Source organism: Caldisphaera lagunensis DSM 15908, from assembly GCF_000317795.1.
Taxonomy (GTDB): domain Archaea; phylum Thermoproteota; class Thermoprotei_A; order Sulfolobales; family Acidilobaceae; genus Caldisphaera; species Caldisphaera lagunensis.
Genome location: NC_019791.1, coordinates 1,384,115 through 1,499,457, shown reverse-complemented (window position 1 = coordinate 1,499,457; position 115,343 = coordinate 1,384,115). Strand labels below are relative to the sequence as shown.

Annotated in this window: 116 protein-coding genes and 7 tRNA genes (2 of these 123 running past the window's edge); 40 read left to right on the top strand and 83 right to left on the bottom strand. The window is 30.7% G+C overall.

Annotation, left to right across the window (positions count from 1 at the left end; genetic code table 11):
• From CALAG_RS07480 to CALAG_RS07470, 3 genes are all read right to left on the bottom strand, one after another.
• Positions 1-516, bottom strand: the 5' portion of a protein-coding gene (locus tag CALAG_RS07480; protein ID WP_015233126.1) for an MBL fold metallo-hydrolase. The gene continues 102 nt to the left of window position 1, outside the view; the window shows 516 of its 618 coding nt (coding positions 1-516); it begins with the start codon at positions 514-516; its stop codon lies beyond the left edge, outside the window.
• A gap of 219 nt (positions 517-735) precedes the next feature.
• A complete protein-coding gene (locus tag CALAG_RS07475) occupies positions 736-1,365 on the bottom strand; it encodes a class I SAM-dependent methyltransferase (RefSeq protein ID WP_015233125.1) in 630 nt (209 codons plus the stop codon).
• Between the two features lie 34 nt (positions 1,366-1,399).
• Positions 1,400-2,185 carry an SDR family NAD(P)-dependent oxidoreductase gene (locus CALAG_RS07470; RefSeq protein WP_015233124.1) on the bottom strand — a complete coding sequence of 262 codons (786 nt, stop codon included), beginning with the start codon at positions 2,183-2,185 and terminating at the stop codon, positions 1,400-1,402.
• 285 nt (positions 2,186-2,470) lie between these two features.
• Between CALAG_RS07470 and CALAG_RS07465 the strand changes: the two genes are divergently transcribed.
• The 3 genes from CALAG_RS07465 to CALAG_RS07455 all read left to right on the top strand — a co-directional run bounded on the left by CALAG_RS07465 (position 2,471) and on the right by CALAG_RS07455 (position 6,393).
• Positions 2,471-4,489, top strand: coding sequence for a 3-hydroxyacyl-CoA dehydrogenase/enoyl-CoA hydratase family protein (locus tag CALAG_RS07465; protein ID WP_015233123.1), 2,019 nt, complete (start codon positions 2,471-2,473; stop codon positions 4,487-4,489).
• 5 nt (positions 4,490-4,494) lie between these two features.
• Positions 4,495-5,682, top strand: a complete 1,188-nt coding sequence (locus tag CALAG_RS07460; protein WP_015233122.1) for an acetyl-CoA C-acetyltransferase — start codon at positions 4,495-4,497, stop codon at positions 5,680-5,682.
• 189 nt (positions 5,683-5,871) lie between these two features.
• The gene (locus tag CALAG_RS07455; protein ID WP_015233121.1) at positions 5,872-6,393 is read left to right on the top strand and encodes a hypothetical protein; all 522 of its coding nucleotides are present in this window, start codon (positions 5,872-5,874) and stop codon (positions 6,391-6,393) included.
• Between the two features lie 779 nt (positions 6,394-7,172).
• On the opposite strand, the gene CALAG_RS07450 is transcribed toward CALAG_RS07455, so the two are convergent.
• Positions 7,173-7,826 carry a DUF3834 domain-containing protein gene (locus tag CALAG_RS07450; protein WP_157463232.1) on the bottom strand — a complete coding sequence of 218 codons (654 nt, stop codon included), beginning with the start codon at positions 7,824-7,826 and terminating at the stop codon, positions 7,173-7,175.
• Between the two features lie 152 nt (positions 7,827-7,978).
• Between CALAG_RS07450 and CALAG_RS07445 the strand changes: the two genes are divergently transcribed.
• Both CALAG_RS07445 and CALAG_RS07440 read left to right on the top strand, forming a co-directional pair.
• Positions 7,979-8,641: a LysE family transporter gene (locus CALAG_RS07445; protein WP_048816841.1), complete on the top strand. Its 663-nt coding sequence runs from the start codon at positions 7,979-7,981 to the stop codon at positions 8,639-8,641.
• A 492-nt stretch (positions 8,642-9,133) separates the two neighbouring features.
• A complete protein-coding gene (locus tag CALAG_RS07440; protein ID WP_015233118.1) occupies positions 9,134-9,847 on the top strand; it encodes a carotenoid biosynthesis protein in 714 nt (237 codons plus the stop codon).
• A gap of 85 nt (positions 9,848-9,932) precedes the next feature.
• Here CALAG_RS07440 and CALAG_RS07435 read toward each other — a convergent pair whose 3' ends face one another.
• From CALAG_RS07435 to CALAG_RS07370, 13 genes are all read right to left on the bottom strand, one after another.
• Positions 9,933-12,812, bottom strand: a complete 2,880-nt coding sequence (locus CALAG_RS07435; RefSeq protein WP_015233117.1) for a thermopsin family protease — start codon at positions 12,810-12,812, stop codon at positions 9,933-9,935.
• A gap of 353 nt (positions 12,813-13,165) precedes the next feature.
• Complete coding sequence (locus CALAG_RS07430; protein WP_048816840.1) at positions 13,166-13,384, bottom strand: hypothetical protein; 219 nt, start codon at positions 13,382-13,384, stop codon at positions 13,166-13,168.
• Between the two features lie 73 nt (positions 13,385-13,457).
• Positions 13,458-14,270, bottom strand: coding sequence for a carbon-nitrogen hydrolase family protein (locus CALAG_RS07425; RefSeq protein WP_015233115.1), 813 nt, complete (start codon positions 14,268-14,270; stop codon positions 13,458-13,460).
• A gap of 120 nt (positions 14,271-14,390) precedes the next feature.
• Entirely contained in the window at positions 14,391-14,783 is a 393-nt protein-coding gene (locus CALAG_RS07420) for a hypothetical protein (RefSeq protein ID WP_015233114.1), read from the bottom strand.
• An 85-nt stretch (positions 14,784-14,868) separates the two neighbouring features.
• A complete protein-coding gene (locus CALAG_RS07415) occupies positions 14,869-15,219 on the bottom strand; it encodes a hypothetical protein (protein WP_015233113.1) in 351 nt (116 codons plus the stop codon).
• 1 nt (position 15,220) lies between these two features.
• Positions 15,221-17,764: a penicillin acylase family protein gene (locus tag CALAG_RS07410; protein ID WP_015233112.1), complete on the bottom strand. Its 2,544-nt coding sequence runs from the start codon at positions 17,762-17,764 to the stop codon at positions 15,221-15,223.
• Between the two features lie 365 nt (positions 17,765-18,129).
• On the bottom strand, positions 18,130-18,993 hold the full coding sequence (locus CALAG_RS07405; protein WP_015233111.1) for an NAD(P)-dependent oxidoreductase: 864 nt from the start codon (positions 18,991-18,993) through the stop codon (positions 18,130-18,132).
• 333 nt (positions 18,994-19,326) lie between these two features.
• Positions 19,327-22,467, bottom strand: coding sequence for a carbamoyl-phosphate synthase (glutamine-hydrolyzing) large subunit (carB, locus tag CALAG_RS07395; RefSeq protein ID WP_015233109.1), 3,141 nt, complete (start codon positions 22,465-22,467; stop codon positions 19,327-19,329).
• Position 22,468: 1 nt separating this feature from the next.
• Entirely contained in the window at positions 22,469-23,569 is a 1,101-nt protein-coding gene (gene carA, locus CALAG_RS07390) for a glutamine-hydrolyzing carbamoyl-phosphate synthase small subunit (RefSeq protein ID WP_015233108.1), read from the bottom strand.
• Between the two features lie 404 nt (positions 23,570-23,973).
• Positions 23,974-24,059 (bottom strand) — tRNA-Ser (locus CALAG_RS07385).
• A gap of 62 nt (positions 24,060-24,121) precedes the next feature.
• Positions 24,122-24,433 carry a 30S ribosomal protein S10 gene (rpsJ, locus tag CALAG_RS07380; protein WP_015233107.1) on the bottom strand — a complete coding sequence of 104 codons (312 nt, stop codon included), beginning with the start codon at positions 24,431-24,433 and terminating at the stop codon, positions 24,122-24,124.
• A 20-nt stretch (positions 24,434-24,453) separates the two neighbouring features.
• Positions 24,454-25,764, bottom strand: a complete 1,311-nt coding sequence (tuf, locus tag CALAG_RS07375) for a translation elongation factor EF-1 subunit alpha (RefSeq protein WP_015233106.1) — start codon at positions 25,762-25,764, stop codon at positions 24,454-24,456.
• A 125-nt stretch (positions 25,765-25,889) separates the two neighbouring features.
• Complete coding sequence (locus CALAG_RS07370) at positions 25,890-26,504, bottom strand: 30S ribosomal protein S7 (protein ID WP_015233105.1); 615 nt, start codon at positions 26,502-26,504, stop codon at positions 25,890-25,892.
• 138 nt (positions 26,505-26,642) lie between these two features.
• Here CALAG_RS07370 and CALAG_RS07365 point away from each other — a divergent pair, with 138 nt between their 5' ends.
• Positions 26,643-27,146 carry a bifunctional nuclease family protein gene (locus CALAG_RS07365; RefSeq protein WP_015233104.1) on the top strand — a complete coding sequence of 168 codons (504 nt, stop codon included), beginning with the start codon at positions 26,643-26,645 and terminating at the stop codon, positions 27,144-27,146.
• Between the two features lie 19 nt (positions 27,147-27,165).
• Here the strand turns inward: CALAG_RS07365 and CALAG_RS07360 are convergent, their stop codons facing one another.
• The 14 genes from CALAG_RS07360 to CALAG_RS07295 form a co-directional block, all read right to left on the bottom strand.
• Positions 27,166-27,609: a 30S ribosomal protein S12 gene (locus CALAG_RS07360; RefSeq protein ID WP_015233103.1), complete on the bottom strand. Its 444-nt coding sequence runs from the start codon at positions 27,607-27,609 to the stop codon at positions 27,166-27,168.
• A gap of 87 nt (positions 27,610-27,696) precedes the next feature.
• Complete coding sequence (locus tag CALAG_RS07355; protein WP_048816838.1) at positions 27,697-28,137, bottom strand: NusA-like transcription termination signal-binding factor; 441 nt, start codon at positions 28,135-28,137, stop codon at positions 27,697-27,699.
• 10 nt (positions 28,138-28,147) lie between these two features.
• Entirely contained in the window at positions 28,148-28,456 is a 309-nt protein-coding gene (locus tag CALAG_RS07350; RefSeq protein WP_015233100.1) for a 50S ribosomal protein L30e, read from the bottom strand.
• Positions 28,457-28,490: 34 nt separating this feature from the next.
• Positions 28,491-29,765, bottom strand: coding sequence for a DNA-directed RNA polymerase subunit A'' (gene rpoA2, locus CALAG_RS07345; protein WP_048816837.1), 1,275 nt, complete (start codon positions 29,763-29,765; stop codon positions 28,491-28,493).
• Position 29,766: 1 nt separating this feature from the next.
• On the bottom strand, positions 29,767-32,433 hold the full coding sequence (rpoA1, locus tag CALAG_RS07340) for a DNA-directed RNA polymerase subunit A' (protein WP_015233098.1): 2,667 nt from the start codon (positions 32,431-32,433) through the stop codon (positions 29,767-29,769).
• A gap of 2 nt (positions 32,434-32,435) precedes the next feature.
• Positions 32,436-35,954, bottom strand: coding sequence for a DNA-directed RNA polymerase subunit B (locus CALAG_RS07335; RefSeq protein ID WP_015233097.1), 3,519 nt, complete (start codon positions 35,952-35,954; stop codon positions 32,436-32,438).
• A gap of 13 nt (positions 35,955-35,967) precedes the next feature.
• Positions 35,968-36,222 (bottom strand): DNA-directed RNA polymerase subunit H, encoded by a 255-nt coding sequence (locus CALAG_RS07330; protein WP_015233096.1) that lies wholly within the window; start codon positions 36,220-36,222, stop codon positions 35,968-35,970.
• Positions 36,223-36,316: 94 nt separating this feature from the next.
• A tRNA-Lys gene (locus CALAG_RS07325) sits at positions 36,317-36,428 on the bottom strand.
• A gap of 89 nt (positions 36,429-36,517) precedes the next feature.
• Entirely contained in the window at positions 36,518-36,958 is a 441-nt protein-coding gene (locus CALAG_RS07320; RefSeq protein WP_015233095.1) for a helical membrane plugin domain-containing protein, read from the bottom strand.
• Between the two features lie 10 nt (positions 36,959-36,968).
• The gene (locus CALAG_RS07315) at positions 36,969-38,150 is read right to left on the bottom strand and encodes an NAD(P)/FAD-dependent oxidoreductase (RefSeq protein WP_015233094.1); all 1,182 of its coding nucleotides are present in this window, start codon (positions 38,148-38,150) and stop codon (positions 36,969-36,971) included.
• A 121-nt stretch (positions 38,151-38,271) separates the two neighbouring features.
• On the bottom strand, positions 38,272-38,679 hold the full coding sequence (locus CALAG_RS07310) for a DUF1641 domain-containing protein (RefSeq protein ID WP_015233093.1): 408 nt from the start codon (positions 38,677-38,679) through the stop codon (positions 38,272-38,274).
• Between the two features lie 10 nt (positions 38,680-38,689).
• Positions 38,690-39,877 (bottom strand): NAD(P)/FAD-dependent oxidoreductase, encoded by a 1,188-nt coding sequence (locus CALAG_RS07305; protein WP_015233092.1) that lies wholly within the window; start codon positions 39,875-39,877, stop codon positions 38,690-38,692.
• A gap of 25 nt (positions 39,878-39,902) precedes the next feature.
• Positions 39,903-40,145 (bottom strand): sulfurtransferase TusA family protein, encoded by a 243-nt coding sequence (locus CALAG_RS07300; RefSeq protein ID WP_015233091.1) that lies wholly within the window; start codon positions 40,143-40,145, stop codon positions 39,903-39,905.
• 10 nt (positions 40,146-40,155) lie between these two features.
• Complete coding sequence (locus tag CALAG_RS07295) at positions 40,156-40,557, bottom strand: DsrE/DsrF/DrsH-like family protein (RefSeq protein WP_015233090.1); 402 nt, start codon at positions 40,555-40,557, stop codon at positions 40,156-40,158.
• 179 nt (positions 40,558-40,736) lie between these two features.
• Between CALAG_RS07295 and CALAG_RS07290 the strand changes: the two genes are divergently transcribed.
• The gene (locus CALAG_RS07290; RefSeq protein ID WP_048816836.1) at positions 40,737-41,168 is read left to right on the top strand and encodes an AAA-associated domain-containing protein; all 432 of its coding nucleotides are present in this window, start codon (positions 40,737-40,739) and stop codon (positions 41,166-41,168) included.
• A gap of 43 nt (positions 41,169-41,211) precedes the next feature.
• Here CALAG_RS07290 and CALAG_RS07285 read toward each other — a convergent pair whose 3' ends face one another.
• Positions 41,212-41,571: an ArsR/SmtB family transcription factor gene (locus CALAG_RS07285; protein ID WP_015233088.1), complete on the bottom strand. Its 360-nt coding sequence runs from the start codon at positions 41,569-41,571 to the stop codon at positions 41,212-41,214.
• Positions 41,572-41,825: 254 nt separating this feature from the next.
• Between CALAG_RS07285 and CALAG_RS07280 the strand changes: the two genes are divergently transcribed.
• Positions 41,826-42,728: an RIO1 family regulatory kinase/ATPase domain-containing protein gene (locus CALAG_RS07280; RefSeq protein ID WP_015233087.1), complete on the top strand. Its 903-nt coding sequence runs from the start codon at positions 41,826-41,828 to the stop codon at positions 42,726-42,728.
• Positions 42,718-44,694 (top strand): DUF460 domain-containing protein, encoded by a 1,977-nt coding sequence (locus tag CALAG_RS07275; RefSeq protein WP_015233086.1) that lies wholly within the window; start codon positions 42,718-42,720, stop codon positions 44,692-44,694. Before CALAG_RS07280 ends, CALAG_RS07275 begins: the two co-directional genes overlap by 11 nt.
• Before the next feature lies 1 nt (position 44,695).
• Here the strand turns inward: CALAG_RS07275 and CALAG_RS07270 are convergent, their stop codons facing one another.
• Entirely contained in the window at positions 44,696-45,916 is a 1,221-nt protein-coding gene (locus tag CALAG_RS07270; RefSeq protein WP_015233085.1) for a methionine adenosyltransferase, read from the bottom strand.
• Positions 45,917-46,136: 220 nt separating this feature from the next.
• On the opposite strand from CALAG_RS07270, the gene CALAG_RS07265 reads away from it, so the two are divergent.
• The 3 genes from CALAG_RS07265 to CALAG_RS07255 are packed head-to-tail and all read left to right on the top strand — an operon-like array spanning position 46,137 to position 48,803.
• Positions 46,137-46,955: a CBS domain-containing protein gene (locus CALAG_RS07265; protein ID WP_048816835.1), complete on the top strand. Its 819-nt coding sequence runs from the start codon at positions 46,137-46,139 to the stop codon at positions 46,953-46,955.
• A complete protein-coding gene (locus tag CALAG_RS07260) occupies positions 46,952-47,941 on the top strand; it encodes a CBS domain-containing protein (protein WP_015233083.1) in 990 nt (329 codons plus the stop codon). The genes CALAG_RS07265 and CALAG_RS07260 overlap by 4 nt, the downstream gene beginning before the upstream one ends.
• A 4-nt stretch (positions 47,942-47,945) precedes the next feature.
• Positions 47,946-48,803, top strand: a complete 858-nt coding sequence (locus CALAG_RS07255; RefSeq protein ID WP_015233082.1) for a CBS domain-containing protein — start codon at positions 47,946-47,948, stop codon at positions 48,801-48,803.
• Positions 48,804-48,805: 2 nt separating this feature from the next.
• Here CALAG_RS07255 and ftsY read toward each other — a convergent pair whose 3' ends face one another.
• The 3 genes from ftsY to rpl18a are packed head-to-tail and all read right to left on the bottom strand — an operon-like array spanning position 48,806 to position 50,473.
• Positions 48,806-49,720, bottom strand: coding sequence for a signal recognition particle-docking protein FtsY (gene ftsY, locus CALAG_RS07250; protein WP_015233081.1), 915 nt, complete (start codon positions 49,718-49,720; stop codon positions 48,806-48,808).
• Between the two features lie 4 nt (positions 49,721-49,724).
• Positions 49,725-50,162, bottom strand: coding sequence for a prefoldin, molecular chaperone implicated in de novo protein folding (locus CALAG_RS07245; RefSeq protein WP_015233080.1), 438 nt, complete (start codon positions 50,160-50,162; stop codon positions 49,725-49,727).
• Positions 50,162-50,473, bottom strand: a complete 312-nt coding sequence (rpl18a, locus tag CALAG_RS07240) for a 50S ribosomal protein L18Ae (protein ID WP_245529240.1) — start codon at positions 50,471-50,473, stop codon at positions 50,162-50,164. Before rpl18a ends, CALAG_RS07245 begins: the two co-directional genes overlap by 1 nt.
• A gap of 223 nt (positions 50,474-50,696) precedes the next feature.
• Here rpl18a and CALAG_RS07235 point away from each other — a divergent pair, with 223 nt between their 5' ends.
• The 5 genes from CALAG_RS07235 to CALAG_RS07210 all read left to right on the top strand — a co-directional run bounded on the left by CALAG_RS07235 (position 50,697) and on the right by CALAG_RS07210 (position 54,630).
• Positions 50,697-50,984 (top strand): 30S ribosomal protein S26e, encoded by a 288-nt coding sequence (locus CALAG_RS07235; RefSeq protein WP_015233078.1) that lies wholly within the window; start codon positions 50,697-50,699, stop codon positions 50,982-50,984.
• Between the two features lie 275 nt (positions 50,985-51,259).
• The gene (locus tag CALAG_RS07225) at positions 51,260-52,207 is read left to right on the top strand and encodes a beta-ribofuranosylaminobenzene 5'-phosphate synthase family protein (protein WP_015233077.1); all 948 of its coding nucleotides are present in this window, start codon (positions 51,260-51,262) and stop codon (positions 52,205-52,207) included.
• 87 nt (positions 52,208-52,294) lie between these two features.
• On the top strand, positions 52,295-52,942 hold the full coding sequence (locus CALAG_RS07220; RefSeq protein ID WP_015233076.1) for a translin family protein: 648 nt from the start codon (positions 52,295-52,297) through the stop codon (positions 52,940-52,942).
• Positions 52,935-53,483, top strand: a complete 549-nt coding sequence (locus CALAG_RS07215) for a hypothetical protein (protein WP_015233075.1) — start codon at positions 52,935-52,937, stop codon at positions 53,481-53,483. The genes CALAG_RS07220 and CALAG_RS07215 overlap by 8 nt, the downstream gene beginning before the upstream one ends.
• Before the next feature lie 22 nt (positions 53,484-53,505).
• Entirely contained in the window at positions 53,506-54,630 is a 1,125-nt protein-coding gene (locus CALAG_RS07210) for a DUF1464 family protein (protein WP_015233074.1), read from the top strand.
• Positions 54,631-54,640: 10 nt separating this feature from the next.
• On the opposite strand, the gene CALAG_RS07205 is transcribed toward CALAG_RS07210, so the two are convergent.
• Positions 54,641-54,814, bottom strand: coding sequence for a 50S ribosomal protein L40e (locus tag CALAG_RS07205; protein ID WP_015233073.1), 174 nt, complete (start codon positions 54,812-54,814; stop codon positions 54,641-54,643).
• A gap of 127 nt (positions 54,815-54,941) precedes the next feature.
• Between CALAG_RS07205 and CALAG_RS07200 the strand changes: the two genes are divergently transcribed.
• The 3 genes from CALAG_RS07200 (at position 54,942) to CALAG_RS07190 (ending at position 57,407) form a co-directional block, all read left to right on the top strand.
• On the top strand, positions 54,942-55,562 hold the full coding sequence (locus CALAG_RS07200; protein ID WP_015233072.1) for a hypothetical protein: 621 nt from the start codon (positions 54,942-54,944) through the stop codon (positions 55,560-55,562).
• 94 nt (positions 55,563-55,656) lie between these two features.
• A complete protein-coding gene (locus CALAG_RS07195; RefSeq protein WP_015233071.1) occupies positions 55,657-56,601 on the top strand; it encodes an ABC transporter ATP-binding protein in 945 nt (314 codons plus the stop codon).
• Positions 56,589-57,407: an ABC transporter permease gene (locus CALAG_RS07190; protein WP_015233070.1), complete on the top strand. Its 819-nt coding sequence runs from the start codon at positions 56,589-56,591 to the stop codon at positions 57,405-57,407. Before CALAG_RS07195 ends, CALAG_RS07190 begins: the two co-directional genes overlap by 13 nt.
• Positions 57,408-57,410: 3 nt before the next feature.
• On the opposite strand, the gene CALAG_RS07185 is transcribed toward CALAG_RS07190, so the two are convergent.
• Entirely contained in the window at positions 57,411-58,649 is a 1,239-nt protein-coding gene (locus CALAG_RS07185; RefSeq protein ID WP_015233069.1) for a DUF4010 domain-containing protein, read from the bottom strand.
• Between the two features lie 122 nt (positions 58,650-58,771).
• Here CALAG_RS07185 and CALAG_RS07180 point away from each other — a divergent pair.
• The 3 genes from CALAG_RS07180 to CALAG_RS07170 all read left to right on the top strand — a co-directional run bounded on the left by CALAG_RS07180 (position 58,772) and on the right by CALAG_RS07170 (position 60,679).
• Positions 58,772-58,845, top strand: a tRNA-Ile gene (locus CALAG_RS07180).
• Positions 58,846-58,898: 53 nt separating this feature from the next.
• Positions 58,899-60,032 (top strand): DUF763 domain-containing protein, encoded by a 1,134-nt coding sequence (locus tag CALAG_RS07175; RefSeq protein ID WP_015233068.1) that lies wholly within the window; start codon positions 58,899-58,901, stop codon positions 60,030-60,032.
• A gap of 53 nt (positions 60,033-60,085) precedes the next feature.
• Positions 60,086-60,679, top strand: a complete 594-nt coding sequence (locus CALAG_RS07170; protein WP_015233067.1) for a metallophosphoesterase family protein — start codon at positions 60,086-60,088, stop codon at positions 60,677-60,679.
• On the opposite strand, the gene CALAG_RS07165 is transcribed toward CALAG_RS07170, so the two are convergent.
• The 7 genes from CALAG_RS07165 to CALAG_RS07135 form a co-directional block, all read right to left on the bottom strand.
• Positions 60,663-62,513, bottom strand: a complete 1,851-nt coding sequence (locus tag CALAG_RS07165) for a helicase C-terminal domain-containing protein (RefSeq protein ID WP_015233066.1) — start codon at positions 62,511-62,513, stop codon at positions 60,663-60,665. The two genes, CALAG_RS07170 and CALAG_RS07165, sit on opposite strands and share 17 nt — an antisense overlap.
• The gene (locus CALAG_RS07160; protein WP_015233065.1) at positions 62,494-62,904 is read right to left on the bottom strand and encodes a secondary thiamine-phosphate synthase enzyme YjbQ; all 411 of its coding nucleotides are present in this window, start codon (positions 62,902-62,904) and stop codon (positions 62,494-62,496) included. Before CALAG_RS07160 ends, CALAG_RS07165 begins: the two co-directional genes overlap by 20 nt.
• A gap of 163 nt (positions 62,905-63,067) precedes the next feature.
• A tRNA-Glu gene (locus tag CALAG_RS07155) sits at positions 63,068-63,142 on the bottom strand.
• A 120-nt stretch (positions 63,143-63,262) separates the two neighbouring features.
• Positions 63,263-63,964 carry a metallophosphoesterase family protein gene (locus CALAG_RS07150; protein WP_281086588.1) on the bottom strand — a complete coding sequence of 234 codons (702 nt, stop codon included), beginning with the start codon at positions 63,962-63,964 and terminating at the stop codon, positions 63,263-63,265.
• A 114-nt stretch (positions 63,965-64,078) separates the two neighbouring features.
• Entirely contained in the window at positions 64,079-64,861 is a 783-nt protein-coding gene (locus CALAG_RS07145) for an FKBP-type peptidyl-prolyl cis-trans isomerase (protein WP_015233063.1), read from the bottom strand.
• 2 nt (positions 64,862-64,863) lie between these two features.
• Positions 64,864-65,385: a PUA domain-containing protein gene (locus tag CALAG_RS07140; protein WP_015233062.1), complete on the bottom strand. Its 522-nt coding sequence runs from the start codon at positions 65,383-65,385 to the stop codon at positions 64,864-64,866.
• Positions 65,358-66,350: an RsmB/NOP family class I SAM-dependent RNA methyltransferase gene (locus CALAG_RS07135; protein WP_015233061.1), complete on the bottom strand. Its 993-nt coding sequence runs from the start codon at positions 66,348-66,350 to the stop codon at positions 65,358-65,360. Before CALAG_RS07135 ends, CALAG_RS07140 begins: the two co-directional genes overlap by 28 nt.
• Positions 66,351-66,397: 47 nt before the next feature.
• Between CALAG_RS07135 and CALAG_RS07130 the strand changes: the two genes are divergently transcribed.
• The 5 genes from CALAG_RS07130 (at position 66,398) to CALAG_RS07110 (ending at position 69,518) form a co-directional block, all read left to right on the top strand.
• Positions 66,398-66,934 (top strand): nicotinamide-nucleotide adenylyltransferase, encoded by a 537-nt coding sequence (locus CALAG_RS07130; protein WP_015233060.1) that lies wholly within the window; start codon positions 66,398-66,400, stop codon positions 66,932-66,934.
• A gap of 53 nt (positions 66,935-66,987) precedes the next feature.
• Entirely contained in the window at positions 66,988-67,473 is a 486-nt protein-coding gene (locus CALAG_RS07125; protein ID WP_015233059.1) for an adenosine-specific kinase, read from the top strand.
• Positions 67,474-67,751: 278 nt separating this feature from the next.
• Positions 67,752-68,342, top strand: a complete 591-nt coding sequence (locus tag CALAG_RS07120) for an AAA family ATPase (RefSeq protein WP_015233058.1) — start codon at positions 67,752-67,754, stop codon at positions 68,340-68,342.
• Complete coding sequence (locus tag CALAG_RS07115; RefSeq protein ID WP_015233057.1) at positions 68,296-68,736, top strand: RNA-binding domain-containing protein; 441 nt, start codon at positions 68,296-68,298, stop codon at positions 68,734-68,736. The genes CALAG_RS07120 and CALAG_RS07115 overlap by 47 nt, the downstream gene beginning before the upstream one ends.
• A 161-nt stretch (positions 68,737-68,897) precedes the next feature.
• Positions 68,898-69,518, top strand: coding sequence for a 2,3-bisphosphoglycerate-dependent phosphoglycerate mutase (locus CALAG_RS07110; protein WP_048816832.1), 621 nt, complete (start codon positions 68,898-68,900; stop codon positions 69,516-69,518).
• Here CALAG_RS07110 and CALAG_RS07105 read toward each other — a convergent pair.
• Both CALAG_RS07105 and CALAG_RS07100 read right to left on the bottom strand, forming a co-directional pair.
• Positions 69,510-69,914 carry a DUF302 domain-containing protein gene (locus tag CALAG_RS07105; RefSeq protein ID WP_015233055.1) on the bottom strand — a complete coding sequence of 135 codons (405 nt, stop codon included), beginning with the start codon at positions 69,912-69,914 and terminating at the stop codon, positions 69,510-69,512. The genes CALAG_RS07110 and CALAG_RS07105 overlap by 9 nt on opposite strands.
• 34 nt (positions 69,915-69,948) lie before the next feature.
• Complete coding sequence (locus tag CALAG_RS07100) at positions 69,949-70,962, bottom strand: RsmD family RNA methyltransferase (protein ID WP_048816831.1); 1,014 nt, start codon at positions 70,960-70,962, stop codon at positions 69,949-69,951.
• Between the two features lie 75 nt (positions 70,963-71,037).
• On the opposite strand from CALAG_RS07100, the gene CALAG_RS07095 reads away from it, so the two are divergent.
• A tRNA-Thr gene (locus CALAG_RS07095) sits at positions 71,038-71,131 on the top strand.
• Between the two features lie 181 nt (positions 71,132-71,312).
• Here the strand turns inward: CALAG_RS07095 and CALAG_RS07865 are convergent.
• The 13 genes from CALAG_RS07865 to ccr1 all read right to left on the bottom strand — a co-directional run bounded on the left by CALAG_RS07865 (position 71,313) and on the right by ccr1 (position 81,641).
• On the bottom strand, positions 71,313-71,666 hold the full coding sequence (locus tag CALAG_RS07865) for a ribonuclease P protein component 4 (RefSeq protein WP_015233053.1): 354 nt from the start codon (positions 71,664-71,666) through the stop codon (positions 71,313-71,315).
• Complete coding sequence (locus CALAG_RS07090) at positions 71,626-73,458, bottom strand: ATP-dependent DNA ligase (protein ID WP_015233052.1); 1,833 nt, start codon at positions 73,456-73,458, stop codon at positions 71,626-71,628. Before CALAG_RS07090 ends, CALAG_RS07865 begins: the two co-directional genes overlap by 41 nt.
• 163 nt (positions 73,459-73,621) lie before the next feature.
• Positions 73,622-74,524: a ribonuclease Z gene (locus CALAG_RS07085; protein ID WP_015233051.1), complete on the bottom strand. Its 903-nt coding sequence runs from the start codon at positions 74,522-74,524 to the stop codon at positions 73,622-73,624.
• A gap of 116 nt (positions 74,525-74,640) precedes the next feature.
• Positions 74,641-75,201 (bottom strand): VTT domain-containing protein, encoded by a 561-nt coding sequence (locus CALAG_RS07080; protein ID WP_172633888.1) that lies wholly within the window; start codon positions 75,199-75,201, stop codon positions 74,641-74,643.
• Between the two features lie 35 nt (positions 75,202-75,236).
• Positions 75,237-75,512: an elongation factor 1-beta gene (locus CALAG_RS07075; RefSeq protein WP_015233049.1), complete on the bottom strand. Its 276-nt coding sequence runs from the start codon at positions 75,510-75,512 to the stop codon at positions 75,237-75,239.
• Positions 75,513-75,522: 10 nt separating this feature from the next.
• Entirely contained in the window at positions 75,523-75,732 is a 210-nt protein-coding gene (locus CALAG_RS07070) for a zinc finger domain-containing protein (RefSeq protein ID WP_015233048.1), read from the bottom strand.
• Positions 75,733-75,807: 75 nt separating this feature from the next.
• Positions 75,808-77,748, bottom strand: a complete 1,941-nt coding sequence (rqcH, locus tag CALAG_RS07065; RefSeq protein WP_172633887.1) for a ribosome rescue protein RqcH — start codon at positions 77,746-77,748, stop codon at positions 75,808-75,810.
• A gap of 16 nt (positions 77,749-77,764) precedes the next feature.
• Entirely contained in the window at positions 77,765-78,178 is a 414-nt protein-coding gene (gene ubp / locus CALAG_RS07060) for a UBP family nucleoid-associated protein (protein WP_015233046.1), read from the bottom strand.
• An 84-nt stretch (positions 78,179-78,262) separates the two neighbouring features.
• Positions 78,263-78,367, bottom strand: a tRNA-Cys gene (locus tag CALAG_RS07055).
• A gap of 33 nt (positions 78,368-78,400) precedes the next feature.
• Entirely contained in the window at positions 78,401-79,432 is a 1,032-nt protein-coding gene (locus CALAG_RS07050; RefSeq protein WP_015233045.1) for an ATP-binding cassette domain-containing protein, read from the bottom strand.
• The gene (locus CALAG_RS07045; protein WP_425393259.1) at positions 79,433-80,242 is read right to left on the bottom strand and encodes an ABC transporter permease; all 810 of its coding nucleotides are present in this window, start codon (positions 80,240-80,242) and stop codon (positions 79,433-79,435) included. It lies immediately after the preceding gene.
• A gap of 1 nt (position 80,243) precedes the next feature.
• On the bottom strand, positions 80,244-81,392 hold the full coding sequence (locus tag CALAG_RS07040; RefSeq protein WP_015233043.1) for a substrate-binding domain-containing protein: 1,149 nt from the start codon (positions 81,390-81,392) through the stop codon (positions 80,244-80,246).
• Positions 81,393-81,470: 78 nt separating this feature from the next.
• Positions 81,471-81,641 (bottom strand): aCcr1 family cell cycle regulator, encoded by a 171-nt coding sequence (gene ccr1 / locus CALAG_RS07035; RefSeq protein ID WP_015233042.1) that lies wholly within the window; start codon positions 81,639-81,641, stop codon positions 81,471-81,473.
• Between the two features lie 150 nt (positions 81,642-81,791).
• Here ccr1 and CALAG_RS07030 point away from each other — a divergent pair.
• Positions 81,792-81,898 (top strand) — tRNA-Met (locus tag CALAG_RS07030).
• Positions 81,899-81,917: 19 nt separating this feature from the next.
• On the opposite strand, the gene nuoN is transcribed toward CALAG_RS07030, so the two are convergent.
• From nuoN to CALAG_RS06975, 11 genes are read right to left on the bottom strand one after another with little or no spacing between them, the layout of a single operon-like run.
• Positions 81,918-83,366 (bottom strand): NADH-quinone oxidoreductase subunit NuoN, encoded by a 1,449-nt coding sequence (nuoN, locus tag CALAG_RS07025; RefSeq protein WP_015233041.1) that lies wholly within the window; start codon positions 83,364-83,366, stop codon positions 81,918-81,920.
• 6 nt (positions 83,367-83,372) lie between these two features.
• Positions 83,373-85,439: an NADH-quinone oxidoreductase subunit 5 family protein gene (locus CALAG_RS07020; protein ID WP_015233040.1), complete on the bottom strand. Its 2,067-nt coding sequence runs from the start codon at positions 85,437-85,439 to the stop codon at positions 83,373-83,375.
• Between the two features lie 6 nt (positions 85,440-85,445).
• Positions 85,446-87,011 carry a complex I subunit 4 family protein gene (locus CALAG_RS07015; protein ID WP_245529238.1) on the bottom strand — a complete coding sequence of 522 codons (1,566 nt, stop codon included), beginning with the start codon at positions 87,009-87,011 and terminating at the stop codon, positions 85,446-85,448.
• A complete protein-coding gene (locus CALAG_RS07010; RefSeq protein WP_015233038.1) occupies positions 87,011-87,325 on the bottom strand; it encodes an NADH-quinone oxidoreductase subunit K in 315 nt (104 codons plus the stop codon). Before CALAG_RS07010 ends, CALAG_RS07015 begins: the two co-directional genes overlap by 1 nt.
• A complete protein-coding gene (locus CALAG_RS07005; protein WP_015233037.1) occupies positions 87,322-87,816 on the bottom strand; it encodes an NADH-quinone oxidoreductase subunit J family protein in 495 nt (164 codons plus the stop codon). Before CALAG_RS07005 ends, CALAG_RS07010 begins: the two co-directional genes overlap by 4 nt.
• Entirely contained in the window at positions 87,816-88,466 is a 651-nt protein-coding gene (nuoI, locus tag CALAG_RS07000) for an NADH-quinone oxidoreductase subunit NuoI (RefSeq protein WP_015233036.1), read from the bottom strand. The genes CALAG_RS07005 and nuoI overlap by 1 nt, the downstream gene beginning before the upstream one ends.
• Positions 88,467-88,476: 10 nt before the next feature.
• A complete protein-coding gene (nuoH, locus tag CALAG_RS06995) occupies positions 88,477-89,520 on the bottom strand; it encodes an NADH-quinone oxidoreductase subunit NuoH (RefSeq protein WP_015233035.1) in 1,044 nt (347 codons plus the stop codon).
• A gap of 5 nt (positions 89,521-89,525) precedes the next feature.
• Complete coding sequence (locus tag CALAG_RS06990; protein WP_015233034.1) at positions 89,526-90,776, bottom strand: NADH-quinone oxidoreductase subunit D; 1,251 nt, start codon at positions 90,774-90,776, stop codon at positions 89,526-89,528.
• A gap of 2 nt (positions 90,777-90,778) precedes the next feature.
• Entirely contained in the window at positions 90,779-91,294 is a 516-nt protein-coding gene (locus CALAG_RS06985) for an NADH-quinone oxidoreductase subunit C (protein ID WP_157463227.1), read from the bottom strand.
• The gene (locus CALAG_RS06980; protein ID WP_015233032.1) at positions 91,260-91,895 is read right to left on the bottom strand and encodes an NADH-quinone oxidoreductase subunit B; all 636 of its coding nucleotides are present in this window, start codon (positions 91,893-91,895) and stop codon (positions 91,260-91,262) included. The genes CALAG_RS06985 and CALAG_RS06980 overlap by 35 nt, the downstream gene beginning before the upstream one ends.
• A gap of 11 nt (positions 91,896-91,906) precedes the next feature.
• On the bottom strand, positions 91,907-92,311 hold the full coding sequence (locus tag CALAG_RS06975) for an NADH dehydrogenase subunit 3 (RefSeq protein ID WP_015233031.1): 405 nt from the start codon (positions 92,309-92,311) through the stop codon (positions 91,907-91,909).
• Between the two features lie 698 nt (positions 92,312-93,009).
• Between CALAG_RS06975 and CALAG_RS06970 the strand changes: the two genes are divergently transcribed.
• The 5 genes from CALAG_RS06970 to CALAG_RS06950 are packed head-to-tail and all read left to right on the top strand — an operon-like array spanning position 93,010 to position 96,288.
• Positions 93,010-93,399, top strand: coding sequence for a prefoldin subunit beta (locus CALAG_RS06970; protein ID WP_015233030.1), 390 nt, complete (start codon positions 93,010-93,012; stop codon positions 93,397-93,399).
• Between the two features lie 15 nt (positions 93,400-93,414).
• A complete protein-coding gene (locus tag CALAG_RS06965; protein WP_015233029.1) occupies positions 93,415-94,422 on the top strand; it encodes a DHH family phosphoesterase in 1,008 nt (335 codons plus the stop codon).
• Positions 94,423-94,426: 4 nt separating this feature from the next.
• The gene (locus tag CALAG_RS06960; RefSeq protein WP_172633886.1) at positions 94,427-95,128 is read left to right on the top strand and encodes an ERCC4 domain-containing protein; all 702 of its coding nucleotides are present in this window, start codon (positions 94,427-94,429) and stop codon (positions 95,126-95,128) included.
• Positions 95,129-95,132: 4 nt separating this feature from the next.
• A complete protein-coding gene (locus tag CALAG_RS06955; protein WP_015233027.1) occupies positions 95,133-95,582 on the top strand; it encodes a DUF371 domain-containing protein in 450 nt (149 codons plus the stop codon).
• 4 nt (positions 95,583-95,586) lie between these two features.
• Entirely contained in the window at positions 95,587-96,288 is a 702-nt protein-coding gene (locus CALAG_RS06950; protein WP_015233026.1) for a hypothetical protein, read from the top strand.
• A 2-nt stretch (positions 96,289-96,290) separates the two neighbouring features.
• Here CALAG_RS06950 and CALAG_RS06945 read toward each other — a convergent pair whose 3' ends face one another.
• The 8 genes from CALAG_RS06945 to CALAG_RS06910 all read right to left on the bottom strand — a co-directional run bounded on the left by CALAG_RS06945 (position 96,291) and on the right by CALAG_RS06910 (position 106,181).
• On the bottom strand, positions 96,291-98,504 hold the full coding sequence (locus tag CALAG_RS06945) for an elongation factor EF-2 (protein WP_048816829.1): 2,214 nt from the start codon (positions 98,502-98,504) through the stop codon (positions 96,291-96,293).
• A gap of 133 nt (positions 98,505-98,637) precedes the next feature.
• On the bottom strand, positions 98,638-99,312 hold the full coding sequence (gene pcm, locus CALAG_RS06940; protein WP_015233024.1) for a protein-L-isoaspartate O-methyltransferase: 675 nt from the start codon (positions 99,310-99,312) through the stop codon (positions 98,638-98,640).
• 234 nt (positions 99,313-99,546) lie between these two features.
• Complete coding sequence (locus CALAG_RS06935) at positions 99,547-100,473, bottom strand: polyprenyl synthetase family protein (RefSeq protein ID WP_015233023.1); 927 nt, start codon at positions 100,471-100,473, stop codon at positions 99,547-99,549.
• 186 nt (positions 100,474-100,659) lie between these two features.
• A complete protein-coding gene (locus CALAG_RS06930) occupies positions 100,660-101,400 on the bottom strand; it encodes a methyltransferase domain-containing protein (RefSeq protein ID WP_015233022.1) in 741 nt (246 codons plus the stop codon).
• Between the two features lie 63 nt (positions 101,401-101,463).
• The gene (locus CALAG_RS06925; protein WP_425393264.1) at positions 101,464-102,798 is read right to left on the bottom strand and encodes an MFS transporter; all 1,335 of its coding nucleotides are present in this window, start codon (positions 102,796-102,798) and stop codon (positions 101,464-101,466) included.
• 103 nt (positions 102,799-102,901) lie between these two features.
• Positions 102,902-104,023: an MFS transporter gene (locus tag CALAG_RS06920; RefSeq protein ID WP_015233020.1), complete on the bottom strand. Its 1,122-nt coding sequence runs from the start codon at positions 104,021-104,023 to the stop codon at positions 102,902-102,904.
• Between the two features lie 232 nt (positions 104,024-104,255).
• Positions 104,256-105,704 (bottom strand): proline--tRNA ligase, encoded by a 1,449-nt coding sequence (proS, locus tag CALAG_RS06915; RefSeq protein ID WP_015233019.1) that lies wholly within the window; start codon positions 105,702-105,704, stop codon positions 104,256-104,258.
• Between the two features lie 81 nt (positions 105,705-105,785).
• Positions 105,786-106,181: an ATP synthase subunit c family protein gene (locus CALAG_RS06910; RefSeq protein ID WP_015233018.1), complete on the bottom strand. Its 396-nt coding sequence runs from the start codon at positions 106,179-106,181 to the stop codon at positions 105,786-105,788.
• Positions 106,182-106,535: 354 nt separating this feature from the next.
• Here CALAG_RS06910 and CALAG_RS06905 point away from each other — a divergent pair, with 354 nt between their 5' ends.
• Positions 106,536-107,129: a hypothetical protein gene (locus tag CALAG_RS06905; protein WP_015233017.1), complete on the top strand. Its 594-nt coding sequence runs from the start codon at positions 106,536-106,538 to the stop codon at positions 107,127-107,129.
• Positions 107,130-107,213: 84 nt separating this feature from the next.
• Here the strand turns inward: CALAG_RS06905 and fen are convergent, their stop codons facing one another.
• The 3 genes from fen to CALAG_RS06890 are packed head-to-tail and all read right to left on the bottom strand — an operon-like array spanning position 107,214 to position 110,814.
• Complete coding sequence (fen, locus tag CALAG_RS06900) at positions 107,214-108,260, bottom strand: flap endonuclease-1 (RefSeq protein WP_048816828.1); 1,047 nt, start codon at positions 108,258-108,260, stop codon at positions 107,214-107,216.
• A 50-nt stretch (positions 108,261-108,310) separates the two neighbouring features.
• Positions 108,311-108,589 (bottom strand): hypothetical protein, encoded by a 279-nt coding sequence (locus CALAG_RS06895; RefSeq protein WP_015233015.1) that lies wholly within the window; start codon positions 108,587-108,589, stop codon positions 108,311-108,313.
• A gap of 11 nt (positions 108,590-108,600) precedes the next feature.
• Positions 108,601-110,814: a CDC48 family AAA ATPase gene (locus CALAG_RS06890; protein WP_425393258.1), complete on the bottom strand. Its 2,214-nt coding sequence runs from the start codon at positions 110,812-110,814 to the stop codon at positions 108,601-108,603.
• Positions 110,815-111,080: 266 nt separating this feature from the next.
• Here CALAG_RS06890 and CALAG_RS06885 point away from each other — a divergent pair, with 266 nt between their 5' ends.
• The 4 genes from CALAG_RS06885 to CALAG_RS06870 all read left to right on the top strand — a co-directional run bounded on the left by CALAG_RS06885 (position 111,081) and on the right by CALAG_RS06870 (position 114,674).
• Positions 111,081-111,341 (top strand): hypothetical protein, encoded by a 261-nt coding sequence (locus tag CALAG_RS06885; RefSeq protein WP_015233013.1) that lies wholly within the window; start codon positions 111,081-111,083, stop codon positions 111,339-111,341.
• Positions 111,342-111,345: 4 nt separating this feature from the next.
• Entirely contained in the window at positions 111,346-112,902 is a 1,557-nt protein-coding gene (locus CALAG_RS06880) for a B12-binding domain-containing radical SAM protein (RefSeq protein ID WP_015233012.1), read from the top strand.
• A 61-nt stretch (positions 112,903-112,963) separates the two neighbouring features.
• Entirely contained in the window at positions 112,964-113,842 is an 879-nt protein-coding gene (locus CALAG_RS06875; protein WP_015233011.1) for a flippase-like domain-containing protein, read from the top strand.
• A 130-nt stretch (positions 113,843-113,972) separates the two neighbouring features.
• Positions 113,973-114,674 carry a DUF1614 domain-containing protein gene (locus tag CALAG_RS06870; RefSeq protein WP_015233010.1) on the top strand — a complete coding sequence of 234 codons (702 nt, stop codon included), beginning with the start codon at positions 113,973-113,975 and terminating at the stop codon, positions 114,672-114,674.
• 8 nt (positions 114,675-114,682) lie between these two features.
• On the opposite strand, the gene CALAG_RS06865 is transcribed toward CALAG_RS06870, so the two are convergent.
• Positions 114,683-115,343 carry the 3' portion of a class I SAM-dependent methyltransferase gene (locus CALAG_RS06865; protein ID WP_048816827.1) on the bottom strand. The gene runs 344 nt beyond the window's last position, so the window shows 661 of its 1,005 coding nt (coding positions 345-1,005); its start codon lies beyond the right edge, outside the window; its stop codon occupies positions 114,683-114,685.

The following is a 115,343-nucleotide window of genomic DNA, read 5'->3' as shown; positions in this document are numbered from 1 at the left end:
AAATGTTTTATTAACATAAAGTTGGGAATCCTTTGAGAATAGTGCATCTCCAACAAAAGCATATTTCTTCCCTCCTTTTTCAACTATTAATGTCGTGCTACCAGGGGTATGTCCAGGAGTATGGAGTATTTTTACATTATCAAATTCTTTTTCAATTTCTAAATCATCATAGACTTTTTCTATAGGTTCAACTTTTACAAATAATGAAAAAAACCTTACTAACCAAGATCCTTCCGGTTTTGCTTTTCCTTTAACAATATCAGCTTCATTTTTGTTTACAAAAACCTTTGGGCTGAACTCTTTAACTACTTTAGCTAAACCCCCAATATGATCAACGTGAGTATGAGTTAGAAAAATAAAATCAGGCCTTATGTTTCTTGTTTTATAATAATTTATAATTTTATCTGCATCCCCTTTGGAACCTGAATCCACTTGGACTACTTTTCCTTTATTATATATTACATAAACATGCGCGTTTGTATTATCAATAACTTCTATATCATCATATAGCTTCAATTTAATCCCTATAAATTTGTTTTTTTAGAGATTTTTATCTTTTAAATCTATAAACTCATGAAAGCTATTAATTTTCTTGGATTAGAAGTTTTTTATAATTGTTAACCCCCCGGTTAACAATTTGCTTACAACAAATAAAAACCATTTATTAATGTTAAGAAATTTTAGATCCCTTCAATTATTTATGATGTAATTTCCCTATGAATTTTAGGGAAAAATTTATAATTTCATAGCCTTTATAATAATAAACCCTGCATCACTATTATAACCATTTATCGGTTCTTCATAAATTTCTTTTTGATTAACATTTTGAAATAAAGTAGAAATCGTTTCAACCACTTTAAAATCTGTTTCATTAATCATATTAACTATTTCTTTATAAGAATAAAATGTTGCATATTTATAAAAAGGGCTCGTATCTTTTATTGATTCATAATATTTCCCCCATTTGCTTTCTTTGGGAACAAATCCTATTATAATACTACCATTATTTTTTAATACCCTATTGCTTTCCTTAAGTGTTCTTATTGGATCATCTACAAAGCAAATTGTAACAATTAAATATATCACATCAAATTTTTTGTTTGAAAAGGGTAAATGTTCTCCAACACCTTTGATTACTTCAATTCCTCTTTTCCTTGCAATTTTTAATAATTCTATTGAAGGATCTAATCCAAAATCAATATTTAATGGTTTTGCAAACCTACCGCTTCCAACACCTATTTCTAATGAAATTCCTTTAGTTTTCACCCTAAAAACAGCATTCAATTCATTTTCATATAAAATTTTATGTTTCTCATACCATTCATCATATTTTAGCGAATACGTATCAAACGGATCTGAAACCATTTTACATCATGTATTATTTAAAAATGGAAATTAATTAACTATACTTTTTAAAAACACTTCCAGGAGTTAAGGATGCTCCAGCATCAACACCTATTACTTGCCCAGTTATACCGCTAGCATCTTCACTAACTAAAAATGAAACAAGAGATGCAACCTCTTCTTCAGTTGCTAATCTATTACTAGGTATTGATGACAAATACATCTTTTCAGATTCTTTATAGCCAATTGAATCAAGCCATTCAAAATAGCTTTTTCCTAGCTTTGTTTCAACGAACCCAGGAGCAACTACATTTACTGTTATATTATGCTTAGCTAATTCAATAGCTAATGACTTTGCTAAACCAATTAATCCTGCCTTTGCTGAACTATAAGCAGTTAAATACTCTGCACCAAAAATTCCTGCAATACTACTCATAAAAATTATTCTACCCCATTTTTTGTTTATCATATTATCAATTAATAACCTAGTTACATAGAAGCTACCAATTAAATTTGTTTGTATTTGTTTAACAAATGAATCATAACTTAAATCTGTAAACTTTGAAGTAAAACCAACACCTGCATTATTAATCAAAATATCAATACCTCCATATTTTTCTTTTATGTAATTAGCCATTTTTTCAACATCTTCTTTATTTGATATATCAGCCTTTATCATATCCCCTTTTCCATTTTTTGATTTAATATAATTTAAAGTAGATATTGCCTCTTCTTCCCTTTTCCTATAGCTTATAATTGTAAAAATATTTTGAGAAGATAATTTTATTGCTATTGCTTTCCCAATACCTCTATCTCCTCCAGTAACTAAAGCATATCTCATATTTATACACCGGGGTCATGCAGCGCTTTCCTACATATCCTTTCGGTTCAGTTCCCGGATTCCTAATCATACCCCTGATTTAATTAATTTTAGATACTAATAGCTTTTTCTAAAAATTTATATTAATATAAAATTAGATTATAAAAAATCTTTAGCAGTTTTATATTAATTTAACCAATATTAAATATTAGACAATTTTAAACTTTTCATTTAGAGATTACATGAATGCCATCTTTCTGAATATTTATATTGTTCCTTGACAAAAATAAAATCAAAGGTGAAATAATGGAAATAAAAAACGTAGCAGTTTTAGGATCAGGAACTATGGGACAAGGGATTGCTGAGGTTTTTGCTATATATGGATACAACGTTAAGATGGAAGATATATCTGAAGAAATATTAAATAAGGCATTAAAGAAAATAAAGGAATCCTTAGTTAAGCTAGAACAGAAGGGACAGCTTTTTGGCAAAACATCTGATGAAGTTATGTCTAGAATAAGCACCTTTACAACAATAGAAGAAGCTGTAAAAGATGCAGACTTAGTTATTGAAGCTGTACCTGAAAACCTTGATTTAAAAAAGAAAGTATTTTCAGAAGTAGAGAAATTTGTTAGAAAAGAAACTATTATCGCAAGCAATACATCAAACATAAGAATAACAGATATAGCAAAAGACTTAAAATATAGAGATAGGGTTGCTGGACTTCACTTCTTTAACCCACCAGTTTTGATGAAATTAGTTGAAGTGATTAAGGCAGAAGAAACTTCAGATGAAGTTATAGATGTACTTGTTGATTTAGTTAAGAAAATAGGGAAATATCCATTAAAGGTAATGAAAGATACCCCAGGATTTGTTGTTAACAGAATTAATGCTCCAGAAAGCTTACTATTCTGTTTATATATAGACAATAAGGTTGCAACACCAGAAGAAATAGATGCATATTTTAAATCTCAAGGACTTCCAATGGGACCATATGAACTAATGGATTACGTTGGTATAGACATTGTTTATGATTCTTTAGAATACTTTGCAAAGACTTTGAATCCTTGTTATGGCAAATGTAATACAATAAAAGAGCTCTATAATAACAAAATGCTAGGAATGAAAACTGGAAAAGGATTTTATGATTGGTCAAAGGGAAGACCTTTAATAGATGTTAAGAAAGCAACAGACAAAGTATCAATGATGGATGTACTAGCTTTGGAAATCAATGAGGCTGTAAAGCTAATAGAGGAAGGAGTTGCAACGCCTGAAGATATAGAAAATGGTGTAAAATATGGAATGAACAGGCCTTATGGACCTATATCTGTTGCAAAGAGCTTCACAAGTATGGAAATCAAATCAAAACTTGAAGAGCTTGCAAACAAATTTAATTGCAATGTTTTTGAACCAGCTGAATCAATTAAAAATGGTTTGCTAAGGGATGCTGTAGAAGGTAGATTAAAGAAAAAGGAAGAAGAGGGGAAAAGAAAAGAAGAGGGAAAAAAGGAAGGAGCAGCTGAAATAAAAGAAGGAAAAGTTATTTCAGCACAACAATACAAAACAATAAAAGTTGAGAAATATGAAAACAAGGTTGCTAAGATTATATTAAATAGACCTAAGTATAACTTAATAAGTGGAGAACTTTTAGAAGAATTAGAAAAGGCAATAAAATATCTTTGGAATGATCCTGAAGTAAATGTTGTTGTAATAACAGGAGAGGGAAATGTATTATCAGCAGGAGCTGATCTAAATGAATTCGTTGGAAGCAGTTTCCAATTCTTAGAAAATTCTAGAAAAGGTGAAAGAGTATTTCAATTGCTTTCAGAGATTCCAAAACTAACTATTGCCGTAATGAAGGGATATGCATTAGGAGGAGGATTTGAATTATCTTTAGCATGTGATTTAAGAGTTGGAACTGAAGATGTACAAATAGGATTTCCTGAAGTAACGTTAGGATTAGTTCCAGGATGGGGAGGTACACAAAGGCTTTCAAGAATTATTGGCCTAGGAAAAGCAATGGAGTTGATTGTGACAGGACAAAGAATTAGCGGTAAAGAGGCTTATTCATTAGGGATACTTAATAAAATATACAAGAATCCAGATGAAGAGGTTATGGAGTTAGCAAAATCTATTGCACAAAATTCAGCTCCATTAGCAGTTGCCATGGTCAAGAGACTTTTAAATAAAGGTTCCCAAGTCCCAATAGATGTTGGATTAGAAATGGAATCATTTGCTATGGGAGTTCTATTTTCTACAGAAGATCTAAAGGAAGGTATAATATCGTTCCTGCAAAAGAAAAAGCCTGAATTTAAAGGAAGGTGATATAGATGGATGAAGTCTATTTAGTTGATTTTTTGAGGACTGCCTTTTCAAGAAGCAGGCCAAAAGAGCCTGATAGGGATGTTTTTAACACAATTAGAATGGATGAAGCTTTAGGAATGCTAATAAAGGAGGTTGTTAAAAGAAATAACATAAATCCCCTAGATATTGGAGATGTAATAACAGGTTGTGCTTTGCAAGTAGGAGAAAACTGGTTATATGGAGGAAGACATCCAGTATTTTTAGCAGGTTTACCAGTAGAAGTTCCAGCTATGGGCGTTGATAGACAATGCGCATCTTCAATGAATGCAATTGCAATTGGTGCAATGGAAATAATGACAGGTAATTCTAAGATTGCATTAGCTGGTGGAATGGAACACATGACTCATGTTCCTATGTCAGATAACCCACATATAGAAATAAACCACAAATTACTTTTTAGACCTGATTATGCCAAATACCAATTAAACATTGGATATAGCATGGGATTGACAGCAGAAAAATTAGCTGAAATAAATAAAATATCAAGGGATGAAATGGATGAGTTCTCTTTAAGGAGCCATAAGCTTGCGACGGAAGCATTAAAAAATGGATGGTTTAAAGGAGAAATTTTGCCAATACAAGTTGAAAGTAAAGGTAAAATGATAACAGTAGATACAGATCAAAGCATTAGACCAGATACAACGCTTGAGCAACTCAAAAAGCTCCCTCCAGCTTTTAAACCTGATGGTGTAATAACAGCTGGTAATTCTTCACCATTAAATGCTGGCGCATCATTAACAATGCTTATGAATGAAAAAACAATGAATGAATATGGTCTAAAACCAATGGCTAAAATTGTCTCAATAGGATGGGCAGCAGTAGATCCAAGCATAATGGGTGAAGGACCTGTTCCTGCAACAAAGAAGGCACTTGAAAAAGCAAAGATGAAGGTTGAAGATATTGATTATTGGGAAATAAATGAGGCATTTGCTGTTGTAGTATTAAATGCTGTAAAGAAATTGGGTATTGATATTAATAGAGTAAATATACATGGGGGAGCAATAGCTATTGGACATCCATTGGGTGCAACTGGAGCTAGAATAGTTGGTACATTAGCAAGGATTCTAAAGGAGAAAAATGCGAGATATGGTGTTGCTACATTATGTGTTGGAGGAGGACAAGGATATTCAATAATCATTGAAAACGTTTCATAATTTTTAAAAATTTTTTATATAAAAAATTTATGTTTAATCAGCTTTTTTAATTTATTAATTCAAATATCAAGAATATAAATGGTTTTTGAAAATTTAATTATATTTTTTAAATAAATAATTTAATAAATGGTTTTTTTAAAAACTTATAAGCTTATTATTTCCAAAACATAATGAAAAATAGGGGACAAATTGATATATGTTTGCAATGATGGTTCCTATGGAATAATAGCTTCAAGCGGTACCGATATAAAAGAAGCTAAAATAATAAGAATTAGACCAATAGATGATGCCAGCGTATTAAACATACCTTTGAATAATTTAAGATATAAAAGACCTATGTGGTCAATTGTTTTGAGAATTATAATAATCATAGTTTATTTCGGTATTTTAATTTGGTTTACATCATCTTCGTATAAAATAAATAATCCTACTTATGAGGGAACAATATCATTTGCTTTAATAGCAATAGTCATAGCGGTTTTATCTGTTGTTAGAAGATATAGAAGAAATTCTTTCATAAATCCCTATCAAACGTGTAACAAAATTGATAACTGGCAGAAGATAAAGTCAGTTAAATACATAAGCAAGAGAAGGGTAGGATTTACAAATTTTAATATAATTTCCTTAAATATAGGTAATGAGGACTACACAATAGCATTAACTGATAAGGAATTAGACAGATTAAAACAACAAGGTATTATGTTAATTTAATACCTTGTTTTTGCTTCTTATGAAATTTTTATTTAATAAAATTAATATTGATTTTATATGAGTTATAGTTAAACGAGACTTCACTAATCCTTTCGTCATCTTCAACCCTTATTCCCTTTAGAGCATCATATAATGCTTCTATTACTACTCTTGCATTAGGAACTAAACTTAACCCTTATTATTGAATATGTTTTACTTTCAACATATTCTTTATAAAGAATTTTAGAAGCAAGATCGATTTCCTAGCAACTAATCTTCATTATTATAACTTCTTCTGTTTACTACTATTATTTATTTTGAATTACAAAAGTATAAAGATTGTTGATAAAGAACTGGGATAAAAGTAGTTAGATTTAATAGCTGGAGAAAAATTTCCAAATCTTAGAAGTAAAGGCTTCTATAAGAAAAATAGAAATGTATATCATTTATTATTGTATGTACTCCTATCATATTCCTCTTAAATTTTTATATTACCAACCATGAGATCATATATTTGAATTTCTATATGAAGTTTATTACATCAAAAGAGGAAAATCAAGAGTTGAGCACTATCAATTTTATTTTAAATTAACATAATATTTGTTCTACTAGTGTTTTTATTATTTCATATTTCTTTTGCCATTTACTGGGGATTAATTCTAAATAGTATCTTTTCCTTATCTATGGGAATTTTGTTGAGAAAAAATTAATGATCCTTAACAGTTAATAATTCCTTTTTTATGAGCCTATCTAACCCTCTCAACTCAAGACTAATTCTTTTAATTTTTAGAATTAAAAAACTAAATATATTTTTTAACTAATTCCACAAATGAATTAATATTTCCTGCTGGCTTAAAGAAATATTCAGCTCTTGTAATTATTTTATATACAAAGTCTTTTGAAACGGTTATAGGTAATCTTGAAACAATCTTATCTGCAGATTCTTCAGGATTTTTCTTAGCTATAGAAATACCTAGTTCATAAGCTTCCTTCACAGTTTTTATGGATTCATTTTTATTAATGCTTATTCCACAAGCTCCAGGAGCACCAACAATAGATTCAAGTGTTTCTTTAGGTTTTACCATTGCTATGCTTATAACTGCGCTATTTATTTCTCCTAAATTTAACATATGAAGAAGATCTTGCATGTTATCTGAATATACTATTTCCCCTTTTATATTTTGTTTATCCATTAATGCTTTAAGAAGTATCTCTCCAGCAGATCCCTTTCTGAATACCCCTATTTTTGGACCTCTCAGATCTGGATGTATTGTTAACAATTCCTTTACAGTTATGAAATCAACATTAAGTCCTCTTTTTATTAATGATGTAATAGAATCTGCAACAGCATCTGCTATGCCTTCTTTATCAAATATTAATGATATGTTTGATTTATCTTCAGAAAGTATGAGGGGATAAGACACAGGTCCAGGCGCAACCATAATTTTTTCCATATTAATCACCATCATAATCTAGAAATAAACATTATTAAGTTTTTCTATATATTAATATTTTATACTTTAACTTATTCTTGTTAATAATAAACAAACCAGTTAAGAAATAAAATTTATAAATTTTTAAAATATATTTGGGTGTGGTGCAAAGTTTGGAGCTTTATTACCTCATAATATTAACTATTACGTTAAGCGTAAGTGGTGCATTTTCTCCAGGACCTTTGACTTTTTCAGCAATAATTGAAGGGTCTAAGGGATCTTGGTTTAGCGGTTTTAAGGAGGCATTTGGCCATCTATTATTTGAGTTACCATTTGTATTTTTATTGGCTTTATTTTTGCAACAAATAAAAAGTTTATTAAATGATATCATTATAAAGTATTTTTTAAGCTTTATTTTAATATCTTTTATAATATATTTTTCTTTAATTGCTATAAAGGATGGTTACAATAGAATTAAAGATAACGGTTCCTTAATAAATCAAAATTTTTCAAATAATTCAAAAATTTCCAATAGACCGATAATAACAGGTTTTGTATTAACAGCATCAAATCCCCTATTTTTATCTTGGTGGGCAACTGTCGGATTAATCTTAATATTATCAGCTACAACATTAGGATTTATTTATGGATTATCAATAATGTATGCGAGCCATGTTTGGATGGACTTTTTTTGGCTTGGTACCATGGGTATAATAGGGAAATCCGGCAAAAAGTTATTAAATAATAAACAATTTGGCGTATTTTTAATTTTAATGGCATTCATTATGTTTTATTTTGGTATAATGGCCTCTCTACAATTAATAAATTTTAAATGAAATCCATCAAAATTAAAATATCAACACAATTATTAAAATTATTAAATAAAGTTAATTAAAATGATTTATATTAATTGCCAAAAATTAAGATATTGTTAAATCTTTCAATTCCACTTTATGGTTACCGATCCTTTTTATTATTGTTACATATCACATTCATATGCGAATTCTTAAGTATACCTAATTACATCAAATTTACTTTACATCAGATCTATATTCCTCATGCAAAATATAATGAACATAGTTTATATAGTTATTAAAGAAATTCGTATATTTTCCCATTTAGCCAAGGAGAATTTCAAATCAGGAATTTTTATTCATTCCCACTATAAAATTTTTCATGTATTGAGAGAAAAGAGTAAAATTTTAAAGTTTCCCATGGTCTACATGGGAAAAATTAAAACAATAAAATTCATTAAGTTATAAATTAAATTAAAATTATTATAAAAATTTAAATCCTTTAAGGAATTTTTTAATGGGAAGCGAAGCAATATGATTAAGCTAAAGGAAATACCATGGCTCATTTTATTGATTTACCCTATATCAATGGTAATGAGCCTACAAAAATTGCCATTAATAATAATCATAATTACATCAATATTATCTTCAATATTCGTTTTAATAGCTTTATATCTAATTATATCATATGAAGAAATTGGCTTAAAGAATACCATTAAATTTTTAATCATTTCATACGTTGTTTCATATATTTTTGAATTTCTAGGAGTTCGCTATGGAATACCATTTGGAAAATATTATTATAATCCCAAGGGATTAGGGCCCCTATTATTTGGTGTTCCTTTATTTATACCATTTCTTTGGGCTTCGTTAGGTTTCTTCTCATTAGCAGTATCAAATTGGCTATTAGCTGTTTTAGGTATGGTTACTCTTGATATAGCGTTTGATCCTTTATTATCTTATAAAGCAAAGTTGTGGGTTTGGATAACTAAAGGAGATTATTATGGGGTACCTATAACAAATTTCATAGGATGGGCTATTGTTTCTTTTATATTTTATGCCATTTATAAAATCAACAAGGGAAAATCTCCTAAAAAGAGTGTTTATTCTGTATCATTTTATATAGAATACCTTGTTTCTTGGATTATCCTAGATTTTATTAAAGGCCTATGGCTGGCAGGCTTATTAGGAATTTTAATGGGATTTTTATTTATGTATTTATCATTTTTTACGGGTATAGATAAATAAAATAAAAGAGAACTTATAATAAATTCACATCAACTATAAAAATTTAAAAATGAATTTATTTTATATTAAAAAAGAAAATTGTATTTTAATGCCTTCTAGTCAAGATAATTGCTATAGCACCTATTATTATAACACCTATTACTACACCACCTACAAATGTGTCATTTGTTGATATCTTTGCATTTTCAATTATGGGACCATTTATTGTTAGATTTGAATTGTTCGGCAAAGTATAATTTCCAACCCAAGTTATAGTCTCATATATTGGAACGGATTCACTTAATGTTATTGTTGAGCCTTTATTATACCATTTACTAACTCCATTAATTGTAACTAAGAATTGTTTTGTATAAATTGGAACTTCTTCAACAGGTTGTAGGACAATAATTTCATTGCTTTGGTTTAATACATATCTTTCTTCACTACCATTATATATCATACTAGGCAATGTTATTATAAAGCCCTGATTAAACCAATTGCTTTCGGTCTCATTTGGTAATTTTATTATGATATAGAACTGCTTTATGTATGATGGAGTAATGTTAAATGCTTTATTAACAACTATCTGTTGTGTTTGGTTTAATACATATCTTTCTTCACTACCATTATATATCATACTAGGCAATGTTATAACATAGTTTGAATTAAACCAATTACTAATCGTTCCATTAGGCAAAATAATTACATCATAGAACTGCTTTATGTATGATGGAGTAATGTTAAATGCTTTATTAACAACTATCTGTTGTGTTTGGTTTAATACATATCTTTCTTCACTACCATTATATATCATACTAGGCAATGTTATAACATAGTTTGAATTAAACCAATTGCTTTCGGTCTCATTTGGTAATTTTATTATGATATAGAACTGCTTTATGTATGATGGAGTAATGTTAAATGCTTTATTAACAACTATCTGTTGTGTTTGGTTTAATACATATCTTTCTTCACTACCATTATATATCATACTAGGCAATGTTATAACATAGTTTGAATTAAACCAATTACTAATCGTTCCATTAGGCAAAATAATTACATCTAAATATTGATATAAAGCATATATTCCTATAGAAATCGGTCCCTCAAGAACTATTTTACTAATATTAGAATTTATTATTTCTCTAACTGTGCTATTAAAGTAATATATATGGAAAATTGTAATTACAGATGATTTGTTGAACCAGTTGCTCGATAATGTTAAATTAACCCCATTTATTTCTGCAGGTATTGTTTGATTAACTTTAACATAATACTGAGTGTAATAAGGAGGTATAATGTTTAAAGAAGAATTTATTATATATGTTTGTTGTTTATAAATAACATACCTAGTATAACTTCCATTATAAATTATTTGACTAGGTATTATTATTTGGTCTCCTTCATTATACCAGTTGTTGTTTAATGTTTGATATATATTGTTAACATAACCTTTCAATTCAAATGGGAAACTAACAAAATATTGTTGTTGATATACAGCTGTAACATTTGCGTTTGTATATAAAACTATTGTATTGCTGTTGACAATTTTATTATTAACAATAAGATATTTGAATACCATTCTACTATTATTACGTTGATAATATAAATTCGGAAATGTTAGATTAACAGGTGTAGTAAATTCATAGTTACCACTTAGATGTGAAAATCCATCAACATAAAAATTAACAGGTGATGATACATAAACTGTACCACCGCTTACGTTAAATGAGCTATGTAATATTTCAATGCCTTGGGATCCTGCAAATAAAGTTGCATTTATATTATATTCACCATATGGTAAAATAAAGGAGATTGGAGAATGATCTCCAAAGGTTTCATTATAATAATTATTACCAGTTATACTTATTAACCATTCTCCGTTAGGAGGAGTTAGGTAAACAGTTAAATTATTACCATTTAATTCATAATATGCTTTTGGTTGCCATAGAAATTCCTGTTTATTTTCTCCTTGTATTTGATAAACTAATCCAAGATTGCTATTATAATATTCTTGGATTCCATAATATTGATTAACATTTTCTGCTGTTGCATAAGCTGTGAAAAATGATGGCTGTAAACTAATTGCGTCTGGTACGCTATAATATTTTCCTTCATACTCATAGTAAAGTGACATAGAAGCGTTCCAATTGTAAACACTTAATTGTGCTCCACTACTTTCTCCCCCAACAACCCATTGGGTTACAAAAGGAGAGTAAGGAGCGTATGAATTTATTGATTGAATTCCCGTTAGAAATTGAGGGTTGTTAGATTTAACGAGAATTGTAATTACATCATATAAAATCCAGCCTGAATTATAAGTTGAATTTTGAAAATCATAATACATGTAAATTTGTGGATAGCCATTACTGCTTTGATTGATATCCATTTTTGCATAAAGATTAAATGGTGCAAAGGTTTCATATGTAATTATATTATTGTTTGAAATGGCAAAGCTATAATAAAAAGTTTGCTGATTATAGGTTGAAAAGTTACCATTACCAGTTACTAGGCTTTGATTGATGCTAAAGCTTGGATATGTGCTATTCCATAGATTATCTAATATATAAACATAATAAATACCATTTTGATATTGAATACCAAAAACATCTTGTGCCCATAAAGTCATGCTATTAGTTACATTAAAATTTGAATTTAGCTGCACAGAAAAACCAGAATAGTTAATTGGAGAACCAGAATAAAAGTCTCCACCATTAAAAGAAAAATAGCCAAGTAAAGAATTTGTTGAATATGAATAATCAATTACATTATTGTTAACTAGCATAGAACCGTTATCATTAATTCCTACGCTTTCATTTAATCCCGATTGAAATCCAATTTTTATAGGTTTCATGCTTAAATTGTTTTTGGTTCCTTCATACTTTGTTATTTTCATGCTATGCGTGAATGGAATCATAAGGATTAATGATAAAAGAGTAAAAAGAATTAACAGCATTCCAAGCTTAAAATTAGAAGTTTTAACCATCTTTTCACCTCTTTTCTTATTATTTTCATAGATATATAAATTTTATATAAAAATTTTTATATAATTTAAAGGCATAATTTTTAAGTTATAACTTTAATAATTATTAATTTATATAATTAAAAAATTTATAATCTTTGTTTTAGCCTTTCAATTTATTTATATAAGCATAATATATTTTCTATAAGCCTTTCTTGATTTTAGCCATATATTAAATTTGTACACCTTTAAAATTTTTAAAGGTAGTAACCAATTATCTAACATGATTTACCTATCCTATAAAGATCATCATTAATCTTCAAACTAACTAAATTATTTAAGATTATTTACATTGAAAAATAATTTATATTAAATAACTATGAACCTTGAGAACATCCATGGTTATCATTATGATTACGCATATAATGGGATTCTCTATTAACAACTCTGACTATAACCCATATAATTATTCCTATAAAAGCTAACATAACTAAAAATCCAATTAAAGGAAATATAAACCAAAATGGGCTATAATATGGTCCATAACCAAATCCATAACCAAACATTGGTCCAAATCCGCAACCAAACCAGCACATATTTTTACACTATACTTAAATAATTTATACATATATATAAACTTTACTTATTATTAAAAATTTATTAACAAAATTATAATTCATATAAATTTGGTCTCCTTTGATTTATTACTGGTAAGATATTTCTTACCTCTTTTAATCTCTCTTTTTTGACTTCTCCTATTATAATTCCTTCATCTTCATTCATCCTATGCAAAATTACTCCAAGAGGATCTACAAAGCTTGTTATACCAGTATAGATATTGCCTATTTGATTAGATGTAGCAACATAAACTGTGTTTTCCAATGCTCTTGCTTTAATTAAAGTGATCCAATGCTCTTCTTTATTATATCCTTTAACCCATGCACTTGGAATTATAATTACTTCTGCTCCTTTTAAGGTTAAAGATCTAGCTATTTCAGGAAATCTAACCTCATAGCATACCATAATACCTATTTTAAAGCCTTTGAAATCAAACACCTCATATTTGTTGTTTGATGGTTCATAGAAGTCCGATTCTTTGAAATTAAATGCATCATATAAATGAGTTTTCCTATAAACATTTAACAATTCTCCATTATCATTTGTTGTTATAGTTGTATTATATACCTTTAAGTTATTTTTAATAGATTCATACATACCAACTGTTATACTTATGTTATATTGTTTTGATAATTTTAATATATTTTTTACAAAATTTCCATCTAAACTTTCAGCTTCACTTGCTCTTTTTTCTAAACTATCATCAGAGGTAAAATGTATCATAAATATTTCTGGAAAAACTACCATATCAGCTCCAAGATTTTTTGCAATTTTTACAAATTTTTCTATTTTTGATATGTTTTCTTCTTTTTTCCTACTAGAGACAAGCTGGGTTAAACCTATTTTTAATTCGTTATTATCCATTTCTCATCTCCTTTATTAAATATATATTATAGGTTTTTATTATATTGTTAGGAAGATGAACAAAAATTAAATTTTAATGGTATCAAAAATCTTCTCATAATAATATATCATAATGCAAAATTATTTACAAAAATTTTCAGAAATTTCTTTTGCTAGTTTGTTTTCTACTTCAAGATTCCATAGCATTTCAGGTATATCAATGAACATAAATATTTCTGATAATAATAAGGTTTCAACTGCAGTAACTGCTAGGTTTTGAATCCATTTTCCTACACCTATCCTAATAATTGTGTTATTAGGATCTCCTGATATCAATATATTTAATGATCTCTCTGCAGCAATTATATCCCTTAGAAATCCTCCTTTCTGAGCCTGAATTAATACACCATGAGGCGATTCCTTAGATGTTTGTGTTTTAAATCCTTGAGATGTTAAATAATCTACAATACCTTGTTTTAAAGAAGCTATATCTACATTCTTACCAGAACAACTAATTACTTTTTCTGCTACCATATTCTACACCCTTAGAAGAGGGACAGTTCTAAGTTAAATGCTTATTATAAAAAATGTTATAAAAATAAAATATAAATAAATAAAATTATTTTTTACTAATCAAGCTCAATATTTCTCCAACAATTCCTGCAGCAGATAGTTCAATTAATCCATATAACAAGGGGAACAATAATATTAATATAAACCATTGTATTCCTGCTAATAATTCAACAGTCTTTGCCAACGAAATCAAATAATTAATTGGGTAAACAAAATACACAACTAATGAACCTATAAAACCAATTAAGAAACTAGAAATTAGTTTTGTCGATCTTCTTTTTATCACTCCAATTATGGCTCCAGGTATTATACCACCCCATACATATGGAATAAAATATGAAAAGATTAAAGTTAAAATTATGCCAATTAATATTATGGCAATATTAATTTTTCTCATCTCATCCACCCTTTGGAAGCAAATACCATGTTGCATTAATATTTACAATAGGTGAAAATGGATAATATTTAAAGTTAAGCCATGAATTCAATTGAGTCTCAAACCATGGACTAGCTGGATTTTCACCAGGCCCTCCTGGAAATACAGAATAAAACTGATTTGTTCCAGGTGAACTTACAATCCTTAAGCTTGGTCCCTCGCTAACTATTAAAGGTATATATAATGTACCATTAAAGACAAAATATGCAGCTGAGGGAGTAAAACCATCACCCCAAATAGGTACAGGACCATAATTAAGAGATGATATACCTGCAGGGTTTACTAATTCTAATACATGCGTCTTACCCCATTCCCAATTTGATATATTGCCAAGCTTTTCATAAAGATAATTTATGGCTTGATTATAAGATGTGTTTACTATTTTGCAAACACTTCCATTAAATAGAGGTGAAGATGGATTATGAGTTGCAAAATAAGCGATATCGCTTGTAATCAATGTATCTGTTCCATAAAATCCCACTGTTCCAGTTAGCAAATTCTTATATTGATTTAGACCATATTGATTAAGTATTGGATTAATAACGTTATTTATTATGTTGAATAATGTGTATGTATAAATTGTTGGAGCAACTTCATTTTGATAGAATGTATAGTTCCATGTTGATAATATTGAAACACCTTTTTCTGAAATATTTGAAAGGCTTTGGTTTTCCAAACATGAAACCATAATAGGAGTTATAATAGATGCCCATGAGTCTGTAACATTACTTTGTAATGATTCCATTTCTTGGATTGTTATGTTTTTATGAGAATTTAAATATCTATATATTGTTAATGCCCTACCATTTGAAACCCAATAACCTCCAATAAATGGATATGGATAATCTAAATATGCTGTTGGTTGGTTTGGAGCAAATGCAAAACCTCTACTAGGGTTAATAGATTGTGGCAGATAATTAAATGGTATATAACCAACTGGTTCATAATTTTGTATCGATCCATTTAAAATTGTCCTAGAGCCTACAACTTCAATGCTTTTATTATTTGGTAATGTAATCCTTATCAAAGGATAAAGGCCTGCAGTAATAAATCCTGTTTCATTTTTAGATACCATGGCCAAATTTTGTGTTGGCTCTACCCAATATTTAGCCGCATTTAATAGCTGAGCAAAGTTTGTTGAGTTATCTAAAAGAAATTCAGACACAATAGTTAAAAAAGGATAATATTGATTTACCCAATAAAGGCTAATTCCCATGTTTAGAGATTTATTATAAGATATTAATGGACCATTATTCGTATAGTATATTGTGTATTTCTTATTTAAAATAGTAAAATTGTATTGTCTTAAAGGTAACCAATTTCCATCATATAAATAGGATTTATTATCCATGTTAACTATCTCAAGATAAGCATTACTAGAAGCTCCCAATGGAGTAGTTAGTCCCCATGCTGTATATTCTGTATGTCCTATTAAAACCCCTGGTTCTCCTACAAGTTCATAACCAGTAACGTTTAAGCCTGGGGAAACAATTTGTATTGGTAGCCATAGTGAAGGATCATATAATGTTAAGTGTGGATCATTAGCCATTATTGGAAAGCCTGTATTACTATAATTACCTGTTACCTCCCATTCATTGCTTCCTAGATCAATGAAACTTAATGGATCTGAGCAAACTTCATTAAGAGATGAAACAATTAATGGTATTGCTTTATGTAATGTTTCATTGCTTAGACCATTTGCAAAGCTATCATAAAAGTTTAAAGACCAAAAATAGGATGGACTTATGTTAAAGCTTTGAAGATTTAATCCATTAACTGTCCCATTACCAGGCATTGCAGTAATAGAACCATTAGTATAATATGGGTAGTATGGGAAGAACTCTTGTGTTATATTATAACCTAAATGAGTATAAATTAGGGAAAGTCTTAGCTCATCGCAAAAACCTTTTGCTAGCCCCCATGACATAACTTCTCCCCAAGCAATTGAATAAAATGGAGTAAAATTGTATGGTTTTATGCCTAACAAATAAAAAATTGGAGGCAATTCATGCAAGCTTTCTGCTCTTGCTATATAGGCATTTATGCCATTAGAATATGCTTGTAAATAAGAATAAATAACTGGATAATTTTGTTTTATGTATTCTAAAGAAAAATTTGCATTTTGAGGAAATCCTACATAATGGGCATATAGGTCTGTGTTTAGTGTTACATTACCAAACCAAGAACTTAAATTACCTGCTCCAGTTAAACCAAATAGTTCTAGTTGAAATAATCTCATATAAGCTGTGTAGTAACCTTCAGCAAAAAATGCATCATAAGTATTATTAGCAATTATATGAGCAACTCCTGTATTATCAATAATTATTTTAACTGGGCTTTTTAAGCCTTGTAAATATATTGTTTGATTCTTCAATTTTGAAGTATATGAATAGGGCCAAATACTTAATTTAGATGGACCAAACAAATAAAACATTTGTCCTATATAAGAAGCAAATATTAATATAACTAAAAATATAGCTATTAATATATAAGATTTTTTAGACATAGTCTCACATTTTTAATATATAAAAAATAAGGTATATATAGATACTTTACGATAAGAGTATCATTTATGGTATCCTTTATTCTCCTTAGGATCCTTAGGATACCAATTGCATTTCTCTTATTAAATATTAAGCCAATAGAACATCTTTTATAAACTTATCTCTCACCAAGTAGAAATCAATAATCTTGTAATGATAATTCATTGTATCATCTTAACTCTTTCGAAGTAATGAGATTTATTAGCATTATTAACAATGTTAAAAAATTTTTATATCAACATCTGAAGGCAAACCTTCAAATTTTTGCAAAAATCTATTACCTCAAATTTAATAATATAAAATCAATAAGCTTTAATAATTTAATAATTCATTGTCTCGTTTTTCTATAAAATTCTATTATTGATGAAACATCTAGTTCACCTAATCCAAGACCTTCTGAAATTCTCAATAAATTCGATATTAAAGAAGTTAAAGGTAATGGCATCTTTAGATTTTGAGACTCCCTTACCATTATCTCTGTATCCTTTCTCATATGTTTTAATGCAAATTGAGTTTCAAAGTCTGAATTTAACATCTTAGGAAGCTTTAAATTACTTGCTGGACTTCTGGTACTACTAATATTCAGAAAAAGTTCTGTTATTTGTTCTTTAGAAATTCCCGCCTTTTCTGCAAAGCTTACTGCTTCAGCTAACCCGCTCATAAAGGAAGCAAACATCATGTTAGCAGCTAATTTAATATATAACCCTGTTCCATTTTTTCCCGCATAAATTACTTTGTTAGATGTATTGCTTAATACATCTTTTACAATATCAAACTTCTCCTTAGGGCCACCTACTATTATAGTAATTCTTTTCTGTTCTACATCTACTGATGTCCCAATCATTGGAGCATCAAACATTATTCCACCATTTGAAGCAACCTGCTCAGATAAATTTATGCTAGTAGTTGGAGAAATTGTAGATAAATCTACCAATATTTTATTTTTTAAATAAGGCAAAATTTCTTTTATAACACTTGAGACTGCATAATCATCAGATAAAACTGTTATTATAAAATCAGAGTTTTTTGCAAGATCTGTTAAATTCTTGAGATATGTAACGTTATATTTTTTGGAAAAATCTATTGCCTTAGATTCTGTTTTATTATAAACGTAATCAAGCATGTTAGAATTTTTTAAATTCGCGGCTACTCTATAACCCATAACACCTAAACCTATTAAACCAATTTTCATTTTAATTCACCCAATAAAAAGGGTTATACTAAAATAAATAACCTTTCTTTAATAATAATAAAAATTAAGTATATTCTAATATCCTCTAAAATTTTATATTGCTTATAATAATTTATTCTTATCATTTTTATTAAAATGAAACTAAGAAAATCTCCCAACTCTTTAAAATTTGCATAATAAAGATAAAACACTAAAAACATTTTATTCAAATTTGTTACCATTATACATTATTCTGTTTATGTGATCATATTATTTTCAAAAATAATAATTCAAACGGTTTTATACAATATGAAGGAAAATCAAAAGTTTATTTAAAATTAATTGTTTTCACTATTATATACCTACTCCATATGCTTTATTTTCATAAAAAGTATATTTATTTTCTTTCATAGCCATGCTAATCTCTTTCCCAAGCTTGCCATTTAATATTATTGGTATGTTTAAATCTGCTGCAGTCCTCCTAATTTTATAGTCTTTTTCTATCAAAAATCCATCTGTAATAATTAGATCTATCTTTTTGTTTAAGGTCATTTCATAAGCCTTTTCATAATTTAGCTCCTTTCCACTAATTCCCAGCTCATCTATTGTATATATATTATAACCCATTTCTTCTAATGTCTTGCTTGCCTCCTTTAAATCGAATAAATTCTTAATTCCATATATTAATATTGATTTATTAATATTAGGTAACCTATTTGGCGAAATTGATAACCAACTCTTCAATAATGCACCATGAAATGTAAAATCAAAACTTGCAGCCTCACCAGTGCTTTTCATTTCAACACCCAAACTAGGATAAGCTCCCTTTAATTGAGACCATGAAAATTGAGGAGATTTAACTCCAAACGATTTTGGTTTAATCAGTTCAAAACCATCTAAATCTAAACCATCTTCTATTGCTTTAACGCTTAAATCTATTAAATTCATTCCAACAGCTTTGCTTGAAAATGGAAATGATCTACTTTGCCTTAAATTTAATTCAATTATATATGGAATTGAGTCTTTTATTACAAATTGTAAATTGAATGGTCCTTTAATTTTTAATTCATTTGAAAGCATTAATGAAATCTTTCCCATTTCATTAGCAACTTCTTCTCTTATTTTTCTATGAGGTATAACCATTGTAGAATCACCGCTATGTACACCAGCTTCCTCTACATGTTCATTTAAAACTCCTATAACTCCTTTTGAATCAGAAACACCATCTATTTCAGCCTCAATAGAATCTTCAAAATATTTTGTTATTATGATAGGATGTCTTGGAGAAACCTTTGTTGCAGAATTTATATACTTTATGAGTTCGTCAATATTATAAGCGATTCTCATGCTTGCACCACTCAACACATAACTTGGCCTTACTAATACTGGAAATCCTATTTCATCAACAAATCTCATTACTTCTTTTATATTCTTTGCTGAAAACCAAGGAGGTTGTTTAATGCCTAATTTATCTAAAATTATTGAAAATTTCTCCCTATCTTCAGCTATATCTATACTTTTTCCTGATGTTCCATAAATATTTAATCCCATTTCTTCTAATTCTTTTGCTAAGTTATTCCCTATTTGGCCAGAAGTAAATAAAACAACATTTTTTGTTTTTGTCTTTCCTGTTATATCAAGAATTCTTTCAATGTTTATTTCATCAAAGAAAAGTTGTTTAGCTATATCCCAATCTGTAGAAACTGTTTCAGGGTTATAATTTAATACATAAACATTATGATATTTTTTAAGAGAATCTATTAATGAAACAGTTCCCCAATCAAATTCTACTGAAACGCCAATTCTAAATACTCCTGATCCTATTATTAATATATTATAATCCTCATTGAATTTAATATCATCTTCAAATCCATTGTAAGTTGTATACATATAATTAGATATAGCCGGCCATTCTCCAGCAAGGGTATCTATTTGTTTAATCTTTGGAGATAAGTTATTTTTAAGCCTAATATCCCTAACATCTTCTTCTTTAATCCCTATAGCTTTAGCTAATATCCTATCGCTAAATCCCAATTTTTTAGCCTTAAGTAAATGATCATAATCTATGTTCTTTAATTTCTTTAATTCTTCATAAAATAAAATAATGTTTCTTATTTTACTAATATAAAATTTATCTATACCTGTTTTTTCATAAATTTCATCATCGCTTGCTCCTTCCTTTATTGCCTTAGAAAGGTACAAAAACCAATAAGCATTTCTTTCCTTTAACTTACATAATGCTTCCTCCTTACTCATGTCTGAATTATAAATCTCATTTTCTACAATTTCTTCATTAATATCTAGCATCCTAATAGCCTTCTGAAATGCTTCTTCAAAACTCCTTCCTATACCCATGACTTCTCCAATACTTTTCATTTCACTATCTATTGATTTTTCCGATTTTTCGAATTTATTCAAATCCCACCTTGGAATTTTTATTGCAACATAATCAAGGCTAGGCTCAAAACAAGATGTTGTTATACCAGTTATTTTATTTATTATTTCATAAATTTTATACCCAAATGCGAGCTTTGCAGAGACATAGGCTAATGGATAACCTGTTATTTTGCTAGCCAAGGCAGAAGACCTAGACATTCTAGGGTTTGTTTCAATAACGTAAGTTTCATCGCTTATAGGACTTAGTGCGAATTGCACATTGCTTTCTCCTATTAAATCTATAGAATCAGCTACCCTCATAGTTAAAGTTCTCATTGTTTGATATTCATTATTATCAATGGTTTGACAAGGAGAAATTACTATGCTTTCCCCAGTATGGACTCCCATAGGATCTAAATTTTCTATGCATGCTATAACTGCTTTATTCCCATAAGAATCTCTCATCACTTCATATTCTAATTCCTTATAATGATGCAGATACTTTTCCAGCAATACTTCATTTATATAGCTTTGAGAAAATGCCTTCTTTAAGTTGTTTTTAAGTTCATCTTCATTCCAAGCAACAAATGACCCTCTCCCACCTAAATTATAGCTTACCCTTATCATTATTGGATATCCTAACTTTCTTGCTTTATTCAAAGCATCATCTTCATTTCTTGAAGAAAAGCTAAGAGGAACTGGTATGTTATGCTTAATCATTGTTTCTCTAAACTTCTCTCTGCTCAAAGCCCTCTTTATTCCATCGATTGGAGTTCCTAACACATTTACTCCATATTTTTTCAACACTCCTTTATCATATAATTCTATCCCTACATTTAATGCTGTTTGCCCCCCAAAACCTATCATTATTCCATCAGGTCTTTCCATTTCAATTACATTACTTAATGATTCAAAATTTATTGGGAGCATGTATATCTTATCTGCCATCCTATAAGATGTTTGTATTGTTGCAACATTTGGACTAACCAAAATAGTTTCAATTCCTTCTTCTTTAATAGCTTTCAAAGCCTGAGATCCTGAATAATCAAACTCAGCTGCTTCAGCTATTTTTATTGGTCCAGATCCTATAACCAAAACTTTCTTAATAGCTTCTCTCATCTTACTCCACCATTTTTTTAAATTTTTCAAATATCCAAGTCGTATCTAAAGGACCTGGTCTTGCTTCAGGATGAAACTGTACTGAAAGTATTTTCTTTTCTTCACTAATCCAACCTTCAATAATTTTATCATCAGGATCGATGAACCATGGTTTCACATTGTTAGGTAAGTCTTTAATTGATAGTATTGCATAACCATGATTATGAGTTGTTATATAACTTTTTTCTGTTGTTAAATCAATAACAGGTTTATTTATAGCCCTATGACCATATTTCATCTTCTTAACTTTTCCTCCTAAAGCTAATGTTCCAATTTGATGACCTAAACATATACCTAATATTGGTATTTTATATTCGGATATAGCATTATAAGTATCGATTAATTTATTTAATAAATTTGGATTTCCCGGACCATTACTAAAAACGATACCTCCTGGATTAAATTTCATTATTTCATTTGCATTTGATTTACAAGGAACCCTAATTATATTGTAATAGAACGATTCATAAATTCCTTTTAATATCCCATGTTTTACCCCACAATCTATAACAACTATGTTTTTATCTATTTTTCCTTTATGTAATATTATTTCTTTTGGTGAAGTTAAATCTGTAAAATCTATGCTATCATAATTATATTTTTTCAGTTCACTTAATTCAACACCTGAAGAAATTATACCTGGAACAACACCTTGATCCCTAATTTTCTTAACAAGAAATCTTGTATCTACATCACTTAAACCAGGTATGCCTTGATCTGATAACCATTCATGCAAAGACATATAAGAATTCCATTTTCTAGGCTCGGTCTCTTCACTTACAATTAATCCTTCTACTTGAATTTTTTCTGATTCAAAATTATCTATAATGTTATTATCCATAACTTTCATTTTAGGAACTCCATAGTTGCCTACCAATGGATGAGTTATAATTAAAATTTGCCCTTTATAAGATGGATCTGTAAGGGCCTCGGGATATCCATTCATTGATGTAGTAAAAACTACTTCACCAAAATTATAACCTTGAGAACCAAAACCGCAGCCTTCAATTATTGTGCCATCATATAAATAAAGATAACCCTTTCTATTTCTTTTGCATATCATAATAATCACCTAAATTTAAAAATAATATTTGACTTATTAAATAAAAAAGACTTAACGAAGAACCATATTGCATTTCTTTATTTCTCGCGCATATACTGTAGTTATTTATAATGCCCACAAATTCTTTTGTAATATAGGATATATAAACTTTACTTTAATTTTGTTTATTTTCATTGTATAATTAATTTTCGTATAAGATATTACCAATTACTAATATAAAAATATTAAGATAATGAAAAATGAATAATTTAGAAACGTTTTCTATTTTGAGTATTTAACAAAATGATTTAACCTATATTAAGAAACATAGGTAAGGCTTTCTCTTATAAAGACTATCATGGAAATAAGTACTTATCTCAATTTTTTATAGGCTGTATAAAGTTTTTATCAATTAATAAAACATGCGCCGGGGGCGGGATTTGAACCCGCGTGTCCCTTTCGGGACAACAGGTCTCCAGCCTGTCCCCTTAGACCGCTCGGGCACCCCGGCTCAATAATTAAATTTATAGTCAAGATTTAAAAACATAATATTTTAAAATTAGCTATATAAATTTATTTTCCAGATTTTATTTCAATGTAAACATCAGGTGGTACTTGAATTCTCATTAATCTTCTTAATACTCTTTCATCTGCTTCTATATCAATTAATCTTTTATGTATTCTCATCTCCCAATGTTCCCAATGTTTGCTACCTTCTCCATGAGGCAACCTTAACAAGGGCATCTCCAACCTTTTTGTTGGTAATGGTATTGGACCTCTTACAGGTACACCTGTTTTTTGGGCTATTTCCCTTATTTGATTTACTACTGATTCTAAGCTTTTTACATTTGTGCTCCATAGCCATATCCTAACCTTAAATGCCAAATTTGCCACCGATAAATGTTTTACTTCTTAATTTCTACTTTTGCTGGCTTAATCTCTGTAACTATACCTATACCTACAGTTCTATTCATATCTCTCATTGCAAATCTTCCTAGCTGTGGGAAGTCGCTGTATTTTTCAACTACAACTGGTTTTATTGGTTTGAACCTTATCATAGCTACATCTCCAGCTTTTAAGAACTGTGGGTTCTTCTCCACTTCTTTACCAGTTCTTGGATCTAGTTTTGATATTATCTCTGTTACCTTAGCACTAACTGTTGCTGTGTGTATATGAATAACTGGTGTATAGCCAACAGCTATAGCGCTCGGATGCCATACAACGAATACTCTTGCAACAAATTCATCTGCAACAGTTGGAGGAGCATCAAATGGACCTACTACATCACCTCTCTTTATTTGGTTCTTCTCAACACCTCTTACTGAAAATCCTATGTTATCTCCAGGCTCTGCCTTTTGTAAATCTTGATAGTGCATTTGTATACTTCTGACTTCTCCCCCTACACCTGCTGGCATAAATATTACTTTGTCTCCTACCTTCATTACACCAGTTTCAACCCTTCCTACTGGGACTGTACCAGCTCCTGGTATTGTATAGACGTTTTGAACAGGTAATCTTAAGGGTTTATCTACTGGTTTTGGAGGCACTTGTAAATTATCAAAGGATTCTACTAATATTGGCCCTTTGTACCAAGGCATGTTTGGACTTCTCTCAATTATGTTGTCTCCAGTCCATGCACTTACTGGGACAAATGGTATAGAATCTATATTGTAACCTAAACCTTTCATAAACTTTCTTAGAGTATTTGCAATTTCATCATATCTCTTTTGATCATAATTAACATCTGGTGCATCCATTTTATTTATTGCAACTATCATTTGCTCAATACCTAATGTCTTTGCCAACAATAAGTGTTCTCTCGTTTGACCTTCAGGGCTCATACCTGCTTCAAATTCACCTTTTCTTGATGAAACAACTAGCATTGCAGCATCTGCTTGGCTAGCACCTGTTATCATGTTTTTGACGAAATCTCTATGACCTGGGGCATCAATAATAGTGAAAACATATTTCCTTGTCTCGAACTTCATAAATGATAAATCTATTGTTATACCTCTTTCCCTTTCTTCCTTCATTTTGTCTAATATCCATGCATACTTAAATGATTCTTTACCAGCGTTCTTTGCTTGTTCTTCTAATTCTCTCATTTTCTTTTCGTCTACAATACCTAATCTATATAACAAGTGTCCAGTTAATGTGCTCTTACCATGATCTATGTGCCCTATTACAACTAAATTTAAGTGCGGCTTCTCAGGCATGCATTTACACCTCTCTTATTTATCTTTTTCCCTCATTTTAAGCTTAAACAGGGATTTAAAAATACTATGCTTAATAAACTCATAAATTTCTAATAAAATAGAATAATACGCAAAAAACAAAAAGATTATCTCGAGCTTAGGGCTATTCTCTCTATTTCTTCTTTTTGCTTAATCGAATAGCTTTGTGGATCGTTTCTTGATGCTAACAATATTTCATCAGCTAAACACTGCTCTATTGGCTTTATGTTACCAAAAGAACACTCCCTTGCTCCTTCTGTTATAAATCTAATTGCTAAATCAACTCTACGTTGCGAAGAAACATCAACTGAAACTCTATAGACTATACCTCCATACATAATCCTTGTTGTTTCTTCTCTGGGAGCAGAATTTTCTATTGCTCTAACAAATACTTGTATTGGATTTTCTTTAGTCTCTAGATATATTATATCAAATGCATTTCTTACTATATTATATGCCATCATTTTTTTGCCTCCATTTTTTCCAGGATACATTAATCTGTTAATTAATCTCTCTACAACGTTAACCTCTGCCTTTCCAAATCTTTTATGTTCATGCCTTCCTCCACTATGAGGCAAATATGTTGGCTTAAGGCTTATGTATTTCTTTAAACTTGGATCTCTGATTTCAATTCCTTCCCATGACCATTTATCAAATAATTTTATCTCATTTAAACCGCTACCAACTTTATCTATATCTGGTAGTTGCGTTTGACTGCTCAATTCTCTCACTCCTTATAATTTATAAAAGGGTTAGTTTTTAAAAATATTGTTTCTACCATTTGTTAAACAAAAAATCTTAGACAAGCTTTAAACTTAATAATTTTGGCAGATAATATGATATAAGCGAGGGAACTAAATTTGAGCGAAAATTTACTTAGAGTTACAAACGTTCAAACATATTACAAAGTTATACAAGATATGGGTAGCGGGTTTGGTACATACATAATTGGTATGTCATTATCTTTAGAAGATGGAAGAATGTTTTCATTAGTTAACATACCAGCAGATGTTGCAGAAGCAATTAGAATATACAATGATGGAGAAGTCCCTCCAAGAAGGCAATCATTATTTTCGTTTTTAATGAATCATGAAGAATTCAAAGATATCATAGGAAAAACGTTAAAAAGAATTATAATTGATGAACTTGACCAAACAAACGGATTATATACTGCATCAGTAGAATTTGAATCTGAAGGATTGAATATCAGCATAAAAATGATACCTAGCCATGCAATTTATTTGGGCATTATTTCAGGCAAACCTATTTATGTATCGAAGAAGCTTGCTGATATGGAAGAACAAAATCAAGAACATGGAGGTAGTAATGATGATGAAGATGATGATGAAGGAGAAGAACAATAATTAAAATAATGCAAAAATTTTATCTCTTAACTTTTTGTTTCTTCCCTTTCCATAAGGCATCTAAGGAAACTCCGTTTACCATAACAACTTTATACCTTACACCAGGTATATCTCCTAATGATCCTCCTTTTGGTCCTCCTATACCTTCTATTATAACTTCATCGTGCTCATCGATATATAATACTCCCCCATCCTTTGGAACGAATGCAGTAACTACTTTTTTGTTCTTAATTAATTGACATCTAACACATTTTCTTAATGCAGAGTTTGGCTGTCTTGATTCAACTCCTACCTTTTCTAATACTATAGCCCTTGCCATAGGGGATCCTTCTAAAGGGTCATATTTTTCAGTTAATTTTAGCATTCTTCTTTTAAATTCTTTTTGAGACCATTTAAATTTCATTCTTTTCTTCCTTAATTGCCTTGCTGCAAATAGTCCATTAGGTGATTTTCCTTCACCCATTATTTGTCACCGCTCTAGCAAATGTAATGTGTATAATCCTAGAATATAAACTTTGTTTCATTTTAATCAGACCATCCTTAAATATGTTCATTTTATTACAACCTTCTCTATATTATAAAGCTTGCTCAATATTATTTTAGCTCTTTTTACGTTCTTTCCTTCTTTTCCTATAGCTTTACCTTTTTCATCATCTTTAACTTTTATATACAATGCCTTTGTATTATCTTTATCTATTAAATCAACCTTCAATATTGTTATACCAGGAAATAGATTCTTCGCCATCTGTTCTATTTTATCCGAATACTCTACAATTTCAATGTTTTTATTTAATATCTTAGACAAGGATTTTACGTTTTTTCCATCTTTTCCTATAGCTTTACCTAAATCATTCTTACTTACCAAATAAAATACTCTGTTTGATTCATTATCAGAAATACATCTATAAGCCATTGCACCAGTTAAGTCTTGAAATAAAGACAAATATCTAAGCTCTTCTAGATCTATTCTATCGCTGCTACTATTCTCCATTACTTGCACCCTAAGAAGTTCCGGCAAGATCAAGTATTCTTGATTCTCCAGTATCAATAATACTTATTGATGAAACCTTAAAAGGCTTACCTAATAATGATCCCAATTCCATTGATGTACCCTTAAAAACATATAATGGTATGTTTGATAGTTTCGCATTTTTTTCTATTTTTGACCGATAAACCAGAGGCATATTATCAGCAATTATAACCATCTTTGCCTCTCCTCTTAATATTGATTTTATTGTCTTCTTTACTCCCAAATAGTATTTACCGCTTTTAGTTAAGTTCTTTAATTCTTTATCCAGCGAGACAGACATATTTTTTCCCTCGTTCTAAACTGGTAGTTCCTACTTATTTATTTTCTGTATTGTTAATAGAGGGTTTAATAGGTGTTGCGCCCATACCTAACATAACAATTCCAGTACCTATTCTTGGTATTAAACCTGCGCTAATGCTCTCTGTAACACCGAAGAACTTCTCGTCTTCCCCTGTTATGGCTGCATTATAAATTTGATTTATAGTAACTTCGAATGCTGCTCTTGCAATAACGCTTGGTTTTTCACCTACAACTCCTAATCTACCTATTTGTCTTATCTTTCCTGTCCATGTCATCATATCAGCTACTAGCATAACATGCCTTATATCAACATCAAGTCCTGAGTTTTGCAACACATCTAATATTTCCTTAATTATAGCATTTCTACCTGCTTCTATTCCTAAAACTTGAGAAATTTCTACAATATTATTTGTTTCTATTCTCCCTGGATCTACTCCTTTGATTTTCATAATCTCTGCTAAGTTGCTTCCTTCTGTTAAAATTACATATTCCTTTTTCTTAACCCCATTTTCTTCATAACCTTTTTCCTGTATCATGGTCTTTTTAATACCTTTAACCCCTTTTAGATATGTTTTTCTTATTTTAGATATTATTTCATTAAATGCCTTTGTATCATATAATTCTTCTTCAGGCATTACATCTTCACTTAATTCAACATTTATTATATTAGGATTATTTTCATCAACGTTTGCTTCTCCTATTTTTAGCTTTCCAATAGCTTCAATTATTTCTTCAGGAGTTACTCCCTTATCTTCTAGCATGTCTTTATCTATTTCTATTTGAATCCTAGGTTCTCCTAATACATATGAAATTTCCGAAACAACATTGCTTATTATAGTATATTCTATTCTCCTCGCAATTTCTTTAGCTTTTTCTAAATCATTCCTATTTTCCTCATCTAAATAAATCCTCATTATAGGAGTTGATGGTTCATGTCTTGCATCTACAATCTCTATTAATCTAGGCAGACCTAATGTAACGTCGAATTCCATTAAGCCTGCATAATGGAATGTTCTTAATGTCATCTGTGTACCAGGTTCCCCAATGGATTGGGCAGCTACTGTACCAACAGGTTCCCCAGGTTGTATCATTGATGATATATAACGCCTAACTGTTTCCTCAACTACCTCAATTTTCTTTTTTGCATTGAGATTTGATTTATTAAGCTTTTCAATTAATTCATTATAAATTTTTTCTGGCAATATTTCTTTTGATGAATTTAACTTAACTTCTAATTCATTACTATAATCTTCAACTGTTTTTTCTGCTTTTTTCTTTCTGGGACTCATTTTACTCACCTTTAGCCTTTTGGATTATCCTATCAATATTTACTGCTTTACCATGGTAAGTTAACATTGGATCAACCCCATCTTCTCCATACTTAAATTGTACAATGTTACCAACAGAATCTCTAACAGTTCCATCATATGAAACATATAAATCTTGCAAGGCATTTATAAGTCTTCTCTGCATATAACCACTTTGTGATGTTTTTACTGCAGTATCAACTAAACCTTCTCTACCACCAGCTGCATGGAAGAATACCTCATAAGGCTTTAATCCTAGTCTAAAGTTGCTTATAATAAATCCTCTTGCCTCGGGCGATAAATCTCCTGGCTTAAATTGAGGTAACGTTCTAGTCCTAAAACCTCTTGAAATTCTTTTACCTCTTACTGTTTGCTGCCCTAACATAGCTGCCATTTGTGTAATATTAATATCACTACCTCTAGCCCCAGTTCTTGCCATAATAAATGCATTGTTAAATGGATCCATGTAGCTAATTGCTAACTTACCTGCATCATCTCTTAGCTTTTGCAATCTTTGAATTATCTTTAATTCTAAGCTTTCCTCAGCGGTTCTTCCAGGTATAACTTCCAAGTTGCCTTCCTTGTAATTATTAATAATCTCTTGAATTTCATTTTTAGCTTGTTCTACCATGATTTTAATTTTATCTTTTGCCTCTTTTGTTATTTCAACTTCTTTTAGAGATATTGAAAAGCCTTTTATTTCCAGCATTCTAATAAACATTCTAAATACATTATCTAAGAATTCCCTGGCCTTATCTGGACCATATTCTAATGTTATATAATGCAATACATTTTCTGGTTGCTCAGCTCCAATTGCGTTTTTATCGAAAACTCCCATGAGTAATCTTCCATTACTAATTATAGTATATGAATCAAAGAAGCACCTTTCATTATCACATTTTAATTCTCCTGCATTAATCTTTGCCCTTCCCTCAAAACTTAAACCTTTTGGTAGGAATAGACTTACTAACTGCTTTCCTGTCCATAAGGGTTGTGGCTTTATTATAGCAGGTTCAGGCATTTTGCCTTTATAGTTTGCTGCAGCTAACAATAATGATACTTGTTCTTTAGTTAGGAGATTTGTTTTAACTGTTAATAGATATGAACCGCTAATATAGTCTTGTCTTCCTCCAATTATAGGACCTCCATATCTAGGTGAAAGTATTTGCTTTTCAACAAGCATTAATTCCTCTGCTTCAGCCCTTGCCTCTTCAAGTCTTGGTACATGTAAGTTCATTTCGTCTCCATCAAAGTCTGCATTATAAGGTGCGCAGTCAAGCAAATTGAGCCTAAATGTACGTCCAGGCATTACTCTAACCTTGTGAGCCATTATGGACATTCTATGAAGGCTTGGTTGTCTATTAAATAATACTATATCTCCATTTAGTAAATGTCTTTCTACTATATCCCCTACTTCTAGGCTTTCTGCAAGCTGCCTATAATTGCGTTGATATCTTAGATCAATTTTCATATTTTGCCTGCTCTTATATACAAACATTGCTCCAGGCCAATTATACGGACCGTTTAAAACATATTTTCTTGCTTCTTCAATATTATAAGGAGTTACAACAATAGGCAAAGTTAATATCTTTGCTATTTCTTCAGGAACCCCTACTTCATCTATGCTTATGTATGGATCAGGAGATATAACAGTTCTTGCTGAGAAATTAACTCTTTTACCATTAAGATTACCCCTTAATCTACCTTCTTTACCTTTTAATCTTTGAGCAATTGTTTTTAGCTGTTTTCTACCCCTATGGGATAACTGATATATGTTTGGTAATTCATTATCTATGTATGCAGCAATAACGTTTTGTAATGTTTGCCATGCTTCTTCAACCATAGATTCTGGGGCATTTGATGATAAGAAATTCTTAAGCCTTTCATTCTGCCTTACAATTTCAACTAATGCATGAGTTAAATCGTCTTCTGCTCTCATACCACTTTCCATTGTTATAGAAGGTCTAACAGATAAAGGCGGAACAGGTAAAACTGTTAATACCATCCATTCAGGTCTAGCAGCCTTTGGATCAACCCCTAATACAACAATGTCCTTATCTTGAACCCTTTCCAATCTTTCTCTTATTTCACTAGGCGTTAATCTAATTTCTCCTTCAGGCCTAACTTCATAGAAAGTAAAAGGCTTAATGAACTTCAACTTATATTGTTTATAACCGCAATGAGGACATTCTGAAACTGAAGAAGTTTGTTTTGCTACCTCATCTGCAAATGTTTCTGCCAAAACTGGCCACTTTTCTTTTAGTTTTAAATAAATGTTTGTATAATATGTTATTTTTTCATCGGGTAATAGAATTCTTCCACAATTTCTACATGTAGATTGCAAAATTACATTTATCTTATCTCCTAAATGAGGTAGCAAGACCGGCCTTGCTAAATCAATTTTTCCAAAATGACCTGGACAGTCCTCTCTTGTATTTCCACATACTGGACATCTTTCACCTGGTTCTATTGCTCCGAAATGAGAATCTCTTACCCCACCTGATACAGGTGTACCATCTGCCTCATAAATTTCTGGCCTAACTACAGTTACCTTAGCCATCTTTCTTATTTCTATTGGGCTCAACAAGCTAAAGTGTATTTTATCAATAAGATATCTTTCACTTTCTTTATTACTACTCATATAGGACATTTTTAAGCACCTCCATTCTCAAAATTTTCCTTTAATTTATTATTAGAATCATCATTAGATGAATTATTACCACCTATACTAGCTTCACCAGTTAATTTCTTCATAACTCTTATTTTATCAGAAACCTTTATTTCAGGTTTTACTCCCATACTAATTATTTCCTGCAAAAATAGTTTAAATGCATATGGAACCTTTATAGGCCTTATATCACCAGAATCCCCATGGATTGGACATTCGTAAATACCTCTCTTACTGTTATACCATGCAATATGACCACATAAATTACAAACATGCATAACATATAAATCGCTATTCTCAAGCATCCTATCTCTTAGCATCATTGTTGCTCCATAACCTACTAAGCAGTCTCTTTCCATTTCTCCAAATCTTAATCCTCCTTGTCTTGCCTTACCTTCAGTTGGTTGTCTTGTTAATAATTGGACTTTACCAGTTGCCCTTGCATGCATCTTATCCGAAACCATATGGTATAATCTTTGATAAAATGCAATACCAATTGTTATAGTATTCTCAATAAGTCTGCCTGTTCTTCCATCATACATAACTTCTTTTCCATTGGGATCAAATCCTTTCTTAACCAATACCAACTGCAAGTTGTTAATATCTTCCTTATAAAATGGTGTACCATCAATATACTTACCCAATAAAGCCCCTGCCTTTGCTGTAACCAGCTCTAATAATTGTCCAACAGTCATTCTTGATGGAATACCATGTGGATTCACTATAATATCAGGAGTTATACCGTCTTCTGTATAAGGCATATCATATCTTGGGAATAGCATCCCAACAACTCCTTTTTGCCCATGCCTGCTTGCAAACTTGTCTCCAAGTTCAGGTATCCTTAAGTCTCTTACCTTAACTTTAACCAATTTATTTCTTTCAGATGTTTGAGTTATGAAAACTGTATCAACAACACCGCTCTCTCCATATCTTAACTGTACACTTGTATCTCTCTTAGATAAAACACCTGGACCAATAACTCTTTCTTCTCCAATGAATCTTGGCGGGCTTTCCCTTCCAACTAAAACATCTCCTCCAACAACTTCAGCTTCTGGTTCTACAATTCCATCAGGCCCAAGTTTTATGTAATATTGATCTCCTTTATGATCATATAATTTAGGCGATGGAACTGTTATCCTATCACTTAAACCTCCTGGATAGTCGTTCTCCGTTGAGGCATAAACTCTGAAGAAATGAGCTCTACCTAAACCCATATCTATACTTGTCTTATTAAATATTATAGCGTCTTCTATATTATATCCAGTAAATGACATAAATGCCAATATAAAGTTTTGTCCCGAAGGTCTTTGATTATAACCCATCTCCTCTAAATGCCTTGTTTGTACTATTGGTCTTTGCGGGTAATGCAATAAATAACCGTGGCTATCCACTCTTAAATTATAGTTTAAAGCATATAATCCCAATGCTTGCTTTGCCATTGCAGATTGATACGTATTTCTCGGGCTCTGGTTATGTTCTAAGAATGGTATCGTAGAGGCTGCAACTCCAAATATACCTGTTACCCACAATTCTAAATGCGTTGTATCATTATTTATATCTTCAATACGCTCAGCAACAATAGCATTTTCTTCTTCATCAGGATCTATAAATTCAATTACTCCCATCCTAACCAAATCCCAAAAGCTCAATTCCCCATTTTTTACCTTAGAAACCATTTCTTTTGTGAGCCTTGGCTTTCCTTTGTCAACTACTATTAATGGCCTCAATAACCTGCCTTCATCAGTATTTATATAAACTTCATTAGTATTACCTTCTTTTATTAATGAAATACCTACCTCAAAACTTAACTCTCCCTTCCTTCTCATATCTCTTAGCTTTCTTGCTAATTCATCACCATTTTCAACATAACCTATTGGGCTACCGTTTAGAAATACCTTTGCCCCATTGTTTACCAAATTTGTTATATCATTGTTTTCCGATGACATCTTTATTATTTCATCCATCAAAATAACTCCTTGATTTCTTAATATCCTTTCTACTTCTTTTTCATCGACTCCCACAGATATGTATGTCATTAAGGCTAGATTCTTTACCAAACCACAGTTTATACCTTCAGGCGTTTCAAATGGGCATAATCTTCCCCAATGAGTACCGTGTAAATCTCTCGCCTCAAAATGAGTTTGGCCTCTACTTAATGGCGATATAACCCTTCTTAGATGGCTTAATAAACTGATCCAATTAGTCCTATCTAAAGCCTGGCTTACTCCTGTCCTATTTTGGGTCCAATTACCTGTTGCTAAGGCTGCTCTTATCCTTTCAGTTATAATATCGGATCTTACCAAAAATCTTAATCTTAGTTTCTTACGTTGACTTATATATTCCTCTAATTGGCTTGATACTGTGTTAACAAATTGTTGAAATGCATCTCTAAATATTTCTGCTATTAAATCTCCTGCAAGCCTTAACCTTTTATTTGAATAATGATCTTTATCATCTTCTCCTCTCTTATTTAAATATAGTTGTAAAACCCTATTGGCCATCTCTCCTAAGAAATATGCCTTCTTCTTCCTATCCTCCGGCTTATTTCCCAAATGTGGGAGGAATTGATTATCTATAAAATCTTCAGCCCTTGCTATTCTTATTTCCCTAGGCTGTCCAGGAGCTAATCTATTTCCTATATATTCCAATGCATCTTCTGTTGTCTTTATTGTAAAAGCAACTTTTTCAAAGCTTGGTAAAAGCTCCCTTTGTATATCTGAATCAAAGGAGACAGATGCAGCAATTTCTGCATCTTTTTCTAAACCTAAGGCCTTCATCATTACAACAAATGGTATTCTATAGCCTAGCCTGCTCATGCTTAATTCAAGTGTTCCATCATTCATTCTATCAACTATAACTTGCCTTCTTAAACCTAATACAGTAGAAACAACCTTTGCTGTGTGTGTTATCTTTGCTGTATTTGCAGTAGAAAGACCAACAATAATTCTATTAACTGCAAGATCTTCTTGTGCAACAATAACTCTTTCACTGCCATTTATAATAAAATATCCTCCAGGATCATAAGGATCTTCTCCTTTATTAATAAGTTCATCTTCCTTATATTTAGATATTGGATCTACCACAGACTTTACCATAATTGGGAAATCAGCAATCTTTAATTCTTCTCTTTCTATTTCATTTCCATTTTCAATAAGGGCCATTTCTAAATATAATGGCCCAGAATACGTTAAGTTTCTTATCCTTGCTTCTGCTGGAGTTATTAAACGTGTGTTTCCGTCAGCTTCCTTTATTTGAGGATCTAAAATCTTTATTCTACCCAATACAACCCTTATATCAGGTCCCTCTTCACTTATTTCATTTTTCTTAACCTGTTTAAAAGCAGGCCTTATTTCACCATATGAATCTATAATTTTTTGTAATCTTTCTTTAACAAACGAATTAAATGAATCTAAATGTTGCCTAGATAAACCATTTTCGTGAATATATTGCCTGAATAAAGACCATAAATCATCCGTATCTAACTTAGATGCATCAATAGACAAAACTTGCACCTCTTTAATAAGAAACAACAACTCTATATGCCTTATATTTACCTGCCGTTGGCGAATCTCTTTCTATTTCAATAATATCTCCAGGTTTTCCTCCCAAAATCTTAACTACAGGGTCATTAATGCTAATACGCGGCAATTGCCACGGCTTAATCCCTAATGACTTCAAAACTTCTACAGATTCTTCTAATGGTAATATTCTATGTTTTGGAACCAAGTAATGCCCTAATATTTTATCTTCTTCTCTTAATTTTGAAGGCAAATTCCTATGCCACCTCTCCACTGCAAAAAGTAAAGTTAGAGCCCGGGGTTATTAGTATTATCTTAAAAATGATGTGTGGAGCCCATTATGGGTGTGGCGGGCCCGCCGGGAATTGAACCCGGGACTTCCGTCAACGGCAGGCTAGGTTGCTGCCCTTTGTCTACGGGTTAAAAGCCCGCCGCTCTACCTGGCTGAGCTACGGGCCCTCCGCATATACTTGTTTCTTATCTTAGGATTAAAAATACTACTGAAACAAAATTAAAAAGAAAATAATTAATACTCTTTATTTTAATATTTATTGAGATTTCTTAGATTTGGCGCAAGCACCCAATCCTTTAGCTAAATCAATAAGAATTCCTAATCCTTGAGAAACATCTGGATCTCCTAAAGCTCTCATTAAACCAAACAGACCTAATTTTCTTTCCTTTGTCACATCTATATTTCCTAGGGCATTAAATGCGCAATTTGTTAAATCTTCCATTGTCATTTTAGCCTTAGCATATTGTGTCCCATCGACCTTTTCTATTCCTCTACCTAGAGAAGCTAGTAAGCCTGCTAATCTCATTAAAACTGGATCATCAGCAACCGTTAAGAATGTATCATCAGATTTTTCTGCTAAATAGTTCAACAAACCAAGTAAACCGCTTTTCTTAAGAGCTGCTATTGAATTTAATAATTGAGCAATAGTTTGAGCCTGAACTTCAGGTGAAACTTCCTCTACATTATTTTCTGCCATTTTTCTCACCTCAGAATTTTAAAGAATCAATCCAACCTCCATAAAAGCTTTGTTTTAATAATCTTCCTACTGTGTATTTGCCTACAAAATAACATTTTGGAACATACATACCTTTTTGTTCATCAAATGGTACTTCGCATGTACCCATCCATCCCTTTTCTCCAGCATAACCAACACATGTTACTGGACTATAGGGTTGAGCTGGCGCAAACCCTGTTAAGTCAGCTATTATATTTCCGGTAGCAGTTATAGCCATAGATTCAACAAATACTCCAGCTAATCCAATTCCTATTGTTGGTAAGCTATGTTCTCCGGCCATATATACATCATCATATTGTGGATGTCTCATGGTCCTTGGCATAGCTGGAGACCATCTAGGATCTGGCTTAAATACAAAACCTTCACTATTTTCTAATGCTTTTGGTAGTCTTGGTGGTGGAACCTTAACTAATAAATCATATTTAAATTCGCCTGCACTTGTAACAACTGCTTTCTTTTGTACATCAACTTCTCTTAGCTTTGCATTTGGTACATATTCTACTCCATATTCATCTAACGTTTCTTTTATAAACCTTGATATTTCAGGACCTAATCCTCCATTTGGAACTGGCATTATAGGTGCAGGTATTGGATCTAATAATGTAACTTTTACTTTCTTACCTCTTTGTTTTATATATAGGGAAAGCATAGGAGCTGCTTCATAGGGATATATTCCGCATCTATAAGGAAATTCTGGGACTAACAATACTATATTAGAATTATCTTTTACTTGGCTTAAAGCCTTTCTCATTTCTAAAGCTCCTTCCAATGTAAAGTTATGAACACCATCTTTATCTAAACCGGGATAAGCATTCCATCCCATATCTGTACCTAAAGATACAACTAAATAATCATATTGATATTTGCCCTTTGTACCTATAACTGTCCTATTTGCTGCATCTATTTTCTGAATCTCATCAATTGCTGTTTTAATTCCATATTTTTCCATATTAACTATTGGTGCTCTCGTATCTTCAGGTTCTCCATAATTAAATGCAACATCAAAAAATAAAGGAGGCATATAATGGAATCCATCTTTATTAACAACTAACACCTCTGCATCTATATTTTTCTTTTTAATTTGTTCTGTTAATCTTTTTGCAGAGATATAACCTCCTATACCACCGCCAGCAATAACTATTTTTTTAGTCAAGACTAATCACCAATCCTACTTACTAAATATTTATACGATTTTAAAAATCTTACTAAATAAAATACACTATATTTAGAGACAAAGGAATATAAAAATTATTTTAATATTATTAATATTTATGCTACGATCCTAAGGCTTTTAGCAAATTTAGCATTAAATTTAATCCCTTAGATACCTCTGGTTGTGATAGTGAAGTTATTAATCCAGACAAAGACATTGGCTTTACTTCTTTATTCTTTATAGCAGATAAAGCATTTCCTAGTTTATTTAATGTTTCTTTATCTAACGATTCTATTAAACCTAATAAAGATTCAATTTTTTCTAAATTTTCTTGTCTTGTTAATTTCTCAATTAATTTAATTAATTGAGGCAGTCTATCTACTACCAAAAATGTTTCTTCACTTACTAAAAGTTTAGATATTGCCTTTAACAACTCCTCATCCTTTAATATGTTATTTAATAACTCAACAAGATGAAGGAGTCTTTCAATGCTTTCAGTTTGGAGTTCAGCCTCATTTATTTCTTCCATAACAATCACCTTACTTAAATATCTTCCATAATATCTCCGGTTGCGTATTTTCAAAATAAACATCAAATATTGGATCCCAAAATTCTGGATGTCTTATTACATCCCAATATGCATCAGCAAACAGTCTTTTCATAATAAAGTTTATGGTATTTGCTGGTACTTTTGCTGCAGGGTGGTTATAATCGCTTATAACAAATGTGCCTTTCTCAAATCCTAATTCTGTTGGACAATTTGTTCTACCAGTATTTTTAGCATCCAAGCCTAAAACTCTTTTAGCGACTACCTTAGCTTGTAAGTGAGCTGTTACACCAGTTTTAGCATTTGCTGATGTTGATGCATCCCCTATTGCAAAAGCATCATCATATTTTAATATTTGATTTGTTAATTTATCTGCATTTATAAAACCATCTTGATTAATAGATTCTTCTGGCTTAATTTCTATTTTAGGCCCTTTATGGACTGGTATAACAATTGCTGCATCATAACTTAATTCTTCTCCCTCAAGAGATGTTATCTTTTTATTATCTACATCTACCTTATCGGCCGTAAAGAAAGTCATCACGTTTATTCCTCTTTCTTTTAATATGGGCTCAAGAACCTCATTAAACGTTTCAGCAGGATAAGCTCTTGGATAGGGGACTGCTAACACCAAGTTAATATTATCCCTAACCCCCCTTAACCTAAAAACTTCATCAGCCATCAAAATACCCTCGTAAGGCGAGGGGGGACATCTATGATATGGATCACCTACTGAGACAACAAATGTACCCTTCTTCATATTACTTACGACATTAAAAACCTTGGATGCGTTTTCAGGCGTTGAATGAAAATCACCAAATTGGTTAACTAACTTTTCATTACCTTCAATTGATTTATGGTCTATTGTAACACCTGGGGCTATAGCTATATAATCATAGTTCAAATTTTTATTAGTACTTAAAGTTACTGTTCTTTCTTGTAAATCAATTTTTTTAACCTTATCAATAATCAAATTTACTCCTTTAAGTAAAAGAGAACTCAATGGTCTATATAAATTTGAATAATCATTTCTAAATGCAATTTGCAAAAGTTGAGGCCAATAATAATGATTAGGAGTATCATTTATTACAGTTACATCAAACTCTTTAGTCAAGGAATTAGCTAATATCGCTCCTCCAGAACCCCCACCTACTATTAAAAATTTCTTTTTTTCTGCCATTTCAAATCATCCCAAAGAAAAAAAATTATTTCTTAGCTGTAATCTTAATTACAGCAACTATCTTATCCTTATCCTCTTTTAATTCTATAAGCTCATTCTTTGTTCTTTCAATCCAGGCTTTAATATCACTCTTAAATCCTGGATCAGTGGCCCAAATTTCTAATACATCACCATTTTTTGCATTCCTATAAACTTTAGTTAAATTTGTTATAGGTCCTGGACAAGATAAACCTCTTGCATCAACTACTTTTTTTCCGCTTTCACTCATATTATTCACCTCAAATAAATAATGTTTGACCTCCTTCAGCATTTTGTAAAAATGTTGCAACCCCAACAATATCATCAACTAATTCGTTAAAATCTTCCCTCTTTAATCCCATTACAGATGCCATTAAACTGCATGCATAGACCTTTGCTCCCATTGATTTCGCTTCTTTTAACATATCTGCCCATGAAGGAGCATTATTTTTCTTCATGCCTTCCATTAATAATGGAACCATGCTTTCGAATTCTTTTGGCCATACAGGGTTCGCTGGTTTTTTAATAAATTTAGTTAAGGCCCACCCAGTAACAAATATTTGAACATCCATTCCTAAGGCTGCAGCGCCTTGGGCAATTACCCCTACAGGTATGAGTTTATCATCCGTTCCCGAAAATACAATAATAGAGAGCTTAGACATTGTACACCTCACCCACTTAATTTTTCTTTTTAGAGAATTTTATCTCTTTATATATAATCCATCTATACGAATAGAAAATTAGTACTTATATAGTAGTCTCTACATAAAAAACTGCTGGCTATTAATATAAATTTAAATATTCCAAAGTATAAAATACTATATAGGTGTTAAACGGATTTATGGATCAATTCCCCTTAGTTTATGTTGATCAAGTAATTGGGCTAGTAAAGTATTTGAATTCCATTGGTGGAAAAGTAGATTCATCAAGGCTAGATGAAATGCTAGATGTTGATATAGATTTATTACCACATGTAATAAAGGCTGCTGAAATAATTGGATTAGTGAAGCAATCAAATGGAGATTTAATTGTTACAGAAATTGGTAAAAAAATTGAAGAGGCTGAAAATAAAGATATGAGAATTATTATGAAAAAATTGATCAAAAATGCAGAACCATTTAAAGACATAATATCTAGTGCAAAAAAGAATCAAATTAATATAGAAAAATTAAGAGAAATTTTGGAAAAAAATGGCTACAATAATATTGATGAAGCAATAAATGTTATATCCCAATGGCTTGCTCTAATTGGAATTAATGTTATTGTAGAATAATATGTAGAATAATATTTAAGAAAATGATATAATATTAAATTATTTAAATCAGATCTTTCTCTTGGGCTTCCTGCATTTTATCTGGGCTTATAACCATAACCATTTTATTTACCATTAATTCTACTATCTTTTTTATACCTCTTTGCCCTGGAGAATATTTTGATCTAACAATATCTACTTCTTCTAGTCTCCTTATTTGGCTACTCACATTTGCTTTGCTCTGATTTACCAAATTTGCTAGATCTTCTAAATCTGCAGGACCTTTTTGTAATATTGACAATATCTTTGCTCTCGTATCGCTAGCCAATGCTGAAGAAACCTTAGCTATGGCTTTTGGACCAATTACATACAACACTTTATCTCTTTCATAAATCCCTTCCTTTGTAGGTATATTTTCTGACATAACATTTCACTCCTTTTTTCTAACTTATCTCTACATTTTATATCTATGCAATACCGGGTTAATATTTTTTTGTATCCAATATATTTGTTAGATTATTAATTTTATTTTTTTAAAAGCTTCTTATCTATATGTTTAGGTTATATTTATAAATGTTTCCCACTAAAAGATAATACATATTTCTAAATTATTAAATTATAACAAATTTAAATTTAGACAAAAACACTATACAAAGGAGTACTAAAAAGTGATAGAAATTGGGCCTATCGTTAAAGGAAAAATATTATCAAATGGATAACAATGATTTTAAAACATTGTTTCTAATAGAAAAATTCATGCGTTATTATGGATTTGTACCATTAGAAGTTTTAGAAAACAAATCAAATATACCTTCGAATCAAATCAAAAAATCTATTGAAAAACTTCTTGATTTAGGACTCATTATATCAGAAGCTTCGCCTTTTTATGGTTATCAATTGACATTTAATGGCCTAGATATCTTATCTTTAAGATTTTACTTTAATAAGAAGATCATAACTGATATAGGAGATAAAATAAATTCTGGGAAAGAAAGCGATATATATAACGCTAAGTTAATTTCTGAGAAAAATGCTATTATAAAATTTCATAAAGAGGGAAGAACATCATTTAAGGCAATAAGAAGAAAAAGATCGTTTGAATTTAAAAAATGGAATTCATGGATTGAATTATCTAAGAAAGTATCTAATAGAGAATTTTTAACATTAAGTAATCTATGGAAAAAAGGTGCATTAGTTCCAGAACCAATATATGTAAATAGACACTCAATTATAATGGAAAAAATTGATGGATTAGAATTATATAAGGTAAAAGAATTAAGTGAAGAAATGGTAAAAAATATATTAGATGATGTAATAGCTACATTAAGAATTGCATATAAAGAGGTAGGTATCATCCATGGAGATCTTAGCCCTTATAATATTTTAATAAGCAATAGCGAGAATCCAAGAGGATACATAATTGATTGGCCTCAATTTATAGATGTTAAAAATAAATATGCTGAATCGATTTTAAGAAAAGAACTAGAATATTTAGCCTCTTATTTCTATAAAAGATTTGGGATAGAGGTAAGCGTTGATAATCTAATGGATTCCATTAAGGGGGGAATTGATGGAAAATAAAAGAGAATTCTACATGGGCATAGACATAGAAAGTGGGAGCCCCCTCTCTAAAGAAAATCATAAATTCTTTGTTATTATAATTGATAATGATTTAAAGATTGTCAACAAAATTAGAGATATTACATTGTCATCTTTAATAAGACTTGCATGGGAATGGAAGCCAAAAGCAATAGCAATAGATAATGTTTTTGAAATAGCCAAGGATGAAAAATCATTATCAAAAATACTTTCCCTTTTACCTCCTCAAACCCAACTTGTACAAGTTACTATAAATGATGGAAAATTTGCTGATATAAAGGAAATAGCAAAACAGATAAACTTAGAGATAGATCAAGGCAAATTAACTCCAAGCAAAACAGCATATCTAGCAGCTGTTATAGCATTAAAAGGTAAAGGCACAAAGATATCCTTTTCTAATGAAAAGACCCAAATAATAGTTTCTAAGGGAAGATGGTCAAAAAGCGGAGGTATGAGCCAAAATAGATACCAAAGAAGAATAAGGGCTTCAGTAAATATAGCTGCTAATAAAATTAAAGACTTATTAGAAAGATCTGGTATAGATTATGATATGTTCGTTAAAAAAGGAGAAGGGGGAATAGATTCAGCTATCTTTACTGTATATACATCTAGAGAAAAATTATATGGGATTGTTAGACCTCATAAGGGAATTGATTATTCTATAGCAATCAAATCTATATATGATGGAAAAATTTTATTCGGTAATAATTTAGATAAACCTGATAGACCAATTATAGTTGGCATAGATCCAGGAATTACTACTGGTATTGCTATTATTGATTTAGAAGGCAATGTTTTATATTTGGATAGCAAAAAAGAAATGGATAGAGGAGATATCATATCATTAATATATTCTTATGGAAAGCCTATATTGCTAGCTGTAGATGTAGATATAATACCTGATATGGTAAAGAAGCTAGCAAGTCAAATAAATGCAGAAATATATGTACCTAGGGAGGATATGCTTGTTGTTGATAAAAGCAGCTTGGCATTAAAAGCTACCGGTGGAGAAAATCCTGATACAACACATGAAAGAGATGCATTAGCATCAGCATACAAGGCTTTTCTTAATTACAAATCTAAGCTTTCTCAAGTAGAATCATATGTAGAAAAAATTGATATAGATTTAGATGTAGAAAAAATAAAAGCTGATGTTATAAGAGGAATAACTATTGCTGATGCCATAGATAAACAAATAAATGAAATGCTAAACTTAAATAATGAAGAATATAAAGAGGAGAATAACAATAATTGCAATCCAGATAAACAACCTGAAAATGAGTTAATATCTAAAATACAAAAACTTGAGGCAGAAAAAATTACATTGGAAAATAAAGTAAATGAATTAATTAAATCATTGGCTATCTCAGAAAACGAGGTTAGATCAGTAAAACAAAAATTAAAAACGGAGTTGTTAAAAGATGAAGAAATAAAAAAACTAAAAAATGATGTATCTAGGTTAAATTCATTAGTCAATGAACTCGAGGAAAATATAAATATTGCTAATGAAAAGAATAATTTATTTAAAAATATATTAATGAAAATTTTGAATAATGAGATGATAATTATAAAGAGACTTCAATCTCTAAAGATGAACAATATTAAAAAGGTAGAAGATATCTATGGTAAATTAAAAGAAGGGGATGTGATTTTAATAGAAGATCAAGGTTCTTTTGAAAATGATGCAATAAACTATATAATAAAAAAGAATATACTAGCAATTATAGTCAATAGGGAAGATACAACTCTATCTGAATTGTTAAAGAAAAAAGGTATACCAGTCTTAAACAAAAATGATTATAATATAGTTGATATTGATATCTTTACCTTTGCCCCTTCAACAATTTTAAAAGATGCATCAATGAAAAATAAAGAGTTGAAAAAGAGTAATGTAGAGGAGATAGATTTAAGAAATATAATAGATCAATATAGAAAAAATAAAATTTGATCTAATAAAGCGTAGTTTCTCCCTTCAAGATCCTCATAGTTAAAGCTGGTAAATTCTCAAGGTACTCATCTACAATACTATTTATTTCTTGTTTCATGTTAGAAGTAAGTTTAACATTGCTATCTGGTATTACTGCTACATCCGCAATTAGAGGATCATTAATTGGTCTCCCTATTTGACCCAATAATCTTACTGTTACCTCCTTTAATCCATTTACTTTAGAATATATTACTTCAGCAATCTCTTTTGATGCAATATTATATATTTTACCAATGTGAGTAACTGGATTCTTACCAGCAGTTGCTTCTAAACTCATAGGTCTCATTGGTGTTATAAGACCATTAGCTCTATTACCCCTACCTGTTGCACCATCATCTCCATGCTCTGCACTTGTCCCAGTTACTGTTAAGTAAAATACGCCTTCGTCTGGCAAATCACCATTGTTAACATATACTCTCACATTATAATTAGGTGCAATTTTAGATGAAAGATCTAGGACTTTTTCTTTTATTTCTTCTTTTATTTGAAGGTATTCACTTGGATTATTTACAAATCTGGAAACAATTGCATTGGCTATAGTTATATCTATATTATTCCCATTTCTTAATCCCATAACCTTAACATCTTCACCAGATGCTGGAACTTTATTTTTAAACTCTTTGCTATTTAATGTTCTTTCTGTTTCATAAACCAATCTTTCCAATGTAGACATAGGAGCAAATCCTGCTCCAAAACTTGTATCATTAGATCTATGGGATTGAGATTTAGAATCATATATACCCCTAAGATCCGAACTTCCCTTACCTATTTTATAATCAACGATAACATGTTGTTCAGGATCTAGGAACCTTAAGTTATTTGATATCCATTCCTTAACAGCCTTAACTACTATACGACCAACTGGTATTTCTTCAACTCCTTCAGATGTCCTCACTTCTGTTGTGGCCCTACCTGAAACTATTATATATATAGGTTGGATAACATCGCCTCCCCCCCACTTTGGCGTTGCTTGGCCTCCAACGAGCAATACTTTATCTAAGTTATGATGCATTATTACCCCATATTTTTGTAAATAATATAGGCTTAGTTGTCTACTAGCTTCCTCAGAAGCTGCATCACTTATATAATCAGGATGGCCAAGGCCTTTCCTTTCAACAAGCTCTATTTGGTTATCTTGCACAGAAGATGCTGAAACCTCTCTTACCACTATATTTTTTACCAATTTTCACACCCTTAACTCCATACCTCTGAATTTTCAAATAATATGTAAAGTTTTAAATTATTTTGCTCTATATTTTATTAATTTTATTTATATACAAAAATTTAATAACCAGCTAATTCTATGCATGTATTTAATAAGTTAATTGAAAAAAATTAATAGATAGACATAAATACCTATAAGTCTATAATATAAAAGGGTGAGAAACCTGCAAAAATCTTTCTTGTATGAAATCGGAAATACAAAAGTTATTTCTATTATTGATAGAACAAGGCCGATAGCTTATAATGATGATTCCATAGCAACCTTAAGAAAAATTATAAGAAACACTGGGGCTAGAGCATTACCAATACTTGATAGGAATTCGGGTAACTTTTTGGGAGTTATTAATAGAAGCGATGTATTAATAGTATCATCAACAAAAACTAATGCTACCTCTTCATCAATACTAAAAGAACATTTATTAGAAATAAACTCTAACTACACAATATTTGAAACGTTAAATCTCATGTTTAAATATGATTTGTGGGAAATTCCTATATTAGAAGGGAAAAAATACATAGGTTTAGTAAGTATATCAGATATAGTAAAATTATTATTTAATAAAGCAAAAGATTATTTAAAAAATATTAATGCAGAAAATTATATGACAAAAGAGCCTATAACAGTGAACCTTGAAGATCCAATATCAAAAATTTGGAAGAAAATGATGGAATACAAATATGCTGGTTTTCCAGTTGTAAATGATAAAGAGAAACTTACTGGTATAATTACTCAACTAGATCTTATCAAAAAAGGCTATACAAGAATTCATCTGGAAAGCGAATCTGGAGTAAAAAATCAAACTAAAGTTAAAGATGCAATGACATATACTGTAATATATGGATATCCATGGTCAACACTTTATGAAATTTCTATACCAATAGTGAAAAAGGATTATGGTAGAATACCTATAGTATCTAGCGAAAACGATAAAAAAGTGGTTGGAATAATTGATAGAGAAGACATAGCTAAAGTAATAATAAAGGGTGATCAAATATGAGTAACTCCAAAAGGATGACAAATATCAAGCTATCTAAATATGTTAAACCTATAACAAATGTATCATCAAAATATTCAATAGGTTATAGGTATATTAGAGCTGATAGCGAACCGAATTGGTCCCAAAGGGTTAAGGAAAAAAGTGGAGATGCGGGTCTATTAGCTTCTAAACCGGCTATTACCATAAGCCCAAATTCAACAATTCTTGAGGCATTGGAAAAAATGTCTTCTTACAATGTTAGAGGATTAATTATATCCGATTCAAGGACATCATTAAAAGGAATAATTATGGCAACAGATCTAGTTAATTATCTTGGAGGAGGGGAATTTTATAACATAATCCAGCAAAGATATAATAAAAACCTGTTTAATGCATTACAAAATGAAAAGGTTTCAAACATAATGAATACAATGCCTGTTTTTGTTAAAACAACTCAAAAATTAACAGAAATAATAAAATTAATGGCTATAAATAACCTTGGTATGTTACCTGTTATAGATGATCTAAATAGGGTTGTTGGCGTTATAACAGAACATGATATAGTGAAACACATAATTTACAAAGATACTGGTAAAAAGGTTTCATCTATAATGACTTCCAACATCGTTTCCGCATATGAAAATGATACTTTAAAAAGAGCAGCACAGCTAATGTCATTATATGGTTTTAGGAGAATACCGGTAATTTCTACAAAAGAAAATGAAATTATTGGAATTGTTTCTGCTAAGGATTTTGTTAATTTCTTTGGATCTCATGAAGTTTTCAAAAATGTTAGTTCATATAACATAGAAGATGTATTATCATTACAATTAACTCTTATAATGAAAAAGGAAATAAACACAATTAATGAAAATGCAGATATAGGAGAAGCTGCAACAGAAATGATAAATCGCAATACAAATAGTTTAATAGTTATTAATGATAACAATGAGGCAGTTGGTATCATAACTGAAAGGGATTTATTAATGTCACTAGCTATGAGGTGAGATCATGGCCCCAAGGGTTTCTTCATATATGAGGACACCAGTTTATGCGGTTTCCCCTAATGATTCTTTAGCTCATGCAAGAAATCTAATGCTAAAAAAGGAAATAAGCAGATTAGTAATCGTTAATGATGCAGAGGTACCTGTTGGCATATTAACAACAACTGATATTATTGATGCATTATTCGGTAAAAACTATCAAAAACCGTTAGAATCAATATTAGTAGGAGAAGTTATGACAAAAGATCCAATAATAATCGAAGAATCAAAAAGTTTGAAATCGGCTTCCCAAATTATGCTGAAGCATAGAATAGGAGGATTACCAGTTGTAAATTCAGAAAAAAAGCTTGTAGGTATTTTAACTAAAACTGATATAGTAAAGGCATTTTATGATAAATATAAAGGGAAATATAAAGTTGGAGATATAATGAGGAAAGACTATTCAACAGCATTACCTGGACATAGCATATTTTATATAGCAAGGTTGATTGAAAGTGATCCAACAGGAAAAGTTATAATTATAGATGAATCAAATAAACCTATTGGAGTAATTGCCAAAAAAGATATTGCTTATGCCCAATTACCGTTATCAATGTTGATGTCTAGGGGTAAAGATAGATTCATAAGGAATAAGGTTCCAGATGTTTATAAAGAAAAAATCATTAGCCTAAGGATGTATTTAGTACCAATAGCAGAGGATATAATGTCATCAAATCCGTTTATAATAAGGCCTGAAGATGATGCAGCAGACGCAGCCAGAATCATGATTGAAGAAAACATAGGTGTCCTACCAGTTGTAGATAATAACACACTAATTGGAACCTTAAGCAAGTTAGAATTTATGAATATAATAGCAAAGGACTAATTTTAATCAAACAAGTTATTTACATATTCCTTTGGATCAAATTTCTTTAAGTCTTCATAACTTTGTCCATATCCTAGATAAATTATTGGCTTCTTTGTAATGCTAGAAACTGATATTGCTACACCTCCTTTTACATCAGCATCTATTTTAGTTATAATAATAGCATCAATACCTATGTTATCATTAAATAACCTAGCTTGCTCCACAGCATCATTTCCAGTTAATGCATCTACAACTAATACCTTCATATCAGGCTTGGTTACCCTAATTATTTTCTTCAATTCCTCCATTAGGTCAACATCACTATGCATTCTTCCTGCAGTATCTATTAATACAGTGCAAATACCTCTAGACTTTGCATATAGAATGGCATTATAAGCTACACTCGCTGGATCCCCTCCATATTGACCCTTTATTATTGGAATGTCTAACCTTTTAGCATGCACATCTATTTGTTCTTGTGCTCCCGCCCTAAAAGTATCTGCACCAGCTATTACAACAGATATATTATTTTTCTTTAAAACATTTGAAAACTTTGCTATAGTTGTTGTTTTACCAACACCATTTATCCCTAAAAATACGATGACAAAGGGCTCATTCTTTGAACACTTGTTTTTTATCTTAGTTATTATATCATTATTTTCATATTCCATAAGTTTCATTATGGAATTTTTTAATGAATCCTTAATAACATCTTCAACACTTTCTCCTCTTTTTACCTTATATCCTATCAGTTCTTTCTTTACATTTTCTATTATATTTTCAGCAACATCAAATGCTACATCATTTTCTATCATATCTAATTTAAGATCTTCCAAAACTTCTTCTACATCATCTTCTTTTAATTCTTTGTATTCTACCTTATCCTTAATTGTATTTGATAATTTCTGAAAGGCCTTTTTGAGGCCTTCAAACAAAATATTACACCTTTTGTTGTTGCGCCTGCTCACTTATTTGTTGTAATACTGATTCGTATTGATCCTGAAGTTTTTCAAGTTGAGACAATCTTTGGCTTACATCATTTATAGCATTATTTAATTCGCTCTCCTTTTCTGTTAAAATTTTCATAGCCTCATTTGTCTCCAATTTTGCATAGATATCTGCTCCAAGATATATAATGAAGTGATTCTTATCTAAAGGCTTTGCTATTGTCATGGCCATATATCCAGGATCTAATGGAAATATAATATTTTCTTCACTACTATTGCCAATCGCATCTATACTCGATTTTGCCTTTACTATACCATCTCTTTGCAATAATAATTGGGAAATAAAAGATCTTAACTGAGAAATTTCTGACCTTATCGCTTCTAGCTGAACTATTAATGTATTTACATCTATTGTTTGAGTTTTCGACATTAGAACTTCACCATTTTATTTGTTTCAAGCAATTTTAATATATATGAATCAGAAACTTGATCTAAAGGTACTTCATCTATTGATTCTATTTTTATGTGCTCTCTTTTTAATTTATGTCTACTACCTAGTTCAGAATATATCCTTTCAATAGCATGTTCTTTTTTCATAGCTCTAACATATATTTCAAATTTATTCCATATTGGGAATTTATCATGAGATAACATCATTTTACCTTTGACAAGATATACCTTAATTTCATTTGACATTTTTAATCCTCTCTTTTCTTTGATCCCTATCGCATAATTATTCAACCAACTTTTTAAATGTTTTTAAAATCTTCAATGCTTTTTAAAAAATGAAATAATTTATTATTAATTAAATAACTTCAACTTGAAAGGATTGATATTTTTTCATGAATTGGAAATAACTACTTTTTTAAAAAAACTCCCTAAATCTTTTTCCATTTTCATAAAACGCGATTCTTCATTTTAACTTATAAATTCTAAGGATAGCGTAAAGGTATGGTGAAGAAATTTGCCAAAGAAGAGAGAAAGCAGAGGTAGAAGGAAAGGAGATAAAGGTAAATCAAAACTAATACAATGTGATAATTGTGGAAGGTTAGTTCCAGAAGATAAAGCAATCTGTGTTACTAGGGATTACACACCAGTAGATCCTCAATTAGCTGAAGAATTAACCAAAAAAGGAGCAATAATACCAAGATATCCAGTAACCAAATGCTATTGCATAAGCTGTGCAATTCATTTTGGACTAGTTAAAATAAGAGCAGAGGATTCAAGGAAACCAAGAACAAACCTGTTTTAATTGTTCTTTGGAATTTTAGTAAACTACCTCGCCCTCTCAATGGGGCATTGGGATTTTCAATATTAATGGTATGCCTTTATTACTTTCTTTGATGTGTTAACATATCATGGCTCACCTTAATGAAAGGTATGAGTCTTTTTATCTTCCTATCTATGCTTTCATGAAATTATCTCTTCATGAGGAAACATTCTCAGATTTATATTCTGTTACCCACTATACATTTTATGATTCACAACTCCCTTCCAAATGGAAGGGGTCTCTAGGTGATATCGTGAATGAAAAATGAAGTTTTAATCTCTGCGCCAAGCCATGTGCATGTAGGAAACATAGATTTAAACGGAAACTTAGGAAGAAAATATGGTACACTTGGTTTTTCTTTAGAGAGCCCGAGACTTGTTTTAAGATTAAAAATATCAGAAAAAGATTCAATAAATGATAAAGATGGACTAAATTATATTTCATTATTTAAACAATACCTTGATTGTAACAAATATTTCGAAGCGGAAATATTGGAAGATATACCTATACATGTAGGTTTGGGTAGAACTACTGCTTTAGCATTATCAATAGGTTTTGGAATCAATTATTTATGTAATAAAAAGGCTAGCATTGATGAACTAGCAAAAGTTTCTAATAGAGGTAATCAAAACTCAGGATTAGGAGTAAATTCATTCAAACATGGCGGCTTTATAATCGATGGAGGGGTTAAAGGAAATAACGTTGCACCATTGATTTTCAAAGGAATCGTTCCAGATAATCTAAGAATCGTAGTTTCATTGCCAGAAAAGCCAATTAAGAATATACTGGAAATCAAAAAAAGAGAGGATGAGATTCTTTCTAACCTACCTATTATGGAAGAATCTTTTTCATCATATTTATCAAGGATTGTATTAATGAAAATTATGCCTAGTTTTATTGAAAACGATTTTAAATCATTTGGAGAGGGATTAACAGAGTTTAATTCATCATTAGGAAAATATTGGAAAAAATATCAAGATAGTATATATTGCTGTAAAGAAACTGAAGAAATCATAAAAAGATTTCTTGATCTGGGAGCTTATTGTGCATGTCAATCGAGTTGGGGGCCTACAAGCTATGGTATTTTTGAATATAATGATTCTATCAAAGCCGCTGAAGAAATTAAAAAACTAATTAATGATTTGGGTGGAGGAAAGGTTTGGATAACAAAGGTAGATAATATAGGGGCATTTTTAAAAGCCTAAGCAAACTTAAATAATCAATATTAACTGAGAAATAACTCAAAAAGATTTATGAATTCTCTCAAATCATAAAGAATTGAGTAGATAAAGATGCAGGAGAAGAAAAATAAAATTGGAGATATAATAAAATCAGTAGATACATATTTGAAAAAATTAGATTCCATTAGAGAAGAAATTGTTAAGATATCTAGAGATGTTATAAGATATAGCGGATGGAGCATTACTGAAGCTCATAAAGGAGATATAGACAGTGCTTTAAATTATTTACATGAATGTGAAAACAAAGCAAAAGAATTAATAAAGCTCTCATTAAATGCCCCAGAATTAACCTATTCTGGTTTAGTCTATAACGCTTTAAGTGAGTTTGTTGAGGCAAAGGTCTTTTTAAATATAATAACTAATAAAGAAATTCCGACTAACGATGATTTAAATGTTCCACCAGTCCCTTATCTTCAAGGCTTAGGAGATGTTGTTGGAGAGCTTAAAAGATATGCTCTTGAATCTGTTAGAAAAGGAAATTTTGATAATGCATGGAAATCATTAGAAATTATGGAAACAATTTATTTGGAAATGAGGAGCCTTGATTATTCCGACTCGATATTACCTGGAGTAAGACATAAAATAGATGTAGCAAGAAATTTGGTTGATGAAACTAAATCACTAATAGTTGATCTACAATCTAGAGAAAATTTAAAAGTAATGTTAAATAATTTAATGGAGAGGAAGTACAATGAGTAATAATATTGATCCAATAGATCAAGCCTTTAGAAATATAATGGAAAAAATCTATTGGATTGAAGATATAGATGAAGCAGAAAAGGAACTTGTAAAATGGCTAAATAAAATGGATGAAGATTTAAAAAATCTATTACTTGAAAGAAGGAAAAAATATTGTGGAAACCCCATGTCAATAATGGAGGTAATAGGATTACAAAATTATTTAGATCAAAATGAGGAAAACAGAAAAGATGTTGAATATAGGATAGCTATGGCTAAAGAATTAATAGATATGGGGCTCTTACTTCAATGCCTTCAAGTTTGGAATGATATGGAACCAAAAGTGAAGGCTAAGGTTTTAGCTCCTCTATATAAAGCCTCTTATGCATATGAATTGGCATTAAAAAATGGATTAAATGAAATTGATGAAACTCATTTAAATAAATCTATTGAAATGGCAGAACAGGCATTAGAAAAAGCGGATGATTTAGGATTGTTAAGCGAGCTCAGATCATATTTAGAAAGTTCTTTAGGAAGATTTGTTTCTAGCACATTCAATTAATTTTATAAAAAAGGTGATTTATTTGGTAAGAGCTATAGGCATAGATTCTGGTACAATGAGTATGGATTTATTGGGTTTTGATGATAAAGATAATAACGTATTCTTAGATGAGGCAATTCCTAGAGAAATCATAACTAGCAATCCAGAAAAACCAATCGAAATAATTAAATCTTTGGGAAAAGTAGATGCCATAGTTGTATCAAGCGGCTATGGAATTCCTTTTAAAAGAGCTCAAGAATCATCAGATAAGGAAATAGAATTAGCGACATTCATAAATAAAGATGATTTGGAAAGAAAATTAAAGATAGTAGGCTTGAGAAATCTAATGAAGTTATTTAAATCATCTGACTTACCTGCCTACTTTGTTCCAGGTATAATTCAACTAAACACAATACCAGAATATAGGAAAATAAATAGAATAGACCTAGGGACATCAGATAAGTTATTTAGTGCTGCTGAAGCACTAAGGAATGAAAAAGTATACTATAAAAAAGATCCCAAAGAATCAGATATAATTGTAATAGAAATAGGCTATGCATATACAGCAGCTCTTTCAATTTTACACGGTGAAATTATTGATGGGATTGGTGGGACAAGTGGATTTCCAGGTTATAAAGGAATGGGAGCCATTGATGGAGAATTAGCATATGCAATGGCAAGTTCAGAACCATATTTTAGCAAGCTTAGACTTTTCCAAGGTGGAATAGCTGATTATCTTGGATTTGATAATATAGATAAGCTAAATGAAATCTCTAAGAATGATAAAAGTAATAAAGCATTAAAAATGTTTATTGAATCAATACTAAAAGATCTTAGCATAATGATAGTTTCCAATACAAAACCAGAAAGAATCTATTTAAGTGGAAGATTTACTAGATACGATAATTTATATGCATATATCAAAGAATCTATTGAAGAATTTTTAGAAAAAATTTCAATTAAAGCAAAAGTTGTAAAACTTATGGGATTGGGTAAAAAAGCTAAAGAGGCTGCTTCAGGGGCAGCTGTTTTAGCCAATGGTATTTCAAATGGAACTTATAAAGATATATTTGAGGCATTAAAATTGAAAGAATCAAAAGGATATATATTTGATTTCATATTGCCTATTGATCTTAGAAAAGAAATTGAGAACTATTTTTCTAAATAATGTTGCGTGATTATTGTGCTTTAAACTTGGCCAGCTCTTTCTTCTTAGGCCTTAAATCAGTTCCTCTACATCTCCTGCATTTCTTGGCATTAAGTGGATTTTTTGCTCCACATCTTCTACATATACTAACCTCAAATACTCTCTTCTCAACTATCTTTATCAGCTCTGGATCGGTTATTGGCATCTTTTGCTCCCTCCTAGCAGTTATAAAATAAGGGATTTAAATAATTATTTTTTTAATATTTAATTTTTATAATATATATACAAAAATATATATCAAACTAAATAAAAACAATTTCTAGGTGAAAAGCATGTCAGCAAGTTCAGGAAAATTAAGTATAGGTGAAGAGGTTTATTTAAGGGGTTTAACAGGTAGGCTTGTTGGGATATATCTTTTTAAAGGTTTTAATAAGGTTGCAATATTAACTTATCCTGATAGAATTTGTGAATCAATCTCATCAGCGGCAGCAGTTTCTTATTTAGACAGCTATGGATATTCAGAGAATAAGGTTAAGATATTTGATTATAGCGAAAATATAGACGATATTATAAAAAGCATCATTGATTGGAATCCTGATGCTATATATTTGGCATTTGGAGGGGAACAAAGGCTTGTTAATGTGAATGATATGACAATTAAAGTTCTTAACTCACTTTATAATCATGGATATAAGGGAAATATTTTAATACATGTTAGAGTATGGCTTGCAACAAAGCAACTTTCAACAATATTGTCTAATAACGAATTAAAAGAATATCTTAGATCTGTTCAAGGCATTAGATTATTTACTGCAGACGCTAACTTAAGAAAGTTCATGTTTAACTATGTGTTAATATCAAAAGATGGCAAGGTAACATTGAATAAATATGCAGAAACTGATATAACGCAAGAACATGCAGATTTATTAAAGCTATCATTACCACCTTCATAAATATTATTTTTAAAAAATTGTTTTGTTATATTAATATTCTACTCAAAATTTAAAAGTTTAGCTAATAGATATATACATTGAGATGAGTTAAATATTGGGCAACGAAATTGTAACAATAAATTTATGTAGAGAATTTAGAAGCAATAAAAAAATAATAAAGGCTTTAAACAATATTAATATGGAAATACCAAAGGGAGTAACTGCAGCATTAGTTGGGCCAAATGGCGCAGGGAAAACTACTTTAATAAAAATCCTTTCTACTTTAATGTTGCCCACTTCAGGAACAGCATATGTTCATGGTTTTGATATAATTAAAGAAACAAAGAACGTAAGAGCCTCAATAGGTTTAGCTACAGGAGGAGAGAGGACTTTTTATTTTAGGTTGACTGGATATGAAAACTTATTATTTTTTGCATCTCTTTACGGTTTACCTTTAAAAGACACAAAATCGAAGAGTAAAGAATTGCTAGATATTGTAGGTCTTTCTGACTTTGCAGATTACCCATATATGAAATATAGCTTAGGTATGCAAAGAAGGCTAGCCTTAGCAAGAGCTCTCATAAATGATCCTCCAATTTTGTTATTAGATGAGCCCACATTAGGTATTGATCCAATTTCAGCCAGAGAATTTAGGAGGCTTATTAAAATGATATCATCAAAGAAAACTATTTTGCTAACAAGCCATTATATGGGAGAAATTGAAGAGCTTTCAGATATAATATTCTTAATAAAAGATGGTAAAATTATACTCAAAGGGACTTCTCAAGAGCTTAAAAATAAAATAGGAAAAATTATTGAAGTCATTGTACCTGCTACATTAGTTTCAGATAATTTATCAAAATATGTTGTAGGAATAAGAGCCAATAGAGCATATTTAAGAATACCAAAATCGTTAATCGATCAGATAGATGGAAAATCGGAAATTATTGGAGAAACTGATCCCACATTAGAGGATGTTTATGCAGCATTAATTGGAAGCGGCCCGATAGATAAAGGCACAAGAGTAAAACCTGTGAGGTTTGGAAGATGGCAAGCTTGAGCTCAATTTATTCAAAGCTTTACTCGTTTGTCTATTTAAGAGGATTTAAAATATGGATAAGTTATAAGACACAAGTCGTTTTAAATGTGCTTAGCTGGGTAATACCAGTTTTTACCTATTATTTCGTTGGAACATCACTAGGCCAAAAATTTGTATCCTATATAAATACTCAAAACTATACGGCATTTATTGTAATAGGGCTTGCATTTCAAGGATATGTATCGTCTGTAATAACTACAATTAGCGGTAGAATGAGAAATGAGCAGCTATTTGGTACATTAGAATATTATATGTTATCACCAACAGGGGTATTCGGTATGCTATTTTATTCAGCAGCTTGGGGCTTCGTTTTAAATACTATAAATGCTGTTGTAATTATTTTAGTTGGTTTGGGATTAGGGGTATCATTTGTTAATGCTAATATCATAGGCGCATTAATTATCATTATTGAGTTAATTATTTCAACTCTCGGCCTATCAATGATGGCAGGAGGTATTGTTATGATTACAAAACAAGGGAATCCTATATCGTTTTTCTTCTCAACAATCACAACCTTGCTTTCAGGAACAGTTTTTCCAGTTAGCATATTGCCAGGATATATTAAAGATTTAAGCTATGCAATACCTTTAACCTTTGCGCTTAATGGTCTAAGATCAGCCCTATTAAATGCCGCATCCTTAACTCAACTAGCTTATTATTTCTATATTCTTTTGATATTTGATGTGGTATTGCTTCCCCTAGGCGCTTATATTTATAAATTAGGTTTTGACATAGCAAGAAAACAAGGTACATTAAGCGAATATTAAAACTCATATAAACATCATTAATATTAAAATTCCAATAAGTATTAAAGATAATATTAAAGTTAGGTTTCTTACTTCTTTGTCTTTTGATAAAAATGCTAAGAATCCTTTTTCAATTATCCCGGCTATTAATGCTAATTGAATCAAATACGCAGCATATTTGGCATTTATTTGTCCATGAATATAAAGTAAAGCAATTGAAAAAACTACTCCTGCTACATTTGCAAATGATGAAACAAACAATGCCAATGGTAACAAATATGATACTAATATTGACACCAATTTAGAAATAATCATTACTATAAAGAACACAACTCCAAACTCTATCACTTTGCCTATTGGTAAAGGAGTTTCAGGTGAAGGAATACCAGATACAGTAATATGCTTATAACCAATTGAACCTATAATAATTAATGCCAATATTAATACTAAAATTGATGGCGTTATATAATAAATAAGTTTTGAAGAATAAGTTGAAAAATATGAAAAAGCTAAAGCTTGGACTAAAACTAATGGAATGTTGGACAAAATTATATTATAGGCTATGGTCTTTCCAATATTTTTTTCTTTATTACTTAATTCTATTAGACTCAATGTAACGGTTGTGCTTGAAACAAGGCCTCCAATGATGGAGAATGCAATTAATCCTTTCTTGTATATTTTAAGCACTATATATTGAGCAACAAATATGATGCCGATAACAACAACTATAAGCCAAAATTGAAAAGGATTAAAGATTCCATATGGACCTATGTTCTTATTAGGCAAAAGAGGTAAAATAACTAAAGATAATATCATTAAATTTAGTATAGCAAGCAGCTCTTCTTTTCTAATCTTTGATATAGCATCTAATAATTGTGTTTTATAAATTCCTAGCGCAGCAACTAACACTGATATAATTACACCTAGTTCATAATAACCTAATCCCTCCAACAAACCAGAAAAGAAAACCAAGAATATGCTTACATAAGTTGTCCCTCCTGGGGAACCTGTTGCTTTAACTTTTTCTAAATATATAGATGTCGAAATTGTAGTAATTGTTATGATTGCACTTAATAATGCAATATATCCAGGAAATAATAAGGTAAATATTGAAAACATATACCCTAATAATGATATAAATATTGCCGTTCTTAATCCTAAAAAAAGTCTAGCACCAGAAATTTTCCTATATTCATTTACAAACCCCACAATGCCTCCAACAGCTATTGCCATTAATAGGTTTGTTAGATTTATGTTTATCATGATTTCAACCTTTCTAATGCTTCCTATATTCGATAGGCTAAAAACTTTTTAAGCATTTTTTTAATTTTTTAAACAGTAAAAAACTATACCTTAATAAATCCAAAGTATAGAAAAAAGAGTGAGGGCCCGTAGCTCAGCCTGGTGGAGCGCTCGGCTGATAACCGAGAAGTCGGGGGTTCGAATCCCCCCGGGCCCATCTTGCAAAACTGATATTAACCCCGATTTTTATTAAAAATAATGATGACTTAAATGAGTGCAAATTATGCAGATTTACCATTACACAATGGTCATGTTCCCCAATGGATGTTAAAAATAATGAGAGAATTTACTGAAGTTATCACAAAATTTATAATAGAAGAAAAAGGAGTTAATAATTTTATAAATGCTTTATCAGACCCTTTATGGTTCCAAGCATTTAATAATGCCATAGGAATGGATTGGGATAGTAGTGGAAGCACTACGGTTTTACTTTCATTAATTAAAGATGTCTCCATGAAAAATGATCTTGGTTTTTTAGTGTTTGGTGGAAAAGGAAAGCAAATGCTGAATATTAAAGATGAATTAAACAATTATTCAAAAAAATATGATTTGGACATAAATAATATAATGAAATTTAGTAAAATTGCAGCAAAAGCTGATTCTTCTTTTTTGCTTGATGGTTATAGCCTTTATATCCATACAATAATAGTTCCAGTAGAGGGTAAGGACTTATTAGTCATACAACAAGGAATGAACCCAAATAATTTAATGGCAAGGAGATACCATGTTAACAAAGCTGCATTAGAGAATCCAAATAGTGGAATAACAGGTATTAAAGTAGATAATGTTATAGATGCCACATCTGAAGAAAGCAGAAATGCGAGAAAGCTATTCATTGATCTGTTATCAGAAGGGAAGAATAAGTTTAGAGACAATTTAGTTCAAGCAAACAATATGTTAGGAAGGAAATCTCTTGATTATTTCATATCTAATCAAGTTAATAAAATTAATATAGGAAAATATTATTATCCAATAATACCATCAAAGAAATTGCTAAAAGCCGTTGATGATATAGCAAAAAATCCGCCGTCTAATGAAATTGAGCTAGCATTAACTCCTAATGTTGGTCCAAGACTTGTTAGAGCTTTGGCATTAATATCTGATGTTATTTATTCTGTCCCTGTTTCTCATAAAGATCCTGTAAATTTATCACTGGATCCATTTAGTTACTCATATACAATAGGGGGCAAAGATGGAATACCATATCCATTTGATGCAAAAACAGCTAAAGAGGCCATAGAATTCTTAAGAAATGCACTAGAAGAGGCTAGAATAAATGATAATGCAAAAAAATTAGCTATTCAAAGGCTAAACACTTTTATAAGAAGATTAAAATTTGGCTAAAGATTTAATGTTTTTTAGTGCTGTATAACCATAATAATTTAATGGGAAAATATATGACAACTAAAATAATACATATCAGCGATATTCATTGTAATAATAAGATGCTAGAAAAAATTAAGGAATTAGATTATGATGTATTGATTTCTTCCGGCGATTTTGAGTGCTTAGAAACTGCAGAAATTTTTTCAGAATTTAGAAATTCCTTTGCAGTATCTGGTAATGTTGACGATGTATCTATAATGAAGCTTTTGTCAAAGAAAGGGATCCTATTAGATGGAAAAATTAAAACTGTTAATGAAATAGCATTTATTGGCATAGGAGGTATTGATCCTATAAATAATATATCAGTTATAAAAAATTATCCTTTTAATAAAAAATATAAATATGTTATTTTAGTATCACATAATCCACCTTATGGTATATTGGACAAAACCTTTTTTAATATTAGGGCAGGATTAAAAGAAATAAATTCAATATTAAATTACATCAAACCAAGCATACACCTCTTTGGCCATATACATGAAAGTCAGGGAATTCAATTATTGAACAACACAATCTATATTAATCCAGGTCCATTAGATATTGGTAACTATGCTGAAATTATTTTAGATGATAGCATAAAAGCTGAGATTAAGAACTTGAGTTGAGGAAATTAATTATCTCTGGCATAATCTCATTAAATTCATCAACACTTTTAGTTACCTTGTTGTATTTTAATCTTAAAAGCTTCTTAATTTCTCCATAAAGATATCTATAATCCATTAAAAAATAAACGCTATTATCATCAGGAGATCTTATAGCCCTACCAAGAGCTTGCTTTATTCTTATATATGCTGCTACCTTATATAAATAATATTTTGTCTTAGTTAAGCCGAGCCTTTTTGATAAAACTTCTTCTTGTGCAATTAAATATGCATCTCTTTGAGGGTAGGGAATACCTATAATTGCTACAACCTTTATCTTACTTCTACCCCCTTCAGTAATTTCTATACCTTCCGTAATTTTACCTCCTGCTACTGCATTAATTATTATATTACTATCATTAGAGACCTCCTTCAAAACACTTTCCAATGACGTATCCTTATTTTCTTTAATATTATGGAATTGTTCATTAAACCCTTTACTTATCCGTTCCATAAGTTCATAACTTGGATAAACAAATAACTTAACACCACCAAGCTTACTTATTTGGTTTAAATAATATGAAATCCTTCTATACATCACTTCTCCTCTTGTTTTATATAAGGTAGAAACATCACCTAATACAATAGTCATACTTCTACCTATCCTTCCCTTAATGCCCAACATTATTTCAGCATCATAAAAGATTCTGTTTTTATTTATGTTAAGCATCTCATTAACAAAATCTCCAGGAGGTATGGTTCCGCTTATTAAGATTGCAGATTTTACTTTCTGTAATGGATTGCTAACAACTGCTGATGGATCTAAGGGGGTAGATACTAGTCTATAAACCCCTTCATCTGCAGAGGCAAATAAGTAAGAATTATCGTTCTTCAAGCTTAATAACCAAGATAATAAATGGGTTAAATAAACTCTTATAGCATTACTCCCATTAAAATATTTTAGAAACTTCTTTTCTCTTATTTCTTCGCTAACATCAGCGATTATATCTAAATAACCTAATGAATCCTTAAATTTGTTTTTATCAACCTTTTTAATAATATCAGATTTAGGTCTTAGTTCTTTTGCTATTTCATATATATTTAAAACTACTTTTTCAATTTCTGAATTTGAATATCCATATTCTTTCAATTCGTTCAATGACTGCTCTAAATCCCTTAAAGTTATACTAGTTTCCAAAATGCTATGCGCATTCATAAGACTATGTGCTTCATCAACCACAACTACAAGCTTTCCTAAATCTACAAAGTCTAAAACTCTCTCAAATATTTCATCCTTAAAATAATAAGGATATGTAGCAATAATAAACCTAGTATCTTTAGATAACTCTGCTAATGAAAAGAAAGGACATGAATTTATTTTATTTACTATAGCATTAGCCTGCTCAATACTACTAAATGAGTCTACCTTTTCAATAACATCCCATATATCCTTGTTATTTAATTCTATGCTTTTTACATAATAGTTACACGACCCCTTTATTCTAGCCATTCTGCAATTTTCCCAAAAATCTTCTGAAGAAATTGTATTATCATTTTGATTTTTAAAAAGAGGACAAGTCCTTTTTGCACTAAATAGAAATGAGTAATCCAAATTAAACCTCTTAAGTTCCCTTATAACAGGATCTATTTCATTTACTGTTCTAACGAGCCATAAAATTTTTTCAGCATTACTATCAATTATACCTTTTATTACAGCAGCAGTTTTCCCAAATCCCGTTGGAGCATTTATTATTGCAATGCTATCTTTTTCTATTGCGTCTTTTACTATCTCCGCTATTTCCATTTGTCCAGGTCTTAATTCATTATATGGAAATCTTTTATTCTCCGATGAAGACAATTTTTACCATCCTTTTTCTAGGTCCATCAAGTTCAATAAATAAAATTCTTTGCCAAGTACCTAAAACTATTTTGCCGGATTCGATTAATAAGGATCTTGAATTACCAATAAAGCTTGATGCTAAGTGAGCATGAGCGTTGTCATCTATTAGATTATGTTTCCAATCTCCGTCTGGTCTAAATATTTCACTTATGATTCTTTTTAAATCCTCTTCTAAATTAGGTTCATATTCATTTAATGTGATTGCAGCCGTAGTATGCAAAACATATAAATTTAAAATTCCTTTTTCATAATTTTTTTGCTTAATGATATTTTCTACTTTATTTGTGATATCTAAAATTTCTATTCTTTGGTTAGTATTTATTTCTATGTTTGAAACTTCAAATTTCAAATTCTCCCCTATAATTTAATTAACGAGAAGTATTTTATTTTTAGCTAATTCAAAATCTAATATTCTATTAACTTATATAAAAGAGGCTTTGATTTTTATATGGGTCTTGATAGGAAATTAAAACAAAAATGAATTATGGGACGCCGCCCACGCAGGGGCTGTATGCCGCGGCCGGGATTTGAACCCGGGTCACGGGCTCGAAAGGCCCGCATACTGGGCCGGGCTATACTACCGCGGCGTCCATCCAAAAAGTGATGAAAAAAGGTTTATAAAATCTTTCTCCTATTGTTTCAATTTAAACCTTAACTAAATACGTTTTCTTATATAATAATTATACATATAATCATTTAAATGAATTTTATAAAAAAGTCTCTATGGTTTTTGAGAATTTTATTTTTGTCACTCCTTTAACCAAAGGTATTGCAACATTATATATTGGTATATTTTGAAGCATTGCAAATGCAGTTCCTTTATGCGCATGACCGTGTATTGCAACATCAGGTCTTGTTTCTAATATAACTTTTTCCATTTTTGAGCTGTATAGCTCTCCATAAGAATAAGGATTTTCTCCTTTTAATGTTAGTTTTGACAATGCATAATGAGATAACAAAATAATTCTTTGATAAGATTTCTTTGTATTTATTATTAATTCTCTGATTTTTTTAATGCGTTCATTATAAATTTCCTCTATATTATTTATGTTTTTAAGTTGCCATCTAGTTGGTTTATCCAGTGCTCCTGGAGTACCTATTACAGCAATACTTGTATTATCACATAAATATACTTTGTAATCATCAACTATCCAATCCACATATGCATATTGATTTCTTAAAGTATCCCATGTTTCGTTCCATTCATCATTACCAAACGTTGCTACAATTTTTGTTTTATTAAATCTTTTAACTATTGATTCAAATACAAATTTTGCACCTTCAACCTTCCCTTTATCTATGATGTCGCCTGCAAAGAGAAATAGACAAGGTTCTTCATTTAATCTATCCAAAGAATCTTTAAATATTTTAAAATAATGTGGGTAATGTATATCAGAGGCTGCATAAATTAAAGGAAAACCCTTGGACCTCAGTTCTGCAATATCTCACCACCTATCAGACTGCCCATCGACCCTCATCGGTCCAAATTATTTCTCAACACAAAAATTATTATAGTTTAGCGTTTATTTAGCATTTTCTTCAGCTACTTTTTCTTCTTGTGGCTTGGCCTCTTGTTCTTTCGCTTCTTGACCTTCCTTTGCTTTTTCCTCGCTTTGAATTTCTTTGGTATTAACCTTTATGTTTAAGTTTACTTCTTCTGGCTTTATATATTGATAAAGATCTCCTACTAAGAGTTGTAATTTTGAATCTAAGTCGTTTATGTAAATGGCTTTAACAGGAAGACCAATATTTATAATGTTTTGATTTCCACTGACTTCTATATCATTACCTGGAATTCCTAGCCATCTCTCTACTAAATACCTTACTTTTTCATTAAAATCTTCAATCTTCTTAACAACTTCTAAATCTATAAGTAACTCTTTACCTGCTAATGGATGGTTAAAGTCGATATATGCAAATCTTTCAGCAATCCTTTCTATTATTCCTATTCTACCACCTATCTCTACTTGTTGGCCTATTCTTAGAGGTATATTATACCTCTTTAGCTGTTTTATGGGAACTCTTATAACTAATTCTTCTCTTCTTTCTCCATAAGCCTTTGAGGGATCAGCCTTTATTTCTTTCTTTTCTCCAGGTTGCATTTCTTTAATTGCCTCATTGACCGCTGCTATTAATGTGCTTTTTCCAATAACTATTAAGTATGGACCATATTTTTTGTTGGCATCATAAATGTTTGACTGCTTTGCAACATCCTCATAAGTTGTTTCTTGAACTAAATAATTGTCTCCATTTTTCACCTTAATTGTGTAATTTATCAATACGAAATCTCCATCATTAAATACCATTGTCATCCACCTCTTCTTAAATACCAGCCCAAATCTTTTACTGGCTCGACTATTTTAATTTCTTTATGCACATTAATAACTTTACCTATACCCCATCCTAAAGGTTCGTTCTGTTGATTTAAAACTAAACAAAATCCTTCTTTAAATAAAATTATGTTATCATTCTCAACTCGTTTTCCATATAAAAACAATTTTTCACCAAATTCATTCAACTTAATGCAATTTATTTCATAACATAGCCTTGATATCCTTCTAAGCAATGGCAATCCTGGATAAAATTTTTCCTTTTTTATATAACCTAAATAAAAACCTGATGAATAAATGGAATCTAAGTTCAAAACTAATTCTTTTAATTGTATTGGTATGTCAAAGATGTCATTGTAAAAAGCATTTTCCACTACTAATTTCATAGGATTTGATGCAATAGAATATAATTTAACCCCTATCTCATCTAAAAATTTTTTTATTACATTTAATTCTTGTTTTGATAATTTTTCTAATTTTGGTTCTTTTTTAGCCTGCAAATGAAAAATCCCTCCGTTCCATGTTTATGAGGCCATAATCTAATACAATTCTTTATTCTATCATCAAATTTTACCCCATTGAATTCTATAAATGCATGCTCCCCTATTGGGGAATAAGTATTTAATATATCAACCTCATTCCTTCTTAATATCTTATCTATTACATATTCTCCTTCTTCTATAGCTGTACTACATGCTGCATATGTTATTTCCCCTTCGGGCTTAATCATATCAATAGCTTTATTGAGAAGCTGGAATTGTAGCATATGTATTTTTTTCATATCACTTCTCGGCCTACTCTTTTTTCTTTTAGGATCCTTCCTAATTATTCCTTCTCCAGATGAGGGTGAATCTAACAAAATCATATCTGCATCTTTTAAACTAAGCTTTCTTGCGTCTATTTCTAATATGATATAGCTTGAAAATCCCATTCTCTGCAAGTTTGACCTTAAGGATTTAATCCTATCCTTTTTTAACTCAACCGAAACAAGCTTAACATTATCTTTTGTCAATTGCAAAATTTGACTCGATTTACCTCCGGGCGCCGATGCCATATCTATTATAAAGCTGTTCTTTTTTGGATTCATCAAATAAACTACAAGCATTGAACCTGGATCTTGCAAATAATAATAGCCCATGAGGTATTCATGTGTTGCACCAACTTTATATGGTGAACTAATAATTTCGTATCCATGAGGTAGAAACGGAATCTTTTTTATTTTAAATCCTTTGTTAACCAATCTTTTTTCTAATTCATCACATCTTATTAAAAAATCGTTACACCTTATCGTCTGAGGCATTGGTATTTCATTTGCTTCTAAAAGGTCAATTGCTTCATTATCTAGCAATTTAAGATATCTCTCTACAATATAATCTGAATATCCGTATTTCTCAGCTAGTTTTTTTGCTTCACTGCTTATTTCATAATTAAATATCCTTTCTTCTATATCCAAATTTCTACCCATTAATGTTTATAGTTCTGAAAGTTTTTTTAATATTGTGGGGGAAAATCATGCAAGAAAATTATGACAGATTAATATTTCCAGGAAGATTCCAGCCATTACACATAGGGCATATTAAAGCAATAGAATATGCTTTAAGTATTTCTAAAGAAATAATAATAGTAGTAGGCTCAGCTCAAGAAAGCTATACAATAAAAAATCCTTTAACAGCAGGAGAAAGAATTGAGATTATAAAAAACGTTTTACTAAAAGAATTTGGAGAAGATTATTGCAAAAGAATTTACATAGTTCCAATAATGGATATAGAGATGAACAAGGTTTGGGTACAATATTTGAAGATGCTTCTGCCTGAATTTGATGGAGTCGTATCAGGAAACTCATTAGTTTTAAATTTATTTAGAGATATGGGATTAAAGGCCATAATGCAACCTATGTTTAACAGAAATTTATGTAGCGGAACTAATATAAGAAATGAAATAATAGAAGGTAGAGATGATTGGAAAAAATGTGTGCCAAATTATTTGTATGAGATTCTTGATAAGTATCATTTTGTAGAGAGGTTAAGATCACTATCAAAGAGTGATTAAATTTATAATAAAAATTTAAGTTTGCCTCTTTAATGATATTTTGGTGAACATGCATGGATTATCAGATTTTAGATATACCTGTTCCTGAGGGTACAAATGTTATAATAGGAAGAAGTCATTTTATTAAAACAGTCGAAGATTTATATGAAACAATGGTAACAAGTTGTCCTTCATCAAAATTTGGTATAGCATTTTGTGAAGCCTCCGGAAAAAGATTAATAAGATACGAAGGAAATGATAAGGATTTAATCAATCATGCAATAAATGCATGCAATATTATATCATCTGGACATATATTTGTTATATATTTAAAAGATTCTTGGCCAATAAATGTTCTTAATTCTATAAAATCCGTACAAGAAGTAACTCATGTTTATGTTGCAACATCAAATCCAGTTAAGGTCGCAGTCATAGATTCTGGAGAAAGCAGGATTATACTAGGTTTTTCTGATGGTTTCAAGCCATTAGGTGTTGAAAAGGATGAAGATAAAATTGAGAGAAAAGAGCTATTAAGAAAATTCGGATATAAAATAAAATAAATGTTATAAAATATAATTATTGTTATAAAATAAATATTTAATATGATAAATATATTCTTTTTTAATAGCAAAGACTAGCAATTATTATAAGATTGCTTTTTCCAAAATTAAACTAAAAATTTACAAATGAATTGCAAAAAAGATTGCAAGCGCCTTTAATATTATTTATTATTAAAAACAATGGAACAATTTTTTTTAGCCATTTATATAGATAATTTTTACTTTGGAAACCTTTTATTTATAAATTTTATTCCCTTTAGTTAAATTAGGGAGATGTCATGAAAAATCTTGCAATAGCAATAACAGGTATGCCTGGAAGTGGAAAAAGCTACGTATCAAAAATTTTATCTGAAAAATTAAAAATTAAAGTATTTAGTATGGGAGATGTGGTTAGAGAAGAAGCTAAATCAAGAGGGTTAAGTTTAACTGTTGAAAATATTGAAAATCTTGCTAGCGAATTGAGAAAACAGTATGGAAATAATGCTGTTGCAAAAATTTTAATGGAAAAGTTAGAAAAAAATAAATATAATATGATAATAATTGACGGTGTCAGAGGGTTGGAGGAACTAAAAATATTTAATACAATTTATGATATATGCCTTATAGCAGTCCATGCCTCCCCTTTAACCAGATTTAAAAGATTAAATGAAAGAAAGAGAGAAGGAAATGATATTTCTTGGGATGAATTTACATTTAGAGATAAGAAAAACTTAGAATATGGGATTGGAAATGTAATAGCTTTATCTGATTTTATAGTAATAAATGAAAGCAATTTAAAAGATGTGGAAAGCCAAATAAATGATATAGTGGAGGTTATAAAAAATGGAGAATGGAAAAATTATTGTAGAGGCGGAATTGAGACCTACTGAAGATGAAGAAAAAGTAATTAAGGCTATAAATAATGTATTTACATGCGAAAATATGGAAATCACGGATCAAGGAGATTATAAAATTATAAGATGTTCATCAAATTCATACAAGTCACTTAATAAATTTCACGAACTATTAAGAAGGCAGGCAATATTAGATGCAGCTAGATCATATTTCTTCAAAAGAATAAAAGGTAATAAATTGTTAATACTTTTGCATAAACAGGCTGCATATTCAGGAAAAATAAGTTTTATATCATGGGACGAAGAATCTCCATTAGGTCCTATAAAAATAATTATAGAATCAAAAGATATCAATAGTGTTATAGATTGGCTTTCTCCACAAACTGTTAGGGGAAAACCTTTGTGGGAAAGGGGTCCTCCCAAAGATTAATCTTGCTATTATAAATAAATTAGCTGAAATACTATTCTATTAACCTTTTATTTTTAATTTTTCAAATTTAAAAATTATATATAAAAATATTGTAATGAAAATCATTCAATTAAAAATTAATAAGTTATATCATATTCTTAACTATTGTGGGTGTAAACGCAATGCCTATATTATCCCTATTAAGACATGGAGAATCTCTATGGAATGAAGAAAACAGATTTACCGGTTGGGTAGATGTTCCTTTAACAAATAAAGGTAGAGAAGAAGCGATAAGGGCTGGCCTTCTATTAAAGAAATATAAATTTGATGTTGCATATACCAGTAAATTGCAAAGAGCTATAGAAACACTAGACCTTGTTATGTTAACCTTAGGGTATAGCATACCTGTTATTAAAGATGAACACCTTAATGAGAGGCATTATGGAGACTTGCAAGGATTAAATAAGGAAGAAACTGCTAGAATATATGGAGAAGATCAAGTTAAATTATGGAGAAGAAGTTATAAAGTAAGGCCTCCTAATGGAGAAAGCCTAGAAGATACACAAAAAAGAACTGTGCCATTCTTTAAAAATACAATAATGCTTGACTTAAAAAATGGTAAAAATGTACTCGTAGTTGCGCATGGAAATAGTTTAAGATCTATTGTAATGTTTTTAGAAAATATTTCAGAAGAAGATATACCTCATTTAGAGATACCTACAGGTTTGCCAATAATCTATGATGTTGCCTGGGATAACAAAAATTCAAAATTAATAATAAATTCAAAAACGATTTTAAAGTAATTTATCTACCTCATTTCCTAGGTCTTTTAAAATATCAATTATGTTTATATCAATGTTTTTAGCAATTTCTAATTCTTCATCTTTCAATTTAAAGCTCTTTAATGTTTCATAAATAGTGAAATAACTAATAAGCAGGTTTTTGTTTTCATCTTCCCATATAAGGATTTTTAATGGTAATATAATACCTATTCTCATATCTTTATACATCAACAATGTGCCATTTCTTGGGTTTCCAAAAATATATAATAATGATCTATTCATTTTCATGCCTACTGAAACAGCGTTTTTGCTGTGATCTATAATAGAAAATATTCTCATGCCCTTTTTTATTATTGAACTTTCCAATTTTATTTTCAATTCATTGAAATCATACTTAGACTTATATGTTATTATCATTTTTTCACCATAGTTATAAAAAAATTTAATAGATTTAAGTTTTTCTAACTACTACTATTTGCCTATTTAGACTATTATGCACAAACATGTCATATGTTCCTATCATTTCATATCCTAAATCTTTTGCTATTATATAAGGTCTTTCATATGATGGTCCAGCATATACCACATATGAACCCTTTTTTAAGACCCTTAACCCTTCTTCCAAAAAATTTTTCGTTAAGATTTTATATCCCTTCTTGTTTGTAGAAGTTGATCTCCCATAAGGAGGATCTGTTGATAAAGAATCAATGCTTTCATCTTTTAATGGCATCTTTACTACATTATGCCTAACAATTAGGTAAGATTTGCAACAATCATAGCTCTTCATATTTAGCATAGAACCCTTAACCATATTTATATCCAAATCCATGCAGATTGAAAGAGAAGCATTTAAAGAACAAGCCTCTAAAGCTAAACTACCTGTTCCACAAAATGGATCTAAGAATACATAATTATCTTTTAACCTAGAAAGGTTTACCATTACCCTTGATAGCTGTTGATCAATCTGCCCAGGTCTCTTAAATGGTCTATTCCTTATTCTTTCTTTATAAGAATTTTCTTGAATTGATATTAGCAAGCCTGCAATTATTATACCTTCAGTTATTATAATTCTAACTATCGTATTTGACCTAGGATTAGCATTAATACCATTTTTATCAAGTTCCCTCGATAAGCTAATCTCTACATTAGGTATATTAATGTGATGGGAGAACCCTTTATATCTAAATCCTTTTACTTTTGCTTCTTTTATACCATAATCCTTCAATTTTTTAACAATATCATTATAATCAATATCTTCATATATACCAAGCAAATAACCCATTTCCTTAATATAGCCTGATCTTTTTACAATGTTATTTGCATCTAAAAATCCCTCTATAATAGAAACCCCATCGAAATTATAAATTATCTTAGCCTTAGAATTTGTTACTTCTATTAAAGACTCTAACTCTGCTTTTGGTAATGTTGGATGTAGACCTGATAACAATGCATAGTATTTTTGCAAAGCAAACACCATTTACTTTTGAATGATATCCCCCAGAAAAAAACTATAAACCCCTATTATATAAGAAATCGTGGTGCCGCCGTAGCTCAGACCGGTAGATCCCTGCGTGGGAACCGATAGCGCTGGCCTTGTAAGCCAGTGGTCGCGGGTTCAAGTCCCGCCGGCGGCTTCATTGTTTATTTCTTAAACTATGAATAATCCAATATTCCATGAACAGCAATTAACAAAACCATTTATGATACATAGAAGGGTTGTTTACAAAGAGTTAAGTAATACAAGCTAACAACTCATAATATAATAAATTTAAAAATGATGTTAATTTTGGAATAAGGTTAAATTATTAAGAAAAATTAATACCTTTTATTGTCTTTATGAAAAGGAATCCTCTTTATGTAACCACATTCTTTACATTTAATTGTTAAATAATGAAATTTACCTTGAGATTTTACCCTTATAGTAGAGGTAACACCGGGTATTAGCGTTACATGACAATTTTTACAAATGCTTCTCTTTATATTAACTGGGATCTTCACTTTATTTTTTAAAGATAGTCTAAATATTAACTCATTTAATTTCCTTGAATAATCGTAATTTCCATGAATAGTCTCAATTCTCGATATATTAGATAAAATTTCTATTCTCTCAATAACCAAATCCTCTAATTTAGCTTCCTTGGACCTCTTCTTTAGTTTGTTTCTCTTCAATTTTCTTCAACTGCCCATTATACATTTCTATTAATTCTTCTTCCGTAGTTGCATCTTCAGGACCTTTGTCTTCTCTCCACCTTATAAACCTTGGGAATCTTATAGAAAGGCCTGCTCCTTCTTTTAATTTATTATAGCAACAAGTATGTAAAGGAGATAATGTAAGTTCAGCTCCAATAATTTCTGCAACCCTTACCGGCTCAAACCATAAGTCTGGTTCAATGCTTGACTCAACTCTTGGATGCTTATGATCTATTATGTAAGGTTTGAACAGGTCATACATCTTATTTAAATCATCATCGGTATACCCACTTCCTACTTTACATACAGTTCTAAAAACATCATTTTCAGGATCATATGCAGCAAACAATAGTGTACCTATTTTACCCCCTCTCCTTCCCCTACCATAAAAGCCTCCTACGGCAACCAAATCAACTGTATCTGTCATTTCGCTCTTATAATCTCTTTTAAGCTTAATCCATAACCAGCCTCTTACACCTGCTCTATATATACTTTCATCATGAATTGCTTTTACCATAACCCCTTCAGCTCCTTCAGATATAGCTGTTAAGAAGAAATTCCATAATGTCTTAGGATCATCTGTTTCAATATACTTTGCTATATTAATTTTATCAGTCTCATTAACTATATTTTCTAAAATTTTCCTCCTATAAGGCAGTGTTTTTCTTGTTAAATCCTCATCTTCATTAAGCAATACATCAAATAAAAATGCCTTAACTGGTATTTCTTCAACCATTTTTTGTATATCATACTTTCTTCTTCTATGCATTAATTCCTGGAAAGGCCTTAACTCCCCAGTATCTGTATCGTATGCAACTATTTCTCCCTCAAATATAACCTTATTAGATTTTACACTATTTTTAATTGCCTCTACAACATCTGGATACATATCTGTAATATCTTCAAGCCTCCTTGAGAATATCCTTACATTATCTCCATCTTTATGAAATTGCCCTCTTTCCCCATCATACTTATATTCAACAAAACCCTTACCCTGAACTTTTTGTAGTATTTCCTCAGGATCGCTAAGCCTTTCTGCAAGCATTGGTCTTATTGGAGTTCCAATCTCTGGCTTTAATTCTTTTATTGATTCAATACCTTGAGTAGCTATTATATATGCAATTTCCCCTAAATCTGCTCTCAAATTATAAGCTCTTTCAACTATTTCTCTATAAGATGTGCTGCCTCCATAAGATATTGAAAGCGCATCTAATATTGTTGCGTCTCCTATCCCAAGCCTAAGCCTTCCTTCCAAAAATCTAACTATATATCTAGCTTCAATTGGCTGAGCATCTTTTAACAAACCTGCTATAAGTCTTAGTTTTAAATCCCTACTTCCCTCTCCTTGAGAATATGCTATTTTCAAAAAGCTATCAAAAACTCTTCCAACAGTTAAGTAACTACTTTCACTTCCAATAAATGCCATTAAACTAGATTTTTTCTGTTTGCTTTGAGAAAAGCTTTCAGCTACTTTTCCCAAATCACCAACAGAATTATAAATCTTGTTAACTTCTTGTTCTGTTTTCCCAAATGCAATTGATAATGCTTGAATAATTAATTTTTCACCGACTCCTAACTCAGGTATATCCTTCCAATCAGGTCCTAGTCTACCTTGGATTAGATACACTACCTTGCCTATGACTTCAGGAGGGGTATCTTTTATTAGTTTTACTAGTAGTTGGGTTAATGATATCCTGGAAGTTATTTTCTCCATACTATCAAAAGTTTCTGCAACTTCTCTAAAAGGAAGATCATTTTGATTCTTGCTCATATATATCCCCTCTTCCTAGTATATTTATGTAATCCTATACCTATAAGCAGCAATACTTTTAATAAGAATCAAAGAAAAATTCCCTTCTTGGATTAAAGGAGTTTTTATTAAGATAAATCAGCTCTATTATCATAACTTCTCAGCAAGAAGCTATCATTTAATTTTAAATTATAAACCTAAATCTTGCTAAATCCCAAGTTAATATAGTATTTTTAAATTCTTCTTTAGCCTGTTTTTCAATCTCTAATGCTTCATATCCTTCATATCTTGAACTAATATGACTTAGTATTAGGAGAGATGCTCTAGAATTTTTAGCGTCTAATGCTGCCCTTCTACCTGTACTATGAAAGAATTGATCTGCTTCTTTTTCATTATCATCAGAAAATGTAGATTCATGTATTATAACATCTGAGTCTTTTATGCATTTTATAATGGAATCGCAAGGTTTCGTATCTCCTGTATAACTTATTCTGAAAGGATTTAATCTAATAAGCATCTTATCATCATTTGATTCTATGTACTTTTCAACATCAGGACCTGGAATTATACCTTGTCTTTTCATTTCTTCAACATTTATCCTTGGCCTCAAATTCCATTCTAATGTATAGCAATATGCTTCTCTTGAATGGCATGAAGGGTGCCAATAAACATTTATTTTATCACCCTTTTGATTAAAAATCTCTATTTTTCCTTCTTGGTTTATTTCATATAAATTTATGCTAAATCCTAAATGAGCCCCCTCCACTTCAAGGGTATCTTTAATAAACTTTATTACATCACTAGAAGCAATTATGTTTAATGGTATATTCCTTGTATTCAAATACATTGATTGTAAAAGACCAGGTAATCCATTTATATGATCACCATGACCATGTGTAATTAAAATAGTTGATATTCTAGTTAATGGTATATCAGCCTGCCTAAGTCTATACTGTGTCCCTTCTCCGACATCTAAAAGCACAACATTACCTAACCAATCCCTTATAACATATGAAGCTGTAAACCTATTTTCCCCTGGATATGCTCCTCCTGTTCCAAGTGTTGTTAATTCTATCCATCTTGTCATTTTTATGACCTCTTCCATACCTTGTTAGGTATTGATTTGTTGTACATTTTATCACATTTCTCTTTGCTATCTCAAATTATATAAATATAATGATTTTAAAAATCTTAGCTAATATGTTATTTAATAATAGCATCTTTTATTTTGTTATATTCTTTTTCCCAATCTATCTTAAATCCTATTATTCCAACTATAATAAACAGGGCCGTTAACAATATTGCTACATCTGGCTTGGATATAGAGAAAATATATGATGCCAAGCTAATCACCTTTAATTCTATAAGTATTTCTATTATTGTCTTAGAAAACTTTGCAATCGCCGTAACTAATATCATCTTATATAATGATGCCCTAGCTGCTCCAGCAGCTAAATATAAATAATCGTCAAATGGTAAAACAGGTATTATAGCTAAAATAAACAGTATGATATAAAATAAATACTTATTTGATATTTTTGATATCAAATTAATGTTTTTGTTTTTTGAAAGAGGTTTCCTAAAAATATTTGCCGAATAATATATAATTATTTTAGACAATATTGCCCCAAGAGATGCTATAATTATTAATTCCCAAAAATAGATATAGTTAAGTTGAATTAATATTGTAGCAGTAACAATAGTATATGGAGGACCTCCAAATGGAATTACATTTGATATAAAAGATATCCAAAATACTAGCAAAAAGTAATATAGAATATTATTTACCATTATATCAACTACTCGCTCAATCTACTAACGGTTTCAACCTCTACGTCTTCTACCCCATCAACATTTCTAATTAATGATTCAATTTCTTCAGTTCCACCTTCAGTATTTTCAGGCATTGATACTAATAGAATTAATGCCTTCAGACCAAATGCTACAGGTTCCTCTTTACTATCTATTATCTTATATCCTTCGGGTAAGGATTTCATTATCTCATTCTTTAAATCATTTAACTTAATATCCAAAGAATTTGGCATCACTTTTAACAAAACAGCAACTCTTGCCATATTTATTCACCTAAGGACCAATAAATCCACAATTTGGACATTTATATTGCATTCCTTGCTTTCTGCATTTACTACATCTCCATATCAAAGCCTTTCCACAATTTGGACAATAGAATGCTACTGCTTTCTCTCTGGGATGTATTATCTTACCACAACTTGTACATATTGGAGGTTGAACGGTATCTAGCATATCAAGTTTCTTAATCGCTGTAACTGACATCTCTATTTGCACCTCATATTATTATAAATACAGAGTTTTAAAATCTTGTTATTCATATTTATTTAATTTTAAAAATTATTTTAGAATATTATTTGGAAACTCCATGAGACCCTTCTTTATAAATGATATTTTAGAATTTCCAGGTATCCTTTGTGAAATTTCATTTTCATCTAATGCATTAAAGTAAATCCTTTCCTTTCCATTAAACATTTTTGCAAAACCTTCTTTTAATTCCATTGCTATTTCATGTTGTTTCTTTTCTCCAGGTAAAATTCTAGAGTATACTAATGACCTTTCCTTTACAATATACTCATTTCCTATAATTACAATTGGTAATCCTTCCTTATTGGTAGAAATTCCTAAATATAGTTCCATATTAATTGGTTTTAAAAAGTTCTTTTTCCCGTATATCATAAATGATCCTTTAGCCAAGTATTCACCTGATGGAGGAGATTTGGAAACTTGATTTCCTAAAACCCAATATGCCCCAACGCTTCCCATACCAGCTTTCCATGCTTTACTATATGCAATCGCAATTATTGCTGCATCATTAATATCTTCTTCACCCACATCTTTATTATTAGCAAATAGAACTACAGATGGTGATCCATGTATATCTGCATGAATATAAATATCTTTTTCACTTAAATATTTTTTAACAACGCTTTCATTTTGATCCGCATCTCTACCTCCAATTGCTAAAAAATTATTTCTTGTTAAGATCCAATGATATTTTTCATACCACTCCCTTTTTCTGCTCCTAATTATATTCTTTACTTTTTCCAATTCAATTTTTTCTTCTATTTCATTAAGCTTCTTCATCATATCATCTATAGAGCTTATTGCTTTCTTAGACTTTGATCTTAATTCTCCTGCTTCTCTATAAAGCTTGACTATAGCTTTATCTAGTCCTTCATCAAAATATACTTTTATTAATTCTTCACCAAACTTTATTATAGCATACTTTTCTTTATTATTAATATTTACTATATTTTCATCAGCTTGTTTATTTTTAATTTTTTCTACAATTTTTTCTATTTCAAAATAATTTTGAGCAATAATCTGAGCCTGCTTTTCTAACTTCTCTGCCTCTTCTATATATTTAGAAGATAATGATTTATTTTCTTCTATACTGTGCAATATTTTAGACTTTTCCTCTTCCAATTTACTTCCAATTGCATGAGGTACTATCATGTTAAAATAATCATCTAAGGCCATATCGAAAAATTCATATTCACTCATCTTACCCCCAGTCTCTAATATGCTTTTTGATATAAATGGAGTCGATTGTATTGGTTTTTCATTAACAAAATAAATATATCCCTTTCCTTCCAAGCTCATTTTTATCAATTTCTGTAAATTATCAATCATATTATCGAAAATTTCTTTATTAATAATAGAGGGATTAGCATTTCTTTGTATACCAGATAAATACAAAACTTCTTCAGCTACTTCTCCTGGTAAGTTCATTCCCATAACTAATCCTCTAGTAACATCATTATACTTTGATATCGAATCTATCATTTCTTTATAATCTAATTCCCATGGCTTTTTTTCAATTATTTTTGGAAATTTGTACTTTATTTTAGGCTTTATTTCTCTGTCTTTAAATTTTAAATATTTAGTTGCACCTATTATCTGATCATTTTCATCTACTAATGCCACAACACCTTTTGGTAAAATTTCCACAAATGTTTTTATATTAAAAAATGTAATTTTTATCAATCTATCAAATCCTATTTGTTCTACTGAAGTTATCTTTTGATCCCTTATGTATTTCCTTAATAACAATGCAAATTGTTTATCAACAAACTCACTTGATGGTTTAATTCTATTACTAAAATGAATTCTTAATGAAGGCTCAATAAGAAGTATATCGCTTATTTTAGTCTTAATTTTTAACAATAAATATTGGCCTTCATAATAGGCATTATCTACTCTTTGGTTTATTATTTGCTTACCTGTTGTGTTAATCCATGAATATATATCAAACGAAGACATAGATTTTCTTGCCATATTTATAACCCCATAATTACCAAGTTCTTTCGACCTTCCTATCCTTAAATATCCATTTAAATTTTTCATAAAGTGAACAGTCTAATATAACATCATTTCCCTCTCTTACTATAGATAATCCTTCAAGAGGGTTTTCAGGAGGATTTGGCAAAAACTTTGGCTTTGCTATACCAGAATATATAAATTTTTTATTTATTCTTTTCCACCAATATCTACCATAATATTCATAAATAATTTTTTTCTTATCCGCTTTTGTTTTATATACCTTATGCACAGGCTTTAAATAATAGCTTTTTTTAGATATCTCTGTATTATATAAATATATTTTTTCTTTTATTTCATTTAATATATTAATTATGTCTATGTAACCATCATATACCTTTATCTTGCATGATGGGGGCTCATTCGGCTTTTCCAGTTCACTCCCCAACTAAGGTCACCTCGTCGCAAGGCATTTCATAGCCCCTTTATATAATTAAATTTCCACTTTAATAAAACCATAATATGAAATCCAAGCCGGGGCCGGGATTCGAACCCGGGAAAAACGGGTCTCCATAACGATGGGCATAGCCGCATTATTACTGCAGCCCGCCGCCTTAGACCGCTCGGCCACCCCGGCCCTTGCAATTATTATAGAAATAGTAAAAGATTTTTAAATTTCCTCTACCGATTTGACTATTTTTAATCTCTTTGCGTCAATACAAATATTAACAATATCATTTTCCTTAAATATATCCTTTGAGAATATAACAAAATCATGAGATTTCGTTTTCACTTTATAATTAAAACCTCTTTCAGTAATATTTATTTCTTCTATTTCTCCTTCCAAACTATTTTTACAACATTTATTTTTGCAAATTATTGCATCTTCAGGTCTAAAAACCAAATAGTTATCTTTTATAAAATCATTTCTAAAATCTATTTCATTTAATATATTTTTTATTTCTGAATCTACATTATTTAATAATATAATATTAGAATACCCTAAATATTCAGAAAATTCCTTTGTTTTCGGATTATTAATCATTTCAATAGGATCCCCTTCTTCAATTATTTTACCTTTATACATAAAACCCATTTTTGTAGACAATTCAAAAGCATCTTCAATAAAATGACTTATATGAATTATAGTAGTAGTTTTTGATCTAACAATTATTCTCAGTATTTCTCTTAAGTTTCTTTTTACATTGGGATCTAAGTTTGATAATGGTTCATCTAATAATAAAACCTTTGGTTCAATTACTAATGCCCTCGCTATAGAAACAAGCTGTTGTTGCCCCATGCTTAATTCCTTAGGCTTCTTATTCAATAAATTTTCTATTTTAAGCGTTGAAGCGATTTCCTTAACTTTTCTTTCTCTTTCTTGTTTGTTTAATTTTAACATTTTAAGACCATATTCTATATTAGCCTTAACATCCATGTTATTAAATAAGGAATAATTTTGAGTAACATATCCTATTCTTCTCTTCTCAATAGGCATGTATGTTATATCCTTATCATAAAGCATTATTTTACCGCTTAAAGGTCTATAAAAACCTAAAATCGTTTTTAACAATGTAGTTTTACCGCTTCCATTTGGTCCTGATATGATATAGTATTCATTAGCATCAACATCTAAGTTTATTGGGCCCAATGTAAAGGTATTAACCTTTGTTACCAAATTTCTAATTGATAAGGCCTTCAACTAATGCCTCCTCAAATTTATGATAACCCTAAAGAGAATAAATGCGCTAACTATTATTACAACCAATGCTGCAGAAAACTTAACTGCCTCTATTAAACCTAATCCAACGTAGCTTTCATATATAAAAACTGGAGATGGGTAGACTGTTGTTTTTCCAAAGATTACATAATAAGCAACAATAAACAATGCTCCAGCTTCAGACGTTGCCCTAGCCCACGTTAAAAGTGCACCATTAATTACAGATCTCCAAATATTAGGTAATATAACTGAAAAGAAGGTTCTCATTTGAGATGCCCCTAAACTCCTTGATATTAATTCTAATTCAGGATCTATTGCTTTTATAGATGATTCAACAACTCTAATTGTATACGTTGAAGATAAATAGGAAACAGCCAATGCTGCTCCCAATATTGTATCAATAACATTTATGCCATACTTATGAAAAATTGGGCCTAAACCGTATTGAGATGAAAATGCTAATACTATCATAACTCCAACAATTATGTGCGGTATAACTATTGGAATATCAATTAATGTCTCTATTACTTCTTTAAACCTAAAATTATATCTCGCTATTATATAACCTAATGGAAGACCAAATATTACAGCTGATATAGCTGCACTTGTAGATATTATAAATGTTATATAAATTGCTGTTAGGAATGATTCGTTTTCAAGAGAAGAAATTATACCTTTGCTACCTACAATTATTAATACCACTAATGGATATGCAAAAAACAATAAGAAAAACAAAGAAAAAATTATTGTTAAAATTATAAAAAAATTTATTTCTTTTTTCAAATATATCACTCTATGGAAATATAGTTTCTAAGTTTGTTTGATTTACTGGGACTACATAAGGCTTAATTACAGCAGGAATATCGCTATAATTTCCATAAACTACTCCAGGATAAATTGGATTAATGCCATAGCTCTTTAGAATTTGTTGGCCTAATGGACTATATATAAGTAATATAAAGTTAACTGCAGCCTGTGGGTTCGGCGCATATTTAGGTATCGTTATTGTATAAACAACTGGATTACAAGTAAATGTTTCAGTTTTTCCTAATTCACTCCATGTAACATTTACTTGGTGATAATAATTTACATACGATAAATTACCTAAATTAATCATGGGCGGTAATGTTATGTAAGTTATATTATAACCTTCTTTTTGATATGCTTGAGTTTGAGGAAGCGCGTTTGATAAATATCCTGATAATATAAATTGTACTGAATTGTTTGTTGTCATCAAAGTAAGTAAGTCTATTTCAGTATTTCTCATTTGATATTTGTTTACATTATTATATACTGAATCATACAAATAAGATGAATTTCCAAAATACGTTAAACCTGCTAGCTTTAAAACACATTGAGCTTGATATCCGCTAGGATCTGTAAATGGATTTGATACTCCGACTACAGTTGATGGATTTTCAGCAATTATTGAAAATATTTCTTTCCATGTTTGGTTATATTGACTAGAATTTGGCGGCAAAGTTTGGGCTTGTTGCCATAATTGATAGACTTGTTTTCCAGCACTAGTTTGCAAATCTACTATAATAACCATCTGCGTAACGCCAAAAGCAATTTCATAATCTGCTACATTTGGAAACAGATCTTTAGGTATTGTTGTTGTATCAGCTGATGCGACTATACTAAATTCCTTCGTTGTGTTCTCTGTAGAAGCAACTTCTCCACTACCTTTAAACATAGGCGTACCAACACTTAACTGAGGATAATACTTACTTGTCAAATTTAACAAGCTACCGAATGCAAATTTTAATGTACCTGCTGCACCAACTGCAAATACCGATGTAGAAGTTGTAGTCTTTGTTGTAGTTGTTGTAGTTGTAATATATTGTACAACTTTTCTTGGAAATGATGCATAACCTACTGATATACCTATTACTAGACCTATAATTAAACCTATTATTAGATAAATCCATATATTTTTCATATTTGACCATCCTATATTAAACAATAATATTATTTTATTAATAAATATTGTTATATCGTTTACAAATATAAAAAAAATTTATCTTTTAACTATTTCATTCTTTAAATACTCTTCGATTGCCTTTCTTATTATTTCACTTCTATTACTCTTTGTTTTCAATGTTATTTTATCTAACTCGTAAAGTGTTTCAGTATCTATTCTAAAACTAATTATTCTTAATTCATCGTATCTTTTATTCTGCTCATACATGTTATCACCCAGATATGGGTAATACCTATGAAACTTTTTTGTAACACGAGAACTTTCATAAGTATACCAATGCCTGAAAATAATAAATTTATCACGAAAGTATTCTAAAGAAAAGGTTAAATTTCAAGCATCAATCTCAATAAATTATGGGCCGCCGTAGCTCAGCGGGTTAGAGCGCCGGACTCATACGGCGTTTAACCGAAATCGAAAATGCCTGAGCAATCCGGAGGTCCCGGGTTCAAATCCCGGCGGCGGCATTCCTTAAAATTAAAAAAATTAATAATAGATATTAATAATAGATTTAAGTAAGAATGGAGCATATAGACCTATTATAAGCAATGCTAATGCCGATATTATTAATGCAGCTGTATAACCCTTTCCTACAGTTATATGGTTTTCTCCTTTAGATAATAATTCTCTTGATGCTATAATATAATATACTGCGCTTATTCCACTATTAATTAATGCAATTAATACAAGCCATACGCTATATCCTGATGCTGATAAAAATAGATAGAGTTTTCCCCAAAAACCTAACAATGGAGGTATACCTAATAAACTAAATAATAGGATTGAAGCAGAAATTGCTGCAGCTGGATTTGCTGAAAGCAATCCATGGAGATCACTTAGTTCTCTTTTTGTTTTTCCAACAAATGCGAATAACGGGGTTTTAGCAATTCCATAAGCAATTGATTGTAATGCAACAGCAAATAAGGCAAGCTTTAATAAATTCATATCTGAATTTCCAGCAAAATATGCGGCAGCTGCTATTGCTGCAAAAATATATCCTACTTGTGCCATACTACTATAGGCTAATATTACCTGGAAGTTTCTTGATGTTAATGCTGCAATATTGCCATATATCATACTGGCAACTGCTAAGAATGCAATCAATAATGCAGCATAACTTGCTATACTGGAACTTCCATTAATAGATGAAGCCATAAGTACTATTGCTCTTGTTATAATAGCAATAAAACCTAATTTTATTACACCAGCAACAAATGATATACCTCTTCCATCTCCTCTTCCATATACACTTGGTAGCCACCAATGGAATGGGAACAAACCTACCTTAAAGCCTAAAGCGGCTATTATTAGAAGAATTGATAACCCAGCTAAACTTAAGCCTACTTTAGTTGTTGGTGCTAATGAGGTTAACAAAAAAACGTTTGTGTCTGCCCTTGGTGAAATTGCAAAAACTGCTGCCCAAAATACTAATATTAATGTCCCGATCATTCCAACCATGATATATCTTATTGAAGCTTCCTTACTTTCTTTTCCATCAGGCAATGAAACAAAAACGTAACTAGCAACAGATACTAAGAGCCATGATGCTATTATCATTAATGCATCCGTTGCTCCCGATAAAAAGAATAAACCAAACAATACTAGAGGTATCAAGCTATATAAAGCAGGTCTGCTTGACCACTTTAGTCCATCATTTCCTATAGCGATAATGTATATTATAGATGCAATAGACGCACCCAATAATATTAATGCTGTAAATGAATCTTGAATAACTAAACCATTATAAAATGTTAAATAGTTAGTTAATGATGCATAAAAAGTTAATATAGATACAACGAAAAAGGTACCTATCCCAATAGCTCCTATAGATGCTGGCCAGACACTTTTATCATTCTTTATCCCAAATATGGGTGCGAGTAAACTAGCTGCTAATGTTACATATAAGAAAAATTCAATAATCCCTATTTCCCACATCATTAATCACCAACCAAAGTAAACAACTAATATAACAATACTAATCATTATTATGTAAAGGGCAATCAAATAATCCGTCCTTCCCCTGAAAAATGCTCTTAAGCTCTTAGAGAAAAGCTCTCCAGCCTTTGGTATAACGTAATGATAAAATTGGTCTATAGCAGTATTTATTATTCCCATTAACCATGAAAGTCCCATAAATGAATATAAGAATAGATAATAGATAGCAGAATTAATAAACCATCTATCATAAAGGAATGTATGTAATGATCTAAGAACTGAATTCCTTTCTAGTAATGCCATAAAGTTGTATCTCCTCAAATACAAATAAGATATTATAGCAAAGTCTATTACAATTAAAACTGTTATTATAATTGTTGAAGCGTCTATTACAATATTGTAAACTGGAGTCGCTTGAATTCCTAACGTCTCAAGTATACCTATTTCTAAGCCTTTCCCTGTCCAGAACCATAATATACCTAAAATTAATGCTGCCAACGATAAAATCAGATATGGTGCTAACATTAATACAGGTGCCTCATGCAAATGATGTTCTTTTTCTTTTGATTGATTATAAGATGGTGCATGGAATACCCTTATTATTAACCTTGAGATATAGGCAGCAGTAAAGAATACAGCAAACACAGCAAATAAATAAATGCCTAGATATCCAGTTTTTGCTACGTTTTCTAAAACTAATTCTTTAGCAAAGAATCCGCTAAATGGTGGAATTGCAGCTAAGCTCAGGCCTGCTAACCATATAGAAATTGTCGTTGCCTTCATATATTTAGAAAAGTTACCCATGTCATCTATAAATCTACTTTCTGTTGCATGTAAAGCATAACCTGCTATTAAGAATAATGATGCCTTAAATATTGCATGCGCTAGCAACATTGCAATACCTGCTAATTCTGCATCAGCCATTGCAGAAAAGTTATGTGTTACTACAAACAGTCCTCCTGATGCTACAGCTAATATCATATAACCTAGATACTCAGCAGTTGAATATGCCAAAATTAACTTGAATTCATTGCTAACAATAGCCATTGTTGCCATTATAAATACTGTTGCCACAGCTATTCCAGCTACAATATAGAAATATTGTTGAGTTTGTGTAACTGCTAATGAACCCACTCCTAATGTGCTAGCAGCAATTGCCCCAACGAAGAATATAGGAGCAAAACGTAATATAAAGTAAACTCCAGCCTTAACCATCGTTGCTGCATGTATTAACGCAGAAACTGGTGTAGGACCTGTCATAGCAGTTACTAACCATTCATGGAACGGGAATTGTGCGCTTTTAGCCAATGCCCCTAAGGTAAATATTAATAAAAATGCTGTTAACATACCTTTAGATGCTAGTAGTCCCATCCAAGTTCCAGCTGTTGATTCGATTGTTGGTATACTAAAGCTGTTTGCTATGAAAAACAAAGATGTAAATCCTACAATGAAACCTATATCTCCTACCCTAGTAAACAATATTGCTCTAATTCCGCTTGTGCTTGGCTCAAAATACATTGGAAGTCCTAATGCCTTTCTCTTAGGAACTCCAACCCAATACTCTTCTTCATCTGTATACCAATGACCTATCAATGCATAGCTTGCTAGTCCTGTTCCTTCCCAACCAATAAACATTAATATTAAATTGCTTGCTGTCACTAGTAATAACATGCTACCAACGAAGAATGAAATAAAAAAGAAATATCTTTGGACTCCCCAATCATTTTTCATATATTCTACGCTATAAACAGCTATTAAAAAGCTTAGCCAAGATACTATTGTAGCCATTATTGCGCCGAGGCCATCTAGATAAGTTCCTACTTTAACTTTTAACAGGCTTACCCAATATGTTGATGTTTCTGCAATAATTATTTCATGTTTTATTAAAACATCGTAAAGAGCAACTGTTGATATTATAGAGGAAATAAATATGCTTAATACACTTATTATATTAAAGACTTTTTCATTCCTTACCCCAAATAACCAAAGTAAGGCAAGTATACCTGCTCCTATAAATGGTGAAAGCCATATAGAACTCCATTCAAACCAATTTGAATATACCATAACTGCCATCTATCATCACCTACTTAAAAAAGAAATAATAAAAGATACTATGGAGGTATTTAAATTTGATATTAATGGATTTATTGCTAAGAAAAATATAAAACCAAATATTGCAATACCTAATATAGATAACTTAAATACATCAATTTTTTCTTTAATTTCTATTTTACTTCTAGGTTGTCCATAGAATATTCTTCTCATCATTATAAATGAATACGCTCCTGTCATAGTCAAAGCAACTATTAATAATGCTGTAAAGCCGACAAGAGATGCAAGACTTCTCAACATATAAGATTGAACTAATCCCATAACTATTAATATTTCACTCCACATGCCTACACTAGGAGGTAATCCTGTTAAATTCATAAAACCAAATAATGCTAATGCAGCTGTTAATGGATATTTCTTTGCTAATCCTCCCATCTTAGTTATATCTCTAAGATTGTTTAGCTCTGTAATAAATACACCAGCTGACATGAAAAGTATTGCTTTACCAATTGCATGAGATAAATAAACAAGCATTGCCCCTATTATTCCATATGTTGTTAATGTTGATAACCCTAATAACATATAGCCCATTTGGCTTATGCTTGAATACGCCAAAAACCTCTTAAAGTCTTTTTGCCTTAATGCAACTAATCCTCCATATATAATTGTTATGAAAGCCAAAGTTAGCAAATATGGTCTCCAAGATAGCATAATTGTTGGGAAAAATTGGAAAACAAATCTAGCTATAGCATATCCCGCAAGACCTATTAAATTAGGAGATAACAATGCCGAAATTGGTGTTGGAGCTTCAGCATGAGCATATGGCAACCACATATGAACTCCAAATACTGCCATCTTGACGAAAAGACCTATGAGCATTAATATAGCTATAAGTGTTGCAGCGCTCCCTAACACTGCCTCTTCGGATCCGACAGGAACTAATGAGCCATTAACTAAGTTCATATAATTAAATGAACCTACTATATAGCCGAAATATAAAATTCCTGTTAATAGCAATACTGCCCCTATATGGGTCCATACAAAGTAGAGCAATGATATTTTTCTTCTATCTCCATATCCATAAAACGCTATTGTCAAAAATGAAGAAATTAAAGTACCCTCTAGAAATATATAAAATTCTATTAAGTTGCTTGAGTATGCAATGCCTAGCATTGTAACAGCAAATATATTATATAATAAGGTATATGTACCTAAATTAGGTACTCTTTCACCTTCTTCCTTCATTTCCTCTATTCTTTTTGTCATGTATTTTATTCCATAAAAAGATACAAATGCAGTTACAATTGATATTCCAATTACTATTGGAGCCGATAATCCATCTATGCCTAAATAAAATGTACCAATTTTATACGATGCAAAGTTTACATATATAGGATCGACTATACTGCTTGATAAGCCTCCTGTTGCATAATAATACAATACTAATCCAAGTGGGAATAATAATACAAATCCTGACAAGTATATTAAAGCTTTAACAGCACTATCATATCTACCCAGAAGCCAAGCAAGTATACCGAGAACTATCGGCAACAATAAAGAAATCCATAGTGCAGGTAAAGATAATAACACCATCAAACACCCCCTTCCTCAAGATCTTCAGAGCTCAAAGACTTAGACTCTCTCATATATGCTACTAATATTGATACAACAACTATCACTTCTGCTGAAACAACACTTATAATTATAATTCCAAAATATGTTGCCATTATGGCATTAAAAGAAATTAAAGATAAAATCAATAATAATAAACCATTAAATATTACTTCAATTGATAGCAATTGTCTAAATAAACTTCTCGATGATGTAACACCATAACCTCCAATCCCCATTATTAGTACAGCAGTTATCATTACAACTAAACCTGTTAATTGATCTATAACAATCATTTTTTCTCCCCCCTCCTAGCTATGCTTATAGCTTCAACTAATGTTGCTGCTTGAGCAATTATTATTAATGCAATAACTGGCAAATAATGGGATAAAAGGCCCGATGCCGCTTGAGTTACAGTCACATATTCCGGATATGAATATAAATTGTAAAATTTCCCAGCCAATATTACAATGCCTATTGTAATAGCTATTGCAGCACCTGCTACAAATCCTAAGAATGGTTCCTTAGATTCCTTACGTCCAACTCCTACCATTGATATAGCTATTATTATAAACATAACTGCCGCTCCAACGTAAACCAAAACTAAATAGGCAGAAACTATGCCGAATCCTATTAAAGCAACTAATGCCGCTATTAACGAGGCTAACACTGCTAGCATTGAACTTGCATAAATTAAATCTTTTATTTTTATTACAAAATACGCCGAAATAATAGATCCTACGCCTAATACTAAAGCAAATATAGGCAATAAATCTATTGGATTCATTAGCTAGCACCCCCTTTATCAGCTTGTTTAGGTTGGGGATTATTTGGTTGTGTAGTTTGGGATGTTTGTTGTTGAGGAACTTGTTGCTGAGGTTTAGCTATCTCCTTTTTCTCTTCTTCATATTTTATTTTTACTAATCCTCTTTTTTCATCAAATATATACCTTATTGGTACCCCTTCTTTTGCTGAAACATTTTCTGGCTCTTTCTGGAAGTCTTCTAAAGACAATATCATGTCTTGCATGTTCATATAAACTAAATCATGATATGCCACATGATATAATGCTTCGGTAGGACATACATCAACACAATAACCACAAAATATGCATCTATTATAATTAATTACTGGAAACTTCTTGACCATTTCTTTCTTTAACCTTTTATCAAATACTTTTACCGAGAGCATTTTCATAGCTCTTGCTGGACAAATTCTTGCGCATGATGAACAACTTATGCACTTTTCCTGTATTAAAACTATAAATCCTCTATACCCTTGCCTTAATTTAATATATTCATGTGGGTATAGCAATGTTATTCTATTTGGATCAAAGAAATACTTTAGCCCTACAGCTAAAGCCCCTATATTACCTGCAAACACCCTACCTAATGGATTTTTCTTCGGATTTCTCTTTAATGCAACTTTTGCTGGCATAATAATCACCTCATATTATACCAAAATAGGCCTCAGCTAGACCTAAGCCAAAGGCTGCTAATGTTAAAGGTATTAAAATCTCCCATGCTATTCCTAAAGCCTGATCTACTCTATACCTTCCATAAACACTTCTTAGGAAGCTCATTACAGCCATAATTATTAAAGATTTAATGAAAATTATAAGACTTGGTATGAAGTATCCTGTAATAATTCCTGGTGTTGGTCTATAAGGCGCCCATCCTCCTAAAAAGACTAAAGTAATTAATACGCTAAAAACCCATCTTTTAATATATGCACCACCCATATTTAAGCCATACAATAAACCAGTATACTCAGTATATGGCCCTGCAACCAATTCGCTTTCAGAATCTGGTATTTCAAATGGGAAACCACTTGTTGACATTAGTACTGCGATAAAAACTGCTAATAGAGCCAATGGATTTAATAAACCAAACCATTTGCCTGACATTTGCAAATTGACAATCTGAACTAAGTTAAATGATTGAGTCATTGCTGCCACGGTTAAGAAACCTAAGACAGCTATAAGCTCATATGCTGTTATTATAAATGATTCTCTCAATCCCCCAACAATAGCAAATTTATTATTACTAGCCCATGACATAATAATCACAAACAATGGAGACAACGTACTCAAAGCAACTGCAATCAACAAACTATAATCTGGGGGTATTGGAAAATAGGTCTTTATTGAAGTTATTGGAACTGCATCAAGTGGTAATAAAGCCAATATAATCATTATTATAGGAGATAATATGTATGGTAAAGCATCCACGGTTTCAGGAATTATAATTTCCTGTAATGCATACCTAGTTAAATCTGCAACTAACTGTATAGCCCCTCCAATTCTCGGTGCTATCTCTCTAGGCCCATATCTCATTTGAACAAACGCTGCAGCCTTTCTTTCGAACCAAATAATAATTAATGCAACTATGAGGGCTGCTATTAAGCCAGGTATTATTAAAAACTGATAGACTGGAGGGTAAAATATTATATCATCAATTATTACCCTATATACATAATACCAAACATTCATAAAAATCACCTATCCCATTCTGGTGGGAAATAATCAAAACTACCATATATTGTAGGAAGATCCATTAATCTATGACCAGGCATCAAATACTTAAAAGCAATAACATTTCTAAATGATGGAGAAACTACTCTTACCCTATATGGTAGATCTTTACCATCACTTTCTACATAATATACCATTTCTCCTCTTCCAGCTTCAACTCTTGCAAATGCTTTTCCTGGAGGAACCTTTAATGAGGCAAATAATGGCATTAGTTTAACTCTATATTTACCTGCATAATCTATTTGACCTGAAAACACATCTTTATATAATTTTGGTGCTGTCTTCCAGAATTTTTCATGCATGAAGTTTTCTCTAGGATGTTTTTCTAACCAATCTACTACCTGCTCTATTATATTTAAGCTTTGTTTAATCTCTTCAACTCTGGCCCAAGCTCTTGCTAATGAATCCCCTTCTTCAAAAACTGGAATCTCAAATTCTACATCTCCATAAGCTTCATAAGGTTCGTTAAGTCTTACGTCGTATCTAACTCCGCTAGCTCTTAGGTTAGGTCCAACTATACCTAGCTCTGTTGCCAAGTTTTTAGACATTACTCCAACATTTTCTAATCTACTTCTTATATTAGGATTATTAAGAAATATTTTTGCATATTCGTTCAGCCTATTTCTCATATATTTTGCTGCTTTCCTAGCGTTTTCTGGAAAATCATCTGGTATATCTCTTCTTACCCCTCCAAATACTGGATAAGAATGTGTTAATCTAGCCCCAGTCATTTGTTCAGCTAAATCAACAAAGACCTCTCTATCTCCAAATGCCCACATATATAGGGTTGAATGGCCTAAGAACACTCCAAAGATTCCCATTCCATATAAATGGCTTGCAATTCTGTTTATCTCGCAAAGTAAAGTTCTCAGATATCTTGCTCTTTCTGGAGGTTCAGTTCCTAGCAATCTTTCTACAGCTTGAACATAAGGTAAAGTTATGTTGCATGCATCTAAAATTGCCATCCTTTCAAATAGTGGTATATTCTTTATCCAATCTCTACCTTCTGCAAGTTTTTCCATTGTTCTATGAACAAATCCTATATCAGGATCAACCCTTACCATAATGTCTCCATCAACTTCAACTATTATCCTCATATGCCCAGAACCTGGATGTGCTGGGCCAATGTATACTTCATATGTGTTTTTAGATACCTCTGTCACTTCCATACCAGGCAAATGAGGAACAGAACCACTAGATGTACTAGATTCCATAATTACCACCATTTATTAGCATTATATGCTGCATAATCAACTTCTATATCATCGCTTTCTTCCTTAACAACAAAATCTTTTCTTAAAGGCTTCAATGCAGCTATTACAGGGGTTAACAAAAGCAAGCGTAAATCTGGATGATCATCGAATATTATGCCGAAGAACTCATAAACTTCCCTTTCTTGAAATTCTGCGCTAACCCATATTTTAGATAAGCTGGGTAAATGAGGATTATCTCTATTAATTATTGTAGATAAACCTATAATATATTTTGATAATTCTTCATTTAAATAGCTTGAAATATGATATGTTACCTTAAACTGCTTCTTCGCTATATAATCAATAGCAGTTACTGACTTTACATGATCAAAACCAAAATCTTTTAACTTCTTTGCTGAATCAACTAACTTTTCTGTTGATACTAATACATCGATATACCCTTTTGCTTGTTCTATATTGATTATATTATCCTTTAATACATTTTTAAGTGAATCTTGTATGGAGATCAACTTTTTCACCTCTCCAACCACATAAATCCTCTTTGGGTATAATATTCTTCATATCCTCACGCTTAGATTCAGTAATCCATTTAGAGGCAATAGACTTGTTTCTTAGCAATTTCTGCAACTCAACAATTGCTCTTGAAACTGCTTCTGGTCTAGGAGGACAACCTGGTATATAAACATCAATTGGTATAACTTGCCATGGTCTTACTATATTATAACTATTATAAAATATACCTCCATCCAAAGAACATGCACCCATAGCTACTGCAAACTTTGGATATGGCATTTGATCCCATGTAATTCTAACTGAACAAGCCATTTTTTTGGTAACTGTGCCTTCAACTATAATTAAATTAGTCTGCCTTGGTGAAACCCAAGGGAGTGATCCATATCTTTCATTATCAAATCTTGGACCCCATGCAGCACCTATTTCACATCCGCAACAACTTGTCATTAAATGGACTGGCCATAAGCTAAAGGCATTAGCCCAATCAACCATTTTACCAACTGTTCCTTTTAAAAGCATTTGCTTTGCTTCTTCCGCTACCGTATCTAAATCTGCTAAATAAACCTTACCTTTTTCCTCTCCATTTCCTTTTTCATTTTTACTCATAATAAATCACCTTAATCCAAAATCCAATTTTTAATTCTTTTGGACTCATATGCTGCATATGCTAACAAAGGTGCAAATACTAAAATCAATATTAAGTATAATAAAATTGCGTGAAATATTAATGTTCTAGGAACAATACTTATAAACGTTAGAAGTACTACAGCTGGTTCCATAGCTAAAAACATTACCAAATAACCAAAATATTGAAATGATACCTTGCCTTTACCTACACCCTTAGGAGGATTTGCTGACTCAAATGGTATTTTCTTATATGGCTCTGTTTTTTCAATCTCTGGACTGGCTCTTAAAAGCCATTTTAAAAGGTAAATAACAGCAACTAATAATAATAATACTATAGCAGGAACTATAATCATTGAGTTTGCTGCTATCACTAACGGATTATAGGCAATAGACAAATTAAATCCACCCTTCACGTATCAAATAAGTATTAGGAGTTTTATTTATTCTTTTTGCCTTTACTCTGTATAGTTATTTTTAATTTCACTTTTTTTAACCATACAATTAAAGTTTAAAATTATTTATTTTTTATTTAATTAATTTATATTTCTATAATACAAAATAAATGCCATCTGTGGTATTACTAATCAATGATACTATAGACGAAGCTAACAACACAATTTACTACTTGATGAAGGAGAAACGAGATGGAGGAGTTCGCATAACTGCCTCTTTTGAGTTATGCAAAATCAAAAAAATTACTGTTAACTCCCCAGTTAACAATAAGAAATTATAAAAATTTGAAAAACTTTAGTGCATGAATAATTGATTTCTTCTACATTAAAGGATCTACTAGAGTAATTTATTATTATCCTCATAATTATGATTACATTCATCATGTTAGAATATTAAAAATAATTAAAAAACACTATCATTTTCTAAACTTCACTTCATAAGTTAGGAGTCTTAAGAGTTGTTGATTGTTATTGCTAAGTGTTTTATCACGCTATCTCATACCTCTTAATCAAGAAGTGGATAAATATCATTACTTTAAATTATTATAATAAGAAGGTATTAGAAAATCTTTTTAGAGCAAGGCTTTCAAATTCTTGTAAAAATAAAAGGAAGGCCTATTACACAAACATTGGGGAGAAAATTGGTAGAAAGAGTTCCACCTGAGGCTGAGGCTAAATATAATAAGTATTTGCAATTAAGAGACTCATATAATGTTGTTGTACAAGAAAGAATAAATGCTGAATCTTCTTTAGGAGAAATAGAAAAAGTATTAGAAAAATTACAATCATTGGGACCTGATGCAGAATTATATAAAATGACAGGGTTTGTATTAGTAAAAAGCAGAAAAGAAGATCTACAAAAGGAACTAGAAACAAGAAAAGAAGATCTAGAATTAAAGATTAAGGCACTCAAAAATCAAGAAACAATGATAAAGGAGCAAATAGATAAAATTACAATCGAGCTAAGACAGCTATTATCTGGTATTGGAGGCACACAAACTAAAACAGGTATTGGCGGAGCAGGGAGTTAAAATAGGTAAATCATATTGATAAAGACGAATACAAATAATTTTTTAAATGATTTTATTAATGAATTAAAAAATGGAAATATAGGGATTTCTTTTCATTCAAATGCCGATTTAGATGCAATTGCATCTTCATTAATTACCTATGAATTATGCAAAAGATATAATGAAAAATGTTGTATTGATCTAAAACAAGGTCTCTCAAAAGAATCTATTATTGCTTTAAAGGAGATAAATATAGAAATAAAAAAATGTGATTTTAATTATGACAAACTTATTTTATTAGATAATGCAGGGATTGAACAAGTATCAAATTTAATTTCAAATAAAAATATTCCTTTAATAGTAATAGATCATCATCGTGAGGGAAAGATTTTCCAGATATCAAAACTGTATTATATAGATGACGATGCTTCTTCAACTACCGAAATAGTTTCCTCCTTTGCAAGTAAATTAACCATTAATCTTGATGAAAATATATCAACATTAGGTATATTAGGAATTTTATTTGATAGTAATAGATTGGAAAGAGCAAGCAAAAGTACATTAGAATCGCTACTTTATTTAATGAAAAATGGTGATTATAAAAAAGCGATTTCTATTTACTATAAAATCATCAAAGGAATTGAAGAAGATTTTTCAATTAAAATGGCTAAACTTAAGGGTTTTTCTAGAGCAATAATTGGAAAAGTTTGTAAAGATCTAATAGCTGTAGTGACAGAAATAGGTTCTTATGAATCAATAGTATCTAGGACATTAATACAAAATGGTGCTGATGTTGCATTCACTATTAAGTATAAAGAAGGTGAAGATATAAGGATTTCAATAAGAATTTCAGATAAAGCGATCTCAAAGGGAATAGATGCCTCTAATATTGCAAGAATTGTTGCAGATAAATATAATGGAGAAGGTGGAGGACATATTGGAGCTTCTATAGTTACTATCAAAAATAAAAAACCAATAGAAAAAGAAAAATTTTTCAGTTATTTAGTTAATTTAATAAATGGTATATGCAAAGAAAGTGGATAGAGTTATGGAAACAAAAAAATATAGGGTTTATGCAGATTCGAGAGAAGAAGCTTCTGGAGTTCCGAAAATACTAGAATCATTAGGATTAATGGTTATTAGGAGGCAACTAGAAGAGGGAGATTATCTAATACCGGACAACATAATTATAGAAAGGAAGAGCTCTAATGATTTTGTAAAGTCATTATTTGATGGTAGACTATTTGAACAGGCTAAAAAAATGTCATCAAAATATAATAATATAATATATATTGTGGAGGGTGACTTCAGAAAATCCCTTCTCTTCTATAAAAATAGGGAAAAGCAGATTCAATCTGCATTAATTTCATTAGTATTAGAATATAAAGTCAAAGTCTTATGGAGCTTAGATCAACTCTCAACAGCGGAATACATAGAATCAATAGCAAGAAAATCTGAGCCCTCTAAAGAGGTTAATGAGTCTCCAATACTCAAGAAACCTAAGATAAATGATAATAGGCAATGGCAACTTTACATTTTGCAATCATTTCCAGGAATAGGAGAAAAAAGTGCTGAAAAAATATTAGAGCATTTTGGATCTCTAGAAAAATTTTTTAACTCAAGTTTATCGGAGCTTGCAAACATAATCGGAGAAAAGAAGGCCTCAAAAATTAAAGAATTGATTAAGTTACCATATAAAAAAGATGCTAAAGGAAATAGTAGTCTAGAAAACTATTATAGTAAGGATTGATAACTTGCAGGAAAAAGAGTTCATATCTAGATGGTTTACGTTTAAAGCATATGGCCATAAAAATGTAAGAGCAACTCATAAAACAACTATAGAAATTACTAAAGATGACTATTTGACAACAAGGGGGGATTGTATAATAGGAATTAAATCAGAAGTATCATTAAATGATTTTCCAAAGTGGCTTAAAGAAGATATAAAGAAAGGTAATATGATATTAGTTGTTTTTTGTTCAAAGAAAAATTGCGATAGCTTGATAGGATACGGCGATAGTAATCTAATCCTTAATAATGAAACCAAAATAATATTTAGAAAAAGTAATTATATAGAACCTGCAACTGCTCTAATAAAAAGTAATAAAGCAGCTGCAGATCTTGATAGAAATTTAATTGAAGAACTTAAAAACGGTGGGGAGCTAATTGTTATGATAACAACCATAAATTTTAAAATTTGGTGATAACATGAACAAAAAATATCAAGAAACTAGAATAACTAATGGTTCCTTAATATTATCAATTATAAATAAAATAATATTGAAAATAGAAGATACCTATGATGATAATTATAATTTATTTGATGCTAAAATAGATTATAAAATAAAAGATATTGACTATCTCTTAAAAAAGTTAAAAGATAATGTTATAGATCTCAAAATCAATACACCATGGGATTTTAAAGATCATATAGAGGAGATAAATGATAAAAAAATTATTATTAAAAATGATACAAATCTAAAGAACTACATAAGCATTAAAGATTTATATGATTTTATTCCTTATATCCCATTCCATACAGATCTAAGTATAATAAATTCTTTTACTCAAAAAACCACCTCATCAAATATAGAATATTTATTCCTTTACGATTACAATGGTTATCTTTCTATATTGGAGGGAGAAACACTAAAGGTAAAAATACCATTTATTAAGGTAGCATATAACATGCATTCTCATCCTAATGGACATTGCGGATTCTCTTTACCAGATATCAATAGTGGACTTGATTTGCTATCCGAAGGAGGATTGGCATCTTCAGTTGTTACTGAGAGATGCGCCTTAGTAATGTATCGTCAAGGCCTTGTTATAGAAGATGATTATATAAATATAAAATCAAGAAAATATGAAAACTTGAAGTCTATAAAATTTATTAAAATAGTCTATTAGGGTTAAGGCCCTAACAGATCTTCTAGTTTCGGTGGTCTTGGAGGTAATCCTTTCCTCTCTCTTATTTTCTTAATCAAATCGTCTAATAACGAATCTGGAACTGGAGCCCACCTGCTAAACTCCGTTCCCCAAAACGCTTTACCTGCTGTTGACCCTCTTAATTCTTGAGATATATCAAAGCTCTCTGCAACTGGTATCTCTGCTGTTACAATTGCTTGCAATCCTGATTGTTTAACATCCAATATCTTTCCTCTTTTCTTTGTTACTATTGAAGTTACTGGGCTTAAGTAATCCATGGGAACTTTAATTTCTAGTTTCTGTATTGGTTCAAGTAATGTTGGTTTTGATGTCAACATAGCAGCCCATATAGCATTTCTAACAGCAGGATATATCTGACCTGGACCTCTGTGGACTGGATCTTCGTGTATTTCAGCATCATGAAGTACAACTTTGAGACCTCTTACAGGCTCTGCTGCCAATGGTCCTTCTTTTACCGCTATCCTAAATCCACCTAATATTGTATCCTTCACTTCTTTTAGATATTGAACACCTGATGTTGCATCAATAAATATGTTTATATTTTCATCAATAGACCATATTTTTCTAGCCTCATCATAATCCCAGTTTGCTTTATCTCTTAATATTTTTGCTCTATCCTTAGCATCTTGATCTTCATTAACAAGACCCTTATGGATCAAATCAATTGTCTCATCGTTTAATGGCTCTACACTTATGTAGAATCTATTGTGCTTATTAGGGCTCTTTCCTTCAAACACCTTACTATTCTGTTTAACAGATTCTCTATAAACAACTATTGGTGGCGTAGCCTTTACTTCTACCCCATATAATTCCTTCAGCATCCACATAGCTATTTCTAAATGAAGTTGCCCCATACCTGATATTAGATATTCTCCTGTCTCTTCATTAATTTTCACTACCAAATTTGGATCCTCTAATGTTAACTTTTTAAGAGCGTCTATCATTTTCGGCAAATCTTGTAATTTTGCTGGTTCTATAGCTGATGTTACTACAGGTTCACTAATATAATGAAGTTGCTCGAATGGTGCAGCTTGTGATTTGTATGATACTTCAACAAGTGTTTCTCCAGACTTTAGGCCTTCTATACCCATCAATGCACCTATGTTACCTGCGGGAATCTTAGCTGTTAATTCTCTAAATGGCCCCATATATAGGCTTACCTGTAAAATTCTCCCAGTACGATCACTCGAAACGATGTAAACTTCTTTACCAGGCTCTAACGTACCTGAAAATACTCTACCAGTTGCTACAATTCCGGCTTTTTCTACCTTAATAGCATTTGCATAAAATACTAGAGGCCCGTTTGGATCTGATTCCATCATAGCCTTACCTAAATCTGAATCAAGATTTCCCTTCCATATCTTTGGTATTCTATACTTCTGTGCTTCTTTAGGATTTGGTATAAACTTTACTACCATATTTAATAATGCATCCCAAATAGGTGCCTTCTTAAATAGCTCTACTACCTTATCTTTATTATTAGAAGAATATGCATCTATTATATTTTGAAAAGTTATGCCCTTCTTTGTAGCATCAGGCACTGTTAAAGCCCATTTGTCTTTTGCGCTACCAAATGCAACATTACCTTCAGCAGGATTTATTTTCCATTTATTTTTAAATTCAGGCTCAGCATACATATCAATCAAATTGTTAACATCTTTAATTATTTCTACAAATCTTTCTTGTATTTGCTGAGGTCCGAACTTTAGTTCTTTTATTAATCTATCAACCTTGTTAATGAATAAAACTGGTTTAACCCTTTCCTCTAATGCTTGCCTTAAAACAGTTTCGGTTTGTGTCATAACGCCTTCCGCTGAATCTACAACAACGATTCCTCCATCCAATACTCTAAGACTTCTTGTTACCATACCTGTAAAGTCTACATGTCCCGGAGTATCAATTAAGTTAATGACGTATGGTTTTCCATTATATTCATGATATAAGCTTGCATTAGCCGCTTTAACTGTCATTTCTCTTTCTTTTTCTACGTTAAGGTAGTCTAAAAGCAGAGCATCTCCTGCAACTCTTTCTGAAATAATTCCTGCTCCTGCTAATAATGTATCGCTAGTTGTTGTTTTACCATGATCTACATGGGCTATAACACCTATATTTCTTACTTGCTCTATGTTAGCCATTATTTTTTCTATTTCTGAAATTACTTTTACTCTGGCGCCCATTTTTTTCACCCACTTCTTTTGATAAAGAAGAGATTAAGGGTTAAAAAATAATATTATTTTTTGTTTGATTAAGAAAGTTTTTTAAAAATGATTAAAAAATAATCTGCTTCATAACAAGGGAAGAGTGAAACATTTAATTTGTTTCCTCTTTACCAAATTTAAATCCTTCATAACCAATTAATGGAACAAATATTACACTGATATCATAACGCAATTCAATATTTCCAAATTCATCTTTTCTAATTATGGCTAGTTTTTGTTCCTCTAATGTTCCTAAAGGTAATATAGCAATACCATTATTTTTTAATTGCATATTAATAAATTTCGGCACAACCGGAGTTGCAGCAGTTATTATTATTCTGTCATAAGGCTTTTCTTCTTCATATCCTAGAGATCCATCTCCAACAATTAACTTTACATTTTTATGCAAACCTAATCTTTCAAGGTTTTTATAAGCCATTTCTGATAACTCTTTTATTCTTTCTATTGAAACAATTAAGCCCTTTTCTTTAACTAGGTATGATAGTATTGCAGTTTGATATCCTGACCCAGTTCCAATTTCTAAGATTTTATTTCCTTCATTAACTTCTAATAACTCTGTCATATATGCTACAATACTTGGGGCGCTAATTGTTTGCCCGTAACCTATAGGTAATGGTTTATCTTCGTATGCCTCACTTAAATATTGTGATAAAACAAAGTTAGCTCTGTCAACATTAATAAGAGCTTCTTCCACTTTCTTTGTTTTAATAAATCCTGAATTCTTTAAGTAATTTATCAATGACATTTTCTTATTAAAGCTTTCCATCTTTTCACCTTAAACTTATTAGCTATAAGTAGTTTTACTCATATTTATTAGAAATTTGCGCAAATAATATTTTTTTACCTCTAGGATTAGATTTATATTTAAACTTCTTAATTTCTATTAGCTCTTTTTAATTCCTTATGCAAACTACCGTGCTCTCAAAGATGGGATCTCTTGTAAAGAGGACGAAAATATTTCTGAAAGGCTTATTTAAAATTAATAAACAGAAACCTATAGTTAAAACCTTTTTAAAGTAAGTCCAACACTTTCTAACATCTTGTTAACCATGAAGTATGGTATTCTTGATAACATTGATTTTTGTTTTGATTCCGGCAATTCAACTATTGCATTTGATGCCTCATTTACTACATCATTCAATATATTCATTCCATTTTTTATTATTTCATCCCCCCTCTCACTAATAGGGTATCTATGCATTATGTATTTTTCAAATAAGACTTCTCCTGGATCAAGTTTTTCTTTTTTTCCTATAAGATATGAATAATAATCCCCAATATCATCGGCTAGTTGATAAGCTATACCTAATTTATCACCATAAAATTCTGCATTGTCTACCAAATTATTATTCTTTGCAGCTATCACACCTAATACAGCAGATAAGCTAAATAATGAAGCAGTTTTTAACTTAATAACATTCATATATTCGGAAGGATTTAATTTTAATGAGGCGTATGCATCTAAAATTTCGCCCCTTACCATTGCCTCCCATGACTTTATACTATATCTTATTGCATCAAATCCATATTTTTCTATCACTCTTTGTGCAACAGGAACTAAAAGCAAAGCAGTTAAGGCCGTTTTTCCAATACCATATATAATCCAGCCTGATAATTTACCCCTTCTATTAGTATCTTTATCAACTATATCATCTATTGCAAGACTTGCTGCATGAACCATTTCTATAGCAACTGCAGCATCTGAAGCATAATCTAAACTTGCGCCCAATGATTCTGCAAAAAGTACAGTTAAGAAACCTCTAAACATCTTACCTCCTATCGTAAGATATCTAGCAATACCATCTATTCCTAAGTTTTCCATTGATTTTGCTGCATCTTCTATTTTTGGTTCTAAATATTCTCTCACCTTTTCCCATTTTTCTAAAATTGAAGTGTCGATATCCTCATAGGATTGTTCTTTGTCCAATTTCAGCGCACCACTTTTTCCATTATTTGCATATATTAGTTAAAGTTTATTAATATGCATTCTACCCTCTACTTTAGTTTTAGAAATAGTAATTATTTAAATATTCTATACATTGGAAATTTATTTTAATTTTTTAATTTATTGGTAACAATTAATTCATTCTTAACAACTGAAAAATTAAATAAATTAAATTTTATCCTTTCTTGGATCACTCGCCCAAAGAATTCCTACTATAATAGGCTTTTTCTTAAATGATACTTTTTTGAAATATTTATTAACTGACTTTAAAATTTCCTTTGAATTATACATATAATAAATTGTTTTATGTAAGTCAGGATATAATAAAGCATCTCTACCACATCCCATAACGATCCCAAATACAACAGCTAAAATATTAAATTGGAAAAACGAAATTATTTTTTCCATAACAGTTTCAGGTTTATAGAGATCTAAAATTATTAGCTTCCCATTTTCTTTTAACACTCTAGAAAACTCGCGTAATGCTAAATCATAATTTCTTACATCTCTAAATGAAAACATTGCAATTACAGCGTCTATTGAAGAACTTTTTACTGGTATATTTTCGGCCATTCCATTTATCACGCTAATGTTTTTTATATTGTCTTTTGTTATTTTATTCATAGCAAAAGAGGGATCCATGGCTATCAAATGGCTGGGGTTCAAAATACCTTTAATATATTTTGTAGAGGTGCCTGGACCATTTCCTACATCTATTATAATGTTAGATCCTTTGGCCAATGCTGACGCAATTATTCTCAATCTCTTTAAAACGAAAAAACTCATTAATGTATTTACTTTTTCATAACATCCTTTTTCAGAATACGTCTCTATTTCAGACACTATATTTTTCCAAAATTTTTCCTCTAATCCTTGATTTCCATTAACTTTATTATCATTTTTTAGCATTTTCAACTCCAAGTTTTCAATTCAAAAAAACTATTATATACCTTTATATTTAAAAATTAAAAATTAATCATCTTTTGGATCAGAAGCCTTGACTGGAGCTATTTTACGCATTGATTCTTGCAAATCTAATCCTAGTAAATTCTTATTACCAGTTTCAAACCCTTTATAATACCAGAATAATGCTCCACCTACGCCTGCTAATGCTATAATGAACATCGATAATGCTCCTATTGTGAAGGATAATGGTATTAATATCAATAAACCTGCTATAATCCCTGCTGATACCCAAACTACGAATCTTACTAATGAAATAAGCATCCCTCTTCTATTTGTTGGGAACAATTCTGGTTCTAACAGTGCCCTTGTAGCCCAAGTTGTTTCTACTGGAATCATTAATAAAGTAAACATAGATAATATAGCTATTGAAGAATTTGTTATACTTGCAACACCCCATAGTAATACCCAAAATACTGCAAGCATAGAATAAGATATTACAGCAAAAACTTTTCTACTAACTTTTGATGTTATAAATAATCCTGTTATTATGCCAACTATTGTCATAGTAAAACCTCCAATCAATGGAACATATTCAGCAATATTACTGAAATAAGCATATGATGCTCCATATGTAATATAGACAAAGGCGACATCTTGAACAATCCCTATAAGTATTAGAGTAAGTAGTCTAAAGCCTAAACCAGCATTAGGATTTACAACCTCAGAGTTTTTATCTATAGCCTTCCATGCTTCTTCTACATTTTTCTTCGTTTTAATTGCTTTCCAAGGTAAGGTCTCAGTAGCTTTTAACCATGCTAAAATTAATCCTATTGTTGGAGCAATATACATAAGAATTAAAGCTAGTTCATAGTTATATGCAGAGGCCTTAGCGTTATTTATACCAAATATGAGCAATGGTACATAAGCTAATGCGACTCCCAAATTACCAAAGTTTGGGCCAAGAACAAGTAATTTACTTCTATGTTGTGAACTAACGCTTTCTGATATCATGGCTAATACAGGACTTTCTAACCCGATAGCTGCCATTCCAACGATTGCTATTGATATTAATAGAGTTATAGTTCTTGCAATACCTGTAACAACATTTAGCCATATAGGCAAATATAGTATCATTCCTAGCAACACTAGTCCTGATGCTAAAATGAATGCGAGCTTTCTACCCAAAATATCTGCCAAATAGCCTGATATAAATGCTCCTATACCTCCAAATATATAAGGCAAAGTAAATGCCAACCATGCTAAATTAGAAGGAACTACTTGAGTTAATGCTGATAATGGTCCGTAGCTCTCAGCTAAGCCAAAGACTATCATACCCAATGATAATGCTACAAAGGCTGCCCATGGAAATCCGGTATATACCTTTTCTCCCAAGATCTTCACCGAATAAATCATTAAATTCACTCCTTATAAATTGTTATAAAAGATCCACATAAAATTTTACTTGATTAAATAAAACAAATTTTATTTGGTCATAGATGAGATTTTATTTAAATCTAGTAAAAATTATAGAGGATATCAATATCAGGGCTGAAGATATAGCAGAGACGATCCCTAAACCATACGAAAGATTTAGAGAACCTATTAATGACGTGATTTCCGGTGCAAATCCTCCAATAAGTCTTCCAAACATAAAAACGAAGTTCGATGCTGTTGCTCTTAATTCTATAGGATAATTTTCACTCACCCATATTCCATCGTATGAAAATAATCCTGAAGATATGTAAAGTAATGCCAAAAACACGACTATTAATAAAGATGATATTCCAAAGAAAATTAGCAAAATTGCTGATAATAAACCTAATGATGAAAATATTAATGTATTCTTTGCTCTTCCTATTTTATCTGATAAAAAACCTGAGAACCAATAAGATAAGAAACCAACTATTGAAAGAACACCAATATAATTAGTCATATTTATTTTTTCCATAAAACTAGGAACAATGCTTAATAAAGGAACGCTTAATAGAAATGCACCAATAACTATTAATGACAAAAGTATCGTTTTGTATCTATATTCTATATTAAAGAGATTCCTTATACCAACGGGCTTTGTTTGGGTTCTTTTTAAAGTTTCTTTTATTATAATGGAAGATGGTAAGCCTATCGCAAGACTTATAATACCAACAATCAAAAACAAGGTTCTCCAATATGCAATAAACCTATATGTTAAAACGTCTAGTCCAAAACCAATATAATAAAGTCCTTGTACAAGACCTCCAAATGAGCCAGTATAAGATCCCAGAGTCTCAACAATTAATGCATAAGCAATTCCGTTTTCTGCATTAACTCCAAATCCTATAAAAAACCAACAAATAAATAATTCTATCAAAGAATTAGAAAAAGATGCCAAAATCAAAGAGATAGAAAAAATTAATATAGATATTATTGTAGTCATTTTTCTGCCAATCTTATCTGCGAATTTACCTAATATTACACCTCCAACTGCTCCACCAATAAAATCTAATGGAAATGTAAAACTTATGATATATAAGGGAACTTTAAAATAATTTGTTATTTGTAATAATACCATAGAAATTGAAAACACAGAAAATGCAGATAATGTAAAGGGAAGAAGTATGCCTATCATATTATTTATTTTATTCAAGTTATTCCCCTATTAACTTATTATTATAAAAGAATAAAAATTTTAGGACGATGAAATAAAATTATAGTTAATGCATTACCATTATATCTAAAAACTTATTTAAAAATCAATAACAAGAACTTATGAATAAATTATAAACTAAAACCAATTTATTAATTATTGCGATGAAGAGTGTGGTGGACACAGAAACTTAAAAGGTTAATGATGGCAAGGAGCCCTCTGAGCATTTTATTTAGTATTGTCTTGCATATCTCATAGTTGTTTGAGCTTTTTCTCCACATATTGGGCATTTTTTACCAGATATCTTTTGTGATGGCCATGGTGTGCCTAAGCTTTTTGCTCCTAGAGACTCCATTACTTTATTTGCACAAGATTCTTTTCCGCACCAAGGGATTTCTACTATTCCTTTTTTATCTAAATATTGCCTTGCCTCATTTAAATTATCTGTTTCATATATTTTTTGTTTTAAATCCTTCCACGCCCTTTCATATAAATTATTTTGAATGCTATTCATAATATGATTTATTTCATTGATTAATTCTTTTTCTCCTATAGTTATTTTAGATAAAGTATCTCTTCTAACAACTGTTAAATTATGCGTTCTCAATTCTCTTGATCCTATTTCAATTCTTACAGGTACACCTTTTGCTTCCCAATAATAATATTTTTCTCCAGGTGTCATTTCACTTCTATCATCTATTTTAGCTCTTACCTTTGATTCTAATAATTCATTTAAAATTTTCCTGCTATAATCAATTATAGATTTTGTTTCTGACTCATCACTTGATGGGATAGGAATCACAATTACTTGTGTTGGTGCTATATTTGGAGGCAAAACTAATCCATTATCATCACCATGTACACCAATAATAGTTGCAACAACCCTATCGCTAATTCCATAACTTGTTTGCCAAGGATGATCAAAAGATTCATCTTTTAATTGTATTTTATAATTAAATGCCTTTGAAAAGCTCTGCCCTAGATTATGAACTGTTCCTATTTGTAAAGTTCTTCCATCAGGCATCATTGTATCGAATGCTATGGTATATAATGCACCAGCAAATTTATCCCAATCGGGTCTCTTACTAATTATATAAGGTATTCCTAGTTCGTCAAAAAACTTTTTATAGATATCTATTGCCTCCTTTATTTGTTGTTCTGCGCTTTCAAAGGTATCATGAATCGTGTGAGCTTCTTTAAATGTAGTTACTTCCCTTAATCTTATTAATGGCCTTGTAGCTTTTGTTTCATATCTAAACATACTTACTATTTGATATAACTTTCTTGGTAATTGTCTATAGCTTTGATACCAAAGTGATTCATAATATGTTATAATAGTTTCACTAGTAGGTCTTAAAGCTAGTTTCTGATCTAATTCTTCTAATCCACCGTGAGTTACCCAAAAAACTTCTTCCTCGAAACCCCTAATGTGTTCGCTTTCTTTTTCTAACATCCACTTTGGTATTAGCAATGGAAACAGAATTTCTTCATGCCCTGTGGAATCTAAAAGATCCCTTATTAGATCGATTGTTTTTTTCCTTATTTGAAAACCATAAGGCAACCAAATTCCCATTCCTTTTATTGGATATCTTCCATAGTCATAAATTTCTGCTCTCTCCAATATCCAATCATACCATTGAGAAAAATCTCTTTCCTTTTTTTCCTTCTTTGGCTCGACCACTTCTAGACACCTAATGCTTCAATCACATTAAACTAAGAAAAATAGTAAAATATAAGTATTAAGTATTTATGAAAAATAGTTTTATGGCAATACGAACAATATTATTATAGCAACTAATAACCCATATATAGCTATTCCTTCTCCTAAAACTACGAATATAAATGATGTACCAAATAACTCTCTATTCTCTGCTATTGCGCTTATTGCAGCTGCGCCAGCCACACCTACACTATAACCTCCTCCTATACCAGCCAATCCTATTGCTAAGCCTGCACCAATAGCTTTACCTAATTCTGCATAGGCTGATGCCTGGGTTATAGAAGAAGAGGTAGTTGCTGCATGAGTTATTGCAATTCCCGTTATAAATGCCGCCATTATTGAAATTAATGCAACTACAATCATAATATACCTATATTTAGGTCTCTTTAATGATTCCCTGATAATCAAGTTAATACCTTCTATGATCCTCTTATCCATATAATCTCACCATTAGTTAAAACTACGTATTAATTTTTAAGCTTTTAGATCCTTTATAGGAAAAATTTCATTGCGTTACTATTTCTAGTAGTAATAAATCTAATAATATATAAGATAACAATAAAGATCTGTTTATTAATAAAATCAAAATTATGAAAAAATTATTTCATACAAACCCTTCAAAGCTTGCTAGTCAATCTAGTTTGAATATAATAAAAAGTCATTATAAAAATTCTTAGTTTTTATTCTAGTCAAAAAGGCACCATTATTGTAATACCAATTAACATATTATATATAATATTATTTTTGCAAATTTATAAAAGGTTTATTTGTAGTATTACTGTTGGTGAAAGAATGCAGATACCACTAGACAAAATTTGCGTGAAAAGTGGGATATTATGCCCTAACTGTCAGGCAAAAATCGATAAAGGCTTATATGAAAAATGGGAAGTTGATGTAATGAAGGTTTTAGTAGAACTTGAAGATAAGATTAAGGGATTAAGGGATGTAAATTATAAAAAATCTATTGTATTTGATAGAAAATTATATATAATATTAGAAAATTTAGGATCTCATAGGCATGAGTTGGAAAAGTATCTTAGAGAAAAGCTTCGTAATTTCAATTTTGATAGAATAGTTTTGATAGAATATGCAAGCAATCCAAAAGAGCTTGTTTATAAATTGCTTGCTAATGTTGAGATAAAATCAACCAATATATATTATAGTCCTGATGGAATTGTATATTATGTAGCTAAAATACCTTCATATGAGAAGCCTAAAGTTGATGAAATTGGAGATTCTGTAAAGAGGATTTTTAAAATCTTAACAAGAAATGATATATATTTTGAATTCGTAGACTATCCAAAATACAAGAAAATAAATGAGGAAGAAAAAATAGAACAACATATAGATGCAAATCAATTAGACAAGCTCTTAAAGCAAATATAATTTTTCTTTTTATTTAATTAAATTTAATATTTTAATAAATAAAATGACTATAATGCCTTAATATAATTATTAAAATTAAGATATCTAAAACCAATTATCAAGTCTTGCCTGTTTTGACTTCACAGATTCCTTAAATGATTTTTTCAATCTTTCCAACGCTTTTTTAACTCTATCATCATTAAAATCATGTTCCCTGACAAGCATGTCTATTATTTTTTCTTCATTTGGATCTCTCCATTCTATTTTATAATTAGGATTGGAAGGTGGATTTAAGAAATATTCATATATTTTCATAATATCAATATCTTCATCATTAACTTTTAAAGAGCTCAAAGCCTTTATTGGATCTCTATGTTCTTTTACGTATTTTAAAGCAGTTTTAGGTCCATAGCCTTTAAACCCGTCAGGATTGAAATCTGTTCCTAAAAGAATTCCTATTACAATTAATTGTTCTCTTGTTATTTCCAAAGCTTTTAACATATCATTTAAGTTAATTAATTCAGGCTTTATTTCTATATATTCTTCCTTATTAGGCAATTTTCTTTTTCCTGTTATTGCTAAATTTCTCAATAATTTTGGAGAACCAAAGAGAAGACTATCATAATCCTGGCTTCCTGTTGCATAAACGTCACCTTTCTTAGCCATATAAGCTGCTTGCGCTTCTCCATCGGCCGGTGCTTGAACCCATGGTATTCCCATATATGTTAGCAATTGTTTTGCATCTTCAACCATCTTATTTGAAAGAGATGTTGATGCTTGTGCGTATTTTTTTGCCTCCTCAATTTTTCCTTCTTGTTTTGCCTTTTGATATTTTTCTGCATATTGTTGCCTTCTATTAATTCTATCTTCAATTTCTTTTTTCTTCATTTCAGGTGGCTTCCCATCAAAAACATATATAGGTTTAACTCCTTCTTCTATCAAATTAATAGTCCTATAAAATAAACCACTTATATGACTTGTTATATTACCTTTAGAATCAATTAATGGAGTTCCATCTGGCTGCCTTATTGCAGCAAGAAATTGATACAACATATTATAACCATCTAAAGCCACTGTGTATCCTTTTAATGCCTTCAAATCTATTTCTTGTTTTGCCTTTTCTGGTATAAGATCTTTTAAGTTAACTCCCAAAATTTTCACCAATTAATAAAAATATTATTTAAAACGTTTTAATTTTTCGTTTAACTCTCATTATCAACTTGAACAAATTCTTCATGCCTTTCTGTTTTATTTAACTTAATTAATCTTTCTTCCTTTGTACTAGAACTAACAACAATCAAACCCATGATTTCCATTTTTATTAATAATTTTACCAAATCAGAAGGGGAAATGTCATAGCCTTGCCTAGATAGGCTAGATATAATTTCTTTTTCGGAAATTGGTACTTCCCCGTCTTTTGTAAGCTTTTTAATTTCGTCATAAACCAAATTCAAATAAGGGGTTTCAACCCATACACTCATGTTTGTTCACCTTAATAAGTTATTGATGTAGACATAGTTTTTCCTACATTCATTTGCCTTGCGCTTTCAAGCCACTTCATGTAATAATCTATCATATATTGTGTAACACTTGGTTTTACTTTTGACAATGCAACATCGAAGTGTTTATTTTTAACAATTCCATTTTGCAAATCTTCTCTTAATGCCTGCATTGCAGCTTCCCTAACTAAAGCTGCTAAATCTGCTCCAGTATATCCATTAGTCCTCTTAGCTATTTCAATTAAATCGACATCGTCAGCCAAGGGGACATTTCTTGTATGTATTTGCAATATCTCAACTCTACCTTTTTCATCAGGAGGTGGAACATAAACGAGTTTCTCTAATCTTCCAGGCCTAATTAATGCTGGATCTACCATTTCTGGCCTATTTGTTGCTGCTATAACTACCACGTTTTGAAGATCAGTTATACCATCTATTTCTGTTAATAACTGACTTACTATTCTTTCACCAACTCTTGTCCCTTCATCAATTCCCCTTAATGCAGCGATTGCATCTATTTCATCGAAAAATACCACAACTGGGGCATATTGTCTTGCTTTCTTAAATATTTCTCTAATGGCCCTTTCGCTTTCTCCAACCCATTTGCTCAAAACTTCTGGACCTCTAATTGTTATAAAATTAGCCCCACTTTCTGTTGCAACTGCTTTTGCTAATAGTGTCTTACCTGTTCCAGGAGGACCAAATAATAAAACTCCTTTGGGTGGCTGAACTCCAATCCTCTTAAATGAGTTAGGATATTTTAATGGCCATTCAACGACTTCTCTCAATTCTTGTTTAAGACTTTCTAATCCTCCTATATCTTCCCAATGCACTTCAGGTATTTCTACTTGAATTTCTCTTAATCCACTTGGCGTTATTTCTTTGTATGCTGCTATAAAATCATCCATTGTTACTACCATTTTCTCTAAAACCTCTACTGGTATCTTTTCTTGCTCTATATCAATTTCTGGTAAGTATCTTCTCAATGCATGCATCGCTGCCTCTTTTACTAAAGCTGCTAAATCTGCTCCAGTATATCCTTTTGTAATCTCAGCTAATCTCTCTGTATCAACGTCACCATCTAAAGGCATATGCCTTGTATGTATTTGCAATATTTCTAATCTACCTTGCTTATCAGGTAATGGAACTTCAATTTCTCTATCAAATCTACCAGGTCTTCTTAATGCAGGATCTACAGCATTAATTCTATTAGTTGCGCCAATTACTATTACTTGACCTCTATTTTCAAGACCGTCCATTAATGCCAATAATTGTGCAACAACCCTTCTTTCTACTTCTCCTACAACTTCATCCCTTTTTGGAGCTATTGCATCTATTTCATCAATAAATATTATTGCAGGAGCATTTTTCTTTGCTTCATCAAAAATTTCTCTTAACCTTTGCTCGCTTTCTCCATAAAACTTACTCATGATTTCTGGTCCATTAATTGCAACAAAATATGCATCACTTTCTGTTGCAACTGCTTTTGCTAATAGTGTCTTACCTGTTCCAGGAGGACCAAATAATAAAACTCCTTTGGGTGGCTCTATTCCGAGCCTTGCAAAAAGCTCTGGATGTCTTAAAGGTAATTCAACGAGTTCTCTTATCCTTGAAATTATATCTCTTAAACCACCTATATCTTCGTATGTTACCTTTGGAACATTAATTTGGGCCATTGGCTTTTCTAATACATCTACTGAAGTCTTTTCACCTATTATAACAGGTCCTCTTGGCCTTGTATCAATAACTGTCAATTGAACAGCCTGGCCTATAACTGGAACAACTATTACATCACCTTCAACAATAGGAGTGCCAACTAGTTTCTTTTTAACATATTTTTTAAACCCTTCATCAACTGATATTGAGTGAACCGTTGGTGCGAGTTTTACTTTTATGGCCTGTTTCGGCAAAACCTTTCTAACTATAACTTTATCGCCAATATTTATATCAGCATTTTTCCTTAATATACCATCCATTCTAATTATGTCTAAACCTTGATCTTCTGGTAATGCTGGCCATACTACAGCAACTGTTTTCTTCTTGCCTTCTATTTCTACAATATCTCCGGGCTCTACATTAAGTTGTTTCATTATATCTACATCTATTCTTACTCTTCTTTTCCCTGTATCCCTAGGCCTTGCTTCAGAAACTCTCAATACGATTTCCTTTGAATTATTTGATTGGTTCTCCTCAGACATAATTTTCACACCTATGTTTTATCTCCAGAGAAAAATTATAGAGGAGAGCCTTTAAATTAGCATTTTATAAAGTATTTCTATAAATAATTATTTTAAATTATCATAAATAATTTTATTTCTTAATAAAAACTAATAATTTTAATAAAAATATTATTTTAGAGAATATTAATGATTAATAATATTATTATATACTATTATTAATTATAAATATAGTAATATAGGGTAAGATTTATTTAACTTACGAATATGTTTATCTATGCATAGGGGAGAGATGCTTGTCTGAAGATAAAGGAAGTAAAATAGATCAAAATAAAATCAATGAACTCTACCATATTAATTGGGATTCTACATCGGATCCAAATTATGTTAAAAAAGAGCTAGTTAACGCATTTAGAGCTAAAGCAAAAAGGGTTATAATCCATGTATACAATTCCCCTGATTATTCTTATATGGAAAAGCTAAGAAATTTTTTAGGAGAATTCCTATCTCAAACTATCATAATAGTAAGAGAAAATAAAGATAACAGTATGAGGTGATATAATGACATATGATGTAATTTTGACAACGGATAGAACCATGATGAGTGACCATCATAAACATGAATTTTTAGGTTTTATGACAACAGGTCCTTCTATAGGCTTACCAGAAAGTATTTGGAAATGGATAGCAGCTCCAAAACCTAAAGTTGATAAGTTAGGTAGACCTGCTGTTGCACCATATGGTATAAGAAAAATAGAAGCTGCTTTAGTAGATGCCGGAATAAATGCTTCGGTTATTGACCCAGATTATATAGATAAACACCTAGATACAGTCAAAGTTATAATGATTGGGCATCATGACTATTTCGCATATGGCCCACCAAGTAGCGAATGGTGGAGCATAACTGGAAAAGAACCTATCAATAGAGTATCTTTTAGAAATTTTATGGAAAGTCCTGCAATGAGAAAAGCTAAAGAAAAGGGAGTAAAAATAATTGTAGGAGGACCTGCAGCTTGGCAATGGTTATGGTCTCTCGATGAATGGAAAAAATGGGGAGTTGATACTGTTGTAGATGGAGAAGCAGAAAAAGTTTCTGTAGAACTAGTTAAAAAAGCTTTAAATAATGAGGAACTTCCAGATTATGTATTTATAGGTCCTCCAGATGTGCCATCTTTAAATGAAATACCTAAAATTAAACATGCAAGCGTGAATGGCTTAGTTGAAATAATGAGAGGTTGTCCTAGAGGATGTAAATTCTGTAGCGTTACTTTGAGAGCGTGGAGATCGATACCTCCTGAAAGAGTTATAGAAGAAGTAAAGCTAAATCTCAATGAGGGAGTTGATCAAATATTATTGCATAGCGAAGATAACTTATTATATTATGCGGATGGAATTAGACCAAGACCAGAAAAATTATTAAAACTACATACAATGGTTAGAGAAATATCTGATTTACCAATAGCATGGTCTCACGTAAGCCTAGCAGCAGTTAAATATGCAGAAGATACATATAAATTGATATCGAAGCTAACTGATATTATGTATAGCGGTAATCAAGATTTTCTAGGTGTTGAAATTGGCTTAGAAACAGGAAGCGTTAAACTTGCAAAGAAAATAATGCCAGCTAAATCTGCACCCTATAGCGCTGATAAATGGCCAGATGTAGTTGAATCAGCATTTTCAATCCTTATGGATCACAATATAATTCCTGCAGTTACATTAATTGTTGGTTTGCCTGAAGAAGAGCCAGATGATGTCATGGCTACAACAGAGCTTATAGAAAGACTGAGACCATATAGGAGTTTAATAGTACCAATGTTCTTTGTTCCTATGGGAGTACTAAAAGAAAAAGACTGGTTCAAAAAGAATTTCTTGAAAAGAGAGCATATAGATTTATTAAAAGCAACCCTAGATCATAGTACTTATTGGGCAAAGGATATAGTTAGCAGATTTTATATAAAAGGATTTAAATACGGTCCTGTCAGATTTTTGCTAAATTACATTGTTGATTACATAAGAAAAAGAGCTATGCTAGCTGCTGAAATGGTAGAAAAAAGTTGGGAAGAAAACAAATTCAAAAACGATGTGCAACAAATTCCCGTTAAAGCTAAGATATGATTTTTTATCTTAAACCTTAACCTTTTATTTTAAAATTATTTATCCATACATGGGATTAAGTTTGAATAAAAGAGATGTGTTAAAAATATTATCAGTCATAGTATTAATGCTACTTGTATTTACAATAATCTTAGAAAATCCAATAAAGATTTTATTGATAATATATGAAGGGAACATATTACTATTATTTACATTTTTATTACTAATGCTTTCTGAAGTTATTAAATCCTTTAGGCTTTATTATACATGCAGGTTTGCAAAAAATTGTAAACTAAGGTTATTTGATTCTATAAAAATTCAATTAAGCAGTTTTTTCTATGGTACAATTACACCTGGAAATATTGGTGGTGTACCAAGTATGGCTAGTTTATTGAATAAATATAACCAAACTCCTCTTGGTGAGGCATTTGGAATTTCATCATCTCAAGCCTTCTTTGATGGAATTATACCATCCTTGGCTTCATTTTTATTTTCTTTGTTTTATTTGCCAGAATCATTAGGAATTACACTATTTTCATTATTTACAATTATATTTTGGAGCTTAGTCTTTAATATTAATATTAAAAGTTTCTCTATAAAGATTCTTGATAAAATTTCTATTAGAAATTTAAAAGAAAGAATAATTAAAGAAATTGATACCTTCCAGGAATCTTTAAATTTTGTAAAGAATAAAAAGCTTTTATTTGGCTCCTTAATCATTTCTATAATATCTTATCTTATCCAAACCTTTTCAATAATGATTTTATTAAATAAAAATATTTCAATATTTAAATTATTTATTGCTTTAATGTTCAATTATGCAATGGCAATATTCCCTACGCCTGCTGGTGAAGGAGGAGCAGAATATGGTCTAGCTGTATTATTGCCAATTAACATAGTAGTAATGTGGAGATTATCGTATATACTTTCTGGACTTGTTTCCGGTTTGTCTCTTATTTAACAAATAATATTAAAAATAAAACTTTCATATCTATATAATATTTTTAACTTTAATAACTTTAAATGAGCAGAGGTGAAAAAAGATTTCAATAGAGGAAAAAAGAGTAGTAATAACCCCGCCGACACATCCAATGTTTGTATCATTTTATTTACTGGCTGGTATAATTATAGCATTGATAGCATTCAGATTTCCTGTTTATATTGCCCAATCATCGTATTTGAGTTATGCATTTCCATTAGGAATATTATCTGCAGTATTGATAGTATTAAGTCCTGCTTTAAGCTTCGTTAACTTAATTGTAAAAAGAATTAGAACTGGTATCTTAGAAAATATTGTTGAAGTTCAATATGTAGACTTCTTTGGTATTCCAATACCAGTTCCTAAAATGACTTTCAAAGAAGCTACCATGTCAATAGCTATTAATATAGGTGGAGCCGTTGTTCCATTAGCAGTCTCCATTACCTTGTTTGCACTAATGGCATATTCCCCTTATTCTCATATATTTTATACTGCCACCATAGTATCTCTTATTATTAACACAGCTGTAACATACTTTCTAGCAAAACCAATTAGAGGAGTAGGAATAGCAGTTCCAGCCTTCATACCACCTATAATATCAGCAATACCTGCAATCTTAATAGCAGGCATTAGTCCTGCTGCAGCATCAGCAGCATATATAAGTGGTTCTATTGGAAGCTTATTAGGTGCAGATATATTGCATTTAGCTAAAGAGCCAGAAAAAATATTTGCACCTTTAGTTAGCATTGGTGGTGCTGGAATTTTCGATGGGGTATTCATAACAGGTCTAATAGCATTTATTATAGCATTTTAATTAAATGATTAGAAATTTATATTAATTTCAAAAATAGAATACTTGGGACTATATTCTAGAACCCTTCTTGGTTGATTTATTTCATATTTTTTATCACAACTTTCCTTTAATTTGTCCTTTATATCATTTAATTTTAAATTTTTATTTTCTAAAATAGTATAAAGGTGAATATTAGCCTTTTCGTTTGCTAAATTGCATGCCACATTTAAAAAATTAATAGAACCTGTAGGATGATTCATTATAATTCTATCAAATTTATTTTTAATAATATCTTGCAAAAATAACGCATTCGCCCTCATAAAAACTGCATCACCTTTAAAAATTTTTTTATTAATCATATAGTTTAAAGATGCAAGAGAAATCGCGTAGGGATTTAAATCAACTCCCAAAACGTTTACCTTATTCCTTTTAATTATGTTTAATGTAAAGCCCCCTACTCCACTAAACATGTCTAATACTGTCTCGTTTTCTTTTACTAAGCTTGCAATTCTATTATGTTCTCCACCCAATTTCGGATTAAAGTATGTTTTTTCTATATCAACATAAAATATGAGACCATTTTCCTTATGTCTCGTTATAGTTCTCTTTTCTCCATAAAGTAATATTAATTTAGGAACTCTATATTCACCTTCTGTATCAATTTTAGCATATACACTTTTTATTTTAGGA

Bases quoted from the DNA above. Each gene is read 5' to 3' on its own strand.
- CALAG_RS07285 (WP_015233088.1), bottom strand. From the start codon at position 41,571: ATGTCAGAAAATATACCTACAAAGGAAGGGATTTATGAAAGAGATAAA.
- CALAG_RS07125 (WP_015233059.1), top strand. From the start codon at position 66,988: ATGGATTATCAGATTTTAGATATACCTGTTCCTGAGGGTACAAATGTT.
- CALAG_RS06905 (WP_015233017.1), top strand. From the start codon at position 106,536: ATGCAGATACCACTAGACAAAATTTGCGTGAAAAGTGGGATATTATGC.
- CALAG_RS06990 (WP_015233034.1), bottom strand. From the start codon at position 90,776: ATGGAATCTAGTACATCTAGTGGTTCTGTTCCTCATTTGCCTGGTATG.
- nuoH (WP_015233035.1), bottom strand. From the start codon at position 89,520: ATGAATGTTTGGTATTATGTATATAGGGTAATAATTGATGATATAATA.
- CALAG_RS07295 (WP_015233090.1), bottom strand. From the start codon at position 40,557: ATGTCTAAGCTCTCTATTATTGTATTTTCGGGAACGGATGATAAACTC.
- CALAG_RS07255 (WP_015233082.1), top strand. From the start codon at position 47,946: ATGGCCCCAAGGGTTTCTTCATATATGAGGACACCAGTTTATGCGGTT.
- CALAG_RS07310 (WP_015233093.1), bottom strand. From the start codon at position 38,679: ATGGAAGAAATAAATGAGGCTGAACTCCAAACTGAAAGCATTGAAAGA.
- rqcH (WP_172633887.1), bottom strand. From the start codon at position 77,748: ATGGCAAGAAAATCTATGTCTTCGTTTGATATATATTCATGGATTAAC.
- CALAG_RS07450 (WP_157463232.1), bottom strand. From the start codon at position 7,826: ATGGAAAAAATTATGGTTGCGCCTGGACCTGTGTCTTATCCCCTCATA.
- CALAG_RS06980 (WP_015233032.1), bottom strand. From the start codon at position 91,895: ATGAGTAAAAATGAAAAAGGAAATGGAGAGGAAAAAGGTAAGGTTTAT.
- rpoA1 (WP_015233098.1), bottom strand. From the start codon at position 32,433: ATGTCCTATATGAGTAGTAATAAAGAAAGTGAAAGATATCTTATTGAT.
- CALAG_RS06910 (WP_015233018.1), bottom strand. From the start codon at position 106,181: ATGGATAAGAGGATCATAGAAGGTATTAACTTGATTATCAGGGAATCA.
- carB (WP_015233109.1), bottom strand. From the start codon at position 22,467: ATGAGAGAAGCTATTAAGAAAGTTTTGGTTATAGGATCTGGACCAATA.
- CALAG_RS06895 (WP_015233015.1), bottom strand. From the start codon at position 108,589: ATGAGTGTATGGGTTGAAACCCCTTATTTGAATTTGGTTTATGACGAA.
- CALAG_RS07145 (WP_015233063.1), bottom strand. From the start codon at position 64,861: ATGGTATTTAATGATGGAGATTTCGTATTGATAAATTACACAATTAAG.
- CALAG_RS07410 (WP_015233112.1), bottom strand. From the start codon at position 17,764: ATGTCTAAAAAATCTTATATATTAATAGCTATATTTTTAGTTATATTA.
- CALAG_RS07420 (WP_015233114.1), bottom strand. From the start codon at position 14,783: ATGGTAGCAGAAAAAGTAATTAGTTGTTCTGGTAAGAATGTAGATATA.
- CALAG_RS07105 (WP_015233055.1), bottom strand. From the start codon at position 69,914: ATGATAATAACATATAAGTCTAAGTATGATTTCAATGAATTGAAAATA.
- CALAG_RS07200 (WP_015233072.1), top strand. From the start codon at position 54,942: ATGTCAGCAAGTTCAGGAAAATTAAGTATAGGTGAAGAGGTTTATTTA.
- CALAG_RS07175 (WP_015233068.1), top strand. From the start codon at position 58,899: ATGAGTGCAAATTATGCAGATTTACCATTACACAATGGTCATGTTCCC.
- CALAG_RS06945 (WP_048816829.1), bottom strand. From the start codon at position 98,504: ATGGGCGCCAGAGTAAAAGTAATTTCAGAAATAGAAAAAATAATGGCT.
- CALAG_RS07415 (WP_015233113.1), bottom strand. From the start codon at position 15,219: ATGAGAAAAATTAATATTGCCATAATATTAATTGGCATAATTTTAACT.
- CALAG_RS06930 (WP_015233022.1), bottom strand. From the start codon at position 101,400: ATGCTAAAAAATGATAATAAAGTTAATGGAAATCAAGGATTAGAGGAA.
- CALAG_RS07185 (WP_015233069.1), bottom strand. From the start codon at position 58,649: ATGATAAACATAAATCTAACAAACCTATTAATGGCAATAGCTGTTGGA.
- tuf (WP_015233106.1), bottom strand. From the start codon at position 25,764: ATGCCTGAGAAGCCGCACTTAAATTTAGTTGTAATAGGGCACATAGAT.
- CALAG_RS07005 (WP_015233037.1), bottom strand. From the start codon at position 87,816: ATGAATCCAATAGATTTATTGCCTATATTTGCTTTAGTATTAGGCGTA.
- CALAG_RS07075 (WP_015233049.1), bottom strand. From the start codon at position 75,512: ATGGCAAGAGTTGCTGTTTTGTTAAAAGTGATGCCAAATTCTTTGGAT.
- CALAG_RS07470 (WP_015233124.1), bottom strand. From the start codon at position 2,185: ATGAGATATGCTTTAGTTACTGGAGGAGATAGAGGTATTGGGAAAGCA.
- CALAG_RS07350 (WP_015233100.1), bottom strand. From the start codon at position 28,456: ATGTCTGTCTCGCTGGATAAAGAATTAAAGAACTTAACTAAAAGCGGT.
- nuoN (WP_015233041.1), bottom strand. From the start codon at position 83,366: ATGTGGGAAATAGGGATTATTGAATTTTTCTTATATGTAACATTAGCA.
- CALAG_RS07405 (WP_015233111.1), bottom strand. From the start codon at position 18,993: ATGAAAATTGGTTTAATAGGTTTAGGTGTTATGGGTTATAGAGTAGCC.
- CALAG_RS07475 (WP_015233125.1), bottom strand. From the start codon at position 1,365: ATGGTTTCAGATCCGTTTGATACGTATTCGCTAAAATATGATGAATGG.
- CALAG_RS07130 (WP_015233060.1), top strand. From the start codon at position 66,398: ATGCAAGAAAATTATGACAGATTAATATTTCCAGGAAGATTCCAGCCA.
- CALAG_RS07460 (WP_015233122.1), top strand. From the start codon at position 4,495: ATGGATGAAGTCTATTTAGTTGATTTTTTGAGGACTGCCTTTTCAAGA.
- CALAG_RS07360 (WP_015233103.1), bottom strand. From the start codon at position 27,609: ATGGGTGAAGGAAAATCACCTAATGGACTATTTGCAGCAAGGCAATTA.
- nuoI (WP_015233036.1), bottom strand. From the start codon at position 88,466: ATGCCAGCAAAAGTTGCATTAAAGAGAAATCCGAAGAAAAATCCATTA.
- CALAG_RS07260 (WP_015233083.1), top strand. From the start codon at position 46,952: ATGAGTAACTCCAAAAGGATGACAAATATCAAGCTATCTAAATATGTT.
- CALAG_RS07320 (WP_015233095.1), bottom strand. From the start codon at position 36,958: ATGGCAGAAAATAATGTAGAGGAAGTTTCACCTGAAGTTCAGGCTCAA.
- ccr1 (WP_015233042.1), bottom strand. From the start codon at position 81,641: ATGTATGAGCAGAATAAAAGATACGATGAATTAAGAATAATTAGTTTT.
- CALAG_RS07305 (WP_015233092.1), bottom strand. From the start codon at position 39,877: ATGGCAGAAAAAAAGAAATTTTTAATAGTAGGTGGGGGTTCTGGAGGA.
- CALAG_RS07110 (WP_048816832.1), top strand. From the start codon at position 68,898: ATGCCTATATTATCCCTATTAAGACATGGAGAATCTCTATGGAATGAA.
- CALAG_RS07425 (WP_015233115.1), bottom strand. From the start codon at position 14,270: ATGGATAATAACGAATTAAAAATAGGTTTAACCCAGCTTGTCTCTAGT.
- CALAG_RS07225 (WP_015233077.1), top strand. From the start codon at position 51,260: ATGAAAAATGAAGTTTTAATCTCTGCGCCAAGCCATGTGCATGTAGGA.
- CALAG_RS07020 (WP_015233040.1), bottom strand. From the start codon at position 85,439: ATGGCAGTTATGGTATATTCAAATTGGTTTGAATGGAGTTCTATATGG.
- CALAG_RS07115 (WP_015233057.1), top strand. From the start codon at position 68,296: ATGGAGAATGGAAAAATTATTGTAGAGGCGGAATTGAGACCTACTGAA.
- CALAG_RS07135 (WP_015233061.1), bottom strand. From the start codon at position 66,350: ATGGGTAGAAATTTGGATATAGAAGAAAGGATATTTAATTATGAAATA.
- CALAG_RS06950 (WP_015233026.1), top strand. From the start codon at position 95,587: ATGAACAAAAAATATCAAGAAACTAGAATAACTAATGGTTCCTTAATA.
- CALAG_RS07355 (WP_048816838.1), bottom strand. From the start codon at position 28,137: ATGGAGAATAGTAGCAGCGATAGAATAGATCTAGAAGAGCTTAGATAT.
- CALAG_RS07245 (WP_015233080.1), bottom strand. From the start codon at position 50,162: ATGTCGAAAACTCAAACAATAGATGTAAATACATTAATAGTTCAGCTA.
- CALAG_RS06870 (WP_015233010.1), top strand. From the start codon at position 113,973: ATGTTTGTATCATTTTATTTACTGGCTGGTATAATTATAGCATTGATA.
- CALAG_RS07085 (WP_015233051.1), bottom strand. From the start codon at position 74,524: ATGACAAGATGGATAGAATTAACAACACTTGGAACAGGAGGAGCATAT.
- CALAG_RS07070 (WP_015233048.1), bottom strand. From the start codon at position 75,732: ATGTCAGTTACAGCGATTAAGAAACTTGATATGCTAGATACCGTTCAA.
- pcm (WP_015233024.1), bottom strand. From the start codon at position 99,312: ATGGAAAGCTTTAATAAGAAAATGTCATTGATAAATTACTTAAAGAAT.
- CALAG_RS06960 (WP_172633886.1), top strand. From the start codon at position 94,427: ATGGAAACAAAAAAATATAGGGTTTATGCAGATTCGAGAGAAGAAGCT.
- CALAG_RS07040 (WP_015233043.1), bottom strand. From the start codon at position 81,392: ATGAAAAATATATGGATTTATCTAATAATAGGTTTAATTATAGGTCTA.
- CALAG_RS07465 (WP_015233123.1), top strand. From the start codon at position 2,471: ATGGAAATAAAAAACGTAGCAGTTTTAGGATCAGGAACTATGGGACAA.
- CALAG_RS07120 (WP_015233058.1), top strand. From the start codon at position 67,752: ATGAAAAATCTTGCAATAGCAATAACAGGTATGCCTGGAAGTGGAAAA.
- CALAG_RS07430 (WP_048816840.1), bottom strand. From the start codon at position 13,384: ATGTGCTGGTTTGGTTGCGGATTTGGACCAATGTTTGGTTATGGATTT.
- CALAG_RS07435 (WP_015233117.1), bottom strand. From the start codon at position 12,812: ATGGTTAAAACTTCTAATTTTAAGCTTGGAATGCTGTTAATTCTTTTT.
- CALAG_RS07275 (WP_015233086.1), top strand. From the start codon at position 42,718: ATGGAAAATAAAAGAGAATTCTACATGGGCATAGACATAGAAAGTGGG.
- CALAG_RS07290 (WP_048816836.1), top strand. From the start codon at position 40,737: ATGGATCAATTCCCCTTAGTTTATGTTGATCAAGTAATTGGGCTAGTA.
- CALAG_RS07010 (WP_015233038.1), bottom strand. From the start codon at position 87,325: ATGATTGTTATAGATCAATTAACAGGTTTAGTTGTAATGATAACTGCT.
- CALAG_RS07215 (WP_015233075.1), top strand. From the start codon at position 52,935: ATGAGTAATAATATTGATCCAATAGATCAAGCCTTTAGAAATATAATG.
- CALAG_RS07015 (WP_245529238.1), bottom strand. From the start codon at position 87,011: ATGGTGTTATTATCTTTACCTGCACTATGGATTTCTTTATTGTTGCCG.
- rpoA2 (WP_048816837.1), bottom strand. From the start codon at position 29,765: ATGAGTCCCAGAAAGAAAAAAGCAGAAAAAACAGTTGAAGATTATAGT.
- CALAG_RS07300 (WP_015233091.1), bottom strand. From the start codon at position 40,145: ATGAGTGAAAGCGGAAAAAAAGTAGTTGATGCAAGAGGTTTATCTTGT.
- CALAG_RS07205 (WP_015233073.1), bottom strand. From the start codon at position 54,814: ATGCCAATAACCGATCCAGAGCTGATAAAGATAGTTGAGAAGAGAGTA.
- CALAG_RS07190 (WP_015233070.1), top strand. From the start codon at position 56,589: ATGGCAAGCTTGAGCTCAATTTATTCAAAGCTTTACTCGTTTGTCTAT.
- CALAG_RS07440 (WP_015233118.1), top strand. From the start codon at position 9,134: ATGATTAAGCTAAAGGAAATACCATGGCTCATTTTATTGATTTACCCT.
- CALAG_RS06880 (WP_015233012.1), top strand. From the start codon at position 111,346: ATGACATATGATGTAATTTTGACAACGGATAGAACCATGATGAGTGAC.
- CALAG_RS07220 (WP_015233076.1), top strand. From the start codon at position 52,295: ATGCAGGAGAAGAAAAATAAAATTGGAGATATAATAAAATCAGTAGAT.
- carA (WP_015233108.1), bottom strand. From the start codon at position 23,569: ATGATATGCAAAAGAAATAGAAAGGGTTATCTTTATTTATATGATGGC.
- CALAG_RS07090 (WP_015233052.1), bottom strand. From the start codon at position 73,458: ATGAGCAAGAATCAAAATGATCTTCCTTTTAGAGAAGTTGCAGAAACT.
- CALAG_RS07170 (WP_015233067.1), top strand. From the start codon at position 60,086: ATGACAACTAAAATAATACATATCAGCGATATTCATTGTAATAATAAG.